General features: G+C 72.0%; 103 protein-coding genes, 2 pseudogenes and 1 riboswitch (2 of these 106 only partly in view). Of the genes and pseudogenes, 52 read left to right on the top strand and 53 right to left on the bottom strand.

What is annotated here, in order from left to right:
• Positions 1–195, bottom strand: the start of a protein-coding gene (locus ACGH52_RS11650) for a hypothetical protein (RefSeq protein WP_399938877.1). 510 nt of this gene lie to the left of the window's left edge; the window shows 195 of its 705 coding nt (coding positions 1–195); the start codon lies at positions 193–195; its stop codon lies off the left edge, out of view.
• Positions 196–312: 117 nt separating this feature from the next.
• Positions 313–672, bottom strand: a complete 360-nt coding sequence (locus ACGH52_RS11645; protein WP_399938875.1) for an arsenate reductase family protein — start codon at positions 670–672, stop codon at positions 313–315.
• A 175-nt stretch (positions 673–847) separates the two neighbouring features.
• Here ACGH52_RS11645 and ACGH52_RS11640 point away from each other — a divergent pair, with 175 nt between their 5' ends.
• Positions 848–1,156 (top strand): hypothetical protein, encoded by a 309-nt coding sequence (locus ACGH52_RS11640; RefSeq protein ID WP_076974045.1) that lies wholly within the window; start codon positions 848–850, stop codon positions 1,154–1,156.
• Between the two features lie 80 nt (positions 1,157–1,236).
• On the opposite strand, the gene ACGH52_RS11635 is transcribed toward ACGH52_RS11640, so the two are convergent.
• Positions 1,237–2,424, bottom strand: a complete 1,188-nt coding sequence (locus tag ACGH52_RS11635) for a winged helix DNA-binding domain-containing protein (RefSeq protein WP_399938874.1) — start codon at positions 2,422–2,424, stop codon at positions 1,237–1,239.
• A gap of 130 nt (positions 2,425–2,554) precedes the next feature.
• Positions 2,555–2,926 (bottom strand): helix-turn-helix domain-containing protein, encoded by a 372-nt coding sequence (locus ACGH52_RS11630; RefSeq protein ID WP_076974018.1) that lies wholly within the window; start codon positions 2,924–2,926, stop codon positions 2,555–2,557.
• 93 nt (positions 2,927–3,019) lie between these two features.
• On the opposite strand from ACGH52_RS11630, the gene ACGH52_RS11625 reads away from it, so the two are divergent.
• Positions 3,020–3,859 (top strand): SDR family oxidoreductase, encoded by an 840-nt coding sequence (locus tag ACGH52_RS11625; protein WP_399938872.1) that lies wholly within the window; start codon positions 3,020–3,022, stop codon positions 3,857–3,859.
• A 37-nt stretch (positions 3,860–3,896) separates the two neighbouring features.
• Here ACGH52_RS11625 and ACGH52_RS11620 read toward each other — a convergent pair whose 3' ends face one another.
• The gene (locus ACGH52_RS11620) at positions 3,897–4,205 is read right to left on the bottom strand and encodes a helix-turn-helix transcriptional regulator (protein ID WP_052840251.1); all 309 of its coding nucleotides are present in this window, start codon (positions 4,203–4,205) and stop codon (positions 3,897–3,899) included.
• A gap of 61 nt (positions 4,206–4,266) precedes the next feature.
• Between ACGH52_RS11620 and ACGH52_RS11615 the strand changes: the two genes are divergently transcribed.
• Together ACGH52_RS11615 and ACGH52_RS11610 are read left to right on the top strand one after the other, a co-directional pair.
• The gene (locus ACGH52_RS11615) at positions 4,267–5,286 is read left to right on the top strand and encodes a zinc-binding dehydrogenase (protein WP_052840040.1); all 1,020 of its coding nucleotides are present in this window, start codon (positions 4,267–4,269) and stop codon (positions 5,284–5,286) included.
• Between the two features lie 57 nt (positions 5,287–5,343).
• Positions 5,344–6,276, top strand: a complete 933-nt coding sequence (locus ACGH52_RS11610; protein WP_121701558.1) for an NADP-dependent oxidoreductase — start codon at positions 5,344–5,346, stop codon at positions 6,274–6,276.
• A 110-nt stretch (positions 6,277–6,386) separates the two neighbouring features.
• Here the strand turns inward: ACGH52_RS11610 and ACGH52_RS11605 are convergent, their stop codons facing one another.
• Entirely contained in the window at positions 6,387–6,779 is a 393-nt protein-coding gene (locus ACGH52_RS11605; protein WP_121701557.1) for a helix-turn-helix domain-containing protein, read from the bottom strand.
• 119 nt (positions 6,780–6,898) lie between these two features.
• Here ACGH52_RS11605 and ACGH52_RS11600 point away from each other — a divergent pair, with 119 nt between their 5' ends.
• The 5 genes from ACGH52_RS11600 to ACGH52_RS11580 all read left to right on the top strand — a co-directional run bounded on the left by ACGH52_RS11600 (position 6,899) and on the right by ACGH52_RS11580 (position 15,025).
• Positions 6,899–9,139 (top strand): FAD-binding protein, encoded by a 2,241-nt coding sequence (locus ACGH52_RS11600; protein WP_399938870.1) that lies wholly within the window; start codon positions 6,899–6,901, stop codon positions 9,137–9,139.
• On the top strand, positions 9,136–10,038 hold the full coding sequence (locus tag ACGH52_RS11595; protein ID WP_210977564.1) for an LLM class flavin-dependent oxidoreductase: 903 nt from the start codon (positions 9,136–9,138) through the stop codon (positions 10,036–10,038). Before ACGH52_RS11600 ends, ACGH52_RS11595 begins: the two co-directional genes overlap by 4 nt.
• Complete coding sequence (locus ACGH52_RS11590) at positions 10,038–12,809, top strand: ATP-binding protein (RefSeq protein WP_399938868.1); 2,772 nt, start codon at positions 10,038–10,040, stop codon at positions 12,807–12,809. Before ACGH52_RS11595 ends, ACGH52_RS11590 begins: the two co-directional genes overlap by 1 nt.
• A 158-nt stretch (positions 12,810–12,967) precedes the next feature.
• A complete protein-coding gene (locus ACGH52_RS11585; protein WP_399938867.1) occupies positions 12,968–14,407 on the top strand; it encodes an aldehyde dehydrogenase family protein in 1,440 nt (479 codons plus the stop codon).
• A gap of 27 nt (positions 14,408–14,434) precedes the next feature.
• A complete protein-coding gene (locus tag ACGH52_RS11580; protein WP_399938865.1) occupies positions 14,435–15,025 on the top strand; it encodes an antibiotic biosynthesis monooxygenase in 591 nt (196 codons plus the stop codon).
• A gap of 169 nt (positions 15,026–15,194) precedes the next feature.
• On the opposite strand, the pseudogene ACGH52_RS11575 reads toward ACGH52_RS11580, so the two are convergent.
• From ACGH52_RS11575 to ACGH52_RS11540, 8 genes and pseudogenes are all read right to left on the bottom strand, one after another.
• Positions 15,195–15,389 (bottom strand): annotated as a pseudogene (locus ACGH52_RS11575) (ISL3 family transposase); the annotation flags it as partial.
• A 103-nt stretch (positions 15,390–15,492) separates the two neighbouring features.
• Entirely contained in the window at positions 15,493–16,635 is a 1,143-nt protein-coding gene (locus ACGH52_RS11570) for a Gfo/Idh/MocA family protein (RefSeq protein ID WP_399938863.1), read from the bottom strand.
• 96 nt (positions 16,636–16,731) lie between these two features.
• Positions 16,732–17,454 carry an alpha/beta fold hydrolase gene (locus tag ACGH52_RS11565; protein WP_059302981.1) on the bottom strand — a complete coding sequence of 241 codons (723 nt, stop codon included), beginning with the start codon at positions 17,452–17,454 and terminating at the stop codon, positions 16,732–16,734.
• 51 nt (positions 17,455–17,505) lie between these two features.
• Positions 17,506–18,411 (bottom strand): NADP-dependent oxidoreductase, encoded by a 906-nt coding sequence (locus tag ACGH52_RS11560; RefSeq protein ID WP_399938861.1) that lies wholly within the window; start codon positions 18,409–18,411, stop codon positions 17,506–17,508.
• 49 nt (positions 18,412–18,460) lie between these two features.
• Positions 18,461–19,543 carry an MBL fold metallo-hydrolase gene (locus ACGH52_RS11555; RefSeq protein ID WP_193777729.1) on the bottom strand — a complete coding sequence of 361 codons (1,083 nt, stop codon included), beginning with the start codon at positions 19,541–19,543 and terminating at the stop codon, positions 18,461–18,463.
• 47 nt (positions 19,544–19,590) lie between these two features.
• Complete coding sequence (locus tag ACGH52_RS11550) at positions 19,591–20,706, bottom strand: NAD(P)-dependent alcohol dehydrogenase (protein WP_399938859.1); 1,116 nt, start codon at positions 20,704–20,706, stop codon at positions 19,591–19,593.
• Positions 20,707–20,900: 194 nt separating this feature from the next.
• Positions 20,901–21,992 (bottom strand): Gfo/Idh/MocA family protein, encoded by a 1,092-nt coding sequence (locus ACGH52_RS11545; protein ID WP_399938857.1) that lies wholly within the window; start codon positions 21,990–21,992, stop codon positions 20,901–20,903.
• 75 nt (positions 21,993–22,067) lie between these two features.
• On the bottom strand, positions 22,068–23,039 hold the full coding sequence (locus tag ACGH52_RS11540; protein ID WP_210977571.1) for an aldo/keto reductase: 972 nt from the start codon (positions 23,037–23,039) through the stop codon (positions 22,068–22,070).
• 110 nt (positions 23,040–23,149) lie between these two features.
• Between ACGH52_RS11540 and ACGH52_RS11535 the strand changes: the two genes are divergently transcribed.
• Positions 23,150–23,851, top strand: coding sequence for a MarR family winged helix-turn-helix transcriptional regulator (locus ACGH52_RS11535; protein ID WP_399938854.1), 702 nt, complete (start codon positions 23,150–23,152; stop codon positions 23,849–23,851).
• On the opposite strand, the gene ACGH52_RS11530 is transcribed toward ACGH52_RS11535, so the two are convergent.
• Both ACGH52_RS11530 and glnA read right to left on the bottom strand, forming a co-directional pair.
• Entirely contained in the window at positions 23,848–24,108 is a 261-nt protein-coding gene (locus ACGH52_RS11530) for a hypothetical protein (RefSeq protein WP_171987129.1), read from the bottom strand. The genes ACGH52_RS11535 and ACGH52_RS11530 overlap by 4 nt on opposite strands.
• Before the next feature lie 176 nt (positions 24,109–24,284).
• Entirely contained in the window at positions 24,285–25,694 is a 1,410-nt protein-coding gene (gene glnA, locus ACGH52_RS11525; RefSeq protein ID WP_076974000.1) for a type I glutamate--ammonia ligase, read from the bottom strand.
• Between the two features lie 220 nt (positions 25,695–25,914).
• Between glnA and ACGH52_RS11520 the strand changes: the two genes are divergently transcribed.
• On the top strand, positions 25,915–26,382 hold the full coding sequence (locus tag ACGH52_RS11520; RefSeq protein WP_052839906.1) for an RDD family protein: 468 nt from the start codon (positions 25,915–25,917) through the stop codon (positions 26,380–26,382).
• A 103-nt stretch (positions 26,383–26,485) separates the two neighbouring features.
• On the opposite strand, the gene ACGH52_RS11515 is transcribed toward ACGH52_RS11520, so the two are convergent.
• The 4 genes from ACGH52_RS11515 to lipB form a co-directional block, all read right to left on the bottom strand.
• Positions 26,486–27,190 carry a DUF4191 domain-containing protein gene (locus ACGH52_RS11515; RefSeq protein WP_030189212.1) on the bottom strand — a complete coding sequence of 235 codons (705 nt, stop codon included), beginning with the start codon at positions 27,188–27,190 and terminating at the stop codon, positions 26,486–26,488.
• 81 nt (positions 27,191–27,271) lie between these two features.
• Positions 27,272–27,502, bottom strand: a complete 231-nt coding sequence (locus tag ACGH52_RS11510) for a hypothetical protein (RefSeq protein ID WP_121702908.1) — start codon at positions 27,500–27,502, stop codon at positions 27,272–27,274.
• Between the two features lie 244 nt (positions 27,503–27,746).
• Positions 27,747–28,700, bottom strand: coding sequence for a lipoyl synthase (gene lipA, locus ACGH52_RS11505; protein WP_076973998.1), 954 nt, complete (start codon positions 28,698–28,700; stop codon positions 27,747–27,749).
• Between the two features lie 156 nt (positions 28,701–28,856).
• Positions 28,857–29,657: a lipoyl(octanoyl) transferase LipB gene (lipB, locus tag ACGH52_RS11500; protein WP_399938851.1), complete on the bottom strand. Its 801-nt coding sequence runs from the start codon at positions 29,655–29,657 to the stop codon at positions 28,857–28,859.
• Positions 29,658–29,892: 235 nt separating this feature from the next.
• On the opposite strand from lipB, the gene ACGH52_RS11495 reads away from it, so the two are divergent.
• Positions 29,893–31,356 (top strand): regulator, encoded by a 1,464-nt coding sequence (locus ACGH52_RS11495; RefSeq protein WP_210977575.1) that lies wholly within the window; start codon positions 29,893–29,895, stop codon positions 31,354–31,356.
• A gap of 15 nt (positions 31,357–31,371) precedes the next feature.
• Here the strand turns inward: ACGH52_RS11495 and ACGH52_RS11490 are convergent, their stop codons facing one another.
• Positions 31,372–32,724 carry an NAD(P)/FAD-dependent oxidoreductase gene (locus ACGH52_RS11490; protein ID WP_210977576.1) on the bottom strand — a complete coding sequence of 451 codons (1,353 nt, stop codon included), beginning with the start codon at positions 32,722–32,724 and terminating at the stop codon, positions 31,372–31,374.
• A gap of 155 nt (positions 32,725–32,879) precedes the next feature.
• Complete coding sequence (locus tag ACGH52_RS11485; RefSeq protein WP_238696860.1) at positions 32,880–33,824, bottom strand: TIGR01777 family oxidoreductase; 945 nt, start codon at positions 33,822–33,824, stop codon at positions 32,880–32,882.
• A gap of 72 nt (positions 33,825–33,896) precedes the next feature.
• On the opposite strand from ACGH52_RS11485, the gene ACGH52_RS11480 reads away from it, so the two are divergent.
• A complete protein-coding gene (locus ACGH52_RS11480; protein WP_399938848.1) occupies positions 33,897–34,427 on the top strand; it encodes a GNAT family N-acetyltransferase in 531 nt (176 codons plus the stop codon).
• Here ACGH52_RS11480 and ACGH52_RS11475 read toward each other — a convergent pair.
• Positions 34,417–35,604, bottom strand: a complete 1,188-nt coding sequence (locus ACGH52_RS11475) for a MarP family serine protease (RefSeq protein WP_399938846.1) — start codon at positions 35,602–35,604, stop codon at positions 34,417–34,419. The two genes, ACGH52_RS11480 and ACGH52_RS11475, sit on opposite strands and share 11 nt — an antisense overlap.
• 278 nt (positions 35,605–35,882) lie before the next feature.
• On the opposite strand from ACGH52_RS11475, the gene ACGH52_RS11470 reads away from it, so the two are divergent.
• Complete coding sequence (locus ACGH52_RS11470) at positions 35,883–36,629, top strand: peptidoglycan recognition protein (protein ID WP_171987134.1); 747 nt, start codon at positions 35,883–35,885, stop codon at positions 36,627–36,629.
• A gap of 22 nt (positions 36,630–36,651) precedes the next feature.
• Here ACGH52_RS11470 and ACGH52_RS11465 read toward each other — a convergent pair whose 3' ends face one another.
• From ACGH52_RS11465 to ACGH52_RS11435, 7 genes are all read right to left on the bottom strand, one after another.
• Positions 36,652–37,173: a DUF4240 domain-containing protein gene (locus ACGH52_RS11465; protein WP_210977581.1), complete on the bottom strand. Its 522-nt coding sequence runs from the start codon at positions 37,171–37,173 to the stop codon at positions 36,652–36,654.
• A gap of 445 nt (positions 37,174–37,618) precedes the next feature.
• Positions 37,619–38,602, bottom strand: coding sequence for a helix-turn-helix transcriptional regulator (locus tag ACGH52_RS11460; RefSeq protein WP_399938844.1), 984 nt, complete (start codon positions 38,600–38,602; stop codon positions 37,619–37,621).
• 67 nt (positions 38,603–38,669) lie between these two features.
• The gene (aceE, locus tag ACGH52_RS11455; protein WP_076973990.1) at positions 38,670–41,375 is read right to left on the bottom strand and encodes a pyruvate dehydrogenase (acetyl-transferring), homodimeric type; all 2,706 of its coding nucleotides are present in this window, start codon (positions 41,373–41,375) and stop codon (positions 38,670–38,672) included.
• Between the two features lie 402 nt (positions 41,376–41,777).
• Complete coding sequence (locus ACGH52_RS11450; protein ID WP_076973989.1) at positions 41,778–42,401, bottom strand: GntR family transcriptional regulator; 624 nt, start codon at positions 42,399–42,401, stop codon at positions 41,778–41,780.
• A 210-nt stretch (positions 42,402–42,611) separates the two neighbouring features.
• Positions 42,612–44,405, bottom strand: a complete 1,794-nt coding sequence (gene sucB, locus ACGH52_RS11445; RefSeq protein WP_399938842.1) for a 2-oxoglutarate dehydrogenase, E2 component, dihydrolipoamide succinyltransferase — start codon at positions 44,403–44,405, stop codon at positions 42,612–42,614.
• 63 nt (positions 44,406–44,468) lie between these two features.
• Positions 44,469–45,857, bottom strand: a complete 1,389-nt coding sequence (gene lpdA, locus ACGH52_RS11440) for a dihydrolipoyl dehydrogenase (RefSeq protein WP_059303106.1) — start codon at positions 45,855–45,857, stop codon at positions 44,469–44,471.
• Between the two features lie 413 nt (positions 45,858–46,270).
• Positions 46,271–47,818, bottom strand: a complete 1,548-nt coding sequence (locus ACGH52_RS11435) for a leucyl aminopeptidase (RefSeq protein ID WP_399938840.1) — start codon at positions 47,816–47,818, stop codon at positions 46,271–46,273.
• Between the two features lie 251 nt (positions 47,819–48,069).
• Between ACGH52_RS11435 and ACGH52_RS11430 the strand changes: the two genes are divergently transcribed.
• Positions 48,070–48,858 carry an endo alpha-1,4 polygalactosaminidase gene (locus ACGH52_RS11430; protein ID WP_399938839.1) on the top strand — a complete coding sequence of 263 codons (789 nt, stop codon included), beginning with the start codon at positions 48,070–48,072 and terminating at the stop codon, positions 48,856–48,858.
• Between the two features lie 10 nt (positions 48,859–48,868).
• On the opposite strand, the gene ACGH52_RS11425 is transcribed toward ACGH52_RS11430, so the two are convergent.
• Positions 48,869–49,651 carry an adenosylcobinamide-GDP ribazoletransferase gene (locus ACGH52_RS11425; RefSeq protein WP_076973986.1) on the bottom strand — a complete coding sequence of 261 codons (783 nt, stop codon included), beginning with the start codon at positions 49,649–49,651 and terminating at the stop codon, positions 48,869–48,871.
• 60 nt (positions 49,652–49,711) lie between these two features.
• Here ACGH52_RS11425 and ACGH52_RS11420 point away from each other — a divergent pair, with 60 nt between their 5' ends.
• Complete coding sequence (locus tag ACGH52_RS11420) at positions 49,712–50,452, top strand: hypothetical protein (RefSeq protein WP_399938836.1); 741 nt, start codon at positions 49,712–49,714, stop codon at positions 50,450–50,452.
• A gap of 384 nt (positions 50,453–50,836) precedes the next feature.
• On the opposite strand, the gene cobT is transcribed toward ACGH52_RS11420, so the two are convergent.
• The gene (gene cobT / locus ACGH52_RS11415; RefSeq protein WP_210977178.1) at positions 50,837–51,895 is read right to left on the bottom strand and encodes a nicotinate-nucleotide--dimethylbenzimidazole phosphoribosyltransferase; all 1,059 of its coding nucleotides are present in this window, start codon (positions 51,893–51,895) and stop codon (positions 50,837–50,839) included.
• Positions 51,896–52,042: 147 nt separating this feature from the next.
• On the opposite strand from cobT, the gene ACGH52_RS11410 reads away from it, so the two are divergent.
• Positions 52,043–52,765, top strand: a complete 723-nt coding sequence (locus tag ACGH52_RS11410; RefSeq protein ID WP_193777626.1) for a class I SAM-dependent methyltransferase — start codon at positions 52,043–52,045, stop codon at positions 52,763–52,765.
• Here ACGH52_RS11410 and ACGH52_RS11405 read toward each other — a convergent pair.
• Positions 52,754–53,953, bottom strand: a complete 1,200-nt coding sequence (locus ACGH52_RS11405; protein ID WP_399938834.1) for a bifunctional adenosylcobinamide kinase/adenosylcobinamide-phosphate guanylyltransferase — start codon at positions 53,951–53,953, stop codon at positions 52,754–52,756. The two genes, ACGH52_RS11410 and ACGH52_RS11405, sit on opposite strands and share 12 nt — an antisense overlap.
• Before the next feature lie 195 nt (positions 53,954–54,148).
• Between ACGH52_RS11405 and ACGH52_RS11400 the strand changes: the two genes are divergently transcribed.
• Positions 54,149–54,388 carry a hypothetical protein gene (locus ACGH52_RS11400; RefSeq protein ID WP_059303107.1) on the top strand — a complete coding sequence of 80 codons (240 nt, stop codon included), beginning with the start codon at positions 54,149–54,151 and terminating at the stop codon, positions 54,386–54,388.
• Positions 54,389–54,428: 40 nt separating this feature from the next.
• On the opposite strand, the gene ACGH52_RS11395 is transcribed toward ACGH52_RS11400, so the two are convergent.
• From ACGH52_RS11395 to ACGH52_RS11385, 3 genes are all read right to left on the bottom strand, one after another.
• Entirely contained in the window at positions 54,429–55,517 is a 1,089-nt protein-coding gene (locus ACGH52_RS11395) for a S1C family serine protease (RefSeq protein WP_121702185.1), read from the bottom strand.
• A 77-nt stretch (positions 55,518–55,594) separates the two neighbouring features.
• Positions 55,595–56,299: a bifunctional 2-polyprenyl-6-hydroxyphenol methylase/3-demethylubiquinol 3-O-methyltransferase UbiG gene (locus ACGH52_RS11390; protein ID WP_121702192.1), complete on the bottom strand. Its 705-nt coding sequence runs from the start codon at positions 56,297–56,299 to the stop codon at positions 55,595–55,597.
• 80 nt (positions 56,300–56,379) lie between these two features.
• Complete coding sequence (locus ACGH52_RS11385; protein ID WP_076974041.1) at positions 56,380–57,018, bottom strand: DUF3043 domain-containing protein; 639 nt, start codon at positions 57,016–57,018, stop codon at positions 56,380–56,382.
• Positions 57,019–57,289: 271 nt separating this feature from the next.
• Here ACGH52_RS11385 and ACGH52_RS11380 point away from each other — a divergent pair, with 271 nt between their 5' ends.
• The 5 genes from ACGH52_RS11380 to ACGH52_RS11360 all read left to right on the top strand — a co-directional run bounded on the left by ACGH52_RS11380 (position 57,290) and on the right by ACGH52_RS11360 (position 63,820).
• Positions 57,290–58,087, top strand: coding sequence for a PspA/IM30 family protein (locus ACGH52_RS11380; protein WP_274543304.1), 798 nt, complete (start codon positions 57,290–57,292; stop codon positions 58,085–58,087).
• Between the two features lie 21 nt (positions 58,088–58,108).
• Positions 58,109–58,393, top strand: a complete 285-nt coding sequence (locus tag ACGH52_RS11375; RefSeq protein ID WP_076973980.1) for a hypothetical protein — start codon at positions 58,109–58,111, stop codon at positions 58,391–58,393.
• A gap of 203 nt (positions 58,394–58,596) precedes the next feature.
• A complete protein-coding gene (locus tag ACGH52_RS11370; RefSeq protein ID WP_059303094.1) occupies positions 58,597–59,838 on the top strand; it encodes a sensor histidine kinase in 1,242 nt (413 codons plus the stop codon).
• The gene (locus ACGH52_RS11365) at positions 59,835–60,518 is read left to right on the top strand and encodes a response regulator transcription factor (RefSeq protein WP_059303093.1); all 684 of its coding nucleotides are present in this window, start codon (positions 59,835–59,837) and stop codon (positions 60,516–60,518) included. Before ACGH52_RS11370 ends, ACGH52_RS11365 begins: the two co-directional genes overlap by 4 nt.
• Before the next feature lie 179 nt (positions 60,519–60,697).
• Positions 60,698–63,820 (top strand): efflux RND transporter permease subunit, encoded by a 3,123-nt coding sequence (locus ACGH52_RS11360; RefSeq protein ID WP_121702188.1) that lies wholly within the window; start codon positions 60,698–60,700, stop codon positions 63,818–63,820.
• Positions 63,821–63,915: 95 nt separating this feature from the next.
• Here ACGH52_RS11360 and nadA read toward each other — a convergent pair whose 3' ends face one another.
• Positions 63,916–65,100, bottom strand: a complete 1,185-nt coding sequence (gene nadA, locus ACGH52_RS11355) for a quinolinate synthase NadA (protein WP_076973977.1) — start codon at positions 65,098–65,100, stop codon at positions 63,916–63,918.
• A 303-nt stretch (positions 65,101–65,403) separates the two neighbouring features.
• On the opposite strand from nadA, the gene ACGH52_RS11350 reads away from it, so the two are divergent.
• The gene (locus ACGH52_RS11350; RefSeq protein ID WP_052839876.1) at positions 65,404–65,760 is read left to right on the top strand and encodes an iron-sulfur cluster assembly accessory protein; all 357 of its coding nucleotides are present in this window, start codon (positions 65,404–65,406) and stop codon (positions 65,758–65,760) included.
• Between the two features lie 83 nt (positions 65,761–65,843).
• Here the strand turns inward: ACGH52_RS11350 and ACGH52_RS11345 are convergent, their stop codons facing one another.
• Positions 65,844–67,394, bottom strand: a complete 1,551-nt coding sequence (locus ACGH52_RS11345) for a hypothetical protein (RefSeq protein WP_399938829.1) — start codon at positions 67,392–67,394, stop codon at positions 65,844–65,846.
• A 114-nt stretch (positions 67,395–67,508) separates the two neighbouring features.
• Positions 67,509–67,718 carry a hypothetical protein gene (locus ACGH52_RS11340; RefSeq protein ID WP_399938827.1) on the bottom strand — a complete coding sequence of 70 codons (210 nt, stop codon included), beginning with the start codon at positions 67,716–67,718 and terminating at the stop codon, positions 67,509–67,511.
• A 132-nt stretch (positions 67,719–67,850) separates the two neighbouring features.
• Here ACGH52_RS11340 and ACGH52_RS11335 point away from each other — a divergent pair, with 132 nt between their 5' ends.
• Positions 67,851–68,825, top strand: a complete 975-nt coding sequence (locus ACGH52_RS11335) for a carbohydrate kinase family protein (RefSeq protein WP_121702190.1) — start codon at positions 67,851–67,853, stop codon at positions 68,823–68,825.
• Positions 68,826–68,904: 79 nt separating this feature from the next.
• Here ACGH52_RS11335 and ACGH52_RS11330 read toward each other — a convergent pair whose 3' ends face one another.
• The gene (locus ACGH52_RS11330) at positions 68,905–70,293 is read right to left on the bottom strand and encodes a cysteine desulfurase/sulfurtransferase TusA family protein (RefSeq protein ID WP_210977174.1); all 1,389 of its coding nucleotides are present in this window, start codon (positions 70,291–70,293) and stop codon (positions 68,905–68,907) included.
• A 302-nt stretch (positions 70,294–70,595) separates the two neighbouring features.
• Here ACGH52_RS11330 and coxB point away from each other — a divergent pair, with 302 nt between their 5' ends.
• From coxB to ACGH52_RS11310, 4 genes are all read left to right on the top strand, one after another.
• On the top strand, positions 70,596–71,555 hold the full coding sequence (gene coxB, locus ACGH52_RS11325) for a cytochrome c oxidase subunit II (protein ID WP_059303086.1): 960 nt from the start codon (positions 70,596–70,598) through the stop codon (positions 71,553–71,555).
• A complete protein-coding gene (gene ctaD / locus ACGH52_RS11320) occupies positions 71,552–73,288 on the top strand; it encodes a cytochrome c oxidase subunit I (protein ID WP_210977173.1) in 1,737 nt (578 codons plus the stop codon). The genes coxB and ctaD overlap by 4 nt, the downstream gene beginning before the upstream one ends.
• Positions 73,285–73,683: a cytochrome c oxidase subunit 4 gene (locus tag ACGH52_RS11315; protein WP_076973952.1), complete on the top strand. Its 399-nt coding sequence runs from the start codon at positions 73,285–73,287 to the stop codon at positions 73,681–73,683. The genes ctaD and ACGH52_RS11315 overlap by 4 nt, the downstream gene beginning before the upstream one ends.
• Before the next feature lie 130 nt (positions 73,684–73,813).
• On the top strand, positions 73,814–75,088 hold the full coding sequence (locus tag ACGH52_RS11310; RefSeq protein ID WP_076973951.1) for an Ig-like domain-containing protein: 1,275 nt from the start codon (positions 73,814–73,816) through the stop codon (positions 75,086–75,088).
• Positions 75,089–75,177: 89 nt separating this feature from the next.
• Here the strand turns inward: ACGH52_RS11310 and ACGH52_RS11305 are convergent, their stop codons facing one another.
• Entirely contained in the window at positions 75,178–75,579 is a 402-nt protein-coding gene (locus ACGH52_RS11305; protein WP_059299007.1) for a hypothetical protein, read from the bottom strand.
• A gap of 198 nt (positions 75,580–75,777) precedes the next feature.
• On the opposite strand from ACGH52_RS11305, the gene ACGH52_RS11300 reads away from it, so the two are divergent.
• From ACGH52_RS11300 to ACGH52_RS11275, 6 genes are all read left to right on the top strand, one after another.
• Positions 75,778–76,398 (top strand): heme-copper oxidase subunit III, encoded by a 621-nt coding sequence (locus tag ACGH52_RS11300; RefSeq protein ID WP_059299008.1) that lies wholly within the window; start codon positions 75,778–75,780, stop codon positions 76,396–76,398.
• Between the two features lie 65 nt (positions 76,399–76,463).
• The gene (locus ACGH52_RS11295) at positions 76,464–77,273 is read left to right on the top strand and encodes a c-type cytochrome (RefSeq protein ID WP_059299009.1); all 810 of its coding nucleotides are present in this window, start codon (positions 76,464–76,466) and stop codon (positions 77,271–77,273) included.
• A complete protein-coding gene (locus ACGH52_RS11290; protein WP_076973950.1) occupies positions 77,270–78,331 on the top strand; it encodes a ubiquinol-cytochrome c reductase iron-sulfur subunit in 1,062 nt (353 codons plus the stop codon). Before ACGH52_RS11295 ends, ACGH52_RS11290 begins: the two co-directional genes overlap by 4 nt.
• Positions 78,328–79,965, top strand: a complete 1,638-nt coding sequence (locus ACGH52_RS11285) for a cytochrome bc complex cytochrome b subunit (RefSeq protein ID WP_059299011.1) — start codon at positions 78,328–78,330, stop codon at positions 79,963–79,965. The genes ACGH52_RS11290 and ACGH52_RS11285 overlap by 4 nt, the downstream gene beginning before the upstream one ends.
• Positions 79,966–80,096: 131 nt before the next feature.
• Positions 80,097–81,161, top strand: coding sequence for an anthranilate phosphoribosyltransferase (trpD, locus tag ACGH52_RS11280; RefSeq protein ID WP_121702453.1), 1,065 nt, complete (start codon positions 80,097–80,099; stop codon positions 81,159–81,161).
• A gap of 88 nt (positions 81,162–81,249) precedes the next feature.
• A riboswitch (SAM riboswitch) is annotated at positions 81,250–81,366 on the top strand.
• 167 nt (positions 81,367–81,533) lie between these two features.
• The gene (locus tag ACGH52_RS11275) at positions 81,534–82,919 is read left to right on the top strand and encodes an aminotransferase class V-fold PLP-dependent enzyme (protein WP_399938822.1); all 1,386 of its coding nucleotides are present in this window, start codon (positions 81,534–81,536) and stop codon (positions 82,917–82,919) included.
• Here ACGH52_RS11275 and ACGH52_RS11270 read toward each other — a convergent pair.
• The 7 genes from ACGH52_RS11270 to ACGH52_RS11240 all read right to left on the bottom strand — a co-directional run bounded on the left by ACGH52_RS11270 (position 82,841) and on the right by ACGH52_RS11240 (position 89,174).
• Entirely contained in the window at positions 82,841–84,094 is a 1,254-nt protein-coding gene (locus tag ACGH52_RS11270) for a glycerate kinase (protein ID WP_121702455.1), read from the bottom strand. The two genes, ACGH52_RS11275 and ACGH52_RS11270, sit on opposite strands and share 79 nt — an antisense overlap.
• Before the next feature lie 11 nt (positions 84,095–84,105).
• Positions 84,106–85,521, bottom strand: coding sequence for an SLC13 family permease (locus ACGH52_RS11265; RefSeq protein ID WP_399938820.1), 1,416 nt, complete (start codon positions 85,519–85,521; stop codon positions 84,106–84,108).
• 56 nt (positions 85,522–85,577) lie between these two features.
• The gene (locus ACGH52_RS11260; protein ID WP_059299016.1) at positions 85,578–86,243 is read right to left on the bottom strand and encodes a response regulator transcription factor; all 666 of its coding nucleotides are present in this window, start codon (positions 86,241–86,243) and stop codon (positions 85,578–85,580) included.
• A 20-nt stretch (positions 86,244–86,263) separates the two neighbouring features.
• Complete coding sequence (locus tag ACGH52_RS11255) at positions 86,264–87,616, bottom strand: HAMP domain-containing sensor histidine kinase (protein ID WP_059299160.1); 1,353 nt, start codon at positions 87,614–87,616, stop codon at positions 86,264–86,266.
• Between the two features lie 58 nt (positions 87,617–87,674).
• Positions 87,675–87,959 (bottom strand): hypothetical protein, encoded by a 285-nt coding sequence (locus ACGH52_RS11250; protein ID WP_059299017.1) that lies wholly within the window; start codon positions 87,957–87,959, stop codon positions 87,675–87,677.
• Between the two features lie 166 nt (positions 87,960–88,125).
• Positions 88,126–88,407: an Lrp/AsnC family transcriptional regulator gene (locus tag ACGH52_RS11245; protein ID WP_031035777.1), complete on the bottom strand. Its 282-nt coding sequence runs from the start codon at positions 88,405–88,407 to the stop codon at positions 88,126–88,128.
• Complete coding sequence (locus ACGH52_RS11240; RefSeq protein ID WP_059299018.1) at positions 88,404–89,174, bottom strand: rhomboid family intramembrane serine protease; 771 nt, start codon at positions 89,172–89,174, stop codon at positions 88,404–88,406. Before ACGH52_RS11240 ends, ACGH52_RS11245 begins: the two co-directional genes overlap by 4 nt.
• Before the next feature lie 155 nt (positions 89,175–89,329).
• Here ACGH52_RS11240 and ACGH52_RS11235 point away from each other — a divergent pair, with 155 nt between their 5' ends.
• The 5 genes from ACGH52_RS11235 to ACGH52_RS11215 all read left to right on the top strand — a co-directional run bounded on the left by ACGH52_RS11235 (position 89,330) and on the right by ACGH52_RS11215 (position 94,755).
• The gene (locus ACGH52_RS11235) at positions 89,330–89,569 is read left to right on the top strand and encodes a hypothetical protein (protein ID WP_052841425.1); all 240 of its coding nucleotides are present in this window, start codon (positions 89,330–89,332) and stop codon (positions 89,567–89,569) included.
• Between the two features lie 62 nt (positions 89,570–89,631).
• Positions 89,632–90,975, top strand: coding sequence for an NYN domain-containing protein (locus ACGH52_RS11230; RefSeq protein ID WP_076973945.1), 1,344 nt, complete (start codon positions 89,632–89,634; stop codon positions 90,973–90,975).
• Between the two features lie 251 nt (positions 90,976–91,226).
• Positions 91,227–92,270, top strand: coding sequence for a C40 family peptidase (locus ACGH52_RS11225; protein WP_059299161.1), 1,044 nt, complete (start codon positions 91,227–91,229; stop codon positions 92,268–92,270).
• 217 nt (positions 92,271–92,487) lie between these two features.
• Positions 92,488–93,504, top strand: coding sequence for a C40 family peptidase (locus ACGH52_RS11220; RefSeq protein ID WP_059299020.1), 1,017 nt, complete (start codon positions 92,488–92,490; stop codon positions 93,502–93,504).
• A 57-nt stretch (positions 93,505–93,561) separates the two neighbouring features.
• A complete protein-coding gene (locus ACGH52_RS11215) occupies positions 93,562–94,755 on the top strand; it encodes a hypothetical protein (RefSeq protein WP_399938816.1) in 1,194 nt (397 codons plus the stop codon).
• A 316-nt stretch (positions 94,756–95,071) separates the two neighbouring features.
• Here the strand turns inward: ACGH52_RS11215 and ACGH52_RS11210 are convergent, their stop codons facing one another.
• Positions 95,072–96,340, bottom strand: a complete 1,269-nt coding sequence (locus tag ACGH52_RS11210) for a glycosyltransferase family 87 protein (protein ID WP_210977168.1) — start codon at positions 96,338–96,340, stop codon at positions 95,072–95,074.
• A gap of 132 nt (positions 96,341–96,472) precedes the next feature.
• Between ACGH52_RS11210 and ACGH52_RS11205 the strand changes: the two genes are divergently transcribed.
• Complete coding sequence (locus ACGH52_RS11205; protein WP_358742797.1) at positions 96,473–97,615, top strand: glycosyltransferase family 4 protein; 1,143 nt, start codon at positions 96,473–96,475, stop codon at positions 97,613–97,615.
• Positions 97,616–97,744: 129 nt separating this feature from the next.
• Here ACGH52_RS11205 and ACGH52_RS11200 read toward each other — a convergent pair whose 3' ends face one another.
• Entirely contained in the window at positions 97,745–99,541 is a 1,797-nt protein-coding gene (locus ACGH52_RS11200) for a long-chain fatty acid--CoA ligase (RefSeq protein WP_076973941.1), read from the bottom strand.
• A 352-nt stretch (positions 99,542–99,893) separates the two neighbouring features.
• Between ACGH52_RS11200 and ACGH52_RS11195 the strand changes: the two genes are divergently transcribed.
• The 6 genes from ACGH52_RS11195 to ACGH52_RS11170 all read left to right on the top strand — a co-directional run bounded on the left by ACGH52_RS11195 (position 99,894) and on the right by ACGH52_RS11170 (position 104,967).
• Positions 99,894–100,649 (top strand): metallophosphoesterase, encoded by a 756-nt coding sequence (locus tag ACGH52_RS11195; protein ID WP_171987126.1) that lies wholly within the window; start codon positions 99,894–99,896, stop codon positions 100,647–100,649.
• A 138-nt stretch (positions 100,650–100,787) separates the two neighbouring features.
• Entirely contained in the window at positions 100,788–101,225 is a 438-nt protein-coding gene (locus ACGH52_RS11190; protein ID WP_059299026.1) for an SRPBCC family protein, read from the top strand.
• A 62-nt stretch (positions 101,226–101,287) separates the two neighbouring features.
• Positions 101,288–102,460, top strand: coding sequence for an ArsA family ATPase (locus ACGH52_RS11185; protein ID WP_399938813.1), 1,173 nt, complete (start codon positions 101,288–101,290; stop codon positions 102,458–102,460).
• Positions 102,461–102,533: 73 nt separating this feature from the next.
• Positions 102,534–103,070, top strand: coding sequence for a DUF5304 domain-containing protein (locus ACGH52_RS11180; protein ID WP_399938811.1), 537 nt, complete (start codon positions 102,534–102,536; stop codon positions 103,068–103,070).
• Positions 103,071–103,124: 54 nt separating this feature from the next.
• Positions 103,125–104,078, top strand: coding sequence for an ROK family glucokinase (locus ACGH52_RS11175; protein WP_059299029.1), 954 nt, complete (start codon positions 103,125–103,127; stop codon positions 104,076–104,078).
• A 139-nt stretch (positions 104,079–104,217) separates the two neighbouring features.
• Positions 104,218–104,967, top strand: a complete 750-nt coding sequence (locus ACGH52_RS11170; protein ID WP_121703886.1) for an endonuclease/exonuclease/phosphatase family protein — start codon at positions 104,218–104,220, stop codon at positions 104,965–104,967.
• A 39-nt stretch (positions 104,968–105,006) separates the two neighbouring features.
• Here ACGH52_RS11170 and ACGH52_RS11165 read toward each other — a convergent pair whose 3' ends face one another.
• Both ACGH52_RS11165 and ACGH52_RS11160 read right to left on the bottom strand, forming a co-directional pair.
• Positions 105,007–105,636, bottom strand: a complete 630-nt coding sequence (locus ACGH52_RS11165) for a hypothetical protein (RefSeq protein WP_121703882.1) — start codon at positions 105,634–105,636, stop codon at positions 105,007–105,009.
• A complete protein-coding gene (locus tag ACGH52_RS11160) occupies positions 105,629–106,432 on the bottom strand; it encodes a carboxylesterase (RefSeq protein WP_076973936.1) in 804 nt (267 codons plus the stop codon). Before ACGH52_RS11160 ends, ACGH52_RS11165 begins: the two co-directional genes overlap by 8 nt.
• A gap of 151 nt (positions 106,433–106,583) precedes the next feature.
• On the opposite strand from ACGH52_RS11160, the gene ACGH52_RS11155 reads away from it, so the two are divergent.
• The 5 genes and pseudogenes from ACGH52_RS11155 (at position 106,584) to ACGH52_RS11135 (ending at position 111,541) form a co-directional block, all read left to right on the top strand.
• The gene (locus ACGH52_RS11155; RefSeq protein WP_171987118.1) at positions 106,584–107,330 is read left to right on the top strand and encodes a 1-acyl-sn-glycerol-3-phosphate acyltransferase; all 747 of its coding nucleotides are present in this window, start codon (positions 106,584–106,586) and stop codon (positions 107,328–107,330) included.
• A gap of 28 nt (positions 107,331–107,358) precedes the next feature.
• Positions 107,359–108,600: a MacS family sensor histidine kinase gene (gene macS / locus ACGH52_RS11150; RefSeq protein WP_399938808.1), complete on the top strand. Its 1,242-nt coding sequence runs from the start codon at positions 107,359–107,361 to the stop codon at positions 108,598–108,600.
• A gap of 97 nt (positions 108,601–108,697) precedes the next feature.
• The gene (locus tag ACGH52_RS11145; RefSeq protein WP_052841441.1) at positions 108,698–109,345 is read left to right on the top strand and encodes a response regulator transcription factor; all 648 of its coding nucleotides are present in this window, start codon (positions 108,698–108,700) and stop codon (positions 109,343–109,345) included.
• Between the two features lie 56 nt (positions 109,346–109,401).
• A pseudogene (locus tag ACGH52_RS11140) lies at positions 109,402–110,462 on the top strand (6-phosphofructokinase).
• An 83-nt stretch (positions 110,463–110,545) separates the two neighbouring features.
• Positions 110,546–111,541, top strand: coding sequence for a 2-hydroxyacid dehydrogenase (locus ACGH52_RS11135; protein WP_399938806.1), 996 nt, complete (start codon positions 110,546–110,548; stop codon positions 111,539–111,541).
• Here ACGH52_RS11135 and ACGH52_RS11130 read toward each other — a convergent pair.
• Positions 111,493–112,837 carry the 3' portion of an anthranilate synthase family protein gene (locus tag ACGH52_RS11130; protein ID WP_399938804.1) on the bottom strand. 569 nt of this gene lie beyond the right edge of the window, so 1,345 of the gene's 1,914 nt are visible here — the last part of the coding sequence; its start codon lies off the right edge, out of view — the gene reads right to left on this strand; the stop codon is at positions 111,493–111,495. The two genes, ACGH52_RS11135 and ACGH52_RS11130, sit on opposite strands and share 49 nt — an antisense overlap.

Raw genomic sequence — 112,837 nt, 5'->3', positions numbered from 1 at the left:
CTGGTTGTTGCCGAGCGCGGTGGCCAGGCCCTGGCACACGCCCGCGTCCTGGGCGGCCTTCGTCCGCGCGTCCTGGGTGGTCTGCGCGGCGTTCGAGGCGTTCGCCATGACGAAGGCGCCGCCCCCGGCCATCGTGGCGGCGCCGACCAGTAGGGCGATCTTCTTCTTCGTACCGAGAGTTCTCCTGCGCGACATCCGCGCCTCCTGAAGAGGTAGGGGAGCGTACGCCGCTATGTACGAGATACCGAACGGAGTTACTCACCGGCCGCGTCGACGCGTGCGCGTAACCTGCGTCACACGCCTGGCCCCGGCTTACCGGGACAGGGCGTCCCGGACCGCCTCGTCGGTGCGGCCCACCACGGCCGTTCCGTCGTCCGCCGTGATGATCGGGCGCTGGATCAGCTTGGGGTGCTCGGCGAGCGCGGTGATCCAGCGGTCGCGTGACGCCTCGTCACGGGGCCAGTCCTTCAGGCCCAGTTCCTTGGCGGCCGCCTCCTGGGTGCGGGTGATGTCCCACGGCTCCAGCCCGAGCCGGGTGAGCACCTCGCGGATCTCCGCCGTGCTCGGCACGTCCTCCAGATAGCGGCGGACGGTGTAGTCGGCCCCTTCCGCGTCGAGCAGGCTGACCGCGCTGCGGCACTTCGAGCAGGCCGGGTTGATCCAGATCTCCATGCCGCACACGGTAGCCGGAAGGGTCCGGAAACTCGTTCGCCACCTGGGTCACAGAGACCCCGAAAGCCCTGGTGGGCAGGGGCATTTGTCAGTGGTGGGCAGTAAAATAGAAGCAGTGTTCGAGGGTGTCTCCGGGAAGTCCGGACGGCGCCCCGACCGCGACAGGAGGATGCCCGTGCCCGCTGCCGCACTGAAGCCGAAGCCCACCCAGTCCACCGCCAAGCGGCCCGTCCTGCTCGACCTGCCGTACGCACCCGTGGAGAAGCGTCCGCTGCCGGCGGGCCGCCCCCGTGAGTGGTACGTGACGCACAACCGCCGGCTCAAGGCGATGCGCCTCGCCATCGCCCTGCTCGACTCCGGCGTCTACCTGCCCAACCAGGCGCGCAACGAGAGGATACGGAGCGCTGCGCTGGCCATCGGGGTTCACCCGCCGTCGGACACGACGTGCCACATGGTGCGGGCGTTGATGCGGTACTCGCGGTGAGCGGGGCGCCGGGTGCCCTCCCTTTTCGGGGCGCCCGGCGTTCGCGTCGCCGATTCGGCCCACCGGCGCCGAACGGGGCCCTACGCGGACAACTCCCGTTCCAGCGGTGTCCGGAAGCGGGGCGTGATCCGGGTCGTTCCCACCCAGGACGCCAGCCGCGCCGCCTCCGACTCGATCGCGGTCTCCGCGTCGCGGCCGATGCCGTCACCGTCGAGGATCCGCCAGACGATCTCGCCGTCGGCGCGCTGGGCCCAGCCGCCCACCACACGGCCGTTCCACCACACCGTCGGTCCGACGTTGCCGCTTCGGTCGAACAGCGTGGGCCGCAGCTCGGGGGCGAGGTACCAGTCCCGCTGCTGCCAGCCCATCGCCGTCGGATCCAAGGGGGGCAGCAGTGCCGCCCACGGCTCGGACGGCCCGGCGACGGGACCGGCGTCACCGGCGACGACATACCCCGTGCCCTCGTCCAGCGAGACCGCCTCCGCGCCCATCGCGGCCAGCGCGCGGCGCACCTCCGTCACCCGCCACCCGGTCCACCACTTGAGGTCGTCCTCGGTCGCCGGACCGCACGCCGCCAGCCACCGGCGCAGCAGCTCGGCCTGTGCCCCGCCCGGGTCCAGCTCGGGGTGCCGGGGCGCCGGCGCCCAGCGGAACTGGCTGGACGTCCACGAGCCCAGCGGCCGGCCCCGCACCACCTTGCCCTCCACGCCCAGCACCTTCAGCAGACGGGTGGAGACGGTGTGCACGCCCTCGTAGCTCTTCCCGGCCGCGTAGACGAACCGCTCCTTCAGGCGCGGCTCGTCGCGGGCCAGTTCGGCCGCCGTGGCCTGGCCGCGCCGGGCCAGCGCGGCCAGTGTGGACTCCTCGACCTCCGCCAGCCAGGCGGCGCCCGGAGCCCCGGCCTGCGCCATGCTCCTGAGCAGACCGGACCGCTCCCGGGCGGCGACGGTGCGGCCGGTGGAGGCGTGCACGACCGCGGTCAGCTCCGTCGGGAACACGAACACGGTGTGCCGCATGCCGTGCATCCGGACCAACGACCCGTCGTCGTACAGCGCCCGCTCCGTCTCCTCTACCGTCTTCGCCGCGTCCGCCAGCCGCGCGCCCACGGCCAGATGCACCGTCGCCGGGTCGGTGCCGTGCAGCGCGACCAGTGATCCGGCGACCTCCTCCGGACTCCCCGCCCGCGCGGCCCCCGCCAGCCGCTGGCGCAGGGCCAGCCGGTCCCGTCGCTCGGCCGTCCCGATGTGCCGTCGTCCGTCGTCACCCATGCAGGCCCTCCGCCCGTCGTCCGTCCGCAGCGTGTGCGGCACGTGCGCTTGGTGCGTGTGCTCGGTACGTGTGCCCCCCGGACGGACATCGTGCCCGACACCACTGACAGCGGGCCGCCCCCCCCGAGGGCTAGGGCGTGCCGTCCGCCGACAGCCGGCGGGTGATCCGGTCGAAGAGGTCCGTCAGCGGCTCCCCGATGTCCCGGCCGAACCCGGTCAGCCCGTAGGTGACCTGCGGTGGCGTCGTCGGCTCGACCTTCCGCCAGACCAGGCCGTCCGCGACCAGGACGCGCAGGGTCTGGGCGAGCATCTTCTCGCTGATGCCCCGGATGCTCTCGCGCAGTTCGTAGAACCGGAGGTCGTTGCGGCGCAGGGAGATCAGCACCCAGACGCCCCACCTGCTGGTCACGTGGTCGACCACGTCCCGCGCCAGGCAGTCGGTGTGAAACACGTCATACCGCTCGCCGGTCTCGACCCGCCTGTGCTGCACGCCTTCCGTCATGTCATGAGCTTACCTCCAGGTATGCCCTTACCCAGAGTTAGTCCGTGCTCCTAGCGTGAAGGTCCACAGAGGACATCCGAGAAGGAGCTGGACATGATCGTGGTGACCGGGGCGACCGGAAACATCGGGCGGCCGCTGACGCGGGCGCTGGCAGCGGCGGGCGAGCAGGTGACGGCGGTGTCACGGCACCCGGCGGCGGTGCCGGACGGCGTGAACCACCTGGTGGCCGACCTCGCCGATCCGGCCGGCCTGCGGCCCGCGCTGGCCGGGGCGAAGTCGCTGTTCCTGCTGCTCTCCGGCGACCTGCACGCCCTCGGCGCCCACCCCGCCGACATCATCGGCGAAGCCGCGGGCGCCGGGGTCCGCCGCATCGTCCTGCTCTCCACGCTCGGCGTGGTGACCAGGCCCTTCGGGGCGACGCGGATCGCGATGCGGGCGCTGGAGGACACGGTGCGGGAATCCGGCCTGGAGTGGGCCGTGCTGCGGCCCGGCGGCTTCGCCTCCAACGCCCTGTGGTGGGCCGAGTCCGTCCGTGCGCGACAGGCCGTCGCCGCGCCCTTCGGCGACGTAGGTGTGCCGGTCGTCGACCCCGCGGACATCGCCGAGGTGGCGGCGGCCTGTCTGCTGGAGGACCGGTACACCGGCGGCGCGTACGAGCTGACGGGCCCGGAGGTGATCACTCCGCGCGGGCAGACGGAGGCCCTCGCGGCAGCGCTCGGCACGCCCGTGGCCTTCCACGAGCTGACCCGCGACGAGGCCAGGGCCGCGATGGCGCGGAGCATGCCGGCGGAACTCGCCGACGACACCCTGGACATCCTCGGCAACCCGAGCCCGGCCGAGCTGCGCGTCAGCCCGGACGTCGAGCGCGTCCTCGGCCGCGCCCCGCGCCCCTTCGCCGACTGGGCCGCCCGCAACGTCACCGCGTTCCGCTGAGACCGGCCGCACCGGGACGCCGTACCAGGGCCGGGCGCTAGAACACGTCGCGCAGGGTCTCCAGGAGGCGGGCGATGTTCGCCTCGTCGCGGCGGTAGTAGGTCCACTTGCCGCGTCGGGTGGCGACCACCAGCCCTGCCTGCCGCAGCATGGTGAGGTACTGGGAGGTGGTGGACTGTCCCAGGCCCATGCGCCGCTGGATGTCGGTCACGCAGACGCCGATCTCGACGTCCTCGGCCTCCTGGCCGGGGAAGCTCATGGGGTCCTTGAGCCACACCAGCATCTGGCGGCGGGCGGGGTTGGACAGGGCCCGGAATACGGACAGCAACTGCTCTTCCGAGAACACGGCGTGATCGTAACCCATTCTCATATTGACGATTCGCGATACGACGATTTATCTTCGCCGTATGTCCTCTTCGATGCGTGTGATGGAACTCGTCCGTTTCGGTGGCGCGGACACCGCGTTCGCGGCACGGGAACTGCCCATGCCCAGCCCTGGGCCCGGCCAGCTGCTGGTGAGGGTCATGGCCACCTCCGTGAATCCCCTGGACCTGCAGACCCGCCGCGGCGACTACCGCGACCAGGTGGCGCTGCCGGCGGTGATCGGCAACGACGTGTCCGGCGTGGTGGTCGAGACCGGCACGGGGGCGGGCGACTACCGGCCGGGCGACGAGGTCTGGTACTTGGCGCCGGTGTTCACCGGTCAGGGGACCTATGCCGAGTTCCACGTGGTCGACCAGGCCCTGGTCGCCCGCAAGCCCTCCCGCTTGTCGCATGTCGAGGCCGCCGGTCTCGCTCTCGTGGGGGTGACGGCGTGGGAGGCGCTGGTCGAACGGGCCGGAGTGCGGGCCGGGGAGCGGGTCCTGGTGCACGGCGGCGCGGGCGGGGTCGGTTCGGTCGCCATCCAGGTCGCACGTGCGCTGGGGGCCGAGGTGGTCACCACCGCGCGGGCGAGGGATCACGACTTCGTCACCCGGCTGGGAGCGGACGTCACGATCGACTTCTCGGCCGGTGACTATGTGCCGCAGGTGCAGGCCCTGGGCGGGGTGGACGTCGTGCTGGACACGGTGGGCCGGGACACCCTCACCCGCAGTCCGCTGGCTCTGGCCGACCGAGGCCGCGTGGTGTCGATCGTGGACATTCCCGAGCCGCAGAACCTCCTCGCCGCTTGGGGCGTGAACGCGACCTACCATTTCCTCTTCGTCAGTCCCGGCCGGGCGAAACTGGAGGCCCTCGGCCGTCTGGTCGACCAGGGCGAACTCCGGCCGGTGATCGGCGCCGTGCTGCCGCTGGCCGACGTCGCCCACGCCCACAGCCTCTTGGAAGGCGGCTCCGCCGACGAAGGACGCCAACGCCCGCGCGGCAAGATCGCTCTCGCCGTGCATCCCGTGGACGAGACCCCGCACGCGGCGGCGGCCCGTACCTGAGGAATGGGGCGCCTCGCGCACCCGTTGTCTCCTCGTATGACCGAAACAACTGCGGTAGTGGCGGGCGCCTATGGCGGTCCCGAGGTCCTGTCGGTGATCGATGTCGCCGTCCCGGAGCCGGGGCCGAACGAGGTGCGGATCACGGTCCGCGCGGCCGGCGTCAATCCCTTCGACTACAAGTCGTACAGCGGTGCCTTCGGTGTCGATCCGGGGAGACTGCCGGTCCGGCTCGGTGTCGAGGCGGCGGGCGTGGTGACAGCGGTCGGTGCCGACGCGATCGGCCCCGCGGGTCCGATCGCGGTGGGTGACGAAGTGATCACCTACTCCGCGCCGGGTGCCTACGCCGCCGAAATCGTCGTGCCCGCCCCGTCCGTGGTGCCGAAGCCCGTCGCCCTGTCCTGGGAGCAGGCCGGCGGGCTGCTGGCCGCCGGGGTCACCGCCGTACACACGCTTGAGGCGATCGGCCTGGGCAAGGGCGAGACGGTGCTGATCCACGGTGCCGCGGGAGGCGTCGGTCTCGTGGCCGTCCAGCTCGCGGTGGCACGCGGCGCGACTGTAGTGGCCACGGCGAGCCGGGCCAAGCACGACCTCCTGCGAGAGCTGGGAGCGATCCCGGTCGTCTACGGGCCGGGGCTGGCGGACAGGGTGCGCGCGGTGGCGCCGGAGGGCGTGCACGCGGCCGCCGATCTCGTGGGCACCGAGGAGGCGGTGGACGTCTCCGTGGAGCTCGTGCCGGACCGCTTGCGTATCGCCACCATCGCGGGCCACGAGCGCGGGGCTCGCGCGGGAATCAAGCTCCTGGGTGGTGTGCCGGGCGCGGATCCCGGTACCGAGATCCGCCAAGCCGCCCGCCTGCAGCTCACGGAAGCCGCGACAGCAGGCCGCCTGCGCATCGTGATCGCGGACAGCTACCCCCTGCGCGAGGCCGCCACCGCCCACCGCGAGATCATGGCCGGCCACACCACGGGAAAGATCGTCCTGGTCCCGTAACCCGTTCCTGTTTCCCGCACCGCTGAAGCCACACCGCGAGCGGCCGCCCGCGCGCTCACCGGTCCCGGTACGCAATGGATCGGGTGCGTGGGCGGCATGCGACCAGCTCGTCAGGTGTCCATGTCCTCGTTCTTGGCGCTCCATTCGATCAGCGGATGCAGGACACGCATCAGGCTGGCGCCCCGTTCGGTGGGCCGGTACGTGATCTGGACCGGCGTCGTCGGTACCACGAGCCGCTCAATGAGCCGGTGGCCCTCGAGCTCACGCAGGCGCTGGGACAGAAGGTGGTTCGAGATTCCGGGGATCCGCGCTCGGTAGTCGACGAATCGGCGCGCGCCCCGCATCGCCGCCAGGAGCACCGCGGCGCTCCACTTCTTGCCCACGATCTCGACCGAGCGCTGAAAACTGCGGCACACGTCGTCGTCGATGTGTTCATAGCCCGCTTCCGGGCGGCTCTGGCCCGCGGTGGCGGAGGAGTCATCGGGCTGTCGGGGACCGGTCATACGGTCACGATACTGGAGCGTGTCACTTTTGATGACCTGGTCATGTCCCGCTTGTCGCCTGTGATCATCGCCGTGCAGCCTTGGCCCATGAACGCACACTCGGCCTGTCAGCACGCGCTATGAACTACGGGCACGCGCTGAGGTTCGGGCTGCACCTGCCCTCCGACGCCGACTGCGGACCCGGCCGGTTGGTCGAAGTGGCGGGCCTGGCCGAGCAGTGGGGACTGGACTTGCTGGTCGTCCCGGCCGGAACCGCCGGCGACGATCTCGAACCGTCGACTGTGGCGGCCTGGATCGCCGGGGCGACGGTCTCTCTCGGACTGGTGCTGGAGGCACGCCCCGACACCCTCCATCCGGCGATGCTCGCGCGAGTCGTCGCGGGCCTGGACCGGCTCACCGAAGGCAGGGTCGAACTGGCTTTCCGGGCGGGCCCGTCAGCCGCCGCGTCCGGGACAGCCGATTCGGTCGCGGCACTGGGTGAGGCGATCGCCGTCGTCCGCGAGCTCTGGAATGTCCTCGACCGTGGCCTCGGCCGGTTCACCGGCCGCTTCTACCGTCTCGCGGGAGCCGAGAAGGCCGCGCCCGCGCACGACGTGCCGATCTCCATGGACGGCCAGGGCCAGGACCTGCTCCGGCTGGTCGGACTGCGGGCTGACGAATGGTCGACGGGGTGCGACGCCGCCACGCTGACGCAGGGCAACCGCGCAGTCGACGAGGCGGCGCGAGGGGCAGGCCGCGATCCCCGCGAGATCCGGAGACGGGTCACGATCCGCGGTGGCTTCGGCGAGCGGACAGGCAGGTTCACCGGGACCGCCGCGGACTGGGTGAACGACCTGCTGCCACTCGTCGTCGAGCACGGGGTGGGCACCATCGTGCTGGACACCGAGGAGCGAGACGTCGCGGCAGGCTTCGCGAGCGAGGTCGCCCCGGCCCTGCGGGCGGCCGCGGACGCGGTGCTTTTGCGCGGATGGTCGGGCGCGCGGGTCCGGCGGTCCGCCGTGCGCGCCAGGCGCCGGCCGGGGATCGACTACGAGGGCGCTCCGCCGGAGATGGCCGAGGTCGTCGAGCCCGGTGATCCGGCCTACGCCCAGCTGCGGTCCGGGTACCTGCGCGGCGGTGCGCCCGGCATCATCCTGCGGGCGGCGACGAACGAGCAGGTGACACAGGCGCTCGCGTTCGCCCGCCGGCATCCCGGCGTGGCCCTGTCTCGGCGAAGCGCCGGACACGGGGTCTCCGGCCGCTCCACCAATGACGGCGGGATCGTCATCGACGTGTCACTGATGAATGCGATCGAGGTGCTCGACAGGAAGACACGCCGGGTGCGCATCGGCCCGGGTGCGCGCTGGGCCGAGGTGGCGGCCGCACTGGAGCCCTACGGCTGGGCGTTGAGTTCGGGCGACTACGGGGGCGTCGGGGTGGGCGGCCTCGCCACGGCGGGGGGCATCGGGTACCTCGCGCGCGGGCACGGACTGACCATCGACCGCCTGCGGGCCGTGGAGATGGTGCTCGCGGACGGCTCCGTCGTGCGGGCCGACGATTCGGAGAACCCCGATCTCTTCTGGGCCGTGCGAGGGGCGGGCGCGAACTTCGGGATCGTCACTGCCTTCGAGTTCGAGGCCGACGACGTGGGCGCGGTCGCCTTCGCCCGGCTCACCCAGGACGCGAGCGACCTCGAGCGCTACCTCGTCGAGTGGGGCCGGGCGGTCGAGGACTCACCGCGAGACCTCACCAGCTTCGTCATCGTGCCGCCCCCGCGCGGCGGACGACCGGCGCTCGCGGTGAGCCACACCATGGTCGACTCCTCGGACCCGGAGACCGTGCGCGCCCGGCTGGAGCCGCTGGCCGCGATCTCAGCGATGTACGCCCAGGACATCGTCATCACCTCGTACGCGGCCGTGATGGACAACGCGAGCGACGACCCACCGGTCTCCCAGGGTGAACCGGTCTCACGCAGCGGTCTGCTCCGGCACGTGACCCCGCAGTTCGCCGCGGCGGCGGCTCACATGATCCGCAGCGGCGCGATCGGATGGTTCCAGCTCCGCTCGGTCGGCGGCGCCGTCGCCGATGTTCCCTCGGACGCCACGGCCTACGCCCACCGCGACGCGAACTTCTCGCTGGTGGTGATGGGCGGTGCCGACGAGGTGGTCGACCGGGCCTGGGCCCGGCTGAGCCCCTTCCTCGACGGCCTCTACATCAGCTTCGAGTCCAGCCTCCGGCCCGAGCGGATCGCCGCGGCCTGGCCCCCACGGACCCTCTCGCGTCTGCGTGAGCTGAAGAGCGTCTACGACCCCGAGGGCGTGTTCGGCGACAACTTCGCCCTCACGCCCGCCGCGAACCACCCCGGAGGAAGCACCCCATGAGCGACTACGGCCACGAACTGTGGTTCGGCAGCTTCATCACCCCCACCGCCCGCCCGCCTCAGGCGCCGGTCGAGCTGGCCCAGACCTCCGAGAGGGCCGGCCTCGACCTGGTCAGCTTCCAGGACCACCCCTACCAGTCGGCGTTCCAGGACACCTGGACCCTGATGTCGTACGTCGCCGCACGCACCGAACGGATCCGGATCAGCGGCAACGTGCTGAGCCTTCCGCTGCGGCCCCCGGCCGTGCTGGCCCGCGCCGCCGCGAGCCTGGACCGGCTGACCGGCGGGCGAGTCGAACTGGGCATCGGCGCGGGCGCGTTCTGGGACGGCATCGTCGCGATGGGAGGCCGCCGGCTCGAACCGGCCCAGGCCGTGCGGGCGGTGGAGGAGGCCGTGAAGGTGATCCGGGGGCTGTGGGCCACCGACGAGACCGGGCCCCTCCGTGTCACCGGGGAGTTCTACACCGTGAACGGCGCCAAGCGCGGCCCGGCACCCGCCCATCGCATCCCGATCCGCATCGGTGCCTACAAGCCGCGCATGCTCCGGCTGACGGGCAGGATCGCCGACGGTTGGCTGCCCTCCCTGGGTTTCCTGCCCGAGGGCCCGGCATCGCTGCGCGCGATGAACGAGCAGATCGACGAGGCCGCCTCCGCCGCCGGCCGTGAGCCCGCGGCGGTCAGCCGCCTGCTCAACCTGAGCGGCCGATTCACGTCCGGCGCCGGCGGCGGCCTGTTTCAGGGGACTCCCGACGACTGGGCCGAACAGATCGCCGACCTCGCCCTGCAGTACGGCGTATCCGGGTTCATCCTCGCCTCGGACGAGCCTGCCGACCTGAACCTCTTCGGTCGCGAGGTCGCGCCGCGCGCCCGCGAACTCGTCCAGTCCGAACGCGTGACGTGATGCGGTGCGCGCGTGGCGGGCCCGGTGACGGAGCTGCGACAGCGGCAGCGCCGACGGAGCTGTTCGGACGCCGCGAGGAGGCCGCGGTTCTCGACGGGCTGCTTGCGCAGGCCCGCGGCGGGAGCGGTGGCGCGCTCGTGGTGTGGGGCGAGCCGGGTATCGGCAAGTCGGCTCTGCTTCGCCACGTGTACGGCCAGGCCGCGGACTTCGTCCGGCTGAGCCACTCGGCCACCCGGCCCGAGTCGGACCTGGCTTTCGCGGGGCTGCACGGGCTGCTGCGACCGTTGGCCGATCGTGTCGAGCTGCTGGCGACGGCCCAGGCCGCCGCTGTGCGTACCGCGCTCGGGCTGAGCGGTGAGCCGACGGACCGCCTGGTGGTCGGGGCGGCCGTGCTGTCGCTGCTCTGCGGACTCGCCGAGCGGCAGCCCGTGCTCGTCGTGGTGGACGACGGGCAGTGGCTCGACGAGGCCACCGCGCTGTGCCTGGGGTTCGTCGCTCGACGCGTAGGAGCGCATCCCGTGGTCGTCGTGCTCGCCGATCACAGCGATCCGGCCGCCCGGCCCTGGGAAGGCGTGGCCGACATGCGGGTCGACGGCCTGAGCGACGAGAGCGCGCGGCGGCTTGTGGCGGCCGTGGCGCCGCTCACCGACGAGGCGACGACGCGGAACATGGTCCGGGAGGCCGGGGGCAACCCCTTGGCGCTGCACGAACTGGCCACGCTCGGGGGCGACCTCGACGACGCCGAGCATCGCCGGAAGCGAGGACGACCGCCCGTCGGGCCGTGTCTGCAGCGGGCTTTCCGTGCCGGGATCGAGGCCCTGAGCCCTCCGGCGCAGTTGCTGACCGTGCTCGCGGCGGCCGAGGAGCACGGCGACCGGCTCACGGTGCAGCGGGCCGGACGTGCCTCGGGTGCCGGTGACGCCGTCTGGGAGGAAGTGACCAACGCGGGCCTGCTCCACGTGGCGGGCAACCGCGTCGGTTTCCGGCACCCCGTCGTGAGCAGAGCCGTCTACGAGGGCTGCGGTGCCGCGACGAGGCGCCGGGCTCACCGCGCCCTGGCCGCCACGATGCCGGACGAGGCGGAGGAGCGCGCATGGCATCTCGCCGCCCTGGCCCACGGACGCGATGAGGACGTCGCGCGGCTCCTCGAACGGACCGCCGCCCGCTCCCGGCTCCGCGGGGCCACGAACACGGCGGCACGGGCGTGGTGGCGGGCCGCCGAACTGTCGGCCGCACCGATCGACGCCTCACAACGCCTTGCCGAGGCGGCCAGGGCTTCCTGGGACGCCGGGTGGGCAGCCACGGCGGAGCGCCTGCTCGATGACGCGGAACGGCTGGCCCCCGGCGCTCACGTCGCCCGGCGGAGCCGGGGTCTGCGGGGGATCATGGAGTTCGCCCGGGGCATGCCCGAGATGGCGCACCACTTCCTGATCACCGACATGCAGCGCGTCCCGGAACCGGGAACGGCGCTGGAACTGGGCACGCTGGCCATGCGCGCCGCCTGGTCCGTCGGACGCGGCGACCTGCGGGACAGAGCGCTGGAACTGCTGCTCGAAGACGACGTCGCGGGCCGGACCGGATTACCCGGCACGCTTGCCTGGTGGAGCGACGACGTGTCCGCCGACGCGGCGCCGGCGGACACCCCCGACCTAGGTGATGCCGCCGCGCGGGCCCGTACGACCATCCTGCCGTTGCTGCCGCCGACACCCCTCGCCCTGGCCTGGGGGATCGACGAGCCGATGGCGGATGCGCTGCGCCGCCGGTTGCCGCACCTGCGGCGGCGCAGCGAGCGCGCTCGGCTCGCCGCCGCCCTGGCCCAGACCGCGATGCTCGACAACGCTGCCGGCCGCTGGCCGCAAGCGGAGTCCTCGGCCGCGGAGGGACTGCGGCTGGCCCAGGACCTGGGTGCCGACCACATTGCCTCCCACTGCCGCACCAGCCTGGGCTGGCTCGCCGCGGCGCGTGGTGACGAACGCGCCGTCGCGGAGGCCACCGCCAGGACTCTGGAGACGTCACTCCCGCAGGGCGTCCGCGCGCTGAGCGCCGCCGCGTACTGGAACCGCGGCATGGCCTCGCTGTTTCGCGAGCGCCCCGAGGAAGCCCTGGACATCCTGGTGCGCCTGACCGAGCCGGGCCATGGCGCGGAACACCCGACCTTCGCGCTCCTGGCCGCTCTCGACACGGCCGAGGCGGCCGTGCGCGTCGGCAGAAGCGACCTCGCGGACGAACGGGTACGGGTGCTCGAAGCCTGGGCGCGGCGCACGGGAGCGCCGTGGGCCCGCTGTGCCGCGCACGTCACGCGCGGGCTCCTCGGCGGCGCCCGGGCCGAGGGTGCCTTCCTGGCCGCACTCGACGTGCCGGGTGCCCGATCCCACCCGCTGCTCCACGCGCGCGCTCAGTTGTCCTACGGCGAGTGGTTGCGACGGGGCCGCCGACGGACCGATGCGCGCGTCCAAATCGGCGCCGCCTTGGAGGCGTTCGACCGGCTCGGTGCCGAGCCGCTGCGCCAACGCGCGCAGCGCGAGCAGGACCTCACCGGAGCGCCGGGACGCCGGGGAAGTTCGGATACCGGGGCAATGAACCGGCTCACCGCCCAGGAACAGCGAGTCGCCCAACTGGCCGCCGAACAGCTGACGAATCGCGAGATCGGCGTACAGCTGCGGATCAGCCACCGCACCGTGGGCCACCACCTCGGGAACGTGTTCGCCAAGCTCGGCATCAACACCCGAACCGAGCTGAGCGACCTCCACGCCGGTTGTGAGCCGCCGTGAGCGCAGGGAGGCCGCGGCGGAGCGGGCGCGCGACGCCTCCGGCGGAAACGACGGATTGCCCGCCCGATTCGCTCACCGGCCCTGCTTTGTAGCGTCGCTGACGTTGTCCCGCGTACCCGCGGCGAAACGCCGTGCGACGCATGACGAGAGGTCACCTCATGCCCAAGTCCGAAACCCTGCCCCACGCGCGCCACTACATCGACGGGCAGTGGCAGGACTCCGGCTCACGCGGCGAGTCACGTAGCCCCGCGACCAACGGCCTGCTCGGCACCTTCGCCGACGGCGGTGCGCGGGAGGCGAGGGCCGCCGTGGCCGCGGCCCGAAGGGCCTTCGACTTCACCGTCTGGTCCCGCGACCGTCACCGGCGTGCGGCAGCGCTGCACGAACTGGCCGACCGGCTCGAGCAGCGCAAGGACGAACTGATCACCCTCCTGGCGCGGGAGAACGGGAAAGTGCTTTCCGAGGCGGCCATCGAAGTCGAAGGCACCATCCCCAAGCTCCGCTACCACGCGGCGCTGGCCCTCACCGACTACGGCAGGGCCGGCGAAGTACGGCCCGGCATGTACTCGATGACCCTGCGCGAAGCCGCGGGCGTCGCCGCGGTGATCGTGCCGTGGAACTCACCGGTCATCCTCTCGGCGCGTTCCTTCGCACCCGCCCTGGCGGCCGGCTGCACCGTGGTCATGAAGATGCCGGCGCAGACCGGCCTGGTCAACGGAGTGCTGAGCGAGATCATCGCCGACACGCCGAGCCTGGACCCGGGCGTGTTCAACGTCTTCACCGAGAGCGGCAACGCCGGGGCTCCGGAGCTGGTCTCCTCCCCGGACGTCGACGTGCTCAGCTACACCGGCTCCACCGCGGTCGGCCGCGTGATCATGGAACAGGCCGCCCCGACGCTGAAAACGCTGTCCATGGAGCTGGGCGGAAAGACGCCGATGCTCGTCTTCGACGACGCCGATCTGGACGCCGTCGTGCCCGTGCTCACCAAGGCCGTCACCATGTTCGCGGGCCAGTTCTGCATGACGGGCAGCCGGATACTGGTCCAGCGCGGCGTGGCCGACGAACTCCGGCGGCGGCTCGTCGCCGTCCTCGAGACGGTCCGGGTCGGGCCCGGCGACGACCCCGCCAGCGAGATGGGCGCCATGATCGACGAAGGGAACGCCCAACGGGTCGAACAGACCGTGGCCGCCGCGGCCGACTACGCCACCGTCCTCGTGCGGGGCAAGCGGGATCGGGCGCTCCTCGGCCCGTCCCTGATCGAGGTCGCCGACGTGTCCTCGCCGATCGTGCAGCGCGAAGTGTTCGGGCCGGTCGCCACCTTCGAGGTGTTCGACTCCGAGGCCGATGCCGTGGCGCGTGCCAACGCCACCGAGTTCGGCCTGGCCGCGAGCATCTGGACCCGTGATGTCGACCGCCCCCTGCGCGTCGGCCGCGAACTGCGGGCCGGGACCGTCTGGACCAACACCTGGGCCATGATCCACGACCAGTTCGAGGAAGGCGGCTTCAAGCAGTCGGGAGTGGGCCGCCTGAACGGCATCCGCGGGATCGAGGAATTCCAGGAGACCAAGCACCTCGTGCATGTGGCACCGCAGCTCTGACAGCTCTCGACGGCGGAATGAGAATCGATGACCGAGACGGACGACGTCGGCCCGGCCGACGTCACCCTGCTGACCGCGCGCGCTGTGGAACCCGGCTACGAGCAGGACTTCCGGGAGTGGTTCGGGCGGGTGACCGACACCGCCTCAGCGTTTCCCGGACACCTGGGGGACGGGCTGTTCCGGCCTGCCACGGCCGCCGGGCCATGGGTTCTGATCCACCGGTTCCGCGACCAGGAGTCCGCGCGGCACTGGACGGCGTCACCTGAGCGGGCCGCACTGTTCGACCACTGCGAGGGCCATCATCAGAGCGAGGTGGCGCGTCGCGAACTCTCCGGAATGGAGACCCTGTTCACCACTGTGCACGACACGCCCACGACGGCGCCGCCTCGGTGGAAGATGGCGCTCGCCGCCTTCGCCGCCGTACTCCCGATCTCCCTGATCGGCAACGGTCTTCTGGGGCCGGCGCTCCGTGCTTGGCCGCTTGTGGCGCGGGTGCTGATGCTCGCGCTGCTGTTCAGTACGTTGATGACGTATCTGATGATGCCGGCTGTGACTCTCGTCCTTCGCCGTTGGCTCTATGCCGCCACCTCGACCGCGCGCGAGGGACCGACGCGATGACGCGGTCCCGGGGCGGACCGCGCCGTCTTGCGGAGCGGCTTTCAGCGGGACAGTCCCATGATCCCCGGCACGGATCTCCCGCAGCGGCTGGTTGATCACGGTGGCGGGGTCGCATGCGGAACCCCGGACGGGCACCGCGACGGGAAGTACGCCGTCCGCGCGGCGGGCCGCCCGGCGTGCGCAACTCGACGAGCGCGGCCGGGACGCCGCCGGCGAGGGCGTCGATCACCGCTTGCGTGGCCTTCTTCCCCAGGGAGCGGTCGGGCTCGCGGTAAGCGGCCATCATGCGCTGGTGGACGCCCCAGGTCGCCTCGACCTCGACGTGCTCGAAGATGGCGAACAGCGCCTCGAGACGCGCGTGCTGGCAGAGTCCTTCGACACGGTGCGGGACAGCTCTGAGTGATCAAGTCAGGGTTGGCTCGCGGATCGCCATCTCCTCGGGTCCTGCGGCAGTGCCTCTCCCGGGTTCAAAGATGGGAGTTCATTCGGTCGGGGCGGGACAGGTGCTGCCGATGACCTGTTTCAGCGGCCCGTGTGATCGCCTCGAGTACCCGGTGGCGATCGAGTGCGACCGCGAAATCCGGCGTATCGGCGGTTCCGTCGCGGAGGTCGGCGGCGAACTGGGCGTAGAGGCGGGCGACCCCCGCTGCGGGTGCGTCGAGTTGCAGGTCGGGAGCCGCATAGGCGGGGGGAACCTGTAGCACTTGGGCAGGCTCGTTGCCGCGGCGCAGCGTGATGGTGAAATCGGTGAAATGGATGTAGCCCGACGCCGACTCCACACGCACACTGCCCTCGGTGCCCTGGATCTCCCATACCGTCGCCGAGCCGGCAGACTGCCCGGCACTGTAGTGCAGCGAAGTGACGATCCCGCCTTCGAGAACGCCGGCGACGGCGATCTCATCCGGCGCGTCCTTCGGCAGCGGCGCGCCATCGGAGAGGCGGACGCCGTCACCGCGCTGATTGGCGACGACGGCGGACAGACTCTCGAACGTGCCGAGCACGCGCGCAAGCGGTTCGAGGCCGTGACCGAGCATGATGCTCAGAAGCGTGGCGCCATTCTTTGCGTGAGCCATGTACTCGACCGGCGGGTCATATCGGCCGGCCCACATGTCGTCGGCCAAATGCGCTCGGATGCTCGTGCTGAGCGGCTTGCCAATCACGCCTTGCGCGATGAGGTCGCGAAGGAAGAGGACCGGCGGGTGCAGGCCGCCCTGCAACCCGACAACCGTCCGCAGCCGCCGCTCGCGGGCAAATCCCTCCAGCGCTTCGGCCTCCGACAGGTTGCTTGCGAGCGGCCATTCGCAATAAACCATCTTGCCCGCGGCCAGCGCGTCGGAAACGATCTGCTTGTGATCCGGCACCTTGACCGCAACCACCACCAGGTCGACCTCCGGTCGCACGACCAGGGCCTCATGCGTGTCGAAGGCGAGATCGGCGCCCAGCCGACGAGCGGTCGCGTTCGCGCTCTCCATACGAGTCGTACTGACGGCGCGGATCTGGAACGCGTCGAGCGCCTGCAGCGCCGGGACATGAGCAATTCCGCCCCAACCCCGATCGGCACTGGCCCCGACAAGGCCGACGCCGATCCGGGTATTTGCTGAATTCTTCATTAGGATGCTCCTGCCGTGATGCAGCCCGGCAACGCTCTCCGGGCTGCATCACGATGATTCGTTTCCGGACAAATGCGTGGGCATCAAGCGCAGGTTTTACACGTGAGCCCAGTGGGCCTCGAGTTCGCGCGCGACATCGGCCGCACGCTCTATCATCGGCCAGTGCGAGCTGCGCAGCTTGAAGACGGCACGTGCGCGTGTGGCATTACCGAGCTCGTCGGCGAAGCGGTGAGGAAGGAACGGATCGTCCAGGCCCCAGATCACTAGCGCTGGTGCGGTCACCTTGCTCAGACCTGGCTTCCACTCCGCCCCGACCTCGATCGCCGAACGGTAAAGGGCGAGAATGCTTGCCCTCATAGTGGCATCGATATGCCGGACCGCTTCGTCTGCCGCGTCGCGCGGCATCTGCGCCTCGTTGAGACTTGCTGCGAACTCCTCGAGGTCGAGGTCCGCCATCCATTGCTCGCCCTCGCCCGGCGTTTGCCAGATCTTGGCAAGATAGTGCCACGGATACTCCGGATCGATCGGTCCGCTGATGCCTGTCCATGTCCGCACCAGATCCGGTCGGACAGACGCGAGACGGCCCGTGAGCAGAGAACCCCAATCATGACCGACCAGGTCGACGGGTTCGCCGATTTCTTCGATCTTCTCGATCAGCCAATCGAGATACTCTTCTTTCGTCGACGTGAATCCCGCTGGTAGGGGTACGCCAAACCCGGGGAGATCGATCGTCACAATATCTTCGCGTTGAAGATGGGAACGGACGGTGTCCCAAAGCCGGTGGGTATCAGGTACACCATGGACGAGGACTGCAGGCATTTCGGATTCTCCAGTTGTTTGTTGTCGTGGTTGAACGGCCGGTCGGCCGAGTCAGGGAAGGAGGATGACTTTGCCGTGGGTGTGGCCCGTGGCGACGAGGCGATGAGCGTCCGCGGCCTCGTCGAGTGGGAAGCTCCGGCCGATGCGTGCGGTCCACGCGCCGGCGGCGATCAGATTCAGGGCTTCCTGGACAGGGCCGCGGTCGCGGTTCCCGCTGCCCCCGGGGCTGAATACGACGCCGTGTTGCGCGGCATCGCGGTCGGCGAGCGTCACGATCCGGTCGGGGCCGCCGAGAAGATCGACGAGGGCGGGAAGGAGCCCCTTGCCGGCGGTGTCGAGCGCGGCGTCGACCCCGCCCGGAGCGGCGGCACGGATGCGATCGACCAGGCCCGGGCCGTGGGCGACAGGGGTCGCTCCGAGACTCCTGACGAAGTCGGCGTTGTCAGGCCCGGCGAGGCCGATCACCGTCACACCGCGCTGTCGCGCGAACTGCACGGCGGCGCCGCCCAGAGCACCGCTCGCGCCGGTGACCACGAGCGTTTCACCCGGGCGAATGTTCAGAAGCCCGAGAGCCCTCGCCGCGTTGTCGGCGCCGATGACAGTAGCCGCGGCCGCCTCGAAGGAAACGCCGTCGGGGATCGTCGCGAAGTTGCTGCTGACCGTGTACTCGGCGTACGAGCCCTGGGTGGCGGAGTCCGGCCACCCGGCGACGCGGTCGCCGACCACGCCCTCGTCGACGCCCGGGCCGACCGCCTCGACGACGCCGGCGAACTCGAATCCGATGATGGCGGGAGCACGCAGGCGGAACACTCCGGCGCGTGCCTGGATCTCCGCCGGGTTCACCCCCGCGGCGTGAACCCGCACCAGTACCTGACCCGGACCCGGCACCGGTCGCGGAGCCTCCGCAACCCGCAACACGGAGGGTTCGCCGAACGAGGCGATGACGACGGCTTTCATGATGATCCTTTTCGTATACAAGGGATTGCTCGCACCGTTCAGAACGGTGTCAGGTCAGGAAGACCGGCGGATTCTCGCCCCGCAGGCGGTAGTCGGGCCGGGGCCGTTCGAGGCGGATCGATTCCAGCACCGTGTACGCGTGGTACTTGGTCTGGGTGGTGGCTCCTGCCAGCCGTTCCCACCAGAGCCGGCCGTCGCTCGTCTCCTTCTCGAGGACGTGGCGGGTGGTGTAGTTCGCCATGGAGCTGATCCAGTTCTCGGTACCGACGAAGATCCTGTCCCAGCCGGTGCCGGTCACGATGTCGGCGAGCGCATCCGAGCGGCTGAACCGCTCGACCGCCGCAGTCGCCCCCTCGAGCACGTCGGTGAAGTACTCCACGCACAGCTTCACCTGCTCGTAGGTGCCGTAATGCATGTGGTGCCCGCCGACGAAGTAGTCGAAGTCGTATTCGAGGATCTGGGACTGAGCCTCGTACCAGCCGGAGATGTTCTGCGAGGCGTCGCAGTGCATGAACGTGACACTTCCCGGACTGACGATGTCGACGGCCGTGAGCACCTTCTGCCGCGGTGCGTAGATGAAGATGTTGCCGGGGCAGTGGTTCTCTCCCCTGTAGGAGAGCTGCAGGCTCACGCCGCCCACTTCGAGGACGAGTTCGTCGTCGAACGTCCTCGTCGGCAGGGGGCGCTTCGGGTCGGGGAAGCGCTCCAGGAGTTCCTTGGTGATGCGGTGGGCGACGATTTCGACGTCGGGTCCGAACACGGAGGCCGCGCCGATGTGATCGGCGTGCCAGTGGCTGTAGATGACGTGGGTCACCGGTCGGTCGGTGACGTCCTCGATCGCCGCCAGCATGTTCTCGCCCAGCGTCGGGGGTGCGTCGATCGCGACCACGCCCTCCTCGGTCACCACGAATGCGGCGTCGTAGCCGGCGCTGGTGACCCAGTAGAAGCCGCCGCGCAGTTCTTCCACGTGGTAGCCGTACTTCTGGAAGTGCTCGCTCTGGAAATACGGGGGGTAATAGTCCGCGGGGTCCAACGGGTCGTCCGCCCCCGCGCGGGGGAATCCATAGTGGTCGATCCCGTAGAAGCTCGGGGTTTCTTCGACGTTGATGGGTATCTGACTGCTCTGGCACACCGGCGGGACGCCTTTCTGCGTTCTTGGGAAGCCGTCGAACGGGTGGTCTATCCCGGTGACGTGAATCGAAGGACCGCCTTGGTGACGCGGCCTGAGCCCGCATCCTCGAACGCGGTGTTGATATCGGCGAAGTCGTAGAAGGACAGCAGCCGGTCGATGGGGAACCGGCCCGCTCGATAGAGCTGGGCAAGGTCGTTGATCAGGAGCGACGAGACGGCGTCGCCCTGGATGATGCCCTGAAGCGACTGGCCGAGCGTGAGCCGGCCGACGTCGAGCACGGCGCCCGTTCCTTCGTGGAACGCCACGAAGCCGAATCGGCCCATCGGTGCCAGGGCGCCGACCCCGGCGTCGAGGTTCTCCGCGCGGCCGCTCGTGTCGAGGACGTACTCCAGACCGCGTTCGTCGACGGCGCGGAGCGCGCCGGTCAGATCCTCGACCCGGCCGGGGTCGACGAGGTGCGTCGCTCCGAGATCGCGGGCCAGATCGAGGCGGCCGGCGTCGACGTCGACGGCGACGATGGTGGTGGCACCCGCGACATGTGCCGCCATGACCGCCGCCAGGCCCACCGCTCCCACGCCGAAGACCGCGAAGGACGCTCCCGCCGGCACGGCGAGGGCCTTGAGTACGGCCCCCGCGCCCGTCTGCAGCCCGCACCCCAGCGGAGCCACGACGTCGAGGGGCAGATCGCGGGGGACCTTGATCGTGTTCCGTTGGTGCGTCAGGGCGTGGGTGGCGAACGAGGACTGGCCGAAGAAGTGACCGTGCGGCTCGGCACCGTGGGCCACGTGGAGACCGTTCGAGCCGTCCAGGCGGGCACCTGCGAAGTTGGCCGCCCAGACGTTGTCGCAGTAGGCCGCGTGCGAGGACATGCACGGCTTGCAGCGGCCGCACGAGTGGTAGGAGAGGACGACGTGGTCACCGGGCTCGACGGTGGTGACAGCGGCCCCCACGCGTTCGACGACTCCTCCTCCCTCGTGCCCCAGCACCACCGGCAGCGGCGTCGCCATGCGCTGCGCCCGCACGTGAGCGTCGGTCGCGCATATTCCGGTCGCGACCATGCGAACGAGTACCTCGTCGGACCGCGGGTCCTCGATCTCGATGTCGCGGAACTCGAAGGGCCCGTCCTGCGCTTCGAGAACGGCGGCGCGCGCGGAGGTGGTCATACGCCGTGATCCTGCCGCGAAGCGCCGCGAGGGCCATGGTGACGAGGGACTGACATCATCAGCGACTCTCTGATCGGGGGGTGGGCCTCAGGAACCCTTCAGCGAGTCCGAACCTATGTCGGCCGCCCGTGCCCGCGGATCGGTCGCCGTATCCGTCACGGCAGTGAGGCACGGTGCCGCGAGGTGCGGTGGCGTCACTGCCGGACGCCGGTCCGGGCGGCTTGTTCGACTCGGGCGATGAGACGGCTGTTGTGGGCGGCGTGCTGGAAACCCGGGGTGTGGTGGGTGCCGTTCGTGATGTCGCGGGCCAGGCTGGCGTAGACCTCGCCGACGTTGATGGAGGCGCCCGTCCAGATGTCGGCGGCGGTGGGTCCCGCGCCGGTGGCGACCGGGCGGTCGGGCGCGGTGAAGTCGACGCTCGACGAGAGGGTGAGGTCGCCGACCTGAACGCCCGCGGGGTGGTCGCCCGTCAGCTTCAGCCAGCCCTCCGATCCGCGTACCTCCAGACTGAAGTGGGCGTCGGGGGCGGGCACGCCCGCCAGGATCTGCACCCCGACCGGCGCCCCCGAGGAGGTCTTGGCGATGGCGTCGAGGTGATCCGGGACCTCGCGGACGGATATCGCGCCGGTGTCGACCAACTTCACCTGGGGCCAGAGGAGTTCGGTGCGGGCGTCGATCTCGGTGATGTCGCCGAGAACGGCTTCGACCACATCCAGGACGTGGCCCGCGGCGATGGTGAGGAAACCGGCTCCGGACGCTGCCTTGTCGAAGTACTCGTACGCGCTCACCGACTCCGGGCCGTTGCCGAAGGTCGTCGCGGCGACTCGCGCCGAGAGCAGCCGCCCGAGCCGGCCCTCGGCGATGATCTCCGCCGCGCGGCGGACCGAGGGGTTGAGCCTGCCCTGCAGGCCGATCGCGGTGTGCAGTGAGCCGGCCGCGTCAGCCATCTCTTCCGTCTGTGCGACGGTCGCGCCCAGCGGCGACTCCGCGTACACGGCCTTGTTCGCCGCGAGGGCCGCCAGGACGAGCTCGCGGTGAGCGGGGACCTTCACCGCGACGGTGAGGAGGTCGATCGAAGGGTCACCGATGAGCGCGTAGGGGTCCGCGAACCAACGCTCGGCGCCGAACGCCTCGGCAGCGCCGCGCGCGCTCTCCTCGTGCCGCGTCGCCACACCGGCCAGGTGGAAGTCGGGCTGTGCCGCCAGCGCGGGTATGTGCGAGGCGCCCGCCCAGCTCGCCTTCGTGTCCGCGCCGATGATGCCGACCCGAATGAGATTGCTTGACATGGTGGTGTTCCGTTTCTTTCGCTGAAGCAAGACGTGGTGTGGTGCGCGGGGCGAATCGGTGCGTTCGCCCTTCTCTCACTGGTCGACGGCGGCCATGTCGGGCTCGGCATGGCGTTCGCCGGACGCCGGTGTGAGGTTGTTCAGGCGGGCGATCTGGTCCGGGGTGAGTCGGATGCCGTCGGCGGCGCTGTTCTCCTGGAGGCGGTCGACGCGCTTCGTCCCCGGAATGGGCGCGATGCCGTCTCCTTGCGCGAGCAGCCAGGCCAGAGCGACCTGCGCGGGCGTGGCCCCGACCTCGTCGGCGACCTCGCGTACCTGGTCGACGATGCGCAGGTTGCGCGTGAGGTTGTCGCCGGTGAACCGGGGATTGGAGCGACGCCAGTCGGCGGCGTCCAGGCCGTCCAGGGTGCGGATGTCACCGGTGAGAAAGCCGTGTCCCAGCGGTGCGTAGGGGACCAGTCCGATGCCTAGCTCACGCAGCGTGGGCAGCACCTCGGCCTCCGGGTCCCGCGTCCAAAGCGAGTACTCGCTCTGGACAGCGGCCACGGGATGGACCGCATGGGCCCGGCGGACGGTCGCCGCTGCCGCCTCCGACAGTCCGATGTGGAGGACCTTGCCGGCCTCCACCAGCTCGCTCAGCGCCCCCACCGTCTCCTCGATGGGAGTGTCGGGGTCGACCCGGTGCTGGTAGTAGAGGTCGATGCGGTCGGTTCCGAGCCGCCGCAGTGAGCCGTCGACAGCCGTGTGAATGTTGGTGGGGGTGCTGTCCGGGCCCGGTCGGCCGGTGTGGGAGACGAGGCCGAACTTGGTGGCGAGGACGACTTCGTCCCGGCGGCCCTTGATCGCGCGACCCAGCAGTTCCTCGTTGACGTAGGGGCCGTACACCTCGGCGGTGTCCAGATGGGTGACACCGAGGTCGACGGCGCGACGAATGGTGCGGATCGACTCGGCTCCGTCCCGGCCGGCGCCGGTGTAGTACGCCGACATCCCCATGACACCCAGGCCGATGCGCGGGACATCGAGCCTGCCGAGCGACGTGGACTGCATCTGTTGTCCATTCCGTGTGGGGCGGGCCTCAGCGCCGCAGAGCGAACATGACGCGTCAAGTTCTACCCCTTCGAACTTGACGCGTCAATAAGTGGCTCTATGATGTCCTCATGGCGAGCACGGCAGATGAAACGAACGGCCGACGCCGTCGGCGTCCACGGAACGAGCCGACATCCGAGGCGACGGCTCGTGCCGACGAAGGCTCCGGCTCCGGGGATTCCACCGGTCCGGTTGCCGAGACGCGATGGCTGAACGGCGACGAGCTGGCGGCGTGGCTGGCCAACTCCGCGATCATGATCAGCCTGCCGGCCGCGCTGGATGCGCGCATGCAGCGCGAGGCTCAGCTGACCTTCTTCGAGTACATGGTGCTCTCGGTCCTCTCCGAGCAGCCGGACCGCACCATGCAGATGAGCGCCCTGGCCGCGCGAACGGCGGCGTCACTGTCGAGGCTGTCCCATGTCGTCGGTCGGCTCGAGAAGCGCGAACTGCTCGCACGGAAGCGGATCCCCGGTTCCGGAAGGCGCACCGCCGCGACGCTGACCGAGGCCGGTTACGACGTAGTGGTGGCGGCGGCGCCGGGACACGTCGCCGCAGTCCGCGAGTACCTGATCGATGATCTCGGTCCTCAGGAGCTGGCGGCGCTGCGCCGCATCGGTGCCGCGGTGGACGCGGCCATCAAGCGCGGGCAACCCGACGCGGGCTCTGCGGCTTCGCCTCCGGGGGGCGGCGCGGCGGACGGCCGGTCACCCACGATTCATCCGGCGTCACAGCCTCCGGCCGACACCTCGACCGCGACTCCCCGCAGGCCCTAGTACGGCGCCCGGAAGTTGATGTAGCCGAGCAGCACGATCACCGCGGCCACGCAGCCGAGGACCACGGCGGTGGACACCCACGAGGACCGGCGCCCGGAGCCCACGTGGTCGGGGTCGGCGCGGAAGGGGACCGGGCCGGGAGGGTTCTCCTTCCAGCGCGCGGCGAGCATCCGCGCACGCGCCGAGGGCTCCTTGTGCTCCGCGCCCTCGGCCCACCTCAGGTCGTACTCGCGCTCCTCGTCGTCGCGCTCCGGCATCTCCGGCACTCTCCCCGTCCCCCTGACTCGAACAACCGTGTCAGTAGACATGATCCCGGGCCGCACGCACCCTGTGAAGGGTTTTCGGCCACGCGCGACGGCGCCCCCGCACGACGGCGCCCCCGCCCCCGGGAAACGGGGACGGGGGCGCCGGTCGGGTCGGCGTGACCCGTCGATCACACGTCGAAGTACATCTCGAACTCGTGCGGGTGCGGACGCAGCTGCAGCGGCGCGATCTCGTTGGCGCGCTTGAAGTCGATCCACGTCTCGATCAGGTCCGGCGTGAAGACGTCGCCCTGGAGCAGGAACTCGTGGTCGGACTCCAGGCGGTCGAGGACGGCGCCCAGCGAGGTCGGGACCTGCGCCACGTTCGCGTGCTCCTCGGGAGCCAGCTCGTAGAGGTCCTTGTCGATCGGCTCGGCCGGCTCGATCTTGTTCTTGATGCCGTCCAGGCCCGCAAGCAGCAGCGCCGAGAACGCCAGGTACGGGTTGCCGGAGGCGTCCGGGGCGCGGAACTCGACGCGCTTGGCCTTCGGGTTCGAGCCCGTGATCGGGATCCGCATCGCGGCCGAGCGGTTGCGCTGCGAGTACACCAGGTTCACCGGCGCCTCGAAGCCCGGCACCAGGCGGTGGTAGGAGTTCACCGTCGGGTTGGTGAAGGCCAGCAGCGACGGGGCGTGCTTGAGAATGCCGCCGATGTAGTAGCGGGCGGTGTCCGAGAGACCGGCGTAGCCCTGCTCGTCGTAGAAGAGCGGCTCGCCGCCCGACCACAGCGACTGGTGGACGTGCATGCCCGAGCCGTTGTCACCGAAGATCGGCTTCGGCATGAAGGTCGCCGTCTTGCCGTTCTTCCAGGCCACGTTCTTCACGATGTACTTGAAGAGCTGGAGGTCGTCCGCGGCCGCGAGCAGCGTGTTGAACTTGTAGTTGATCTCCGCCTGGCCGGCGGTGCCCACCTCGTGGTGCTGGCGCTCGACCTGGAGGCCGGACCGCTCCAGCTCCAGGGAGATCTCGGCGCGCAGGTCGGCGAAGTGGTCGACCGGCGGGACCGGGAAGTAACCGCCCTTGTAGCGGACCTTGTAACCGCGGTTGTCCTCCAGGGCACCGGTGTTCCAGGCGCCGGCCTCGGAGTCGATGTGGTAGAAGGACTCGTTCGCGCTGGTGGCGAAGCGGACGGAGTCGAAGACGTAGAACTCGGCCTCGGGGCCGAAGAACGCCGTGTCGGCGATGCCCGTCGAGGCCAGGTACGCCTCGGCCTTCTTCGCCACGTTCCGCGGGTCGCGGGAGTACTGCTCGCCCGTGATCGGGTCGTGGATGAAGAAGTTGATGTTGAGCGTCTTGTCCCGGCGGAAGGGGTCGACGCGCGCGGTGGACAGGTCGGGACGCAGCGACATGTCCGACTCGTGGATGGCCTGGAAGCCGCGGATCGAGGAACCGTCGAAGGCCTGCTCGTCGTCGGGGTCGAACGCCTGGGCGGGCAACGTGAAGTGCTGCATGACGCCCGGCAGGTCGCAGAACCGGACATCGACGAACTTGACGTCCTCGTCCGCGATGAACTTCTTGACGTCGTCGGCGTTCTGGAACATCCAGCTCCTCCTACTCCCGACCGTCCCGCCGGGTTGGTAGATCGTTCGTGCGGCCAGTGCGGGTGGCACACGCTTCCTCGACCCTAGGGACGGGTGATTTCTCGGGCGTGACCCATTTGTTTCACAGAAGTTAACCGGCTCCCTCCCCAGCCTAGGCCGGATCGGGGGCCCACACACCCCGCCGTTCCCGGTACGTATACGGGCGCAGTACCGTGTTCGGGTGGACAACAGGCAAGCAATCGGATCGTGGCTCTCCGGCCCCCGCGCGGCCGTGGAAGAGGCCGGCGCCGATCTCGGGCACCGCGGTGAGCAGCTCGGTCTGCCGGAGGAGGGACCGGGTTCGATCGCCCGCCCCGGCAGGCGGCTCGGCGCGCTGGCCGTCGACTGGGCCCTGTGCTCCCTGATCGCATACGGGCTGATCACGGGCAGCTATGGGCAGACGGCGAGCAACTGGGCGCTGCTGATCTTCTTCGTGCTGAGCGTGCTGACCGTCGGCACGGTCGGCTTCACCCCGGGCAAGCGTCTGCTGGGCCTGCGGGTCGTGGACCTCGCCACCGGCCGCCCCAGCCCGCTGCGCGCCCTGCTGCGCAGCGTCCTGCTGTGCCTCGCCCTCCCCGCGCTGATTTGGGACCGCGACGGCCGGGGCCTGCACGACCGGCTGGCACGCACCGTCGAAGTCCGGATCTGACCCGCCGTACGCCGCACACAGCACGACGCCGGTACGGCGATGGGGGCGGCCCGATCACTCGGGCCGCCCCCATCGCCGTACCGGCGTCTCGGAGTCCTACGGGTCAGCGCTGCCTGGGGTTGCCGCCCCTGGGCATCCGCATGCCCTTGGGCATCGGGCCCTTGGGGAGCGGCATGTTGCTCATCAGGTCGCCCAGGGCGCGCAGGCGGTCGTTGGTCACGGTGACCTGCGGGCCGCTGAGGACGCGGGGGAGCTTGAGCATGGTCGTGCGCAGCTTCTTCAGCTCGACCTGGCCCTCGCCGGTACCCACGAGCAGGTCGTGCACGGGGACGTCGGCGACGATGCGGTTCATCTTCTTCTTCTCGGCCGCGAGCAGGGACTTGACCCGGTTCGGGTTGCCCTCCGCGACCAGCACGATGCCCGCCTTGCCGACCGCGCGGTGCACCACGTCCTGGTTGCGGTTCATCGCCACCGCGGGGGTCGTCGTCCAGCCCCGGCCGATGTTGTCCAGTACGGCCGCCGCGGCGCCCGGCTGTCCCTCCATCTGCCCGAAGGCCGCCCGCTCGGCACGGCGCCCGAAGACGATCGCCGTCGCGAGGAAGGCGAGCAGCAGGCCCAGGATGCCGAGATAGATGGGGTGACCGATCAAGAAACCGATCGCGAGGAGGACACCGAAGACGACGATGCCGACACCCGCGAGCACAAGACCGATCTTCTTGTCGGCCTTGCGGGTCATCTTGTAGGTCAGAGCGATCTGCTTCAGTCGCCCGGGATTCGCAGCGTCCGCTGCAGGTTCCTTCCTCGCCATGGCACGAAGTCTACGTGCCCCCGAAAGCGCCGACGACGCCAGTGCCCGGCAGCGCCCGGCGGGGGCAGAGGCGGGACGCGGTCAGGGACGGCCGGCGACGGACTGCCGCAGCGCGCGCTCCGTCTCGATCCGGTCCTTGGCGCGGCGGCGGTCCTCCAGGACCGAGTTCCAGGCGTTGCGCCGGGCGGTGCGCTGGCCGCCGCTCATCAGCAGCGACTCGACGGCCCGCAGGGCGGTGGTGAACGACGGGATGGCGGTGGCACGGACGGCGGTGTCGCGGGCGGCGGTGGGACGGACGGGCGCGGCCTGCATCGTGGAGGTCCCCCCTCGGTACGGCTCCGGGTACGGAGACGGGTGTACGTGGTGGTGTACGTGCTGTGATTCCAGGGTCACTGATTGGTGTTACCAGGGCGTGACCCGCCGGTCAAACGCACATGAATCCGCGTCGCCGGGTCCTGGAACGGGCTCGCGGCCCCGACCGGTGCCCTCATCAGCGAGGACGGTCGGAGCCGCGGCATCTCGGCCATTACTGGCCAGTAGCGACTTGTGCGGGAGTTCACACGGTGGCGGACCGGCGCTGCTCCATCGCCATGCCGTAGAGCCGCCCGGCCCGGTACGAGGAGCGCACCAGCGGGCCCGACATCACGCCGGAGAAACCGATCTGCTCGGCCTCCTCCTTCAGCTCCACGAACTCGTGCGGCTTGACCCAGCGCTCCACGGGGTGGTGGCGCACGGACGGGCGCAGGTACTGCGTGATGGTGATCAGCTCGCAGCCGGCCTCGTGCAGCTGCTTCAGCGCCTCGCTGATCTCCTCGCGGGTCTCGCCCATGCCGAGGATCAGGTTCGACTTGGTGACCAGGCCGTAGTCGCGGGCCTCGGTGATGACCTTCAGGGAGCGCTCGTAGCGGAAGCCGGGACGGATGCGCTTGAAGATCCGCGGGACGGTCTCGACGTTGTGCGCGAAGACCTCGGGGCGGGAGTCGAAGACCTCGCGGAGCAGCTCCGGCACCGCGTTGAAGTCGGGGGCCAGCAGCTCGACCTTGGTGCGGCCGGCCTCGCGGTCGGCGGTCTGCTGGTGGATCTGGCGCACCGTCTCCGCGTACAGCCACGCGCCGCCGTCCGGGAGGTCGTCGCGGGCGACGCCGGTGATGGTGGCGTAGTTCAGGTCCATGGTGACCACGGACTCGCCGACGCGGCGGGGCTCGTCGCGGTCGAGCGCCTCGGGCTTGCCGGTGTCGATCTGGCAGAAGTCGCAGCGCCGGGTGCACTGGTCGCCGCCGATGAGGAAGGTCGCCTCGCGGTCCTCCCAGCATTCGTAGATGTTGGGGCAGCCGGCTTCCTGGCAGACGGTGTGCAGGCCCTCGCTCTTCACGAGGTTCTGCATCTTGGTGTACTCGGGGCCCATTTTCGCCCGGGTCTTGATCCACTCGGGCTTGCGCTCGATGGGGGTCTGGCTGTTGCGGACCTCCAGGCGCAGCATCTTGCGTCCGTCGGGTGCGACTGCGGACACGACCGGCTCCCTAGCGTTTGATTCTTCGGCGTTCTTCAGGGTACGCCCGTTGAATTGTTGGTCGGCGTTGGTGCTGGCCTTGCTGGGGGCTGCCGCCCCCAGGCCCCCGCTTCGGCCCTGAACGGGCCTCGTCCTCAAACGCCGGACGGGCTGGTTTTATGCCGCCGGCGTCTTCTCGACGACCCTCGGCTTCAGGTCCGCGTTCTCCAGGACGTCCCGCAGGTGGCGTTCGGCCACCGGGAGGACCTCGTCGATGGTCACGTCCCGGCCGAGTTCGTTGGCCAGTGAGGCGACGCCCGCGTCGCGGATGCCGCAGGGGATGATCTTGTCGAACCACTTGTTGTCGGGGTTCACGTTCAGCGCGAAGCCGTGCATCGTGACGCCCTTGGCGACCCGGATGCCGATCGCGGCGATCTTGCGGTCCTCGCGGCGCTGACCGGCGTTGGACGGGGCGTAGTCGGGGCCGTTGAGGCGGGGGTCGAACTCCTCGTCCGCCAGGCGGGGGTCGAAGTCCAGGGACAGGCCGCCGAGCTTCGGGCGCTGCTCGACCGGGTCACCGAGGACCCAGACGCCGCTGCGGCCCTCGACCCGGCTGGTCTCCAGGCCGAACTCCGCGCAGGTGCGGATCAGGGCCTCCTCCAGGCGGCGGACGTGGGCCACCACGTCGACCGGACGCGGGAGCTTCTGGATGGGGTAGCCCACCAGCTGGCCCGGGCCGTGCCAGGTGATCTTGCCGCCCCGGTCCACGTCGACGACCGGGGTGCCGTCGAGGGGGCGTTCGCTGTCCTCGGTGCGCCGGCCGGCGGTGTAGACCGGCGGGTGTTCGAGGAGCAGCACGGTGTCGGGGACCTCGTCGGCGAACCGCGCGGCGTGCACCCGGCGCTGTTCGTCCCACGCCTCCTGGTACTCGACGCGTTCGGCACCGAACCCCATCCGGACGAAGCGCAGCTCACTCACGGCACGTGCCTCCCTGCAAGGTCGTAAGGCACGAAGCGTGCCCAAGCCACTGTACGACCGCCCGTCGGCCGTCAGCCGAGCGGGCAATCCTCACACGATCGGATGAATGCTGGGCGAATTGTGCGATCGGGTGCTTACTCTCCGCTACATTCACGCCGTTCACGAGGCCATAAGGGCTGCTCACAGGCGCTCCGGGCACTTCGAACGCCCGGAAGGCAGGAGACCGCACCGCACCATGACGGAACGACCCGCGCAGCGCACCCCCAACCGCCAGCTCGCCGCGCTCATCGCCGAAGCGGGGTTCTCGAACGCGGGTCTCGCGCGTCGCGTCGACCAGCTCGGACTCGAACACGGCCTGGACCTGAGATATGACAAGACGTCCGTCACCCGGTGGCTGCGCGGCCAGCAGCCCCGCGGCACCACCCCGGCCCTGATCGCCGAGGTCTTCACCCGGCGCCTGGGCCGCCGCCTGACCGCCCAGGACCTCGGCCTGGACGCCTGCGCGCCCGTCTACGCGGGCCTGGAGTTCGCCGGGAGCCCGGAAGAGGCGGTCGACATCGTCGGCGGGCTGTGGCGCAAGGACTCCGGCAGCCACGCCGAACTGCGGAAGATCGCCTTCACCCCGGCCGGGCTCGTGGTGCCCAGCCGCGACTGGCTGATCGGCCGCGCCGACGAGAAGGTGGCCCGCGCCGAGGTGCCCGTCCGCATCCCCGCGCAGGGCCGCCCCTCGACCCCGAGGCTCGCCGTGCCGCTCGACCCGTCCAGGCGCCGGGCGCCCGCCGAGCGCGGGCCCGGCCAGAAGGTCAGCGGCGGCGACCTCGCCGCGCTGCGCTCGGTCGGCGAGCTGTTCCGCAGCCTCGACGACCGGTACGGCGGGGGCCACGCCCGCCAGGCCCTGGTGCGCTACCTGGAGCACGAGCTGGAGCCGATGCTCCGCGGCACCTACGGCGAGCAGACCGGCCGCCGGCTGTTCGCCGCCGCCGCGGACCTGACCAGGCTCGCGGGCTGGACCTCGTACGACATCGCCGCGCACGGTCTCGCCCAGCGGTACTTCGTGCAGGCGCTGCGGCTGTCGCAGGCGGCGGCGGACCGGGCGTACGGCTCGTACGTGCTGGTCACCATGAGCCGGCAGGCCGTCTACCTGGGCCACGGGCGGGAGGCCGTGCAGCTCGCCCGGGTGGCGCAGCAGGGCGTGGGGACCTCCGCGCCGCCGGTCGTGCAGACCCTGCTGCACGCCGCCGAGGCGCGGGCGCACGGCGTCCTCGGGGAGGTGCGGGCGTGCACGGCGGCGCTGGTGCGGGCCGAGCGCGCGATGGAGGCCGCCCGGCCCGGGGACGAGGTGCCGCACTGGGCGCGCTTCTTCGACGAGGCGCAGCTCGCCGACGAGTTCGGGCACTGCCACCGCGACCTGCAGCAGTTCCGCGCCGCCGCCCAGCACGCGGAACGCTCGCTGCAACTGCGCGCCCCCGCCTACGCCCGCAGCAGGCTGTTCTGCCGGATCGTCCTCGCCACCGCCCGGCTCGGCCTCGGCGAGCTGGACCAGGCCTGCCAGCTGGCCGCCGAGGCGGCGGGGCAGGCCGCCGAGATGCGCTCGGTGCGGGCCGCGGAGTACGTCCGCGACTTCGAACGCCGCCTGGAGCCCTACCGGGACGCCGCCCCGGTCCGGGGCTACCGGGACAAGGTGGCCGCCCTGGGATAGCGCCGTTCGCCGGTCCTAGGCCGCGTGGGCCGTAGCCGTCGGCTCCGCCGTGTGCATCGGCCGGCCCGCGCCCAGGTCGGTCAGGATCGCCGCCGAGGCCCGGTGGCCCGAGTGCAGCGCGCCCTGGGCGGTGCTGGTGTCGCGGTGGTCCCCGCACACGTACAGCCCGGCCAGCAGCCGTACCGGCCTGCGCGGGTCGTGCGGCGGGCGCATCGCGGGCACCGCCTCGGGCGTGTGGTGCACGGCGAGGGTCTCCCAGCGGGTGGTCGGGGTGCCGTAGAGGCGGGACAGGTGGATGCGTACGGCGGTGTCGAGGTCGGGCGGGGGAGGGCCGAGGACCGTCGAGGAGACCAGGGTGCGTCCGGCGGGCGCGCGGGACGGGTCCACCTGGCTGATCTGCGCCGTGTGGGCGACCGGGCCGCCCCGGTCGGCGTCGAGCAGCAGGGCCGCGCCGGTGGTCGTCGGTTCGTCGGTCGTGTGGTGGACCACCGTCACCGGGTGGAAGTCCGGCACCCTCAGGCCCGGCAGCAGTCCGGCCGCTGCGCGGGCGTCGGTGGCCACCAGGACGGCCCGGCAGCGGATGACGCCGTGCTCCGCGGTGGTCACGGCGTTGGTCGCGACCGAGGTGACGCGGACGCCGGTGTGCACGGTGCCCGGCGGCAGGGACCGCGCCAGGTGCTCCGGCAGGGCCTCGGCGCCGCCCTCCGGCAGCGCCAGCCGCCCGCCGGCGAAGGCGCGCAGCGCGAGGTCCGCGCACCGGCTGGACGTCGTGAGGTCGGGGTCGTTCAGCAGGGCGGCGAGCAGCGGGCGCAGGAAGCCGTCGATCGTGCGGGCCGGCAGCCCGCGGGCCGCCAGGGCCCGGGCGGCGGGCAGCTCCGGCCGGGCCAGCAGCCGTTCGGTCGGCGTGTGCGCGAGCCGGGCCAGCGCGGCACCGAGCCGGGCCTGGTCCACGGCGGTGCCGAGCGGGGCACCGGCCCGGGCGCGGGGCGCGGGCACCGAACGGGGGGCGCTCGCGAGGGCGCGCACCGCATGGAGTGCGCCCCGTGCGCTCCGTCCGCCCGCCGGGGCGCCCGCGCGGTGATGACGGCCCTCGCTGTGCAGCAGGACCCCGGGGGCGAAGGGCAGCAGCGCGAGGCCGTCGAGCCCGGGGGTGCGGCGCAGTTCGGGATACGCGGTGGACAGCAGCTGTCCGATTCTGTCGAGCCGGAAGCCGTCGACCTTCTCGGTGGCCATCCGGCCGCCCACCGTACGGTCGGCCTCCAGGACCGTCGTCGTCACTCCTGCGCTGGTCAGCCGTTGCGCCGCGGCGAGTCCGGCGATCCCGGCCCCCACGACGACGACGTCCGCCTGGTACGCGGGCTCAAGCACGTGCCCCTCCTCGAGGTTGCGCGGCCGCTGGAGACGTCATGCCCCCAACAGGCTTGAGGAATACCCGAGTTCGAGACGAGGTTAGGGCCAAGAATGGTCAACGGGAATCATTTGGGGGCAGCACACGGTCGCACGGCGGTCGCATACGGACACGCCTACAGCGCCGCCCGGATCGCCCCGTCGATCTCCGGGAACGCGAAACGGAAGCCCGACTCCAGGAGGCGGGCCGGCAGGACCCGGGCGCTGCCGAGGACGTCGCCCGCCATCTCGCCCAGCGCCGCCCGCAGGACCGGCGCGGGCACCGCGAACGGCGCCGGACGGTGCAGCACCCGGCCCATGGCCACCGTCACCTCACGGTTCGTCACCGGCCGCGGGGCGGTCAGATTGAAGGGGCCGGACAGGTCGTCCCGGTCCATGAGGTGCCGGATCGCCGCCACCTCGTCGTGCAGCGCGACGAAGGACCAGTACTGCGACCCGTCGCCCAGCCGTCCGCCGAGCCCGGCCCGGAAGAGCGGGAAGAGCCGGCCCCAGGCGCCGCCCCCGCGCGCGACGACCAGTCCGGTGCGCGGGAACACCGTCCGCACGCCCGCCTCCCGGGCGGGGGCCGCCGCGGCCTCCCACTCCACGCACAGGCCCGGCAGGAAGCCCTCTCCCGGGGGTGCGCTCTCGTCCACGGGCCGGTCGCCGGTCTCCCCGTAGTAGCCCATCGCGCTGCCGTTCACGAAGACGCGCGGCGGCCGCTCCATCGCGGCGACGGCCTCCGCGAGCGCCGTCGTGCCGTGCACCCGGCTGCTGCGGATGAGGGTCTTGTACGCGTCGGTCCAGCGGCGGTCGCCCACCCCGGCACCGGCCAGATTGACCACCGCGTCGCAGCCCTCCAGCCCGGCCGCGTCCACCCGCCCGTTCTCGGGGTCCCAGCGGATCTCGTCCGCGCCCTCGGGCGCGCGCCGCACCAGGCGCACCACCTCGTGCCCGTCCGCCGTCAGGGACCGCGCCAGCGCGCCGCCGATGAGACCGGACGCACCGGCCACCGCGACGCGGGAACGCCCCCTTCCGGCGCGTTCGTTCATGTGCCCGCCGTTCACGCGTCCGTCGTCCATGGACCCATCCTGACGGGTGGGCCGGGGAAAACCCCGGAACGGCCCCCGGCACCGCGTCGTACAGTGACCGTCATGCCAGCCCCGCACATACGCCGCGCCAGGTCACAGGACGAACAGCCGCTGCGCCGGATCGACCTCGAGACCTGGTCCCCGCTGCACGCCGTCTCGCCCCCGCCGGGGCCGGACGACCCCTTCTTCCGTGACAGCTGCGGGCCCGACGCCCACCTGGTCGCCGAACTCGACGGCGCCGTCGTCGGCTACGTCCGCCTCGGCTTTCCCACCCCGTTGGCCTCCAACACCCACGTCCGCCAGATCCGCGGCCTCGCCGTCGCCGACTCCGCCCGTGGCCACGGCGTGGGGCGGGCACTGGTCCGGGCCGCCGTCGAGGAGGCCCGGCAGGGGGGATTCCGCCGCATCACCCTGCGGGTCCTCGGCCACAACACGGCCGCCCGGAAGCTCTACGAGTCGGAGGGATTCGTCGTCGAGGGCGTACAGCCCGAGGAGTTCCACCTCGACGGCCAGTACGTCGACGACGTGCTGATGGGGCAGATGCTGACGCCGTCCGGGCCGGGCGCCGCGGCCGGGGGCGCGCTCACGACGTGACCGGCTCGCCCGTGTCCACCGCCCGCGTGGCGTCCGCCGCGGCGCGCGCCTCGGGGGCCACCTCGGCCGCCGTCAGCACGTAGCCGGTCTCCGTGTCGGAGGTGGAACGGGCGAACACCACGCCGTAGACCCGGCCGTCGGTGGTCAGCAGCGGTCCGCCCGAGTTGCCGGGGCGGACCGTGGAACGGATCGCGTAGATCTCGCGGGTGACGTTCTCGTCGTTGTAGATGTTCTGGCCGGTGGCGCGGACCCGGTCGGCCACCGTCGCCGCCCGCAGGTCCAGGTCGCCGTTCTGCGGATAGCCCGCCACCACCGCGGGATCGTCGCGCGAGGCGTCCTCGTCGAACCGCAGCACCGGGGCCCTCAGGTCCGGCACGTACAGCACGGCCACGTCCTTGTCCGGGTCGAACAGCACCACCCGCGCCTCGTACGCCGGGCCGACGCCGCCGATCCGCACGGTCGGGTCGTCGATGCCGGCCACCACGTGGGCGTTGGTCATCACGTGCTCCGGCGCGTACACGAAGCCGCTGCCCTCCCGGCCCTGGGTGCCCCCGGTCACGCCCTCCACCTTCACCGTGCTGAGCTGTGCCGCGCGGGTGGCCGCGGGCGTGACGCTGTCGCCGGAGGGCTCGGCGACCTCGGCGGCCGACTCGCTCTCGAACGGGTTGAAGACCCGCGGGAACCCCGCGTCGGCGAGCGCCGACGTCGCTCCGGAGAACCACGCGGGGGTGGTGTCCGGCATCACCCGCTGCACCGCGCCCAGCAGCGACGAGTCCCGGATCGCCGAGGTGAGCAGCGGGGACGAGGAAGCCGTCAGGACGCTCGCCGCCACCCACGCCACGATCAGCGCCGCCGCCGAGTTCGCCACCGCCCCGCCGACCCCGTCGGCCACCCGGAGCGGACCGGCGTCCAGCTCCCGGCGCAGGCGCAGCGCGAGACGCCCGGCCAGCTCGTGGCCCACCATCGCCGGCAGCAGCACCGTGACCACCGCGACCACCGTCGCCGCCGTCGAGCCCCGTGCCACCAGGTCCATCACCCACGGCAGGGCCCATACGCCGAGCACCGCGCCGCCGACGAAGCCCGCCAGCGACACGCAGCCCGCCACCAGCCCGCGCCGGTAGCCGGAGGCCGCGTAGACCAGCACCACCAGCGCCAGCACGATGTCGAGCAGGTCCACGCGAACCGCCTTTCTCCCGGGCCCGGGACCCTCAGTACGTGCCGTAGCGGGCCGATGATCAGCCTGAGCCGCGCGACTGTCCGGAAATCGGCCACCCGTGCGAGCGAAGGTGTGCGTTCACCCCGGAAACGCCGCGCACCGGGACGATGGTTCCACCGGGTGGCACAGCCCACATCGCGGACAGAGCGGAACGGCCGGACAGTAGGACCATGCGAGTCTTCCGAGGACCGCGCCGGGCCCGGGAGCGACGGCCCGCCCGCATACCCGGCGCCGCCCGCATGCCTGTGGCGGCCCGGGCGCTGCTCGGCGCCCTGCCCGGGCTTGCCGCCGTCGCCGCGCTCTTCCTGTGCGCCGACGGCGTGGAACGGGCGGCCGACGCGGATGCGGCTCCGGCCGCCGCCACCGACCGGTACGCCGCGCCCCGCCCCGCCATCGTGCCCCGGTCGGTGTGGCTGGGCGACGCCGCCCGCGCGCAGCCCGCTCCCCGCTACGACGACAAGGTGATCGCCGTGTTCGTGCACCACACGGACACGCCGAACGGCTACGACTGCGCGGACGTGCCGGCCATACTCCGCGGGGTGTACCAGGGCCAGACCGGCGCCCGGGACTGGGACGACATCGGCTACAACTTCGTCGTCGACCGCTGCGGCACCGTCTACGAGGGCCGGGCGGGCGGCATCGACCGGCCCGTCACCGGCGCCCACACCCAGGGCTTCAACCACCGCACCACCGGGATCGCCGCCCTCGGCACCTACACCGCGGGGGTGCCCGTGCCCCGCGAGCTGACCGACGCGATCGCCGCGGTGGCCGCCTGGAAGCTCGGCGAGACCGGCACCGACCCGCACGCGGAGGTCGCTCTGGTCTCCAGCAACGGCCTCAGCCGCTATGCCGCGGGCGCCACCGCGACCCTGCCCGCCGTCGCGGGGCACGACGACGGCTACGCGACGAGCTGTCCGGGCGCCGCCCTCGCGGCCCGCCTCGGTGACATCAGGGACACGGCGGCCCGCCTCCAGGGCCGGGTCTGACCGTCCCGGCGGGCGCCGCGCGTCACTCCGGTCCGAACCTCGCCCACAGGCGGGGGAGGCGCTCGGCGAGGGCCCGGTCGTTCTCCAGGTCGATCGGCGCGCCCAGCGGTTCGGCGGGCGCGGGGGAGATGCCCAGGTCGGGGGCGACGGTGCCGGTGAGCTGCTCGTAGGCCTCGTCGGCCGCGTAGCCCAGCTCCTCGCCGTCGCCGTCCAGCTCCTCGTCGAAGTCCTCCAGCAGCTCGGCGAGCGAGTCGGGCTCGTGCACCGCGCCCTCGTACACCTCGCGGCCCTGGCCGATCAGCCAGCAGCGGAAGTAGTCGAAGGCGTCGTCGCTGGCGCCGCCGAGCAGGATCCACGCGGCACCCCACAGGTCCCAGGTGCAGGCGCGGTTGTAACGGGCCTCGAAGTGGCGGGCGAAGTCGAGCACCAGGTCCGGGTCCATGTCGAGGAGGCGCTCCACGAGCAGGTCGGCCTGGTCCTCCGGGTCGCCGTCGGCGCGCTGCCGGGCGGCATCGATCAGCTCCCAGAACTCCGTCTCGTCCATCACGGGTCCAGCATCGGGCCTGGGCGGGGGTGGCGCACGTGGAGTGGGGCGGATCGTTATGTGCGGGTGCCGTGCCTGCGGCGCCTGTGCGGGGTGGGTGAGGGTGCGCGTTGCGCGGTGCGTTGTCTGTGGGTCGGGGCCGCGCCGGGGGGTGTCCGTCCTCGGAACGGCGCGGAATCGGTTGGCCACAGAAGTGGACTCCGTTGACGCGCCAACCGCTGCGGGCGGACACCCCCCGACACGACCCCTGCTCGCCGTACGCGGCTCTCCCGCCGCCTCGTCCCCGCTGCGGGCAGTCGCCAGTCGCCCTCGCTGCGGGCAGTCGTGCCTCCCCCAGTGCCTGAACAGCCTGGGAGGTACCCCCAGGCGGCACGGGTGGGCACAGCGGCACCCCGCTACGCCCGGCCGCGCTCCCCACCCCCACACACCCCGGGCACCCGGAGGCTCAGCCCCCGTACAGCCCCGCCAACCGCCGCGCATCCCGAGCGAAGCGTTCCCGCAGGGGCGCCGGCGCCAGTACCTCCACCTCCGGCCCGAGCCCCCTCAGCTGCGTGTGCGCGACGTCCTCCGACTCCACCGGCAGCGTCACCGTCACCCAGCCCTCCGCGTCCGCCGCGTCCGCGGTCTCCAGCGCCTCCCGGGCCGACAGCGCGTCGACGGCGTACGGCAGTGCGCGCACTCCTCGCTCCGACAGCCGCACCACGACCTCGGCCCGCAGGATCGACCGCGCGAACTGCTCGGCCCGCTCCGCCCAGAACGCGGGCAGGTCGAAGCCGTCGTCCCGGGTGAAACGTTCCTCGCCCGCGTCCACCGCCGTGAACCGATCGATGCGGTACACGCGGAAGGGGCCGTCGTCCGCCGCCCCCGCGACCCGCGCGCACAGATACCAGATCCCGGCCTTCAGCACGAGGCCGTACGGCTCCAGGTCACGGACCACCTCGTCCGCCCCGCGCCGGTAACGCGCGGCCACGCGCCGGTCGTCCCAGACCGCGTCCGCCACCGCGGGCAGCAGCTCGGGGGTCTCCGGCTCACGGAACCAGTTCGGCGCGTCCAGATGGAAGCGCTGGGCCGCCGTACGGGAGGCGTCCCGCAGGGAGGGGAGCAGTGCGGCCGACACCTTCAGGCGAGCCGCCGAGGCCGCGTCCTCCAGGCCCATCTCGCGCAGTGCCCCGGGGACGCCGGACAGGAACAGGGCCTCCGCCTCGCCCCGGGCCAGTCCGGTCAGGCGGGTGCGGTAGCCGCCGATCAGGCGGTAGCCGCCGGCCCGCCCCCGCTCCGCGTACACCGGCACGCCCGCCTCCGACAGCGCCTGCGCGTCCCGCGTCACGGTCCGCTCCGACACCTCCAGCTCCCGGGCCAGCTCGGCGGCGGTCATGGTCGGGCGGGACTGGAGGAGCAGCACCATCTTGATGAGGCGGGCAGCACGCATCCCCACATGATGCAGGAGAACGCCGGGAGGCCCCCGCCGGAGCGAGGGCCTCCCGTTGCTGCCGCGTCTACAGGCCGTAGCGCTCGCGCGCCTCCTTCACGGCCGTCGCCTTGACCTCGCCGCGCTTGGCGAGCTGGGCCAGGGCCGCGACCACGATGGACTCGGCGTCCACGCCGAAGTGGCGGCGGGCGGCGTCGCGGGTGTCCGACAGGCCGAAGCCGTCGGCACCGAGCGACGAGTAGTCCTGCTCGACCCACTGCGCGATCTGGTCCGGGACCTGGCGCATGTAGTCGGAGACCGCGAGGACCGGGCCCTCGGCGCCCTGGAGCGCCCGGCGGACGTACGGCACCCGCTCCTCGCCGCGCAGCAGCGCCGCGTCGGCGTCCATGGCGTCCCGGCGCAGCTCCGTCCAGGAGGTCGCGGACCACACGTCGGCGGCCACGCCCCACTCCTCGGCGAGCAGCCGCTGCGCCTTGAGCGTCCAGTGGATCGCCGTGCCGGAGCCGAGGAGCTGGATGCGCGGGGCGTTCGCGGCCGGGGTCAGGCCCGCCGTCTCCGCCGTGTTGAAGCGGTACAGGCCCTTGACGATGCCCTCGTCGACGCCGGGCGCGGACGGCTTGGCCGGCTGCGGCATCGGCTCGTTGTAGACCGTCAGGTAGTAGAAGACGTTCGGGTCCTCGCCCGGGGCCGCCTCGCCGTACATGCGGCGCAGGCCGTCCTTGACGATCGCGGCGATCTCGTACGCGAACGCCGGGTCGTAGGAGAGCGCGGCCGGGTTGGTCGCCGCGATGGCCGGGGAGTGGCCGTCCGCGTGCTGGAGGCCCTCACCGGTGAGGGTGGTGCGGCCCGCGGTGGCGCCGACCAGGAAGCCGCGGCCGAGCTGGTCGCCGAGCTGCCACATCTGGTCGGCCGTGCGCTGCCAGCCGAACATCGAGTAGAAGATGTAGAACGGGATCATCGCCTCGCCGTGCGTCGCGTACGCGGTGGACGCGGCGATGAAGTCGGCCATCGAGCCGGCCTCGGTGATGCCCTCGTTGAGGATCTGGCCGTTCTTGGCTTCCTTGTAGTACATCAGCTGGTCGCGGTCGACCGGCTCGTACGTCTGGCCCTTGGGGGAGTAGATGCCCAGGGACGGGAAGAGGCTCTCCATCCCGAAGGTGCGCGCCTCGTCGGGGACGATCGGCACCCAGCGCTTGCCGGTCTCCTTGTCCCGGACCAGGTCCTTGACCAGGCGGACGAAGGCCATGGTCGTCGCCACGCTCTGCGAGCCGGAGCCCTTGTCGAAGGACGCGAACGCCTTGTCGGCGGGCGCGGGCAGCGGCGCGATCGGGTGGACGCGGCGGGCCGGGGCCGGACCGCCGAGGGCGGCGCGGCGCTCCTGGAGGTAGCGCACCTCGGGGGAGTCGGCGCCCGGGTGGCCGTAGGGGACCACGCCGTCGACGAAGGCGCTGTCCGCGATCGGCAGGCCGAGCAGGTCGCGCATGTCCTTGAACTCGTCCACCGAGAGCTTCTTCATCTGGTGGTTGGCGTTCTTGGACGCGAAGCCGCGGCCGAGGGTGTGGCCCTTGACCGTCTGGGCCAGGATCACGGTCGGCGCGCCCTTGTGCGCGAGCGCGGCGCGGTAGGCGGCGTAGACCTTGCGGGACTCGTGGCCGCCGCGCGAGTAGTGGAAGCACTCGAGGATCTTGTCGTCGGACAGCAGCTTCGCCATCTCGACGAGCGCCGGGTCCTTGCCGAAGAAGTCCTCGCGGATGTAGGCGGCGTCGCGCGTCTGGTACGTCTGCACCTGCGCGTCCGGTACCTCGCGCAGGCGGCGTACGAGGGCGCCGGTGGTGTCGAGCTGGAACAGCTCGTCCCAGGCCGTGCCCCACAGCGACTTGATCACGTTCCAGCCGGCGCCGCGGAACTGGGCCTCCAGCTCCTGCACGATCTTGAAGTTGGCGCGGACCGGACCGTCGAGGCGCTGCAGGTTGCAGTTGATGACGAAGGTCAGGTTGTCCAGGCCCTCGCGGGAGGCGAGGGTGAGCGCGGTGGTGGACTCCGGCTCGTCCATCTCGCCGTCACCGAGGAACGCCCACACGTGGGAGTTCGTCAGGTCCTTGATGCCGCGACTGGTCAGGTAGCGGTTGAACCGCGCCTGGTAGATCGCCGAGATCGGGCCGAGGCCCATGGAGACGGTGGGGAACTCCCACAGCCAGGGCAGGCGGCGCGGGTGCGGGTACGACGGCAGGCCGTTGCCCCCGGCCTCGCGGCGGAAGTTGTCGAGCTGCTCCTCGTTCAGGCGGCCGTCGAGGAAGGCGCGGGCGTAGATGCCCGGGGAGGCGTGGCCCTGGACGTAGAGCTGGTCGCCGGAGCCGTCACCCTCCTTGCCCTTGAAGAAGTGGTTGAAGCCGGTCTCGTAGAGCCAGGCCGCGGAGGCGAAGGTGGCGATGTGGCCGCCGACGCCGTGCTTGCTGCCGCGGGTCACCATCGCCGCCGCGTTCCAGCGGTTCCAGGCGGTGATCCGCTGCTCCATCGCCTCGTCGCCGTCCACGGTGGGCTCGTCGGCGGTCGGGATGGAGTTGACGTAGTCGGTCTCCAGCAGCTTCGGCAGCGCCAGGCCCGCGCCCTCGGCGCGCTCCAGCGTGCGGCGCATCAGGTACGCGGCACGGTGCGGCCCGGCCGCCTGGGTGACGGCGTCCAGGGAGGCCTGCCACTCGGCGGTCTCCTCGGGGTCGCGGTCCGGGAGCTGGTCGAGCTCGCTCGGCTGGATTGCTTTGGGGTCGGTCGTCATGTCGCCGCCTTCCTCAGTCGAAGGGGGTTCCCTCATCGGCAAGGGTTCGGGGGTGCCCTAGGTCTTTGGCAGGACAGGGCTGGGCTCCGGTGGGAGTCCGAACGTGACTGTAACTCCCTGATCGATGATCGATCAAAGGGTTGAGGGGCAAAAACTCTTGATCACGAGAAAGTCGGCACGGGGTGCCTCCGGCGGTGGCACGGGGTGACCTTGGAGTGGGGGGTTTCTGCAGGTGAGCGCGGTGCGGCTCGGGTGGTTCGGTTGTGTCGCGGGTGCGGGTGCGTCGTGGTTACTCGCGCAGTTCCCCGCGCCCCTTGCAGGGGCGCGGGGAACTGCGCAGAACGGGGGTCTGGGGGCGGAGCCCCCAGGGACGGGAAGGGTAGGGGCGGCGGGGGCGAGGAACTACGCCCGGGGTGCGCAGCCCAGGACGTGGGACTTGACGATCTCCGCGATGCGGGGGTCGCGGCGGCGGAAGGCCGCGACCAACTCCTCGTGCTCCTCCGCGTACGACTGCTGCACCGTCCCCAGCCACCGTATCGACAGCGCCGTGAACACCTCGATGCCGAGCCCCTCCCAGGTGTGCAGCAGCACCGAGTTGCCCGCCGCCCGCACCAGCTCCCGGTGGAAGCCCACCGTGTGCCGCACCTGGCCCGTGCCGTCGGAGACCCGGTCGGCCTCGTACAGCGCGGCGACGTGCGGCTCCAGGGCCGAGCAGTCCAGGGCGAGCCGGTCCGCCGCCAGCTCGGCCGCGATCGCCTCCAGACCGGCCCGGACGGGGTAGCTCTCCTCCAGGTCGGCGGCGGTCAGGTTGCGCACCCGCACGCCCTTGTTCGGCGCCGACTCGATCAGCCGCAGCGACTCCAGCTCCCGCAGCGCCTCTCGCACCGGCGTCTGGCTGACCTCCAGCTCGGTCGCGATCCGGCGCTCCACGATCCGCTCGCCCGGCTGCCAGCGTCCGCTGATGATCCCTTCCAGGATGTGCTCGCGGATCTGTTCGCGCAGCGAGTGGACGACGGGCGCGGTCATGAGAGCTCCTTCGGGAGGGTCCCCTTCGGACCCTGGGGCGACTGACGTGGAGAAACAATACGGCCGTCACGGTGGGCGGGAAGGGCGCACGGGGGCGCTTTGACGCAGGTGAGACGAGACTTACACAGCGTGCCCCGGCCGGAACACGGTGATGCCCCCGCCCGGAAGGTTCCGGGCGGGGGCATCACTGAGGCCCACTGGCGGGGGTGACTACAGGCCGAGCTCGACCTCGAACTCGCCCGCCTCCAGGATCGCCTTGACCGCCGTCAGGTAGCGGGCGGCGTCGGCGCCGTCCACCAGACGGTGGTCGTAGGACAGGGTCAGGTACGTCATGTCGCGGACGCCGATGACCGGACCGTCCTCCGTCTCGATGACGGCCGGACGCTTGACCGTGGCACCGATGCCGAGGATGGCGACCTGGCCCGGCGGCACGATGATCGTGTCGAACAGCGCGCCGCGCGAACCGGTGTTGGAGATGGTGAAGGTCGCACCGGCCAGCTCGTCCGGGCTGATCTTGCTGGCCCGGACCTTGCCCGCCAGGTCGGCGGTCGCCTTGGCGATGCCGGCCAGGTTCAGGTCACCGGCGTTCTTGATGACCGGGGTCATCAGGCCCTTCTCGGAGTCCACCGCGATACCGATGTTCTCGGTGTCGAAGTAGGTGATGGTCCCCTCGGCCTCGTTGATCTTGGCGTTGATCGGCGCGTGCGCCTTCAGCGCCTGGGCCGCGGCCTTGACGAAGAACGGCATCGGCGAGAGCTTGACGCCCTCACGCGCCGCGAACGCGTCCTTGGCACGGGCGCGCAGCTTCATCAGCCGGGTGACGTCGACCTCGACGACCGACGACAGCTGGGCCTGCTCGTGCAGCGCCTTGACCATGTTGTCGCCGATGACCTTGCGGATGCGCGGCATCTTGACGGTCTGACCGCGCAGCGGGGAGGCCTCCAGGGTGGGGGCCTTCTTCGCGGGCGCGGCGGCAGCGGCGGCCGGAGCCGGAGCGGCGGCCTTCGCGGCCTCGGCGGCGGCGATGACGTCCTGCTTGCGGATACGGCCGCCGACGCCGGTGCCCTTGACGGTCGACAGGTCGACGCCGTTCTCGGTGGCGAGCTTGCGCACCAGCGGGGTGACGTAGGCGCCGTCGTCCACCGGCTGGGCGGCGGCCGGGGCAGCCGGAGCGGCGGCCTGGGCCGGCGCGGGCGCCGGGGCGGCGGGCTGCGGGGCGGGAGCCGCCGGAGCCTGCGGGGCAGGGGCAGGGGCAGGGGCAGGGGCAGGGGCAGGGGCCGGGGCGGCCGGAGCCGGAGCGGCCTGCGCGGGAGCCGGGGTGGGCTCGGGCTGGGCGGGGGCGGCCGGGGCCTCCTGGGCCGGGGCAGCCGCCGGGGCGGCACCGGCCGCGCCGATGACGGCGAGCTTGGCGCCGACCTCGGCGGTCTCGTCCTCGCCGACCACGATCTCCAGCAGGGTGCCGGAGGCGGGCGCGGGAATCTCGGTGTCGACCTTGTCGGTCGAGACCTCGAGCAGCGGCTCGTCCTCCTCGACGCTGTCACCGACCGACTTCAGCCAGCGGGTGACGGTGCCCTCGGTGACGGACTCGCCGAGCGCGGGCAGGACCACGTCCGTGCCCTCGGCGGAGCCGCCGCCGGTGGACTGCTCGGCGCTCGGAGCGGGCGCCGGGGCGGCCTGCTCGGTGGAGGGCGCGGCAGCGGCGGGCTCGGGAGCGGGCTCGGCAGCCTGCTCGGCCTGCGGGGCCTGCTCGGCGGCCGGGGCGCCGCTGCCGTCGTCGATCAGCGCCAGCTCGGCGCCGACCTCGACGGTCTCGTCCTCGGCGACCTTGATGGAGGACAGCACGCCCGAGGCGGGGGCCGGGATCTCGGTGTCGACCTTGTCGGTCGAGACCTCGAGCAACGGCTCGTCGGCCTCGACGCGCTCACCCTCGGCCTTCAGCCAGCGGGTGACGGTGCCCTCGGTGACGCTCTCGCCGAGCGCCGGAAGGGTTACGGAAACCGCCATGGTTTCGGTTGCTCCTTACGAAAGTGCGGAAGTCTGTGTCGTCGCGCCCGAAGACCGAAGCGGTCAGTCGTGCATGTGGAGCGGCTTGCCGGCCAGCGCCAGGTGAGCCTCGCCGAGCGCCTCGTTCTGCGTCGGGTGGGCGTGGATGAGCTGGGCCACCTCGGCCGGCAGCGCCTCCCAGTTGTAGATCAGCTGCGCCTCGCCGACCTGCTCGCCCATACGGTCGCCGACCATGTGGACGCCGACCACGGCGCCGTCCTTGACCTGGACCAGCTTGATCTCGCCCGCGGTCTTCAGGATGCGGCTCTTGCCGTTGCCGCCCAGGGGGAACTTGATGGAGACGACCTTGTCCGCGCCGTAGACCTCCTTCGCCTTGGCCTCGGTGAGACCCACGGAGGCGACCTCCGGGTGGCAGTACGTCACCCGCGGCACGCCGTCGTAGTCGACCGGCACGGTCTTCAGGCCGGCGAGCCGCTCCGCCACCAGGATGCCCTCGGCGAAGCCGACGTGCGCGAGCTGGAGGGTGGGAACGAGGTCACCGACGGCGGAGATGGTCGGGACGTTGGTCCGCATGTACTCGTCGACGAGGACGAAGCCGCGGTCCATCGCGACGCCGTTCTCCTCGTAGCCCAGGCCCTGGGAGACCGGGCCGCGGCCGATGGCGACGAGCAGGACCTCGGCCTCGAACTCCTTGCCGTCGGCGAGGGTGACCTTGACGCCGTCCTGGGTGTACTCGGCCTTCTGGAAGAAGGTGCCCAGGTTGAACTTGATGCCCCGCTTGCGGAAGGCGCGCTCCAGGAGCTTGGAGCTGTTCTCGTCCTCGACCGGGACCAGGTGCTTGAGGCCCTCGATGACCGTGACCTCGGAACCGAAGGACTTCCACGCGGAGGCGAACTCGACGCCGATGACGCCGCCGCCCAGCACGATCGCGGACTTCGGCACGCGGTCGAGCGTGAGGGCGTGGTCCGAGGAGATGATCCGGTTGCCGTCGATCTCCAGGCCCGGCAGGGTCTTCGGCACGGAGCCGGTCGCCAGCAGGACGTGGCGGCCCTGGACACGCTGGCCGCCCACGTCGACGGACGTGGGGGACGAGAGCCGGCCCTCACCCTCGATGTAGGTGATCTTGCGGGAGGCGACCAGACCCTGCAGGCCCTTGTACAGGCCGGCGATCACCTCGTCCTTGTACTTGTGCACGCCGGCCATGTCGACGCCCTCGAAGGACGTCTTGACGCCGAACTGCTCGCTCTCGCGGGACTGGTCGGCGACCTCGCCCGCGTGGAGCAGGGCCTTGGTGGGAATACAGCCGTTGTGCAGGCAGGTGCCGCCAAGCTTGTTCTTCTCGATCAGGGCGACGTCCAGGCCCAGCTGTGCCCCGCGCAGGGCCGCGGCGTAACCACCGCTGCCACCGCCGAGGATCACTAGGTCGAAAACGGTGCTGGCGTCGTTCGCCACGTCACGTCCTCCATGCATGTGCGCCACGCCGGTCTCCAGTGACCGGTCGGCGGCTGGTGTCCGGCCGCTCATTGTTCTCGGCCCTTGGGTGGGCCCTGTCCTGCCGGGCTCCATCTTCGCACTTGTGAGAGGCGAACGAGACGTGGGGCCGGGGTGTGAGACACCCCACGTTCACGTGAGCGGGTTTCCCCTCCGCCCGAGACCCACGGTTCTTCTCGGCCGACGCAGGGACAGCCAACCCCAGGGGCGCGGGGCTGTGTCTGTTCCGCGGCTCCGCCGCGTGGGCGCGACGGCCTGCGGTTCTTCTCGGCCGACGCACGAACAGCCAACCCAGGGGCGCGGGGAACTGCGCGACGAGCCACGACGGGCCCGCGGCCGCACGATCACCCGCACCCCCGAGCTCTCAGGCGCCGCTAGCCCAGCTCACCCGCAGCCGTCAGCTCGGCAACCCGCACCAGCGTCCGCACCGCCGTCCCCGTACCGCCCTTCGGCGTGTACCCGAACGGCCCGCCCTCGTTGAAGGCCGGACCCGCGATGTCCAGGTGCGCCCAGGTGATGCCCTCGCCCACGAACTCCCGCAGGAACAGACCGGCCACCAGACCGCCGCCCATCCGCTCACCCATGTTCGCGATGTCCGCGGTCGGCGAGTCCATGCCCTTGCGCAGGTGCTCCGGCAGCGGCATCGGCCACGCCGGCTCGCCGGACTCCTCCGCCGCCTCGTGCACCGCGGAGCGGAACGCGTCGTCGTTCGCCATGATCCCGTACGTCCGGCTGCCCAGCGCCAGCATCATCGCGCCCGTCAGGGTCGCCACGTCGATGATCGCGTCCGGCTTCTCCTGCGAGGCCGCCCACAGCGCGTCGGCGAGCACGAGCCGGCCCTCGGCGTCGGTGTTGAGCACCTCCACCGTCTTGCCGCTGTACATCCGCAGCACGTCACCCGGGCGGGTGGCGGAACCGGACGGCATGTTCTCGGCCAGTGCCAGCCAGCCGGTCACGTTGACCTCCAGGCCGAGCCGCGCGGCGGCGACCACCGCGGCGAACACGGCGGCGGCACCGGCCATGTCGCACTTCATCGTCTCGTTGTGCCCGGCCGGCTTCAGCGAGATGCCGCCCGAGTCGTAGGTGATGCCCTTGCCGACGAAGGCGAGGGACTTCTTCGCCTTGGACGACGTGTACGACAGCTTCACCAGGCGCGGACCGGAGGCCGAGCCGGCGCCGACGCCGAGGATGCCGCCGTAGCCGCCCTTGACGAGCGCCTTCTCGTCGAGCACCTGCACCTTGATGCCGTGCTCCTTGGCGGCCGCCTGCGCCACCGCCGCGAACGCCTCCGGGTTCAGGTCGTTCGGCGGGGTGTTGACCAGGTCGCGGGCGCGGTTCAGCTCCTCGGCGACGGCCGCGGCACGCTCGACCGCCGCCTTGAAGGCCTTGTCGCGGGGCTTGCCGCCGAGCAGCGCGGCCTCCGCCAGGGGGGCCTTGCCGTTGCCCTTCGACCGGGCGCCCTTGGTGTCCTTGCCGTCCTTGGCGGACTCCTTGTACGCGTCGAAGGAGTACGCGCCGAGCAGCACGCCCTCGGCGACGACACCGGCGTCGGCGGCCTCGGCGAGCGGCAGGGCGAAGGCGGCCTTCTTGGCGCCGGCCAGGGCACGGGCGGCCGCACCGGCGGCCCGGCGCAGGGCCTCGGCGTCGAAGCCGGGGTCCTTCTCGGGCTCGGCGCCGAGGCCCACCGCCACCACGACGGGCGCCTTGAAACCGGCCGGAGCGGGCAGCTTCGTCACCTCGCCCTCGGCGCCCGAGGCGCCGAGGGTCTCCAGGACGCCGGCGAGCCGGCCGTCGTACGCCTTGTCCACGGCCTCGGCGCCCGGGGCGACGGACGGGCCGTCCGCGCCCTTGGCGACGCCGATCACGATCGCGTCGGCCCGGAGGCCGGGCGCCGCGGCGGTGGAGAGAGTGAGAGCAGTCACGGTGGTGAATTCTCGCTTCCGTATGAAGTCTTGTGTGGCCGAATGCGGGTGGGTCGACCGGGCCCGACATCCGACCCTAGATCCCTCCTGCGATGCGGTCCTCGCCTGGGCAGGCGAACACTCGGCACGAGCCTACGCTCGCGCCCCGCCGCGCTCCCGCCCGCGGGGCCGCGGTTTCCCGGCGGTTGTGCGGATGGGAGATCATTCCGGGAGTACGCCGCACACCCCTTCCGCGCCCTGGAGCACTTCCCGTGAGACGCCCGGTCCTGTCGACAGCCCTCCTCCTGCTGCTGCTCGCGGGCTGCACGTCGGCCTCCGGCGGCGACGACGGCGAGGCCGCCGACCACTGGCGGCCGACGCCCGGCACCGACTGGCAGTGGCAGCTCAGCGGCAAGCTCGACACGTCCGTCGACGTACCGGTCTACGACATCGACGGCTTCGACCACGGCAAGGCCACCGTCGCCGGGCTGCACGAGGACGGGCGCAAGGTCATCTGCTACGTCTCCACCGGCGCCTGGGAGGACTTCCGGCCGGACGCCGACAAGTTCCCGGCGGAGGTGCTGGGCAAGGGCAACGGTTGGGACGGGGAGCGGTGGCTGGACATCCGCGCGACGGACGTCCTGGAGCCGCTGATGGCCGAACGCCTCGACATGTGCCGCGAGAAGGGCTTCGACGCGGTCGAGCCCGACAACATGGACGGCTACAAGAACGAGACCGGGTTCCCGCTCACCGGCGACGACCAGCTCCGCTACAACCGGCTGATCGCGAAGCTCGCCCACGACCGCGGGATGGCCGTCGGCCTGAAGAACGACCTGGACCAGATCCCGGAACTGGTGGACGACTTCGACTTCGCCGTCAACGAACAGTGCGCCCAGTACGGCGAGTGCGCCGACAACCAGCCGTTCATCGACGCGGACAAGGCGGTCTTCCACGTCGAGTACGAGCTGCCGACGTCACGCTTCTGCGCCGACTCGCGTGAGCTGGGGCTCAGTTCGATGCTGAAGAAGTACGAGCTGGATGCGTGGCGGGAGGCTTGCTGAGTCCTGAGGCTCAGCCCAGGAGCAGGACGATCAGCGCGGTCGTGGCCGCCGTCTCCGCCACGCCGCCGAAGACGTCGCCGGTGACGCCGCCGAAGCGGCGGACGCAGTGGCGCAGCAGGAGTTCGGCCGCGGCGGCGGCGCACACCACGGCGAGTGCCGTGCGCAGTGCGTCGTACGGGCCCAGGTACGCGCCCGCCGCCGCGGCGGCCAGAGTGACGGCCGCCGTCGCGGCCAGCGCTCCGCCGACCGGGACCACCCCGGCTACCGCCGCGCCCAGGCCCTCCGGACGGGCGGCGGGCACCCCGGACCGGGCCGCCGTCGTGAGGGCCAGTCGGGCGGCCGTCGCCGAGACCACGGCGGCGAGTGCTCCCCGAGTCCACGAGTCGTCGTAGGCCTGGGCCAGGGCGGCCACCTGGGCGAGCAGGGTGAACAGCAGGGTGAGCACACCGAACGGTCCGATGTCCGACTGCTTCATGATCCGCAGGGCGTCCTCGGCGGGCTTGCCGCTGCCCAGTCCGTCGGCGGTGTCGGCGAGTCCGTCCAGGTGCAGTCCGCGCGTGAGCACGGCGGGGACGGCGGCCGTCGCGACCGCCGCGAGCAGGTTCCCCGCGCCCAGGAGCAGCAGCAGGAGCCCGGCGCCCGCGGCGGCGACACCGACGGCCAGTCCGGCCAGCGGCGCGCACAGCATGCCGCCGCGCGCGGCGGTCCGGTCCCAGCGGGTGACCTTGACCGGGAGCACGGTGAGGGTGCCGAAGGCGAAACGGAGGCCGTCGGGGGAGGGGGTCCTGAGCACCGGCGCAGACTACCCGGCGGTCGGAGGGGCGTTGACGGGTCTCGGGGATAAAGTGCGCATATGGGAGATTGGTGGCAGCGCAACATCGTGGAGCCGGGCAAGCTGCCGCTGCTCATCGCGCTGACGGCGTTCGTGCTGACGTTCGTGATCACCCGGGTGATCACGCGTCTGATCCGGGCGGGCAAGGGGCCCTTCGGGAACGTCAAGGCGGGCGGGGTGCACATCCATCACGTGGTCCCGGGGATCGTGCTCACCGTCGTCGGGGGGTTCGGCGCGGTCGCGGGGGGCCGGCACGGGTTCGGGTCGGCGCTCGCGGCGGTGGTCTTCGGGGTCGGGGCGGGGCTCGTGCTGGACGAGTTCGCGCTGATCCTGCACCTCGACGACGTGTACTGGACCGAGGCGGGGCGCAAGAGCGTGGAGGTCGTGGTGCTCACCGCGGCCCTGGTCGGGCTGGTGCTCGCGGGGTTCACGCCGTTCGGCGTCGACGGGATGTCCGAGGACGAGTTGCAGGACCGCGCGAATGTCATCGCGACCGTCGCGGGGAACTTCGTCTTCTCGCTTCTCGCCCTGGCCAAGGGCAAGGCGCGGCTGGCGATCTTCGGGGTCATCGTGCCGGTGGTCGGCCTGATCGGTGCGGTCCGCCTGGCCCGGCCGGGCTCGCCGTGGGCCCGCCGCTTCTACGCCCGCCGCCCGCGCGCCCGGGCGCGGGCCCGGCTGCGGGCCTACCACCACGACCGCCGCTGGTCCGGGCCGCGGCGGGTCGTCCAGGACTGGATCGGGGGGCGTCCGGATCCGCGGTGAGGGTGCCTGCGGCGCCGGTGCGGGGTGGGTGGGGGTGCGCGTGGCGCGGTGCGTCCGGTGGGTGGGTCGGGGCCGCGCCGGGGGGTGTCCGTCCTCGGAACGGCGCGGAATCGGTTGGCCACAGAACTCCCCGGCGCGGACGCGCCAACCGCTGCGGGCGGACACCCCCCGACACGACCCCTGCTCGCCGTACCTAGCTGCGGGCAGTCGTGCCGCTGGGGCGGCACGGGTGGGCGCAGCGGCACCCCGGCAGCGCCGGGCCGCGCGACCCACCCCCCTGCGCCCACACCCACGCCGGGCACTCCGGTAGCGCCGGGCCGCGCGGGCCACCCTGCGCCCACCCCCACGCCGGGGACCACGAAACCCCGGCCCACGGAACCGCGTTCACTCACCCCCGTCGGAGACCTCCGGCAGCTCCGCCGCCAGTGACGCCGCCGCCTGGACCAGGGGCAGCGCCAGCAATCCACCCGCGCCCTCGCCCACCTTCACGCCCTGGGACAGCAGCGGCTCCATGGCCATCCGGTCCAGCGCCTTGGCCTGGCCCGGCTCCCCGCTGTCGTGCGCCGCCAGCCACCAGTCCGGCGCCCGGAAGGCGACCCGCTGCCCGACCAGCGCGCACGCCGCCGTCACGACGCCGTCCAGGATCACCGGCATCTTCCGCACCGCGCTCTGCAGCAGGAAGCCGGTCATGGCGGTGAGGTCCGCGCCGCCGACCGTGGCGAGGAGGTGCAACTGGTCGCCGAGGACGGGACGCGCGCGCCGCAGCGCGTCACGGATCGCCGCGCACTTGCGCATCCAGGCCAGGTCGTCGATCGGCAGCCCGCCCCGGCCGGTGACGACCGACGCGTCCGTCCCGCACAGCGCCGCGACCAGCACACCCGCCGCGGTCGTACCGCCCACGCTCACATCGCCGAGCACCACCAGATCCGTGCCCGAGTCGGCCTCCTCGTCGGCCACCGCCATCCCCGCGCGGAAGGCGGCCTCCGCCTCCTGGAGGGTCAGCGCGTCCTCGATGTCGATGCGGCCGCCGCCGCGCCGCACCCGGTGTCCCGCCACCTCGGCCGGCAGCGTCTCCGGGTCGCAGTCCAGGGCCATGTCGACGACGCGCACGGGTACGTCCAGGCGCCTGGCGAGCACCGACACCGGCCGGCCGCCCTCCAGCACCTCGCGGACCAGCTCACCGGCACCGCCCGCGGGCCGCGCCGACACGCCCAGCTCGGCGACTTTGTGGTCACCGGCGAACAGCACCACCCGGGGGCGTACGACGGGGCGCACCGGTACGGCGGACTGGGCCGCCGACAGCCACTCGCCCAAGTCGTCGAGGCGGCCCAGCGATCCGGGCGGAACGGCCTGACGCTCCCGGCGCGCCTCCGCGTCGCGGCGTACCCCGCCGTCGGGGCGCTCGATCAGGTCGGTGAAGTCGTCGAGATTCAGCGAGCTCATTCGCCGAACAGTACCGGCCCCGGTCGAAGCCGCAGGAGGGCCCGTGGGCAGCACGCCCGGGCAGCGTCGTTGCACGCCGGAGCAGGTTCACCTACGTAACGTCTTGAGTGGAATGTCGTATCTGTCCTCTTGTGTCGGGAGTCGCCCGTGTCCGGAACCTCCGCCTCCTTGGTGCCTCCCGTCCCCTCGTACGGGCCGTACCGCGAGGACTGCCCCTGGTGCGGCTCGCGGCGGCTGCGTACCCGGCGGCGCGGGGACGGGCCTCGGCAGGGGGCGCCCCACCGGTCTCCCGTCGAGCGGTGCTCCGACTGCCGGCATGTCTTCCGCAACCCGCCGCTCACGCCCGGGTCGCCCGAGCACCCCCTCGTCCGGGCCGGGGTCCGGATCGGGCACGTGCTGGCCGCCCGGGCGATGGTCCGCCGTTGTCCCGAGCCGGAGAGCTGGTTGGACGTCGGCACCGGGGACGCCGACTTTCCGCGGGCCGCCCGTGCGTACTTCCCGTACACCTCGTTCGACGGTCTGGACCCCACCCCTCGTGTGCTGCGGGCCCGCGTCGTCGAGCGGGTGGAGGAGGCGTTCGTGGGCCGTCTGACGGATCATCATGTCGTGGCCCGGGTGCGGGAGCGCTACGACGTCGTCAGCCTCTTCCAGTACCTGGAGCGGGTGCCGGACCCGCGGGCGGAACTGCGGGCCGCGCTGGGGGCGCTGCGGCCCGGCGGGCACCTGCTCGTCGACGTGGCCGATCCGCGTCGTGTGCTGCCCGGTCACCCCGTCGGACTGAGCGCCGAACTCGTGGCCCAGGGCTGCACGCTCCTCACCGGCGACCGGGGCCGCCGTGTCATCGCGCGCAAGGGCGCCTCAGCCGCGTAGCACCAGGGCCTGGCCCGCCACCACGAGGAGGACCTGCTCGCACTCGGCGGCGAACGCCGCGTTCAGGCGGCCGAGTTCGTCGCGGTAGCGGCGGCCGGACGCGGTGGCCGGGACGATGCCCGAGCCGACCTCGTTCGACACCGCCACCAGCGTGCGCCGGGTGGCGCGGACCGCCTCGGTCAGCTCCCGCACCCGGTCCCTGAGCGCCCGTTCGCCGCCGTCCGCCCACTCCGCGTCGTCCCACGCGCCGACCGCGTCCATCGCGTCCGTCAGCCACAGGGACAGGCAGTCGACGAGGAGGGGCGGGCCCTCGTCCTTCAGGAGCGGGATCAGGTCGCAGGTCTCGGTGGTGCGCCAGGAGCCGGGGCGGCGCTCCCGGTGCGCGCTGACCCTGGCCGCCCATTCGGTGTCGCCGCCCCGGGAGCCGCCGGTGGCGACGTAGAGCACGTCGGGGAAGGACTCCAGCCGGCGTTCCGCCTCCACCGACTTGCCCGACCGGGCGCCGCCCAGCACGAGGGTGCGCCGCGGTACGTCGGGCACGTCCTCGTACGAGCCCACCGCCAGCGTGGTGCCGTCCGGTACCGCCCGCGCGCCGGCCGCGGCGAGGCGTCGCGCCAGCTCCCGGCCGGGCGGCACGTCGTGGTCCAGGTGGACGGCGACGACGTCCGTGGTCGGGCCCGCCGCGCCGACCGCGCGCAGCCTCGCCAGCGCGTCCGGCCGTCCCACGACGTCCGCGAGGATCAGGTCGTACGGCTCCGCTGGCTCCTCCAGGCCCGCCGGGGCGCCGCCCGGCGGTACGTACAGGAGCCGCCCGCCGTCCGGGCCCGTCACCGCGTACCCGGTGCCGGGCGCGTCCAGTGCCACCGCGCGCACCCGGTGCCCGGTCAGCAGCGCCAGCTCCCGGCCGTCCGGTACCCGGCCCGGTTGCGGCAGCCCGGCCGGGACCTCCACGGCGGGGCCGTCGTGCGGGTGGGAGAGCAGCACCTGCCGTACGCCGGCCAGGGAGCGCCCGGCCCGCGCGGCGGCGAACACCGCGCCGGGGGTCAGGTCGAGCAGCAGCGCCCCGTCCACCAGCAGCGCGGTCGCCGCGCGCGCGTGCTCGCCCTGCGCGGCGGCACAGGCCGCGCAGGGACAGTCGGGGCGGGGCAGTCCCGCGGGGGCACCGGTGCCGAGCAGAGTCACGTCCACGCACCGATTTTCACCGGTCACCCGGCGACGTGCGCGTCCGAGTCCCCCCAAGGGGCGTGCGGCAGGGCCGTTCCCGTCACCGGATCCTGTCTCCCGGCCTTCTACGGAGTGCCCGGCTCAGCGCATAGGCTGCGGGCGGGGGCCGGACCAAGATCCGGCTTCCGCTCTGCATGTGCTCACATCTTGGAGGCGTACATGGCGGCATGGACGTGGCGGTTCGAGACGGCCGGCGGGACGGAGGTCCAGCCCGCGGTGCAGCCCGAGGAGTTCACCACGCAAGGGGACGCCGAGTCCTGGATCGGGGAGCACTGGAAGGACCTCCAGGAGGGCGGCACCGACCAGGTGCGGCTCTTCGAGGACTCCGCCGAGATCTACGGCCCGATGAGCCTGCACGCCGAGGAGGCTCAGGCCGAGGAGGCCGGGACCGAGGCCTGAGGGCCGTGGGCCGGGCGGGGCGGGGGCGGCTTCGCCCCCGTCACTGCTCGCCCAGCGTCACCTCGGCGGTGCGTTCGTCGCCGTCGCGGGTGTACGTCACCTTGGTGCGGTCGCCCGGCCGCATCGACGCCAGGGCCTCGGACAGCGAGGTGATGGTGCTGATGTCCGTGTCCCCGAGCCTGACGACGACGTCCCCGGGGCGCAGCCCGGCGTCGTCGGCGGCCCCGCCGTCGCTCACCTCGACGACGGCCACCCCGGCGGGCCGGTAGCTGTCGTCGACGACCGTGCGGGCGGTGATGCCCAGCGCGGCCCGGCCCGAGTCGGTGACCTTGCCGTCCTTGACGATCTGCCCGGCCACCGTCTTCACCATCGACGCCGGGATCGCGAAGCCGATGCCGGGCGCCGCGCTGTCGCCGAGGCCCGGATCGGTGGCCGCCAGTGTCGGGATGCCGATCACTTGACCGTCCAGGTTCACCAGGGCGCCCCCGCTGTTGCCGGGGTTGATGGCCGCCGACGTCTGCACCATGTTGGCGATGGTCGCGCCCGTGCCGCCCCCGCTGCTGCCCTCCGTCACGGTCCGCCCGGTCGCCGACACGATGCCCTGCGTCACGCTGGAGGACAGGCCGAGCGGCGAGCCCATCGCCAGTACGATCTGCCCGACCGCGACCTTCGCGGAGTCCCCGAGGCGGGCCGCCTTCATGCCCTCGGGCACCTTGTCGAGCTTGATGACCGCCAGGTCCTGCTCCGGGTAGGAGGAGACCAGCTTCGCGGTCAGGGTGCCCTCGGCGCGGGCCGTCGTCACCCGGAAGGACCTGGTGTCGCCGACGACGTGGGCGTTGGTGACGACGTGCCCCTTGCCGTCGTACACGACCCCCGAGCCCAGCGAGTCGCCCGTCTGGATCTGCACGACCGACGGCAGTACGTCCTTGATCACCCGCTCGTAGTCGGCCTGCAGCTCACTGGCCGCGCGTGGCGCCGCGGCCTGCGCCGTGTCGCCCTCCTGTGCGCTCCCGGACCCGCGATCGGTGCCCGAACCGGCGTCGGAACAACCGGTCGCGAGCAGCAGGGAGCAGACCGGCACGGCCACCGAGGCGGGCAGACGGCGCAGACGGGCGCGGGAAGTGTCCATGGCCCGAGTCTCACCGCGCCCCCGGCGCCCGGCCCCCGGTGAACACCCGAACGGGCGCCGAGCCCGGGTGGCGTTGCCTAGCCCCGCACCCCGCACAGGTGCAGCAGTGCCGCGACCGCACGGTACGGGTCGGTGCGGCCGGCCCGCTCCTCGGCGGTCAGCAGGGCGTTGAGGTCGTCCGGGGGCGTGGCCCCGTCGGGCACCGCGTCCGTGAAGACCCGTACGCCGTACCAGGTGTGCAGCGGGGCGCCGATGCCCGCGAGCTTCGCCGTCAGCGTCGACAGGCGGTCCGCGCGGACGTCGAGGCCCAGGCGGTTGGAGTAGTTCGTGGTGTCGAAGGCGGCCAGCGCGCCCGCCCAGTCACCCCGCAGGCCGGGGCGCAGCGCGAGCGCGTCGCCGTTGCGCACCACGAGCGACAGCAGGCCGCCGGGGGCGAGCATCCGCGCCAGCCCCGCGAGCAGCGGGTCGGGCTCCTCGACGTACATGAGCACGCCGTGGCACAGCACCACGTCGAAGCTGCCCGGCAGGAAGTGCACGCCGGTGTCCCGGCCGTCGCCCTCGACGATCCGCATCCGCTCCCGGATGCCCTCCGGCTGCCCGGCCAGTGCCTCGCGCGCCGTCGCGATCATCGTCGCGTCCCGCTCCACGCCGGTCACCTGGTGTCCGGCCCGGGCCAGCCGCAGTGCCTGGGTGCCCCGGCCCATCCCGACGTCGAGCACGCGCAGCCGCCTGCCGACGGCGAAGCGCCCGGCTATCTGCTCGTCCAGCTGCCGGGCGACCAATTCCTGCCGCACGACGCTGCGAAGCCCGGACAGTCCCGCTGCCCGGGCCTCGGCCGCGCCCTCGGTGAAAGGCGTCGTGCTCAGGGCCGCTCCCCACGCTTGACCTGCGGCTTGGGCAGCCGCAGCCGGCGCATCTGGAGCGAGCGCATCAGCGCGTAGGCCACCGCGCCGCGGCGGCGCTCGTCCGGGAAGCGCTCGGCGAGCCGCTTCTTCAGCCGGAAGCCGGTGACGATCGAGTCCAGCACGATCAGCACGATCACGACCAGCCACAGCAGCAGCGCGACGTTCTGCAGCGAGGCCACCCGGATCATGCTCAGCACGAGGATGATCACGGCCATCGGCAGGAAGTACTCCGCGATGTTGAACCGCGAGTCGACGAAGTCGCGCGCGAACTTGCGGACCGGGCCCTTGTCGCGGGCCGGCAGGTACCGCTCGTCGCCCTTCGCGAGCGCCTCGCGCTGCCGCGCCATCGCGGTCCGCCGCTCCTCGCGCTGGCGCTTGGCGGCGTCCTTGCGCGTCATCGGCGTGTTGGCGACGCTGCGGCGCTGGGACTGGGCCGCACTGCGCTTGGGCGTCGGCCTGCCCTTCGGGGCCTGCGGGTCACGGGGCTGATTGGAGTCGGTCACCGGCGCGCTGACGGCGCTCTGGGCCTTCTCTTCCTTGGCACGGCTACGGAACACAAAACCCAAGGGTACGGGGTGCCGGGGTGTGGACCCCAGTCCGGTGGGGAACGATCCGGCAACGCCGGTCGTCTGTAAGGGGACAGAGGGGATGTTGCGTACAGCCCCGGACACCCGGACTTTCCGGACAACCCCAGGGAGCACCTACTCCCTGCGCCGGACGGGGAGCGTACGCAGTCGTCCTTGGGGATGAGCGCATCCGTCCCCGAACAGTGCGGTAATGGATGCAGGGCCCGTACTGTGGGTTCTGTCGCAGGTGCTGGAGCTGGAGTCGGTCAGAAGGGGGCGCGCGAAGCCCATGAGCGGTGTCATGAAGCGTATGGGGATGATCTTCCGCGCGAAGGCCAACAAGGCCCTTGACCGGGCCGAGGACCCGCGCGAGACCCTCGATTACTCGTATCAGAAACAGCTGGAGCTGCTGCAGAAGGTGCGCCGCGGCGTCGCCGACGTGGCGACCAGCCGCAAGCGGCTGGAGCTCCAGCTCAACCAGCTCCAGTCCCAGTCGGGCAAGCTGGAGGACCAGGGCCGCAAGGCGCTGGCGCTGGGCCGCGAGGACCTCGCCCGCGAGGCCCTGTCCCGGCGCGCCGCGCTCCAGCAGCAGGTCACCGACCTGGAGACGCAGCACGCCACGCTCCAGGGCGAGGAGGAGAAGCTCACTCTGGCGGCCCAGCGCCTCCAGGCCAAGGTGGACGCCTTCCGCACCAAGAAGGAGACCATCAAGGCCACCTACACGGCGGCCCAGGCGCAGACCCGCATCGGCGAGGCGTTCTCCGGCATCTCCGAGGAGATGGGCGACGTCGGCCTGGCCATCCAGCGGGCCGAGGACAAGACCGCCCAGCTCCAGGCGCGGGCCGGCGCCATCGACGAGCTGCTCGCCTCCGGCGCCCTCGACGACCAGTCCGGCATGCACAAGGACGACATCCAGGCCGAGCTGGACCGGCTCTCCGGTGGTACGGATGTAGAGCTGGAACTGCAGCGCATGAAGGCCGAGCTGGCCGGGGGCTCCACCTCCGACCGCCAGGCCATCGAGGGCGGCCAGGGACAGGGGCAGGCCCCGTCGCAGTCCCAGCAGCAGCCGCAGGACACCCCGCGCTTCGACAAGCAGTAGCCCACGGCTAGGAGGGCCGACATGATCGTACGGATCATGGGGGAGGGACAGCTGACGCTGGCCGACGGCCGGCTCGGTGAGCTGAACAAGCTGGACGACGAGCTCCTGGCCGAGATGGAGAACGGCGACGGACCCGGCTTCCGCGCGACCCTTAAGGCCCTCCTGGCCAAGGTCCGCGAACTGGGCGAGCCCCTCCCGGACGACAGCCTGGAGCCGTCCGACCTCATCCTCCCGTCCCCGGACGCCACCCTGGAGGAGGTCCAGGAACTCCTGAGCGACGACGGCCTCATCCCGGGCAGCGCCTGAGGGGCACCTTGCCGACGCCGGTCGGTATCTCCAGCCCGTCCGGTGCCCTGTCGACGCCGGTCGGCCTCTCCAGCCTGTCCGGCGCTTGAGGACGAGGCCCGTTCAGGGCCGAAGCGGGGGCCTGGGGGCGCAGCCCCCAGCCAACGCCCACTGCACGCGGGGCCCCTCATAAGACACCCCCACTCCAGCTACCGTAAAAAACCGTGAGCACCCTCGCCCGCGCCCGCTGCACCATCGGCGCCCACCCCTCCGCCCTGGACGCCGCCCTCGCCGCGGCCGTCCTGCTGTGCATGGTCGCCGGCTCCTTCGTGGACCCGCACGGCCCGGAGGGCGTCAGCTGGGGCCTGCGCACCCCCGACGCCCTCAGCCTCGCCCTCATGACCGCCGGCGCCGCCGCGCTCGCCTTCCGCCGGCGGGCGCCGATGGCGGTCCTCTTCGTCACCGGTGGTGTCTCCGTCGTCGAGAGCGTCACCGGCGAACCGCGCGCCCCGGTCGTCATGTCCGCCGTCATCGCCCTCTTCACCGTCGCCGCCTCCACCGACCGGCCCACCACCTGGCGGGTCGGCCTGCTCACCATGACGGTGCTCACCGGCGCCGCCATGCTGGCCGGCCCCCTGCCCTGGTACGCGCAGGAGAACCTCGCCGTCTTCGCCTGGACCGGCATCGGCGCCACCGCCGGGGACGCCGTCCGCAGCCGCCGGGCCTTCGTGCAGGCCATCCGGGACCGGGCGGAGAAGGCCGAGCGCACCCGGGAGGAGGAGGCGCGCCGCCGCGTCGCCGAGGAACGGCTGCGCATCGCCCGCGACCTGCACGACGTCGTCGCCCACCACATCGCCCTGGTCAACGTGCAGGCCGGGGTCGCCTCGCACGTCATGGACAAGCGGCCCGACCAGGCGAAGCAGGCCCTCGCCCACGTACGGGACGCCAGCCGCAGCGCGCTGGACGAGCTGCGGGCCACCGTCGGGCTGCTCCGCCAGTCCGGCGACCCGGAGGCGCCGACCGAGCCCGCCCCGGGCCTCGCCCGCCTCGACGAACTCGTGGGCACCTTCCACCACGCCGGGCTGCGGGTCGAGGTGGCCCGCACCGACCAGGGCACCGAGCTGCCCGCCGCCGTCGACCTCGCCGCGTACCGCATCATCCAGGAGGCGCTGACCAACGTGCAGAAGCACGCGGGACGGCAGACGAAGGCCGAGGTCAGCGTCGTGCGGGTGGGGCCGAACATCGAGGTGACCGTGCTCGACGACGGGACCGGCGAGGGCGAGGCCCCGGACGCCCCGGCCGAGGGCGGCGGACACGGGCTGCTCGGCATGCGCGAGCGCGTCACCGCCGTGCGCGGCACCCTCACCACCGGTCCCCGCTACGGAGGCGGTTTCCGCGTGCATGCGATCCTTCCGGTCAAGAACCGCCCCGACGCCGCCACCGACGCCACGAAGGACCCCGTATGACGATCCGTGTGCTGCTCGCCGACGACCAGGCGCTGCTGCGCAGCGCCTTCCGGGTGCTGGTCGACTCCGAGCCCGACATGGAGGTGGTGGGGGAGGCGTCCGACGGCGCGGAGGCGGCCCGGCTGGCCGCCGAGCAGCGGGCCGACGTGGTGCTCATGGACATCCGGATGCCCGGCACGGACGGGCTCGCCGCCACCCGCATGATCAGCGCCGACCCGTCCCTCGCCCATGTCCGCGTGGTCATACTGACCACCTTCGAGGTCGACGACTACGTGGTGCAGTCGCTGCGCGCCGGTGCCTCCGGCTTCCTCGGCAAGGGGTCCGAGCCCGAGGAACTGCTCAGCGCGATCCGGGTCGCCGCCGGTGGCGAGGCGCTGCTGTCGCCGACCGCCACCAAAGGGCTGATCGCCCGCTTCCTGGCCCAGCAGGACACGGCCGACGAGGAGCGCGACCCGGCCCGAGCCGAGCGTCTCGAGTCGCTGACCGTGCGGGAGCGCGAGGTGCTGGTCCAGGTCGCCGGCGGGCACTCCAACGACGAGATCGCCGAGCGCCTGGAGGTCAGCCCGCTCACCGTGAAGACCCACGTGAACCGGGCCATGGCGAAACTGGGCGCCCGCGACCGCGCCCAGCTGGTCGTCATCGCGTACGAATCCGGGCTGGTACGTCCAAGGGTGGAGTGACCCCTGCCCGCGTGTACTGCGGAGGGAGTAGGCGCGGGATAAGGAAATGGACCTGGGGCCTAGGGATGCGGGGGCGCGCATGGCCCAGGGTGTTGGGGTGGGCGCTCACCTGTGCCGCCCGCGCCGGCGCTGCCATGTGCCCCGTCCCCCGCTCGGCCACAGAAGAGAGACCCTGATCCATGTCCTGGCTGTCGAGATTCAGCCTCGCGCAACGGGCCCTGATAGGGCTGATGTCGATCGTCGCGCTCGTTTTCGGGGCGATCGCCATCCCCCAGCTCAAGCAGCAACTGCTGCCCACCATCGAACTTCCCATGGTGTCGGTGCTGGCCCCGTACCAGGGTGCCTCGCCGGACGTGGTCGAGAAGCAGGTCGTCGAGCCGATCGAGGACAGCCTCGAAGCCGTCGACGGGATCTCGGGCGTCACCTCCACCGCCAGTGAGGGCAACGCCGTCATCATGGCGTCCTTCGACTACGGCCCGGACACCCAGCAGCTGGTCGCCGACGTCCAGCAGGCCGTGAACCGGGCCCGCGCCCAGCTCCCGGACGACGTGGACCCGCAGGTCATCTCCGGCTCGACGGACGACATCCCGACCGTCGTCCTCGCCGTGACCTCGGACAAGGACCAGCAGGCGCTGGCCGACCAGCTCGACAAGACCGTCGTCTCCGAGCTGAAGGACATCGACGGCGTCGCCCAGGTCGTGGTCGACGGCGTCCGCGACGTCCAGGTCACCGTCACGCCGGACCCGGCGAAGCTGGCCGCGGCCAAGGTGAGCCCGCAGGTGCTCGCCCAGTCCCTCCAGGCGGGCGGTGCGACCGTCCCGGCCGGTTCCTTCGACGAGGGCGGCGCCAACCGCACCGTCCAGGTCGGCGGCGGCTTCACCTCGCTGAAGCAGATCCAGGACCTCATGGTCACCGGCGAGGGCGTCGACAAGCCGGTCCGCCTCGGCGACGTCGCCACCGTCAAGGAGGAGGAGGCCAAGGCCGACTCCCTCACCCGTACCAACGGCAAGCCGTCCCTCGCCGTCGCCGTGACGATGGACCACGACGGCAGCGCGGTCTCCATCTCGAACGCCGTCGAGGACAAGCTTCCCGACCTGCGCGAGCAGCTCGGCTCCGGCGCGACCCTCACCGTCGTCAGCGACCAGGGACCGGCGGTCTCCAAGGCCATCTCCGGCCTGACCACGGAGGGCGGGCTCGGTCTGCTCTTCGCCGTCCTGGTCATCCTGGTCTTCCTGGCGTCGATCCGCTCCACCCTGGTCACCGCGGTCTCCATCCCGCTGTCGGTGGTGCTGGCGCTGATCGTCCTGTGGACGCGCGACCTGTCGCTGAACATGCTGACGCTGGGCGCGCTGACCATCGCCATCGGCCGCGTCGTCGACGACTCGATCGTGGTCCTGGAGAACATCAAGCGGCACCTCGGCTACGGCGAGGAGCGCCAGGAGGCCATCCTCAAGGCGGTCCGCGAGGTCGCCGGAGCGGTCACCTCCTCGACCCTCACCACGGTCGCCGTGTTCCTGCCGATCGGCCTGGTCGGCGGCATGGTCGGCGAGCTGTTCGGCTCCTTCAGCCTCACCGTGACCGCCGCGCTGCTGGCCTCCCTGCTGGTGTCGCTGACGGTCGTCCCGGTGCTGTCGTACTGGTTCCTGCGGCCGCCGAAGGGCACCCCCGAGGACGCGGACGAAGCCCGCAGGCTGGCCGAGGAGAAGGAGGCCAAGAGCCGCCTCCAGCGCTTCTACGTCCCCGTCCTGCGCTTCGCCACCCGCCGACGGCTGACCAGTGTGGCCATCGCGATCGTCGTGCTGGTCGGCACCTTCGGCATGGCGCCGCTGCTGAAGACCAACTTCTTCGACCAGGGCGAGCAGGAGGTCCTCAGCGTCAAGCAGGAGCTGAAGCCCGGCACGAGCCTCGGCGCGACCGACGAGCAGGTGAAGAAGGTCGAGAAGCTGCTCGGCGACACCGAGGGCGTCAAGGACTACCAGGTCACCATCGGTTCGTCCGGCTTCATGGCCGCCTTCGGCGGCGGCACGGACACCAACCAGGCCTCGTACCAGCTGATGCTGGAGGACTCGGCGAACGCCGAGGACGTCCAGGACCACATCGAGGACGGGCTGGCGAAGCTCGGCGACGGCATCGGCACCACCACGATCGCCGCCGGTGACGGCTTCGGCAGCCAGGACCTGAGCGTCGTCGTCAAGGCGGCCGACGGGCAGGTGCTCCGCGACGCCGCCGAGCAGGTCCGCAAGACGGTCGCCGGGCTCGACGACGTCACCGACGTCACCAGCGACCTCGCGCAGAGCGTGCCGCGGATCTCCGTCAAGGCCAACGCCGAGGCCGCCGGGGCCGGTTTCACCGACCAGACCCTCGGCGCGGCCGTCGCCCAGGCGGTGCGCGGCACCCCGGCCGCCAAGGCCACCCTGGACGACACCGAGCGCGACGTGGTCATCAAGTCGGCCCGGCCCGCCGAGACGATCGCCGAGCTGAAGGCGCTGAACCTGGGCGCGGTCAAGCTCGGTGACATCGCCACCGTGCGGCTGGTGGACGGCCCGGTCTCGATGACCCGTATCGACGGGCAGCGCGCGGCGACCATCACCGCCAAGCCGACCGGCGACAATACCGGCGCGGTCGGCACGGACCTCCAGTCGAAGATCAACGGACTCGACCTGCCGGCCGGCGCCAAGGCCGAGATCGGCGGCGTCACCGCGGACCAGGACGAGGCCTTCGTCAACCTGGGCCTCGCCATGCTCGCGGCGATCGCCATCGTGTTCATGCTGCTGGTCGGCACCTTCCGGTCGCTGGCCCAGCCGCTGATCCTGCTGGTGTCCATCCCGTTCGCGGCGACCGGCGCCATCGGCCTGCTGATCGCCACGGGCACCCCGATGGGCGTCCCGGCGATGATCGGCATGCTGATGCTGATCGGCATCGTGGTCACCAACGCCATCGTGCTGATCGACCTGATCAACCAGTACCGCAAGCAGGGCTACGGCGTCGTCGAAGCGGTGATCGAGGGCGGCCGCCACCGTCTGCGGCCCATCCTCATGACGGCCCTGGCGACGATCTTCGCCCTGCTCCCGATGGCGCTGGGCGTCACCGGCGAGGGCGGCTTCATCGCCCAGCCGCTCGCGGTGGTCGTCATCGGCGGTCTGATCACGTCGACGCTGCTGACCCTGCTCCTGGTCCCGACGCTCTACGCGATGCTGGAGCTGCGCAAGGAGCGGCGCGCGAAGAAGAAGGCGGCGAAGCGGGGCGGCGACGTGCCGCCGCAGGCCGCGGCCTCCGAGGAGCCGGAGACGGCGAAGGTCTGAGCGACCGGAACGGGGAGGGGCCCCGCCCGCCACGAAGGTGGTGGTGCGGGGCCCCTCCCCGTTCCCACCCGCAGGGGCGGGTGGGAGAACACCGGTTACGGCAGCGCCAGCATCCGCTCGAGCGCCAGCTTCGCGAACGCCTCCGTCTCCTTGTCGACCTCGATGCGGTTGACCAGGGTGCCCTCGGCCAGCGACTCCAGGGTCCAGACCAGGTGCGGGAGGTCGATGCGGTTCATGGTCGAGCAGAAGCAGACCGTCTTGTCGAGGAAGACGATCTCCTTGTCCTCGGCGGCGAAACGGTTCGCCAGTCGCCGGACCAGGTTCAGCTCGGTGCCGATGGCCCACTTGGAACCGGCCGGGGCCGCCTCCAGGGCCTTGATGATGTACTCCGTCGAGCCGACGTAGTCCGCCGCCGCGACGACCTCGTGCTTGCACTCGGGGTGCACCAGGACGTTCACGCCCGGTATGCGCTCCCGCACGTCGTTCACCGAGTCGAGGCTGAAGCGGCCGTGCACCGAGCAGTGGCCCCGCCACAGGATCATCTTCGCGGCGCGCAGCTCCTCGGCCGTCAGCCCGCCGTTCGGCCGGTGCGGGTTGTAGACGACGCAGTCCTCCAGGGACATGCCCAGGTCCCGTACCGCCGTGTTGCGGCCGAGGTGCTGGTCCGGCAGGAAGAGGACCTTCTCGCCCTGTTCGAAGGCCCAGTTCAGGGCGCGCTCGGCGTTGGAGGAGGTGCAGATGGTGCCGCCGTGCTTGCCGGTGAACGCCTTGATGTCCGCGGACGAGTTCATGTACGACACGGGCACGACCTGCTCGGCGATGCCGGCCTCGGTCAGCACGTCCCAGCACTCGGCGACCTGCTCGGCGGTGGCCATGTCCGCCATGGAACAGCCGGCCGCCAGGTCGGGCAGCACCACCTTCTGGTCGTCCGAGGTCAGGATGTCGGCCGACTCCGCCATGAAGTGCACGCCGCAGAAGACGATGTACTCGGCCTCCGGGCGTGCGGCCGCGTCCCGGGCCAGCTTGAAGGAGTCACCCGTGACGTCGGCGAACTGGATGACCTCGTCGCGCTGGTAGTGGTGACCGAGGACGAAGACCTTGTCACCGAGCTTCTCCTTGGCCGCGCGGGCGCGTGCGACCAGGTCCGGGTCGGAGGCCGAGGGCAGGTCCCCGGGGCACTCCACGCCGCGCTCGCTCCGCGGGTCGGCCTCGCGGCCGAGCAGCAGCAGGGCGAGGGGCGTCGGCTGTACGTCGAGCTCCTGGGTTTGGGCGGTGGTCACGACACACACCCTTTCTACTTTTCGTCGACCCTTTTCGTCGAACTGACGCTATATATCATATCCGGTTCACGTCACTTTGACGATGCCGATAGTGTCGGTGTGACGTGAATCCCGGTGTCCGGGCGGCCGTCCGCGGCCGCTGTCCACAGCCGCCGTCCACAGCCACTGACCGTCGGCGGGCGCGTGTGCGAGCATGAGGGGGAACGCCGAGGACAAAGACTCGGCCCCGCCCGGAATGAATCCGCGGCTCCGTCGGTTGAAACCGTCGGCAAGCAGTCTCCGTACAACCCGGGAGAGATGTAGATGTCCGTATCGGACGAGACCACCACCGTCACCGACGGCATCATCCTGACCGACGCCGCCGCGTCGAAGGTCAAGGCGCTGCTCGACCAGGAAGGCCGTGACGACCTCGCGCTGCGCGTCGCCGTCCAGCCCGGCGGCTGCTCCGGCCTGCGGTACCAGCTCTTCTTCGACGAGCGCTCGCTCGACGGCGACGTGGTGAAGGACTTCGGCGGCGTCAAGGTCACCACCGACCGCATGAGCGCCCCGTACCTGGGCGGTGCCACCATCGACTTCGTGGACACGATCGAAAAGCAGGGCTTCACGATCGACAACCCGAACGCGACGGGCTCCTGCGCCTGCGGCGACTCCTTCAGCTGACGGGCCGGGCCGCCGCGCGGCACCGAGCGTGAGAAGGGCGGTGGCCCGGGATTCGTTCCCGGGCCACCGCCCTTCCGTCGCGTCTACCGGTCCCCGGACGGAGCCGGCAGCCGCGCGCCCGGCTTGTGGACGGGAATGTCCTCGCCGTCCTTGCCCACGACCGTCCGCTCGCCCAGCGGTTCGTCGAGCGGCACCGTCCGTTCGTACTCCTTGGCGATCAGGATGCAGACCTTGTCCGGGTGCGGCGTCTCGGTCACCGTGACGGTCACCTTCCCGTCCCGCTCCTCGGCCTTCGCGTCGTAGTCGGAGCACACCCCGCCCGTGAAGTGCACGGTCAGCTCGCCGTCGGCGGCCGTGTAGCCGCTCACCCGCACGTTCCGCGGCTCCCCGGGCTCCGCGGCCGGTTCGTCGGACGGGGCCGGGGACGGCTCGGCGGGGGCCGCGGTGGTCAGGTACTCCGGCTCGACCGCCGGATACGTGACCGTCACGGCGTCCCGCGCCCCCGGCGCCCGCACCTCGAACAGCCAGGACGGCACCAGCGTCTGCCGCCCCCGCACCGGATGCGCGGCCAGCCCGAACACCGCGTCCTCGACGGTCGCGACCTGCTCCTTCCCCGTACCCGGCCGCTCCGGAGCGCCGGTCGGCGGCGCGCACGGCAGGTCCGCGCGGTCCTGGTGCGGCACGGCACTGGCGCAGCCGCCGATGCCGCCGGCATCGGTGTCCGCCCCGGCGCCCGGCTCGTTCAGCAGCGCCAGCGTCTTCTCGGCGTCCAGGACGGGATACGTGTCCCCCTTGACCGGCTCCTTCACCTGACCGCTGCCGCCGACCACCTCGCCCCGCGCGTCGACGACGATCCCGGTCGTCCAGCCGTACGTGGGCAGCCCGCCCACCTCCGGGTCCGCGTTCACGGCCCGCCGGGCGCCCATGACCTGGCTCGCGTCCAGCTTGGCGTCGTCCTGGCCCAGCGCCTTCAGCACCGGCGCCGCCGCCTTCTTCGCGGCCGCCTGGCCCACCGGGTCCCCGTCGGCGGCGGGGCCCTTGCAGACGGCACCCTTCTTGCAGTTGTCGGTGCCGGGCGCGTAGCGGTGGAAGGTCCAGGTGCCCGGCGCCTGCCGGCTCACCGTGAGCAGCGGTCCGGAACCGTCCTTGGCGTTGCCGACCTTCCACGCCTCGCCCTGGGTCCGGGGCGCGCCCTCGACGCCCAGCGCCTCGGCCAGCCGGGCCACCTCGGCCTCGGTGACGTCGCCCTGTGCCCGGTACACAGGCGCCGAGCCGGGTCCCTCGGGGAGCGGCCCGTCGGCGCGGTAGGTGACGCCGTACGGGTCGGGCTCGCCCGGCGCGATGCCGTTCGAACCGTCCTCCGGTGACGACGGGGACGACGGGGACGACGCCCCGTGGTCGTCGAGGGGGAGCGGCGGGGGAGTGTCGTCGCCCGAAGCCCCGGACGCCGTACCGCCGTCCGTGTCGTCCCCGGTGGCGGACGTGGCCAGGTACGCGCCGCCGCCGCCCAGCAGCAGGACCGCGGTGGCGACCGACGCGACCGCGACCGCCCCGGGGCGCCGCCGCGCGGGACGCCCGCCGCCCGCCTCGTCGGCGGCGGTGGCGTCGTCGTTGTCGGGTCGCTCGGTGTTCACCGCATCGCTCCTTCGGCTGTTACTGGGGACAGCGATGGGACGCGGTGGGCCGGGATCCGGTTCCCGGTGGCGGCGTGCGTCGCCCGAACGGCCCCGAGGCCGCCCGGGGCCCGCTCAGTCGCCGTAGTCCGACATCGCGTCCAGCAACCGGGCGTAGGCCGACGGCACCCGGACGCCGTGGATGAGGGTGAGGGGCACCGGCCGGGGGGAGACGCGGACCGGCGCCGACCAGCGCGGAGTCATCCGGGCGCAGTCACCGCGCAGCGACGCCAGGTCGCCGTCCAGATCGGCCGGAGCGGGGTCGACGGTCCTCAGGTTCGTCATAACAGAACCGTAGGCACGTCCCGTACCGCGAAGAAAGTTGTACTACCGGGTAGTTTCGCCTGCTTCAGCCTGGCGGTGCCGCCGGGTAGCGTGAACCGTCAACCCGCCTCCCCTCAGGAGAGAGTCCACGCCGTGCGCATCGCAGTCACCGGCTCCATCGCCACCGACCACCTCATGACCTTCCCCGGCCGCTTCTCGGACCAGCTCGTCGCGGACCAGCTGCACACGGTCTCGCTCTCCTTCCTGGTCGACCAGCTGGACGTACGCCGGGGCGGGGTCGCCGCGAACATCGCCTTCGGCATGGGCCAGCTCGGCACCCGGCCGGTCCTGGTCGGCGCGGCCGGCGCGGACTTCGACGAGTACCGGGCCTGGCTGGACCGGCACGGCGTCGACACCGGCTCGGTCCGCATCTCCGAGACCCTGCACACCGCCCGCTTCGTCTGCACCACCGACGCCGACCACAACCAGATCGGCTCCTTCTACACGGGCGCGATGAGCGAGGCCCGCCTCATCGAGCTGAAGACCGTCGCGGACCGCGTGGGCGGCCTCGACCTGGTCTCCATCGGCGCCGACGACCCGGAGGCGATGCTCCGGCACACCGAGGAGTGCCGCACCCGGTCCATCCCCTTCGCCGCGGACTTCTCCCAGCAGATCGCCCGGATGAACGGCGACGAGATCCGGATACTGCTGGACGGGGCGACCTACCTCTTCTCCAACGAGTACGAGAAGGGGCTCATCGAGACCAAGACCGGCTGGACGGACGAGGAGATCCTCGGCCGCGTCGGCCACCGCGTCACCACCCTCGGCGCGCGGGGCGTCCGCATCGAGCGGCTCGGCGAGGAGACCATCGAGGTCGGCGTCCCGGACGAGGAGCGCAAGGCCGACCCCACGGGCGTCGGCGACGCCTTCCGTGCGGGGTTCCTGTCGGGACTGGCGTGGGGGGTCTCGCTGGAGCGGGCGGCGCAGGTCGGGTGCATGCTGGCGACGCTCGTCATCGAGACGGTGGGGACGCAGGAGTACCAGTTGCGGCGCGGGCACTTCATGGAGCGGTTCACCAAGGCGTACGGGGACGAGGCCGCGGGGGAGGTTCAGGCGCACCTGGGCTGAATCCGGGCTCGGAGGGCGGGGCTGGTCGCGCCCACGCGGCGGAGCCGCACATCGATACAGCCCCGCGCCCCTGGGTGAGTCAGCTCGTCCGGCGGACCAGGTAAGCCGTTCCTCTTTCCGCCGGTTCCTCGCCCAGGTACTCCTGGCCCCGCATCTCGCACCACGCCGGGATGTCCAGGCGGGCCGCCTCGTCGTCGGACAGGACGCGGACGGTGCCGCCCACGGGGACGTCGCCGATGACCTTGGCCAGTTCGATCACCGGAACGGGGCAGCGCCGGCCCAGCGCGTCCACGACGAGGTCGGGGCCGGCCACCCGGACGGTGTCCGTCGCGGTCGGCGCCCCCAGCTTCTCGCGCACCGCGGCCACCGTGCCCGGCAGTACCTCCAGGAACCGCTCGACGTCCTCCGCCGTGGTCCCCGGCGGCAGGGACACCCGGACGTTGCCCTCGCTGAGCACCCCCATCGCCCGCAGGACGTGGCTCGGCGTCAGCGTGCTGCTCGTGCAGGACGATCCGGACGAGACGGAGAAACCGGCGCGGTCCAGCTCGTGCAGCAGGGTCTCCCCGTCGACATAGAGACACGAGAAGGTGACGATCCCGGGCAGCCGCCGGGAGGGATCGCCGACCACCTCCACGTCCGGCACCAGGCCGGGCACCCGGGACCGGATCCGCTCCGTCAGCTCCCGCAGCCGGGCCGCCTCCGCCGCCGCCTCGGCCCGCACCGCCCGCAGCGACGCCGCCGCGGCCACGATCGCCGGCAGGTTCTCGAACCCGGGCGCCCGCCCCGACTCCCGCTCGTCCCCGGGCCCTTGCGGCGCGTACCGGACCCCCTTGCGTACGACGAGCAGCCCGACCCCCGATGGCCCGCCCCACTTGTGCGCGCTGGCCGTGAGCAGCGACCAGCCGCCCTCGACCCGGCCCCAGCCCAGCGACTGGGCCGCGTCCACCAGCAGCGGCACGCCCGCCGTCCGGCAGGCCTCCGCCACCTCCGCCACCGGCTGCTCGGTGCCCACCTCGTGGTTGGCCGACTGGAGACAGGCCAGCGCCGTGTCCTCGCGCAGGGCGGCCGCGTACGCCGCCGGGTCCACCGCGCCCGTCCGGTCGACGGGTACCTGCGTGACACTCCCGCCGCCGTCGGACGCCTCGTGCGCCTCGGCCGCATGCAGTACGGAGGAGTGTTCGACCGCTGACACGATCAGGTGGCGCCCGACGCGCCGCCGCCCGGCCAGCGCCCCCGCCACCCCTGAATGCACCGCCCGCGTCCCCGAAGGAGTGAACACCAACTCGTCCGCCCGGCACCCCACGGCCTCGGCCGCCGCCTCCCGAGCGGCATCGAGCAGCAACCGCGCCCGCCGCCCCTCCCGGTAGAGCCGCGCAGGATCGGCCCACCCCTCGTCGAGGGACGCCAACAGCGCCTGCCGGGCAACGGGATGAAGGGGAGCAGCGGAAGCAGCGTCGAAGTAGGCCACGGGCCAACGCTATGACGCGGGGCGGAGAAGCGCCCCAAAGGGGCGCGGGGAACGGCGCGACCAACCACGACGCACCGTCAGCCGCCGAACAACCCCTGGCACCCGCCCCCGTAGGCGCCCGACCGCACCCTTGGGAGTGACCCCCGGCGCGTATGCCACCCTCCCCGCGACCCCCCGGAGGGCGTCGGCTAGGGTTTGGTCCGCATAAACATCAAACCCCTGCCCGACGCAGGGCGGCGACCGACCAGCGAGAAGGCAGGCCGCAGCCAACCGCGCGGGCGAGACTCTCGGGAAGGCGCTACGTGAGTCCCAACGGCTCCGACCGCTCGCCGCGGCGCCCGATGCGGCGGAAGCTGCTGCAGGCACTGACCGCGGGCCTGGTCCTGGCGACCGCCACCGGTTGCACATACGAGGACTTCCCCCGCCTCGGCATGCCCACCCCAACCACGGAAGAGGCTCCGCGGATCCTCTCCCTGTGGCAGGGCTCCTGGGCTGCCGCGCTGGCCACCGGCGTGCTGGTGTGGGGCCTGATCCTGTGGAGTGTCTTCTTCCACCGGCGCAGCCGCACCAAGGTCGAGGTCCCTCCGCAGACCAGGTACAACCTGCCCATCGAGGCGCTGTACACCATGGTTCCGCTCGTCATCGTCTCGGTGCTGTTCTACTTCACCGCGCGCGACGAGTCCGATCTCATGAGCCTCAAGAAGAAGCCCGACGTCACGGTCAACGTGGTCGGCTTCCAGTGGAGCTGGTGCTTCAACCACATCGAGGACGTCCCGGGCTCCACCGGCGACGCCAAGTCCTCCAAGGAACTGGCCGGCATTCCGGACCGGTTCATCAAGGACTTCCCGGCGAACGCCGGCGGTGTCTACGACTGCGGTACCCCCGGCGCGGAGAACCCGCAGACCGGCAACCCCGGCCCGACCCTCTGGCTCCCCAAGGGCAAGACGGTCCGCTTCGTCCTGACCTCGCGTGACGTCATCCACTCCTTCTGGGTGGTGCCGTTCCTCATGAAGCAGGACGTGATTCCGGGCCACACCAACGCCTTCGAGGTGACCCCCAACAAGGAGGGGACCTTCCTGGGCAAGTGCGCCGAACTGTGCGGCGTGGACCACTCCCGGATGCTGTTCAACGTCAAGGTCGTCTCCCCGGAGCGCTACGAGCAGCACCTCCAGGACCTCGCGAAGAAGGGGCAGACCGGTTACGTTCCCGCGGGCATCGCTCAGACGAGCCACGAGAAGAACCGGGAGACGAACAACCTGTGAGCATCCTCAACGAACCCCAGGGTGCCTCGGCGGCGGAGGACTCGTACGAGAACGAGCTGCCGGTACGGCGCAAGCAGCCCGGCAACGTCGTGATCAAGTGGCTCACGACCACTGACCACAAGACCATCGGCACGCTGTATCTGGTGACGTCGTTCGCGTTCTTCGTGATCGGCGGCGTGATGGCGCTGTTCATGCGCGCCGAGCTGGCCCGGCCTGGTCTGCAGATCATGTCGAACGAGCAGTTCAACCAGGCGTTCACGATGCACGGCACGATCATGCTGCTGATGTTCGCGACGCCGCTGTTCGCGGGCTTCGCGAACTGGATCATGCCGCTGCAGATCGGCGCGCCGGACGTGGCGTTCCCCCGGCTGAACATGTTCGCCTACTGGCTGTACCTGTTCGGCTCGACCATCGCGGTGGGCGGGTTCCTGACCCCGCAGGGCGCGGCCGACTTCGGCTGGTTCGCCTACTCGCCGCTGTCCGACGCGGTGCACTCGCCCGGTATCGGCGGCGACCTGTGGATCATGGGTCTGGCCTTCTCCGGCTTCGGCACCATCCTCGGCTCGGTCAACTTCATCACCACGATCATCTGCATGCGCGCGCCCGGCATGACCATGTTCCGCATGCCGATCTTCACCTGGAACGTGCTGCTGACCGGTGTGCTGGTCCTGCTGGCCTTCCCGGTGCTGGCCGCGGCCCTGTTCGCGCTGGAGGCCGACCGCAAGTTCGGTGCCCACATCTTCGACTCGTCCAACGGCGGAGCGTTGCTGTGGCAGCACCTGTTCTGGTTCTTCGGGCATCCGGAGGTGTACATCATCGCGCTGCCGTTCTTCGGCATCGTCAGTGAGATCATCCCGGTCTTCTCCCGCAAGCCGATCTTCGGCTACATGGGTCTGATCGGCGCGACCATCGCGATCGCGGGTCTGTCGGTGACCGTGTGGGCCCACCACATGTACGTCACGGGCGGCGTACTGCTGCCGTTCTTCTCCTTCATGACCTTCCTGATCGCGGTCCCGACCGGTGTGAAGTTCTTCAACTGGATCGGCACCATGTGGAAGGGCTCCCTGTCCTTCGAGACACCGATGCTCTGGTCCACCGGCTTCCTGATCACCTTCCTCTTCGGTGGTCTGACCGGTGTCATCCTGGCCTCGCCGCCGCTGGACTTCCACGTCTCGGACTCGTACTTCGTGGTGGCGCACTTCCACTACGTGGTGTTCGGCACCGTGGTGTTCGCGATGTTCGCCGGATTCCACTTCTGGTGGCCGAAGTTCACCGGCAAGATGCTGGACGAGCGGCTCGGCAAGATCACCTTCTGGACACTGTTCGTGGGCTTCCACGGCACGTTCCTGGTCCAGCACTGGCTGGGTGCCGAGGGCATGCCGCGCCGCTACGCCGACTACCTGGCGGCCGACGGCTTCACCGCCCTGAACACGATCTCGACGATCAGCTCGTTCCTGCTCGGCATGTCGATGCTGCCGTTCTTCTACAACATCTGGAAGACCGCCAAGTACGGCAAGAAGATCGAGGTGGACGACCCGTGGGGCTACGGCCGTTCGCTGGAGTGGGCGACCTCCTGCCCGCCGCCGCGGCACAACTTCCTCACGCTGCCGCGCATCCGCAGTGAATCCCCCGCCTTCGACCTGCACCACCCCGAGATCTCCGCGATCGACCAGCTGGAGAACGTCGGCCACGGTGAGAAGGCCCTCGCCGGCGGCAAGGAGGCCGGGAAGTGAAGATCCAGGGCAAGATGTTCATCTGGTTGAGCGTCTTCATCCTCGCCGTGGCGGTTGTCTACGGCTACTGGTCCAAGGAGCCGGCCGGTACCACGGCGCTCTTCCTGGCCTTCGGCCTGGCCATCATGATCGGCTTCTACCTCGCCTTCACGGCGCGGCGGGTCGACGTCGGTGCGCAGGACAACATGGAGGCGGACGTCGCGGACGACGCCGGCGAGGTCGGGTTCTTCAGCCCGCACAGCTGGCAGCCGCTCGCGCTCGCCGTCGGCGGCGCGCTCGCCTTCCTGGGTATCGCGGTCGGCTGGTGGGTGATGTACTTCTCGGCACCGGTTCTGCTGGTCGGCCTGTTCGGCTGGGTCTTCGAGTACTACCGCGGTGAGAACCGCACCCAGTAGCACGCGTCGAGCACAAAGGGGCCCGGACACTCCGTCAGGAGTGTCCGGGCCCCTTCGTCTGCCGTACCGTCCCTCACTCTTCCGGCTTACCCACCGTGCCGCCGTTGACGTCTCTCCCTAGCGTGAGGCCATGAGCATCACGGTTCACTTCCAGGCGCGGGGGCGTACGGTCGTCGGCTGCACCCTGCTGGTGATCGCCCTCGGCGCGAGCGGCACCGCCTGCCTCGGCGACGACGCCAACCCGCTGTCCGCCACGCCCTACGACGCGGCCGGCCAGATCTCCTTCAACGGCCCCACGGACGCCGGGAAGAAGGCCGACCCGGACAAACCCCTGGAGGTGGTCGCCGAGGGCGCCGACGGGCGCATCACGGACGTCACGGCCATGGACGCGGCCGGACGCCACGTCGCGGGCGAGCTGTCCGCCGACGGCGCCCGCTGGCACAGCACCTCGCCCCTGGCGGCCAACGCCAGCTACACGGTGCGTGTCAGCACCGAGGACGGGGACGGGGCGCCCGGCCGCAAGGTGCTCACCTTCGAGACCGGCAAGCCCGGCGCGAAGAAGACCCTGGACGTCGCCTTCGGGCCCAAGGCGGGCGCGTACGGCGTCGGTCAGCCCATCACGGCGGAACTGAGCCAGCCGGTTCGGGACCCGGCGCAGCGGGCCATAGTGGAGCGTGCGCTGAAGGTCGACTCCACCCCCGCGGTGCAGGGCGCCTGGTACTGGGTGGACGACAAGAAGCTCCACTACCGGCCCCAGGAGTACTGGCCCGCCCACGCCACCATCAAGGTGCACAGCACCCTGGACGGCATCAAGATCGGCGACCGGATGTGGGGCGGCAGGGCCAAGCCCCTGAAGATCACCACGGAGGACCGCGTCGTGGCCGTCACCGACGCCTCCGCGCACACGCTGACCGTCTACCAGGACGGCGAGGCGGTCCGGGAGATCCCGGTCACCACCGGCAAGCCCGGCTTCGAGACCCGCAACGGCGTCAAGGTCGTCCTCGGCAAGGAATCCTTCGTACGCATGCGCAGCACCACCGTCGGCATCGCCGAGGGCTCCTCGGAGTCGTACGACCTGCCGGTCCACTGGGCCACCCGCGTGACCTGGAGCGGCGAGTACGTGCACGCCGCTCCCTGGTCCGTCGGCTCCCAGGGCGTCGCCAACGTCAGCCACGGCTGCGTCGGCATGAGCACCGACAACGCGGAGTGGTTCTTCAACGCGGTCCAGGAGGGCGACCTCGTCGAGGTCGTCAACTCGGGCGGCGAGACGATGGAACCCTTCGGCAACGGCTTCGGCGAGTGGAACATGGACTGGGCGAAGTGGCGCACGGGCAGCGCCCTGACGGGCGGCACGGGGGCGTCGGGCAACCAGGACACGGCACGTCTACGCCCGACGGCAGTGTGAGGCTCCCAGGGGCGCGGGGAACTGCGCGAACAACCACGACGGCGGCGCACACGCCAAAGCCACTCGCACCCCCGAGCTGGAAGGCGCCCCTAAACCCCCTGCAGCCGCTTCTCCCGCAGCAGCGCGGCCAGCGCACCCGCGAACTCCACCGGCTCCACCGGCAGCGTCACAGCCGCCTCCGCCCGGCTCCACGTGGCCAGCCACGCGTCCTGCGGCCGGGCGATGAGCAGCAGCACCGGCGGGCACTGGAAGACCTCGTCCTTGATCTGGCGGCACATGCCCATGCCGCCCATGGGCACCGCCTCACCGTCCAGGACGCAGACGTCGATCCCGCCCTTGTCCAGCTCCTTGAGCACGGCGGCCGGGGTGGCGCACTCCAGGAACTCGACCACGGGCACGTCCGGAGCCGGCCGGCGGCCGGTCGCGAGCCGCACCTGTTCGCGGGTGTTGGAGTCGTCGCTGTAGACCAGCACCGTGGCGGTCGCCTGCATGCTTCCTCCGATACGCGGTGAGACCGGTGAAGGCTGTCGTAGCCCGTTGGGGCGGATGCTACTCCCTCGAACGCCTCGTCAGCACGGGTTCGGACAGGGCTTCGACGGGCCGTTCGATGGGCCATCCGGGCCGTACAAGCAGGGGGAACACACCGAACGGCACCCCCCGGGGTGAGGGCGGGATAAGCGACCGACATAATGTCGGTCGTGGCGACAGCAACGACAGTAGAAACCGGGCACGCGCACCCGTCGGTCAACCGGCCGAACCTCACCAGCGTCGGAACCATCATCTGGTTGAGTTCCGAGCTGATGTTCTTCGCGGCCCTCTTCGCGATGTACTTCACCCTGCGATCGGTGACCGGCCCGGACTTCTGGTCCGAGAAGGCCGGCGCGTTGAACATCCCGTTCTCCGCGACGAACACCACGATCCTGGTGCTTTCCTCCCTCACCTGCCAGCTCGGCGTGTTCGCGGCCGAGCGCGGTGACGTGAAGAAGCTCCGGATGTGGTTCATCGTCACCTTCGTGATGGGTGCGATCTTCATCGGCGGTCAGGTGTTCGAGTACACCGAGCTGGTCAAGCACGACGGCATCTCGCTCTCGTCGGACCCGTACGGCTCGGCGTTCTACCTGACCACCGGCTTCCACGGACTGCACGTGACGGGCGGCCTCATCGCCTTCCTGCTGGTCCTCGGCCGCACCTACGCGGCCCGGAGGTTCACCCACGAGCAGGCGACCGCTGCCATCGTCGTGTCCTACTACTGGCACTTCGTCGATGTGGTCTGGATCGGCCTGTTCGCCACGATCTACCTGATCAAGTAGTCGCGGCACGCACCCGCGCAATACCAGAAGCATCGACGCAGAAGATCCTGACACCGGGGTAATCCGTGAAAAAGCTCTCCGCACGACGACGCCATCCGCTGGCGGCCCTCGTCGTCCTACTCCTCGCGCTGGCATGCACAGGGGGGCTGTACGCCGCGTTCGCACCCGCGAGCAAGGCGCAGGCCGATGAATCCGCCCAGTCCCTCGCCATCGACGAGGGCAAGAAGCTCTACGCCGTCGGCTGTGCCAGTTGCCACGGCACCGGAGGGCAGGGCACCAGCGACGGTCCGAGCCTGGTCGGCGTAGGCGCCGCGGCCGTTGACTTCCAGGTGGGCACCGGCCGCATGCCGGCCCAGCAGCCCGGCGCGCAGGTCCCGAAGAAGAAGGTCATCTACTCCCAGGCGGAGATCGACCAGCTCGCGGCCTACATCGCGTCGCTGGGTGCCGGTCCGGCCGTTCCCTCGGAGGAGAAGTACGGCCCCGAGGGCGCGGACATCGCCAAGGGTGGCGAGCTGTTCCGCACCAACTGCGCGCAGTGCCACAACTTCACCGGCAAGGGTGGCGCCCTGACGCACGGCAAGTTCGCGCCGAGCCTCGAGGGTGTCGACCCGAAGCACATCTACGAGGCCATGCAGACCGGCCCGCAGAACATGCCCTCCTTCCCCGACACCACGCTGTCGGAGCAGAACAAGAAGGACATCATCGCCTACCTGGACGCGGTCAACGGTGACGACACCGAGAACCCCGGTGGTCTCAGCCTCGGCGGACTCGGCCCGGTCAGTGAGGGTCTGTTCGCCTGGGTGTTCGGACTGGGCGCGCTGATCGCCGTCGCCGTCTGGGTCGCCGCTCGGACCGCAAAGGCCAAGAAGTCATGAGTAGCCAAGACATTCCAGAAACGAAGCTCCCGGCAGAGCAGGACCGCCCGCACGGCGCGGCCGCCCGGCCCGCGGACGAGACGAACCCGTTCGCCGACCCGGGGCTGCCGCCCCACGAGCCGCGGGTCCAGGACGTCGACGAGCGGGCCGCCAAGCGGTCCGAGCGCACGGTCGCCCTGCTGTTCACGCTGTCGATGCTGGCCACCATCGGCTTCATCGCCTCGTTCGTGGCGATCGACGTCGACAAGTCGGTCTACATCTTCCCGCTCGGTCACATCAGTGCGCTGAACTTCGCGCTCGGCATGACGCTCGGCGTCGCGCTGTTCGCCATCGGCGCCGGCGCGGTCCACTGGGCCCGCACCCTGATGTCCGACGAGGAGGTCGCCGACGAGCGTCACCCGATCTCGGCGTCCCCCGAGGTCCGTGCCAAGGTCCACGCGGACTTCAAGCAGGGCGCCAAGGAGTCCGTGATCGGGCGCCGCAAGCTGATCCGCAACACGATGCTGGGCGCGCTCACCCTGGTGCCGCTCTCCGGCGTCGTCCTGCTGCGCGACCTCGGCCCGCTGCCCGGGACCAAGCTCCGCCACACCCTGTGGTCCAAGGGCAAGCTCCTCGTCAACATGAACACCAACGAGCCGCTGCGTCCCTCCGACGTCGCGGTGGGCTCGCTCACCTTCGCCATGCCCGAGGGCCTGGAGGAGCACGACGAGGACTTCCAGAACGAGATCGCCAAGGCGGCCCTGATGATCATCCGGCTGGAGCCGGAGGCCATCAAGGACAAGCGCGAGCTCGAGTGGTCGCACGAGGGCATCGTGGCGTACTCGAAGATCTGCACCCACGTCGGTTGCCCGATCTCCCTGTACGAGCAGCAGACGCACCACGCGCTCTGCCCCTGCCACCAGTCCACCTTCGACCTTGCCGACGGCGCCCGGGTCATCTTCGGTCCCGCCGGTCACGCCCTGCCGCAGCTGCGCATCGGCGTGAACGACGAGGGTTACCTCGAAGCGCTCGGCGACTTCGAAGAGCCCGTCGGTCCTGCTTTCTGGGAGCGCGGATGAGTACTGCAGACAACGAAGCGCCCCGCTCACGCGGGAAGGCGCCGGCCGGCGAGCGCGTCGCCGACTGGGCCGACGGCCGGCTGGGGATCTATTCCCTGGCCAAGGCCAACATGCGCAAGATCTTCCCCGACCACTGGTCGTTCATGCTGGGTGAGGTCTGCCTCTACAGCTTCATCATCATCATCCTCACGGGTGTGTACCTGACGCTGTTCTTCCACCCGTCGATGGCCGAGGTCGAGTACCACGGCTCGTACGTGCCGCTGCAGGGCCAGATGATGAGTGAGGCGTACGCCTCCACTCTGGACATCAGCTTCGACGTACGCGGCGGTCTGCTGATCCGGCAGATCCACCACTGGGCCGCGCTGATCTTCCTGGCCGGCATGTTCGTGCACATGATGCGCGTCTTCTTCACCGGCGCGTTCCGCAAGCCGCGCGAGGTCAACTGGCTGTTCGGCTTCCTGCTGCTCGTCCTCGGCATGTTCACCGGCTTCACCGGTTACTCGCTCCCGGACGACCTGCTCTCGGGCACCGGCATCCGCTTCATGGAGGGCGCGATCCTGTCCGTGCCGATCGTCGGCACGTACATCTCGTTCTTCCTCTTCGGCGGGGAGTTCCCCGGCCACGACTTCGTGTCCCGGTTCTACTCGATCCACATCCTGCTGCTGCCGGGCATCATGCTCGGCCTGCTGGTGGGCCACCTGATCCTGGTCTTCTACCACAAGCACACGCAGTTCGCGGGTCCCGGCAAGACCAACAAGAACGTCGTCGGCATGCCGCTGCTGCCGGTGTACACGGCGAAGGCCGGAGGCTTCTTCTTCCTGGTCTTCGGTGTGATCGCCATCGTGTCGGCCATCGCCACGATCAACCCGATCTGGTCCATCGGCCCCTACCGACCCGACCAGGTCTCCACCGGCGCCCAGCCGGACTGGTACATGGGCTTCTCCGAGGGCCTGATCCGTGTGATGCCTGGCTGGGAGATCAACTTCTGGGGTCACACACTCGTCCTCGGCGTGCTGATCCCGCTGATCATCTTCCCGCTGGTCCTGGCGGCGATCGCGGTCTACCCGTTCATCGAGTCCTGGGTCACCGGCGACAAGCGCGAGCACCACATCCTGGACCGCCCGCGCAACGCCCCGACCCGTACGGCCTTCGGTGTCGCCTGGCTGACCGTCTACTTCGTGCTGCTGATCGGTGGCGGCAACGACCTGTGGGCCACGCACTTCCACCTGTCGATCAACGCGATCACCTGGTTCGTCCGCATCGCGTTCTTCGTCGGCCCGGTCGTCGCCTTCATCGCCACCAAGCGGATCTGCCTCGGCCTCCAGCGCCGGGACAGGGACAAGGTGCTGCACGGACGCGAGTCCGGCATCATCAAGCGCCTGCCGCACGGTGAGTTCATCGAGGTGCACGAGCCGCTCAGCCAGGAGCAGCTGCACACGCTCACGGCGCACGAGCAGTACAAGCCGGCCGAGATCGGCCCGACGGTCGACGAGAACGGCGTCGAGCGCAAGGTGTCGGGTACGCAGAAGCTCCGTGCCAAGCTCAGCGAGTCGTACTACGGCGAGGAGTCGCAGATTCCGAAGCCGACCGTCGAGGAGTACAAGGAGATCACGAGCGGCCACGGCCACCACTGACCCTCCAGCGTCGCCACACCACGGTCGAAGGGCCCCGTTCCGGTCTGCGGACGGGGCCCTTCGCCGTGCCCGGGGCTGGATAGGGTGGGAGCACGATCCCCGTCGACGACACACACGATTCAGGAGCGGCTATGAGCGCTGTGACCCCCGCTGGAGGCGACACCACGGCGGACCGCTCCTGGCCCGCCCTGCTGAACGGACTGCTGGACGGCCGCGACCTGAGCGCGGACGACACCGCCTGGGCGCTGGACGTGATCATGCGCGGCGAGGCGACCGACGCACAGATCGCCGCCTTCGCGGTGGGCCTGCGGTTCAAGGGCGAGACGGTCGACGAGATCTCCGGGCTCGTCCGCACCATGTACGAGCACGCCAACGTGATCGAGGTGCCGGGGGAGACCGTCGACATCGTCGGCACCGGCGGCGACGGCGCCAAGACGGTCAACATCTCCACCATGTCCGCGATCGTCGTGGCCGGCACGGGGGCGAAGGTCGTCAAGCACGGCAACCGGGCCGCCTCCTCGGCGTCCGGGGCCTCCGACGTCCTGGAGAAGCTCGGCGTCAATCTGGAGCTGACGCCGAAGCGGGTGGCGGAGGTCGCCGAGGAAGCCGGCATCACCTTCTGCTTCGCGGTGAAGTTCCACCCGGCGCTGCGCCACGTGGCGGCGGCCCGCGGACAGCTCGGCATCCGCACGGTGTTCAACTTCCTGGGCCCGCTGACCAACCCCGCCCGGGTGAAGGCCCAGGCGATCGGGGTCGCGCACGCCCGGATGGCGCCGATCATCGCCGGTGTCTTCGCCGAGCGCGGCCACTCGTCCCTGGTCTTCCGCGGCGACGACGGCCTCGACGAGCTGACCACCACCTCCACGTCCCGGGTCTGGACGGTGCGCGACGGCCGGGTGAGCGAGGAGACCTTCGACCCGCGGGACGTCGGCCTCGAGCTGGTGCCGGTCGAGGCGCTGCGCGGCGCCGACGCCTCCTACAACGCCGACGTCGCCCGCCGCCTGCTGGCCGGGGAGACCGGTCCGGTGCGGGACGCCGTCCTGCTGAACTCGGCGGCGGCCCTGGTGGCCCTGAACCCCGGGGAGGAGCCCCTGGCGGCGCAGCTGCGGGCCGGGATGGACCGGGCGGCCGAGGCGATCGACTCCGGGGCGGCCCGACGGGTGCTGGAGCGTTGGGTGGCCGTCAGCAACGCCTGAGCAGTAGTACGGCAGTACATGTGACGTGCGTCCCGCGATCCGGACTCGGGTTGCGGGGCGCCGATCTTTTCCCCTAGGTTTTTCGACAGGTCATGAGTGACAGTCATGAGGCCCCGGCCGACTGTCCGGCAACCCTCCGTCCGTGGCGGGGTGCCCCGGGTGAAGACCAGGTCGTGGACAGCAAGGTCCACGGCAAGCGCGGACCCCTCGCACGCTTTTGAAAAGTGTGGGGCCAGGGGTCCTGGTCGTCCGAGGGAGTCTTCCGTGAACCAGCGAATGCGATAGGGCCGCAGAGCCCCGCCTCCGCACGCACTCTTCTTCTCTTCACTTTCACAGCGCCCCGCCGTGCGCTGGTCCTCACGGGAGTCCGTCATGTCCGTACCCACCGCTGTCGCCGCCCCGCTGCCCGTCCTCGGCCGGGACGTCACCGTGCCGCTCGTCACCGGCGGGGAGGTCGCCTACGCCGCGCTCGACTACGCCGCCAGCGCGCCCGCGCTCCAGCGGGTCTGGGACGACGTGGCCGCCTACGCGCCGTACTACGGCAGTGTCCACCGGGGCGCCGGGTACCTCTCGCAGCTGTCGACCGACCTGTTCGAGAACGCCCGCCGGACCGTCGCCGAGTTCCTCGGCTGCCGGGACGAGGACCAGGTGGTCTTCACCCGGTCCACCACCGACTCCCTGAACCTGCTCGCCGCCGCGCTGCCCGCGAACTGCCGGGTCTTCGTCTTCGAGACCGAGCACCACGCCTCGCTGCTGCCCTGGCGGGACGCCGACGTGACCTACCTCGACGCCCCGCGCACGGCCGCGCAGGCCGTCGAGACCCTGGAGCGGGCCCTCGCCGCCCGCGAGCCGTACGGGCCCGCCCTGGTCTGTGTCACCGGCGCCTCCAACGTCACCGGCGAGCTGTGGCCGGTGCGGGAACTGGCCGCCGCCGCCCACGCGCACGGCGCCCGGATCGTGCTGGACGCCGCCCAGCTCGCCCCGCACCACCCGGTGAGCGTGCGCGACCTGGACGTCGACTGGGTCGCCTTCTCCGGGCACAAGCTGTACGCGCCCTTCGGCTCCGGCGTGCTGGCCGGGCGGGCCGACTGGCTGCGCGAGGCCGAGCCGTACCTGGCCGGTGGCGGCGCCAGCCGCAGCGTCTCCCGGCGCGCGGACGGCGGCGTGGACGTGCGGTGGCACGACAGCGCCGCGCGGCACGAGGCCGGGTCGCCCAACGTCATCGGCGCCTACGCCATCGCCTCCGCCTGCAAGGCGCTCACCGAGGCCGGGTTCGACACGCTGGTCGCCCGCGAGGAGTACCTGATCGGCAAGGTGCGCGAGGGCCTCGCCGAGGTGCCCGAGGTGCGGGTCCTCTCCCTCTTCGGGGACGACGCGCCCCGGGTCGGCGTCCTCTCCTTCGTCGTCGCGGGCTGGAACAGCTCGCACTTCGCCGCCGCGCTCTCCGCCGAGTACGGCATCGGCGTGCGCGACGGCCTTTTCTGCGCCCACCCGCTGGTGCGCACCCTGCTCGGCAGCGACCCGCAGACGCAGGGCGAGTGCGGGGCGCCCGAGGCGGCGCCCGGCGAGAAGTCCCTCAACGCCATCCGCGTCAGCTTCGGCGCGGGCACCCCGGACGAGCACGTCGAGCGGTTCGTGGGCGCCGTCAAGGAGCTGGTCAGCGACGGCGCCCGCTGGAACTACCGCACCGAGGACGGGCGTTGCGTGCCCGACACCACCTCCGCCGCCCCCGCCTCCACGGCGGGCACCGGCGCCTGAGCCGCCCGGCCGGGCAGCCGCGACCCCAGCACGACCATCCGCAACGCCCGCTCCGTGGCGTCAGTGAGGAGTTCGGAGGCGCGCAGCAGCGCGTCCGCCAGGGCCATCGGCGCCGGCATGATCCCGTGGCAGGCGTCCACCCCCGGCACCTCGTCCGCGCCCTCGCCCAGCGTGCCGGCCAGGGCGAGGACGGGCCGGCCGGAGAGCTTGGCGCGGCGGGCCACCTCGGCCGGGACCTTTCCGCGCGGCGTCTGGTGGTCCAGGGCGCCCTCGGCGGTGAGCACCAGGTCGGCGCGGGCGAGACGGGCGTCCAGGTCGACATGGTCCAGGAGCACGTCGAAGCGGGGCAGCAGCCGGGCCCCGACGGCGGCGAGACCCGCGCCGAGACCGCCGGAGGCGCCGGTGCCCGGGCCGGTCCGCAGGTCGGTGCCGACGACACCGAGGTCGCGGGTGAGGACCCGCGCCCAGTTCTCCAACCCGGCGGACAACTCCTCGACCTGCGGGGGCGTCGCCCCCTTCTGCGGTCCGAACACCCGGGCCACGCCCCGCTGACCGCACAGCACGTTGTACGGGTTGCACGCGACCAGCAGCTCGGTGTCCTTCAGCCGGACGTCCAGACCGGACGGGTCGATGCGGACGAGGCGGTTCAGCTCCCGTCCGCCGGGCGCCAGTTCGAAGCCGTCGGCGTCCAGCAGCCGGGCCCCGAGCGCCTGGAGAGCGCCCGCGCCCCCGTCGGAGGTGCCCGAGTCGCCGCAGCCGACCAGGACGCGCCGCACCCCGGTGTCGAGCGCGGCGCGGAGCAGTTCGCCGACGCCGTACGTGGTCGTGACGCCGGGGTCGCGCAGGGCGCGGGGCACCAGGGACAGGCCGGCTACGGCCGCCATCTCCACGACCGCCGTGTCCCGGGCGCCGAGCAGCGCGAAGTGGGTGCCGACCCGGTCGCCGACCGGACCGGTGGCGGCCAGCGCGACCAGCCGCCCACCGGTCGCCGACGCCAGTGCCACGGCGGTGCCCTCGCCGCCGTCGACCAGGGGGATCCGGTCGATCTCGGCGTCCGGCAGCACCCGGCGGACGCCCGCCGCGATGGCGTCGGCGGCGGCCTGGGCGGACAAGGACTCCTTGAAGCCGCTGGGGGCCACGACGACACGGTTCAGTACACGGGACGGAGAAGACACGGACGGCTCCTTCAGCGGGTCACGGGGACGCCGAGCAGCGGCCAGACCGCGGCGGCGAAGAACAGCACGAGCAGGGCGGTCAGCGGCGCCAGCACGGCGGACAGCCGCAGCAGGTCGCGCGGGGTGTAGGTGGGGACGCCGGGGACGTCGGAGAAGAGCGTGACCGGCTTGGCGGAGGCCGGGAGCGTGTGGCAGAACCCGGCCGCCGCCGTCGACGCGAGCGCCGCGGCGACCGGGTTGACCCCGGCGCCGACGGCCGCCGCGATCACCAGCGGGACCAGGACGGAGGAGCGGGCCGAGCGGGACTGCAGGACCAGGTGGGCCGCCGTGCTCACCGCGACCACCACGCCGAGGAAGACCGCCGGGGCGACGTCCGCGGGCAGGCCCGACACCAGCCACTTCGCCGCACCGGAGTCGGCCAGCGCGACGCCCATCGCCATCGTGGCCGCCATGAACAGCAGCAGCGACCAGGGGACGGTCTTCAGCGCGTCCTTGAGCCGAACGGTGCCCAGCGCGGGGGAGGAGGCGACGACCGCGCCGATCAGCGCCACGACGGCGGGGGAGACCCGGTGCAGGGGCTCGCTGCACCACAGGGCCACCACCGTGGCCAGCAGCAGCGCGCAGCGCTTCTCCGCCTGCGTCCACGGGCCGGTGACCGGGCTCTCGCTGTGCCGCTGTATCTCCTCGGCGGTGATGCGGACCGGGCCCGCGCGGTCCGCGCGCCGGGTGGTCGTCAGCAGCACCGTCTCGGCGGCGAGGTGGGAGGAGGCCACCGCCAGCGGCAGGCCGAGCAGCAGCCACTGGGTGAAGCCGATCCGGTCCCCGGTCGCCTCCCACAGCACCGACACCGTGATCAGATGCGCCCCCGCACCGATCAGGGTCGCCACCGCGGACAGCAGGATCACGGTCGGGAACAGCAGCGCCAGCATCACGACCAGTCGCTTCCGGTCGGCGAGCGCCTTGGCGAGGGCGAGGAACACCGGCAGCGCGAGCGCCGCCCGGCCCGAGGTGGCCGGCACCGTGAAGGCGGTGACGACCAGCGCGGCCGTTGTCAGGTGCACCAACTGCCGTACGGTGCGCGCCCCGCCCACCAGGAACGCCGCGGCCCGCCCCGCGAGCCCCGTCCGGGCGACCGCGGCCGCCAGCACGAAGGCGCAGATCAGCAGCCACACCGTGGCGTCACCGAGGGTGCCGAAGAGGGTGAAGCTGCTGATCACGCCGGTCGCGGTCAGCGCCAGCCCGGCACCCAGCGCGATGTACGTGTCGTCGACCGGCGTACCGATCCAGGCGCAGGTGGCCAGCGCGAACACGGCGAGGGTGAGGCGCGCGTCGCCGCCCAGGGCGGGAAAGTTGGCGGGGACCGCCAGCAGCGCGCACAGGGACAGCGCCACGCACAGGGCCGCCGCGAGGCGGAGGTTCAACGTCACGCCTCGAGCGTCCACGGGCGCGGTGAGCCCTCAATGAGGGTCACATGAAGGAAACTTCACCAGGTCGGCAGCCGGTACCCCATCCCGCGCACCGTCTCCACCTGCTGGGCGCCGAGCTTCTTGCGCAGGGCCCGCACGTACACGTCCACGATGTTGGAGCCCGGGTCGAAGTCGTAGCCCCACACGTGCGAGAGGATCTGCTCGCGGGACAGCACCTGCCCCGGGTGGCGCAGGAACAGTTCCAGGAGCACGAACTCACGGGCCGTCAGGTCCACCGTGCGGTCCTGGGCGCGGGCTCGGCGGGTCCGCAGGTCGAGGCTGAGCGACCCCGATCTCAACACCGTCACCTCCGGCGCCCTGGCCGCCGTACGCAGGCGCAGCCGCACCCGGGCGAGCAGTTCCTCGAAGCGGAACGGCTTGGTCATCCAGTCGTCGGCGCCGCCCTCCAGGCCGGCCACCGTGTCCCGTACCGAGTCCCGGGCGGTCAGCACGATCACCGGGGTCGTCACCCGGGCCTCGCGCAGCTCCCGCAGGACCGTGAAGCCGTCCCGGCCGGGCAGTCCGATGTCCAGGACGACGAGGTCGAAGCCGCCGGTGAGGGCGTACTCGTAGGCGGCGTCGCCGTCGGCGACCGCGGTGGTGGTGAAGCCGTTGGCGCGCAGGCCCTTCTCGACGAAGGAGGCGATGCGCTCCTCGTCCTCGACGATGAGGATGCGGTTCATGGGAGCCTCTTCTTCGGGGTTCAGTCCAGTGTGAGTACGAAGGTGGCGCCGCCGCCCTCGGTGGTGCGCAGGTCGACCCGGCCGCCGTGGCCCTCGGCGATCGCCCGGACGATCGACAGCCCGAGCCCGGCGCCCGTGCCGCGCACCCCGCGCCGGGCCGTGCCGCGCCGGAACCGCTCGAAGATCACCTCGGCGTCCTGCGGCTGGACACCGGGACCGGAGTCGGCGACGTACAGCTCGATCCGCGAACCGTCGGCGCGGGAGCCTATGCGGACCCGCTGACCGGCCGTGGTGTGCTGCACGGCGTTCTGCGCGAGCTGCACCATGGCCTGGGTGATCCGCTGCGGATCGAGGTGGGCCTCGCGGTCGGCGACCGAGTCCAGCACCCACTCCCGGTCGCCCAGGGTGCGGGCCTTGACGTAGACGTCGGCGGTGAGTTCGGCCAGCTGCACCGGTTCGGGGGTGACGAAGTCGGGGCGTTCTGCCTTGGCGAGCAGCAGCAGGTCCTCGACGATGCGGCTCATCCGGTCCAGTTCGTCGGTGACCAGCCGGACGGTCTCCTCGCGCTCCGCCGGATCGTCGCCCATCAGCTCCAGGTGGCCGCGCACGATGGTGATCGGGGTGCGCAGCTCGTGGCCCGCGTCGTCGACGAACCGGCGCTGGGTGGCGAAGGCGCGCTCCAGACGGTCCAGCATGGCGTTGAACGTCTCGGCGAGGGCCGCCACGTCGTCGCGGCCGTGCACCGGGATGCGCCGGGTCAAATCCTGCTCGGTGAGCTGGGCCGCGGTCGTGCGCACCAGCCGCACCGGTTTCAGGATGCGGCCCGCGACCACCCAGGCGATGCCGGTCGTCATCAGCAGGGCGACGCCGGAGATGGCGAGCAGGACGCGGAACACCTCGTCCGCGCGCGCCTGTTCGCGCCCCGGGTGGAAGGCGACCACGAAGGCGGCCGCCGGTTCGCCGCCGTAGCGGGCCACGGTGACCTTGGCCCAGCGGATCTCCCCCTCGGGCCGGTCCAGGACGCCGGTGGAGTCGGGGGAGGCGTAGATGCGGCGCCGGGCGTCGGCGTCCTCGTGCAGGGGCCGGTCGACCGGGATCTCGCGCTGCTGGATGATCTGGGTGGGCCTGCTGCCCACCTCGCCGACCAGCCCGACCAGTTCCTCGTCCAGGTCGGCGTACTGCCGCTCCAGGAAGACCCGCAGCAGCCGGCCCGGGTCGGTGAACGGGCGGCCCGTCTCCGGGTCGAAGCCCTGCTCCTCGAAGTTGGCGAACTCGCCGGCCTCCTGCGCGAGCAGGCCGTTGATCCGCTGGTCGGTGTCGCGCAGCAGGATCGACCGGGTGGTCGCCGCCACCGAGGCCAGCGCGACCGCCATCACGAGCAGCAGCCACAGCAGGATGCGGACCCGGGCCGAGACCCGGCGGCGCTCGCGCTCACCCGTCGCCGGGTCCGTCGTCGGCGTCCTGGCCCCGGTCGTCGTCATCGTCGTCATCCGGAGGGCCGTCGGTGACCGGCGGCCGCGTCACCACCTGGTCGCTGGGCGTCGGCTCGGGCGAGGAGGAGGCCGGCTTCGGGGTGGGGGAGCCGCTCTCCAGCTCCACCTTGGCCGGGACCTTCGGCTCCTGCGGGCTGTCGGTCAGGGCGAAACTGGTCGCGGCGATGCCGAGGGGGATCAGGACGACGGCCGCGAGGGCCGCCATGCGGCGGGAGAAGACCATGCCCTGGATTCTGCGCGAGGATTCCGGTGGGCCGGATGAGTAGCGGGTGAAGAACTCTTCATCCGGGTCCCCGGCTCGTCGGTCGTCTGCGGCGCCGTCGTGGCTGGTCGCGCCCACGCGGCGGAGCCGCACATCGATACAGTCCCGCGCCCCTGCGGGGCGTGTCTCAGTTGTCCAGGCCGATCGCGAACGCCGCCTCCAGGTCGTGCTGGGAGTAGGTGCGGAAGGCCACGTGGGTGTCGGTGCCCTCCACGCCCGGGATCTTGCTGATCCGGCCGGGGATGACCTCGGCCAGGTCCTCGTGCCGGCTCACCCGGACCATGGCGATCAGGTCGTAGGTGCCGGTGACGGAGAAGACCTCGCTGACGCTCTCCAGCGCGGCGATCTGCTCCGCGATCTCCGGAATGCGGTCCACGCTGGTCTTGATGAGGACGATCGCGCTGATCACGGCTGGTTCTCTCCCTCGGGCGCCGCCACTGGAACGCCACCAACTCTAGTCGTACGTCCGAACCGCACCCAGGCGAAGGCGAAGCCCAGCCCGAAGCCCACCAGGTGCGCGAGGTACGCCACCCCGGGACCGTCCCCGGCCCGCCCCGCCGCCATCCACTGCAGGGCCGCCCAGAACGGCAGCACGACCCAGGCCGGGAAGCGCAGCGGCAGGAAGAAGAGGAAGGGCAGGAGGCTGGTCACGCGGGCCCGCGGGAAGAGGAACAGGAACGCGCCGAGCACCGCGGAGATCGCCCCGGAGGCGCCGACCAGGGACTCCTGGGAGTGGGCGTTGGCGCCCGCGTAGCCCAGCAGGGCCAGGTAGCCGCAGCCGAGGTAGAACAGGGCGAACTGGAGCCGGCCCATCCGTTCCTCGGTCATCGCGCCGAAGACGTAGAGGAAGAGCATGTTGCCCAGCAGGTGCACCCAGCTGCCGTGGACGAACAGCGCCGTGGCCGGGGTGAGCGCCGACCCGGGGGAGTCCTCGAACAGTTCTGCGGGGATCACGCCCCAGCGCCGGAAATAGGCGCGCTGCGCCGCCAGCAGTTCCTCCCCGGTGCCGTACACCGGGTTCAGGCCCGCCGCCGGGCTGATCAGGAACAGCAGACAGCACAGCGTGATCAGCGTGTACGTCACCGGCGCCGTCCGGCGCCGCGGTGAGCGGGTCCCGACCAGCGCCCCGACCGCGGTGACCGTTCTGCGGACCGCCTTGCTCCAGTTGCGGATCATGGTCACAGAGCATGACGTAACGGGCGCGAGGGCTCATAGCGCCTCGCCGCCGCGGACACGCGGGCGTCGGGCACCCGCCAGGCCTTAGGGTTACGTGCCACACGCCCGGGGGTGCCCGGCGCGTCACCGACACTGGAAGAGAGCGAACAGCCACGATGACGGTTCCCCTGCCGACCGACACGACGCGGTGGCGCTGCACCCTCTGCGGCAACCTCACCCGCTTCGACGTGACCCGGGCCTCGAAGGTCGTCGAGTACGTGCACCTCGATCTGGCCGGTGAGCCGACGGTGGAGGAGCGCGAGGTGCTCAGTGAGACCATCGAGTCGGTGCGGTGCCGCTGGTGCAACGCCGTCGACCAGGTGGAACTCGTGGACAGGCCGGGTGCCGCCTCCTGAGGGGAGCGGCCCCGCACAAGGCGATTCCGGCCCGGGATCGCCCTGAGACATTGGGGTGACGGATGGTGGAGACACACGGCGGGGGGCCGGGCGACGGCGCCGCTGAGGTGCTCGACCGCCCGCTGCCCGACGGCGTGCGCCGCCGGGTCGTGCAGATCGTGTCCGACGGTTTCGGCTCGCTCACCCTCGGCGAGCTGCCCGCGCAGCTCAGGCAGTACGCCAGGTTCGCCCCGAACCGCAGGGCCAAGTTCGCCGGCAACGCCATGGCCGCCGCCGTGGAGACCGACCCGCTCTTCCGCCAGCGCATCGGGGAGAAGTTCCGCGACGCCCAGCCGGAGCTGGCCGATGCCCTGGACGCCGGGTCCGCGCTCCCGGCCGCCGACCCGCTGGACGTGGCCGCCGCGGCCTACGTACTGCGCCCGCACGGCTGGGTGAAGCTGGTCACCGCCGCCGGCGAGGAGGCGCAGCGCGCGGACGCCGAGCGTGCCGACGAGGAGAACCGCGCGGAGCTGGAGCGGCTGCACGAGGAGCTGGCGCGGGCCCGGGAGCACACCAAGGCCGAGACCGAGCGGCTGCGCGCCGAACTGGACACGGCGAAGCGGGAGGCCGAGTCGCTGCACCGCAAGCTGCGCTCCGCCCTCAGCGACGTCAAGCGCGGCGAGGCGGCGCTGCGCAAGGTCCAGGCCGAGCTGGACGCGGTACGGGCCGAGGGGCAGACCCAGGTGTCCGCCGCCGAGAGCGAGGCCCGGCGGCTCAAGGCCCGCCTGGGAGAGGCCGAGGCGGCCCTGGAGGCCACCCGCAAGGCCGCCCGCGAGGGGCGCAGCGTCGAGGACATGCGCGTACGGCTGCTCCTGGACACCCTCCTCGACGCCACTCAGGGGCTGCGCCGCGAGCTGGCGCTGCCCCCGGTGTCCGTGCGGCCCGCCGAGACCGTGGACGCGGTCGAGCCGGGCCGGATGACGCCGAAGGACATCGCCAACCGGGCCCTGTCCGAGAACGACCCGGCGATCCTCGACCAGTTGCTGGCGCTGCCCCAGGCGCACCTGGTCGTCGACGGCTACAACGTCACCAAGACCGGCTATCCGCAGATGCCGCTGGAGAAGCAGCGGCTGCGGCTGCTCGGCCAGCTCTCCCAGCTCGCCGCGCAGACCGGCGCCGAGATGACCTGCGTCTTCGACGGGGCCGAACTCGTGGCGCCGGTGCTGCTCGCGCCGCCGCGCGGGGTGCGGGTGCTGTTCTCCAAGCCCGGGGTCACCGCCGACGAGCTGATCCGCCAGCTGGTGCGGGCCGAGCCGCCGGGCCGGCCGGTCATCGTCGTCTCCACCGACCGCGAGGTCGCCGACGGCGTGGCGCGCGCGGGCGCACGCCCGGTGGCGTCCGCGGTGCTCCTCAAGCGGCTTTCCTAGCCTGCCATCGGCTTCCGGCCACTTCTCGTCACTTCCGTACCAACCGTAACGTAGGCGCTCTATGCCCGAATTGACGGAAGCGTCACGCAACGTAGCGTCAAATGGGTGTCACTGCAGGTGAGTTGTGAGAGAAATCGCGGTGCGTAACCGTGATTTTTCGGCGGAGGATTTGAACTGATCACGAGTGGGTCACTAGGGTCACCCTTCGAACCCTCGAACGGGTGATCCCTCTCAAGAAGGAGCTCGTCTCCGTGGCGTCCCACCGTCGTCCCAAGCAGCCGAGCCGCACGCGCGTGACCGTGCTCACCACCGCTGCCGCCGCCGCTGTCGCTCTCAGCTCCCAGGCCGCCAACGCCGCCCCGAGCGAGAAGCCGAGCAAGGACGAGGTCAAGGCCAAGGTCGACAAGCTCTACGAGGAGGCCGAGCAGGCCACCGAGAAGTACAACGGCGCCAAGGAGAAGCAGGAGAAGCTCCAGAAGGAGATCTCCACCCTCCAGGACAACGTCGCCCGCGGCCAGGAGGAGCTCAACGAGCTGCGCGACGGCCTCGGTTCGATGGCCAGCGCCCAGTACCGCTCCGGCGGCATCGACCCCTCCCTCCAGCTCTTCCTGTCCGCCGACCCGGACAACTACCTGGACAAGGCCTCCACCCTCGACCAGCTCAGCGGTCAGCAGGTCGAGGCGCTGAAGAAGATCCAGACCAAGCAGCGCGACCTCGCCCAGCAGCGCTCCGAGGCGTCCGAGAAGCTCAAGGACCTCTCCGCCACCCGCACCGAACTGGGCAAGAAGAAGAAGCAGGTCCAGGGCAAGCTCTCCTCCGCGCAGAAGCTGCTCAACACCCTCACCGCGCAGGAGAAGGCCGCCCTCCAGCAGGAGGAGCAGCGCTCCAACCGCGCCAGCGAGCGCCAGGTGCTCACCGGCGGGAAGACCACCCCCGCCTCCGGCCGCGCGGGCGCCGCCTTCGCCGCCGCCCAGGGCAAGATAGGCACGCCGTACGTCTACGGCGCCACCGGCCCGTCCTCCTTCGACTGCTCGGGTCTGACCTCCTGGGCGTACGCGCAGGCCGGTGTCGGCATTCCGCGCACCTCCCAGGCGCAGGCCAACTACGGCACGCGCATCTCCTCGATGAGCGACCTCCAGGTCGGCGACCTCGTCTTCTTCTTCAGCGACCTGCACCACGTCGGCCTCTACGCCGGCAACGGCCAGGTGCTGCACGCGCCGCGCACCGGCACGAACGTCCGCTACGAGTCGATGGGCACCATCGGCGGCCCGTTCATGTTCGGCGTCCGGGTCTGACGCCGACGCCCCCCCCGCGCCACCCGAAGTCACCCCCGCCGTGCCGCCCGTTCGGGCGAATCACGTCCGGGCCCTGTGACCCCCCGCCCCGCCGGTGACCTGCGTCAGCGGCGGGGCGCCGTGTTGCGCGGCCCCTCGGGTCGTTGGCCGGTGCCCCGCCGCGGGGTTACTGTCTGCCGCGTTTCCCTGTCCGCCAGCGGAAGGAGTGCGGCTTCCCGTGGGGTCCCATCGCCGCCTTGCACCATCCGGGTTCGACCGCGGCTCCACCGCCGCCGTCGGCTTGCTCTCCGTGGCCGCCGCACTCCTGGGCGCCGTACCGGCCGCGGCCGCTCCGCACGACGACCGGCGGGCGGAGGTGGACCGCCTCCACACCGAGGCGGAGCGGGCGACCGAGGCCTACAACAAGGCCGACGCCCGCACCGACGCGCTGCGCGAGGAGGTCACGACCGCGCAGGAGTCCATCGCCCGGCAGCAGCAGCGCGTCAACACCATGCGGGACGCGCTCGGTTCGCTGGCCGGTGCCCAGTACCGCTCGGGCGGCATCGACCCGTCGCTGGCGCTGCTGCTCTCCGCCGAACCGGACGACTACCTCGACCGGGCCTCCGTGCTCGACCGGATCACCACCCGCCAGGCGGGAGAGCTGAGGCAGCTCCAGCAGGCGATGCGGGACCTCGCCCAGGACCGGGCCGAGGCGGCCCGCAAGCTCACCGAGCTGGAGAAGGGCCGCAAGGCCGTCGCCGCCCACAAGAAGACCGTGGAGCGCAAGCTGGCCAAGGCCCGCGCGCTGCTCGCCGCCCTGCCGGACGACGAGCGCGCCGCCTACGGGCGCGGGTCCCGCTCGGGGCGCGAGGACCTCACCGCCCTCGCCGGTGCCGCCGCCCCCGCCTCCGGCCGGGCCGGTGCCGCCTTCGCCGCCGCCCGCTCCGCCCTCGGCAAGCCCTACGTCTGGGGCGCCAACGGCCCCTCCGGCTTCGACTGCTCGGGCCTGACCCAGTGGGCCTACGCACAGGCCGGGGTCGGCATTCCGCGCACCTCGCAGGCGCAGTCCGGCGCCGGACAGCGGGTGTCCCTGGCCGAGGCACGCCCCGGCGACCTGGTCGCCTACCGCGACGACGCCAGCCACATCGGCATGTACGCGGGCAACGGCCAGGTGATCCACGCGCCCTACCCCGGCGCACCCGTGCGCTACGACCCGGTCGGCATGATGCCGATCTCCTCGATCACCCGGGTGTGACCGCGCGCTCGCCTCGTCCGGTGCCTTCGGTGGTCACTCGCCCGTACGATCGGGCGGGTGGCTGGTCGAAGGCGGGTGTCGGGTTCCTCGGTGGTGGCGCTGTGCCTGCTGCTCGTCGCGCTGGTGGCCTGCGGCGGCCGGACCGCGGCCGACCCCGCCCGGGCCGACGTCCAGCGGGTCCTGGACCGGCGCGCGGCGGCCGTCCTCGCCCACGACGCCGCCGCCTACGCGCGCACCGGCACCGGTACGGGCTTCGAGCAGCTGAGCGCGCTCCCGCTGGCCGCCTGGTCCTACCGGGTGCGGGACGTGGAGCGCACCGGCGACACCGCCACCGCCGACGTCGAGCTGCGCTACCGCGTCGACGGCTACGACCGGGGCCCCGTCACCGCGGGCCGCACCGTGCGGCTGAGCCGGGACGGCACGGGCGGGACGTGGGCCGTCGACTCCGACCGCCCCGCCAAGGAGTCGGGGCAGCAGCCCTGGGACCAGGGCGCGGTCGAGGTGGTCCGCGGCACGCACAGCCTCGTCCTCGGCGTCGGGCAGTCCACCGCGATGCTGCGCCGCTTCGCCGACCTGGCCGACCGGGCGGTGCCCGCCGTCGCGGACGCCTGGGACGGCGACTGGTCCCGCCGGGTGGTCGTGGTCGTCCCCCGGTCGGTGGAGGGCATGGCGGGCCTGCTCGGGTCCCCGGCCTCGTCCTACCGGGGCATCGCCGCGGTCACCACCGGGGAGACGGGCGGCCGGGAACACGCCCCCGCGGACCGGATCATCGTCAACCCCGACGCGTACGGGCTGCTCGGCAGCCTCGGCAAGCAGGTCGTGCTCACCCACGAGACGACCCACGTCGCCACCCGCGCCGACACCACCTCGGCCACCCCGCTGTGGCTCTCCGAGGGCTACGCCGACTGGGTCGGCTACCGCGACACCGGCCGGACCGCCGCGCAGGCCGCCCCCGAACTGGCCGAGGCGGTCGCCGGGGACCGGGTGCCCGCGCGGCTGCCGACGGACGAGGACTTCGGCTTCACCGCCGAGGCGGAGGAACTGGCCCGGGCGTACGAGGGCGGCTGGCTGGCCTGCCGGATGATCGCCGAGCAGTGGGGCGAGGACCGGCTGGACGCGTTCTACCGCGCCGTGGGCGCCCACGACGAGCGCACCGGCGCGGTCCAGGACGCCCTGCACAAGGTGCTCGGCACGACACCGGAGGAGTTCACGGCCCGCTGGCAGGACTACCTGCGAACCCGGTTCGCCTGAGCCCCAGGGACGGCCAGGGGGCTTCATGACGCCCCGGGCAGGAGCGCCCGCGGGCGTGGTCGGGCGAGCGGTGTGGGGTCTGCGGGCGGGCGAGGGGCGTGTGCTGTCGGTACCGTGTCGCGTCCGCGGGAGTCGGAGGGGTGGGGCTCGGGCACGGTGCCGGGGGCTTCGTGGCGTGCCCCAGGGGCGGGAGCGCCCGCGGGCGTGGTTTGGGTGAGCCGGGCGGGCTCTGTGGGCGGGCCGGGGCCGGGTGTGCGTTCCGCCGTACTGTGACGCGTCGGCGGGCGACGGGGCTCGGGTGCGGTGTCGGAGGGGGTCAGGGCGTGCCGGCGGGGGTGTCCGCGGGCGCTGGGGCTCGGCCCGGGTTCCCGGGGGTGCCGTGCGGGGTCGGGGCGCCGTGCCGCACCGGGCTGCGCCACAGGGCGTGGGCGCCCAGGAGGGTGGCGGTCACCAGGAGGCCGTTGCGGACGAACAGGAGGGTGATGCCGAGGGGGGTGCTCGCCACGACGTCCGCGAACAGGAGCGGGAACTCCAGCAGCGTCAGCGGGGTCGCCGCCAGCACCAGGCCGACCGGCACCCGCATCCGGCTCGCCCGGAAGCAGCGGCAGACCGCGCCGAGGCCCACCAGCCACACCAGGTACTGCGGGCTGATCACCCGGCTGGTCACCGTGAACATCAGCACCGCCACGAAGGCGGCGTCCGCCGCCGTGTGCGCCGCGAACCGCGGGACCGTCGGCCGCGAGGCCCGCAGCCGCCACAGCAGCAGCCAGCCGAACGCCGCCGCGCTCAGCCCCAGCGCGACCGTGCCCACCGTGTCCACGTGCGGGCCCAGGAACTCCATCGAGCCGTAGTTCAGCAGCACCCCGCCCTCCCAGCCGAAGTGCCGGGCGACGTGGAAGACCAGCGAACCCAGCGACTCCACCTCGACCCCGCGCTCGCGCTGGAACGTCAGGAACGCGAACGCCCCGGGCATCGACACGGCGAACAGCGCGGCCAGCACGGCCCCGCTCACCGCGGCGGCGATCCACGGCGCCCGCCCCCGCATCCCGACCAGCACCAGCGCCGGCCACACCTTCAGCAGCGCCCCGAGGGCCGCCAGGGCCCCCGCCAGCCGCGGATGCCGCCCGGCGGTGAGCAGCGCGGCCACCGCGACCGCCGTGACCATCACGTCGTAGCGGGCGTACACCGTCGGCCCGAGCAGCGGCACGCCCGCCACCCACACCCACGCCCCGCGCGGCGACCGCCCCGCCCCCCGGCCCGCGTGCCACAGCAGCGCGAGGACCGCGGCGTCCGTGACACACGCGAGGACGAAGAAGGCCGTCGCGTACTCCAGGAAGGGCAGCAGGGCGGGGGAGAGGACCGCGAGGGCCGCCGCCGGCGGGTACTGCCAGGTGACGTCCGACAGCGGAAACGTTCCGGTGCGCAGCACGTCGGCCCAGTCCCGGTAGATGACGGACACGTCGCTGGTGACGTCCGGACCGGGGAAGACCAGCACCTTCAGCACGAACAGCAGCAGCACCAGCCGCGTGGCGCCCCAGGCCGTCAGCAACCACACCGGTGACCGCCCCGCGTCCCTCGTCTCCACGTGCTACCTGCCCGTCCGTGCCCCGCACCTGCTCGTCCGCCGGTGCGGCCATGATGACCCGGACCCCTGTGGGCGTGCCACAGGAGACGGCCGGGACCGGCACCCGGAGGCCGGTTCGGTAGGGTCGGCGGCGTGCGCAAGACCTTGATCGTGACGAACGACTTCCCGCCCCGCCCGGGCGGCATCCAGGCCTTCCTGCACAACATGGCGCTACGGCTGGACCCCGAGCGGCTGGTCGTCTACGCGTCCACCTGGAAGCGCGGCCGCGAGGGCACCGAGGCCACCGCCGCCTTCGACGCCGAGCAGCCCTTCACGGTCGTACGGGACCGCACCACGATGCTGCTGCCGACGCCGGGCGCGACCCGGCGGGCCGTCGGGCTGCTGCGCGAGCACGGGTGCACGTCGGTGTGGTTCGGGGCGGCGGCGCCCCTCGGCCTGATGGCGCCGGCGCTGCGGAAGGCGGGCGCCGAGCGCCTCGTCGCCACCACCCACGGCCACGAGGCGGGCTGGGCCCAGCTGCCCGCCGCCCGGCAACTGCTGCGCCGGATCGGGGAGTCCACGGACACGATCACCTACCTCGGCGAGTACACGCGCTCCCGCATCGCGGGCGCGCTCACGCCCGAGGCGGCCGCGCGGATGGTGCAACTGCCGCCCGGCGTCGACGAGAAGACCTTCCACCCGGCCAGCGGCGGCGACGAGGTACGCGCCCGGCTCGGCCTGACCGAGCGCCCCGTCGTCGTCTGCGTGTCCCGCCTGGTCCCGCGCAAGGGCCAGGACACCCTCATCCGGGCGATGCCGCGCATCCTCGCCGCCGAGCCGGACGCCGTCCTGCTGATCGTCGGCGGCGGCCCCTACGAGAAGGACCTGCGCCGCCTCGCCGAGGAGACCGGCGTCGCCGCCTCCGTCCACTTCACCGGCGCCGTGCCCTGGTCCGAGCTGCCCGCGCACTACGGCGCCGGGGACGTCTTCGCCATGCCCTGCCGCACCCGCCGGGGCGGCCTCGACGTGGAGGGCCTCGGCATCGTCTACCTGGAGGCCTCCGCGACCGGCCTGCCCGTCGTCGCCGGCGACTCGGGCGGCGCCCCCGACGCCGTACTCGACGGCGAGACCGGCTGGGTGGTCCGCGGCGCCGACCCGAACGAGTCCGCCGACCGCATCACCACCCTCCTCGCCGACCCGGAACTCCGCCGCAGGATGGGCGAACGGGGCAGGGCGTGGGTGGAGGAGAAGTGGCGCTGGGACCTGCTGGCGGAGCACTTGAAGGCGTTGTTGTAACCCGGGGCGCCTTCGACAGCAGGGGGAGCCCGAGTTGCCCAGGGGCGCGGGGAACTGCGCGAGAAACCACGACGAACCCGCACCCGCCCACGGCGACAAGGGGGCACCCCATGAGGCGCCCCCTCCCCACTACTTGGCGTAAATCGCCTCGATCTCGTCCGCGTAGTCCTTGGCGACAACATTCCGCTTCAGCTTCAACGACGGAGTCAAATGCCCCGAGTCCTCGGTGAACTGCGCCCCCAGCACCCGGAACCTCCGCACCGACTCCGCCTTGGACACCGCCGCGTTCCCGTCGTCGATCGCGTCCTGGATCGCCGCGAGCAGCTCCGGGTCCTCCCGCAGCGACACCGCGCTCGACCCGGCCGGCTTCCCGTGCTCCGCGCACCAGCGGCCCAGGAACTCCTCGTCCAGGGTGACCAGCGCGCCCACGAAGGGCCGCCCGTCGCCGACCACCATGCACTCCGCGACCAGCGCGTGCGCGCGGATACGGTCCTCTATGACGGCCGGGGCGACGTTCTTGCCGCCGGCCGTGACGATGATCTCCTTCTTGCGGCCGGTGATCCGCAGATAGCCGTCCTCGTCGAGGGTGCCGATGTCGCCGGTGTGGAACCAGCCGTCGGCCAGCGCCTCCGCGGTCGCGCCCGGGTTGTTCCAGTACTCCTTGAACAGGTGCTCGCCGTGCAGCAGCACCTCGCCGTCGTCCGCGATGCGCACCACCGAGCCGGGCAGCGGCTGGCCGACCGTGCCGATCTTCTGCCGGTCCCACGGGTTGAAGGCGGTGGCCGCGCAGGACTCGGTCAGGCCGTAGCCCTCCAGGACCGTGAAGCCGATGCCGCGGAAGAAGTGACCGAGCCGCTCGCCGAGCGGGGCGCCGCCGGAGATGGCGTACTCGCCGCGCCCGCCGAGGACCGTACGGAGCTTGCTGTAGACGAGCTTGTCGAAGACCTTGTGCTTGAGCCTCAGGCCGACGGACGGGCCGGACGGCGTGTCCAGGGCCTTGCTGTACGCGATCGCCGTGTCCGCGGCCTTGTCGAAGATCTTGCCCTTGCCGTCGGCCTGCGCCTTGGCGCGCGCCGAGTTGTACACCTTCTCGAAGACGCGCGGCACACCGAGGATCAGCGTGGGCCGGAAGGCGGCCAGTTCGTCGGTGAGGTTCTTGATGTCGGGGACGTTGCCCAGCTTGATCGGCGCGATCATCGGCGCGACCTGGACCAGCCGTCCGAAGACGTGGGCGAGCGGCAGGAAGAGGAGGACCGAGCACTCACCAGTGCGGAAGAGCGGGCGCAGCCGCTCGACGACGTTCCCGCACTCCGCGAAGAAGCTGCGGTGGGTCAGGACGCAGCCCTTGGGGCGGCCCGTGGTGCCGGAGGTGTACACGATGGTCGCGGGGTCGTCGGCCTTCGCGATCGAGCCGCGCTCCTCGACGGTCCGGTCCGTGACGTCCTGGCCCAGGCGCCCCAGCTCCTCGACGGCGCCCGCGTCGATCTGCCAGACGTTCTTGAGGGCGGGCAGCTGATCGCGCACCGACTCGACGGCCGCCGCGTGCCCGGCCGACTCCACGACACACGCCGTGGCACCCGAGTCGCTGAGGATCCACTGCACCTGCTCAGGCGAGCTGGTCTCGTACACCGGCACGGTGATCGCGCCCGCGCTCCAGATCGCGAAGTCCAGCAGGGTCCACTCGTAGCGCGTGCGGGACATCAGGCCGACCCGGTCGCCCGGCTGGACACCGGAGGCGATGAGGCCCTTGGCGGCGGAGTGCACCTCGGCGAGGAAGGCGCGCGCGGTCACGTCCTGCCAGGCGCCCGACACCTTGCGGGCGATGACGGCGACGTCCGGATGCTGCGCGGCGTTTCTGCGGACGATGTCGGTCAGGTTTCCGTCCGCGGGGACCTCGTACAAGGCCGGAAGGCTGAACTCGCGCAAGACTGCTGCTCCTCATAGGGCGCCGGCGCCACGACGTTGTGTGATGCGACGGTGCGGTCCAAGGCTCGGGCTGTGGCTCCGGAGGACTCATGCGGGATTCACATGTTGAAATCCAGAGCACGACTGGACTGCCCGGACGTTACCCGCCGGTATGCGTTCTCCGACAGGGGGTCCCCGGGAGATGTTCGCTGCGTCACACGGATGGGGTTTGCTTTGCGCACAGTAGTCGACGGATCAACGGACCAGCCAGTAACCGCAGGTCCGACCGCCACTGTTCACATCACGCGCGCGCTGCTTACGCTTGATCGCCATGGCACCCACACCGCCCCGTAACACGAGCACGCGCGTCCACGTGGTCAGCGACGTCCATGGCAACGCCCGCGACCTGGCCAGGGCCGGCGAGGGCGCCGACGCCCTGATCTGCCTCGGGGACCTGGTCCTCTTCCTCGACTACGCCGACCATTCGCGCGGCATCTTCCCCGACCTGTTCGGCGTCGCGAACGCCGACCGCATCGTCGAGCTGCGCACCGCCCGCCGCTACGACGAGGCCCGGGACTTCGGCAGGCGGCTGTGGGCGGAGCTGGGCGGTGACCCGCGTGAGCTGACGGAACAGGCGGTGCGCAAGCAGTACGCCGAACTGTTCGCCGCGTTCCCCACCCCGACGTACGCCACCTACGGCAACGTCGACGTGCCCCCGCTGTGGCCCGAGTACGCCCGCCCCGGCACCACCGTGCTCGACGGGGAGCGGGTGGAGATCGGCGGCCGCGTCTTCGGCTTCGTCGGCGGCGGGCTGCGCACCCCGATGCGCACGCCGTACGAGATCAGCGACGAGGAGTACGCCGCGAAGATCGAGGCGGTCGGCGAGGTGGACGTGCTGTGCACCCACATCCCGCCCCAGGTGCCGGAACTGGTCTACGACACGGTGGCCCGGCGCTTCGAGCGGGGCAGCCGCGCGCTGCTGGACGCGATCCGCCGCACCCGCCCCCGCTACGCCCTGTTCGGGCACGTCCACCAGCCGCTGGCCCGGCGGATGCGCGTCGGCGCGACCGAATGCGTGAACGTCGGCCACTTCGCGTCGACGGGACGGCCCTGGGCGCTGGAGTGGTGACCGGGCGCGGCCCGGCCGCGCAGGTGGGTGGTGGCCTGCGTCCTGCCCGTGCGCGATAGCCTGCACGCGGTACACACGTGCGCGCGACGGGCGCACGGCGACCCCCAGTAGCGGCGCGCATCCCAAGGAGCCACGGCGATGGCGGAACACACCAGCTCGAGCATCACCATCGAGGCGGCACCGGCCGACGTCATGGCGGTGATCGCCGACTTCGCCCGCTACCCGGACTGGACCGGCGAGGTGAAGGAGGCCCAGGTCCTCGCGACCGACGCCGAGGGGCGCGCCGAGCAGGTCCGGCTCGTCATGGACGCCGGGGCGATCAAGGACGACCAGACGCTGGCCTACACCTGGACCGGCGCGCACGAGGTCTCCTGGACGCTGGTCAAGTCCCAGATGCTGCGCTCCCTCGACGGCACCTACCTCCTCCGCCCGGCGGGCACGGGCACCGAGGTCACCTACCGGCTCACGGTGGACGTCAAGATCCCGATGCTCGGCATGATCAAGCGCAAGGCGGAGAAGGTCATCACCGACCGCGCGCTGGCGGGCCTGAAGAAGCGGGTGGAGTCGGGCAAGTAACCGGCCCGCGCCGGTCCGCGGCCCCACCCGGCGCCCCCGACGCACCGGTAGCGTTCACCCCCATGCGCACCCTCCTGATCACGGGCCCCGGCGGCTCCGGCCGTACCACCGTCGCCGCCGCCACCGCGCTCGCCGCCGCCCGGCAGGGCACCCGCACCCTCCTCCTCGGCACCGACCGCGACGACACCCTCGGCGCCGCGCTCGGCCTGCGCACCGGCCCGGCGCCGACCACCGTCGAACCCGGCCTCACCGTCTGGCGCCCCGACGCCGCCCAGGGCTTCCGCGACGGCCTGGCCGCCCTCCAAGACCGCGCCGCCGCCGCGCTCGACCTCCTCGGCGCCTCCCGCCTCGACCCCGAGGACCTCACCCCGCTGCCCGGCGCCGAGGACCTCGCCCTGCTGCGCGCCCTGCGCGAGGCCGCCCTCGCCGAGGCCCACGACCTCCTCGTCGTCGACCTCCCGCCCGGGCCCCGCGCGCTCGCCCTGCTCGCCGCGCCGGAGGAACTGCGCCGCTGTCTGCGCCGCCTGCTCCCGCCCGAGCGGCAGGCCGCCCGCGCCCTGCGCCCCGTCCTCGGCCGGCTCGCGGGCGTCCCCATGCCGGCCGGGGCGCTGTACGAGGCCGCCGCCCGCTGGGACTTGGAACTCGCCGCCACCGAGGCCGTACTGGCCGACCGCAACACCGTCGTACGGCTGGTCGCCGAACCCGGACCGGCCGGAGCCGACGCCGTCCGCACCACCGCCCTCGGCCTCGCCCTGCGCGGCCTGCGCACCGACCTCCTGATCGCCAGCCGCGTCCTGCCCGAGGACACCCCGGCGGACAGCTGGCTCAGCGGCCCCCTCGCCCAGCAGCGCAAGACCCTGGACGACTGGCGGGGGTCGTACGACGTCCGCGCCGTCGCCCACCTCGGCCGCGACCCGCGCGGCACGGACGACCTCGCGGCCCTCGACGTGCCGGGCGTCAACCCGGACGCCTCCCCGGTCGAGTGGCCCGTCACCGACCGGCTGGCCGAGGACGGCGTGCTGGTCTGGCACATCCCGCTGCCCGGAGCCGTACGCGAGGAACTCGACCTGATGCGCCGCGGTGACGAACTCGCCGTCGCCGCCGGGCCCTTCCGCCGCACCGTCCCGCTGCCCTCCGCGCTGCGCCGCTGCACCGTCGACGGGGCCGCGCTGCGGGACGGCACGCTCGCCGTCCGGTTCGCGCCGGACCCGGAACTGTGGCCGCGGGGACGCTGACCCGACGGGACCCGCCTGAGCACCGGCCCGTTCGGGTAACGTCGTAAGGACGAACCGTAGTCAGGAGTCCGTCATGAGCGAAGAGCTCCCCCCGTCCGAGGCCCCCCGCCCCGACGAGGCCGACGCGGTCGACGAGACCCGAGCGACCGACGCCGACGCCTGGGCCACGGCGTGTGCCGAGGACCTGGAGGCCGAGAAGGCCCGCCGCCGTGCCGAGTACGGGCCGCAGCCCGGCTCCGCCGCCGAGGAGCTGCGCCGGCTCGTCGACACCGTCGCGGACAAGCTGTCCGGTCTCCAGTCCCCGCTGCTCGGCCAGGTCGCCGGACCCGCCGCCCAGCAGGTGGTCCGGCAGGTCGTGCAGCAGGCGAAGGCCGCCGTCGAACCGGTCATCGAACGCAACCCGGACGTGTTCGACCACCTCGCCGCCGCCGGTGGTGAACTCCTCGCCGCCTACCGCTCCGCCGTCCAGAACCAGGAACGCCGCTGGACCACCGGCGACCCCGCGACCAAGGACCCACGCGACCCCCGTGACCTGGGCGAACAGGGCGACGACGGCCGTGACGAGGGCGACGAGGGCACCGGCCCGGGACAGCGCATCGACCTGGACTGAGCCCTGCCTCGGGTACGGTTGCCCTTAGCGGGGCTCGACCGAACTGAGGGATTCATGGGACTCACCATCGGCGTCGACATCGGCGGCACGAAGATCGCGGCCGGCGTGGTCGACGAGGAAGGCAACATCCTCTCGACCCACAAGGTGCCGACCCCCTCCACACCCGAGGCCATCGTGGACGCCATCGCCTCCGCGGTGGAGGGCGCGCGCGTGGGACACGAGATCGTCGGCGTCGGCATCGGTGCCGCCGGATACGTCAACCGCCAGCGCTCCACGGTCTACTTCGCGCCCAACATCGACTGGCGCCAGGAGCCGCTCAAGGAGAAGGTCGAGGCCCGCGTCGGCCTCCCGGTCGTCGTGGAGAACGACGCCAACGCCGCGGCCTGGGGCGAGTACAAGTTCGGCGGCGGCAAGGGCCACCGCAACGTCATCTGCATCACCCTGGGCACCGGCCTCGGCGGCGGCATCATCATCGGCAACAAGCTGCGCCGCGGTCACTTCGGCGTGGCCGCCGAGTTCGGCCACATCCGCATGGTGCCGGACGGCCTGCTGTGCGGCTGCGGTTCACAGGGCTGCTGGGAGCAGTACGCGTCGGGCCGGGCACTGGTGCGGTACGCCAAGCAGCGCGCCAACGCCACCCCCGAGCGCGCCGAGGTGCTGCTCGCGCTCGGCGACGGCACCCCCGACGGCATCGAGGGCAAGCACATCTCGGTCGCCGCCCGCCAGGGCTGCCCCGTCGCCGTCGACTCCTACCGGGAGCTGGCCCGCTGGGCCGGTGCCGGTCTCGCCGACCTGGCCTCGCTCTTCGACCCGTCCGCCTTCATCGTCGGCGGCGGCCTCTCGGACGAGGGCGACCTGGTCCTCGACCCGATCCGCAAGTCCTACAAGCGCTGGCTGGTCGGCGGCAACTGGCGCCCGGTCGCCGACGTGGTCGCCGCCCAGCTCGGCAACAAGGCGGGCCTGGTCGGCGCGGCCGACCTGGCCCGGGAGCCCGACCCGATCATGTAAACGCCGGTCACTGCGAGCGCCCAAGGGGCGCGGGGCGGAGTCCATGTGGGGCTCCGCCCCGTGGGCGCGACAAGCCACGACGGACCGGCAGTCGCCCACGAACCCCGCGCCCCGAGCTCGTAGGCGTACATTGATCAACATGGAGCAGCTCCCCAACTCCCGGACAGAACCCGACGGTTCCGCAGTCATCCGCGTCCTGAGCTACAACATCCGCTCGCTGCGCGACGACACCGACGCCCTCGCCCGCGTCATCAAGGCCTGCGCACCCGACCTCGTCCTCCTCCAGGAGGCCCCCCGCTTCTTCCGCTGGCGCAAGAAGCTCACCCGCCTGGCCCGCGCCGCGGACCTGGTGCTGCTCTCCGGCGGCGGCACCGCCGCAGGCCCCGCGCTGCTCTGCTCCCTGCGGGCCACCGTGGAGCGCACCGAGGACGTGCTGCTCCCGCTCACCCCCGGCCGGCACCGCCGGGGCCTGGCCACCGCCGTGGTCCGGATCGGCGGGGCCCGTCTCGGCGTGCTCAGCACCCACCTGTCCCTGGACGCGGACGAGCGCCACGAGCAGGCCGGACTGCTCCTCGACCGGCTGGCCGCCCTCGGGGTGACCCACGCCGTGGCGGGCGGGGACCTGAACGAGCGCCCCGGCGGCCGCACCTTCCGGCGGCTCGGGGACGGGCTGCGCGACTGCTGGACCGCGGCGCCCTGGGGCGGCGAGTACACCTTCCCGGCCGCCGCCCCGGACCGCCGTATCGACGCCGTCTTCGTCACCGAGGGCGTCGAGGTGCTGGGCTGCGGGGTGCCGTCCGGGATGCCCGAGGTGGCCGAGGACGACCTGAGGGCGGCCACGGACCATCTCCCGGTCCTGACCGCCCTCCGCGTACCCGCGACCGCCTGACCCCGAGGCCCGGGGTCCGAAGCCCGGTCGGGCGTCCGGCTACACCACCGCGCCCCGCCCCGGATCGTCGTCGTCCTCGTCGCCCGTCCGCATCCGCACGACCAGGGTGGCGAAGCCGCCGAGGAAGCCGCCGATGCTCAGCGTCGTCAGCCACCAGGTCATGTCCCAGCCGAGCACCACCGCCAGCAGGAGCAGCACCGGGCCGCCGAGCACGCCCAGCCAGGCGAACTTCGCTGTGGGGTCGGCGTCGGGCAGCGGGGGCGGCTCGGGCGGTACGAAGTGGCCCTCGTCCTCCGCGTCGAAGTCGTCGTCGGACGGCTCGGCGGGCGTGTGGTCGCGGGGCCCGACGCCGGGCGCGAAGGCTACGGAGCTGCCCAGCGGCCGGTCCGAGGCGGGCCGGTCCGCCGAGGGCTTCTCGTCGTTCACCTCCGGTTCGAGCAGCGCCAGGTCCTCGACCGACTTGAACGGCTTGGCGCCCGGCGGGTCCGGGGGCTCCTCCCCGTACCCGGCGACGATCGCGGCCCAGGCGGCGTCCTCGTCGAAGGACCCCTTGTCCCGCGCCTCGGGACCGCCGTCCGCCACGGGCTCCCGTCCCTCGCGGTGCTCCCGCTCCAGGTCCCGCTCCTCGCGCTCCTCGCGGTCCTCGCGGTCGGAGTCGTGCTCAGCCACCTGCGGCCGTCCCTTCCTTGCCGAGACCGGACTCCGGTTCCCCGACGGAACCGGGCGCGAGCCGGCCGATGAACGCGACGCTCTCAGCGAAGATCCGGTCCGCATCGTGGTCCAACGTCGCCACGTGGTAGCTCTGTTCCAACAGGATCTCCGTCACGTCCGTCGACGACACCCGGCCCAGGATCCGCGCCGAGTCGGCCGGCGGCACCACGTGGTCCTGCGGACTGCGCAGCAACAGCAGCGGCTGGGTCACCTGCGGCAGGTCGCCGTCGGCGAGACGGAAGAAGGCGCGCAGCGAGTGCGCCGAGTGCAGCGGCACCCTGTCGTACCCCAGCTCCGTGCTGAGCGGCTTGGCGATGTCGCTGGCGATGCCCTTCGTCGCGGGCACCAGGTGGCGCAGGACCGGAAGGGCGTGCTGGGCGACGCCGTGCATCCGGTTCGCCGGGTTGACCACGACGACGCCCGACACCGCGTCCCCGTGCTTGGCGGCGAGCCGCAGCGCCAGCGCGCCGCCCATGGACAGCCCGGCCACGAAGACCCGCGCACAGCGCTCGCGCAGGACGCGCAGCTCGCGGTCCACCTCCGCGTACCAGTCCTGCCAGCCGGTGACCTGCAGGTCCTGCCAGCGGGTGCCGTGCCCGGGCAGCAGCGGCAGCGCCACGGTCAGACCGCGGGCCGCCAGGTACTCGGCCCAGGGCCGCAGCGACTGCGGGGAACCGGTGAAACCGTGACAGAGAAGGACGCCGACCTCACCGCCCTCGTGGCGGTACGGCTCGGCTCCGGGCAGGACCGACACGTCTCGGTCTCCTGTCGTCAGGGATACTTCGCGGGCCTTTCACCGTACGCGACCGCGCTGACACCGACCAGGGCCGTCGGGGCCATTGACGGTGTCCCGGGTTAAGGTCTGAGCCACGGACACGGGAGGCACTGGGTTGTTGTACGGCGCGATGAAGGTCACCATCGGGGGGTCGCTGAAGCTAGCCTTCCGGCCCTGGGTGGAGGGCCTGGAGTACATCCCGGACGACGGCCCGGCCATTCTGGCGAGCAACCACCTGTCGTTCTCCGACTCGTTCTTCCTGCCCGCCGTCCTCGACCGCAAGGTGACCTTCATCGCCAAGGCCGAGTACTTCAACACCCCCGGGGTCAAGGGCCGGCTGACCGCCGCCTTCTTCAAGGGGGTCGGCCAGCTCCCCGTGGACCGCTCCGGCGCGCGCGGTGCGGGGGAGGCCGCCATCAAGAGCGGCACAGAGGTCCTGGAGCGCGGCGAGCTGTTCGGCATCTACCCCGAGGGCACGCGCTCCCCGGACGGCCGCCTCTACCGCGGCAAGCCGGGCGGCCTCGCGCGCGTGGCGCTCGCCACCGGCGCGCCCGTCATCCCGGTCGCCATGATCGACACCGAGAAGATCCAGCCGCCCGGCCAGGTGATGCCGAAGCTGATGCGGCCCGGCATCCGCATCGGCAAGCCGCTGGACTTCTCCCGCTACCAGGGCATGGAGCACGACCGCTTCGTGCTCCGCGCGGTGACCGACGAGGTCATGTACGAGATCATGAAGCTCTCCGGCCAGGAGTACGTCGACATGTACGCGACCGCCATGAAGCGGCAGCTCACGGAGGCGGCCAAGGCCGAGAAGGCGGCCAAGGCGGAGAAGGCCGAGAAGGCGGCCAAGGCAGAGAAGGACCGGGCCAGGACGTAGGCCCGGGAAAGGCCCGGGAAGGGGGGACATGGCCAGGCGCGAGAGAGTCATGAGGATGTCGGTCGAGCAGCCGCTGTGGCGCGCGCTCGCCGGCTACCGCTTGCTCACCATGCTGTACGCGATCGGCTTCTTCACCACCGCCTACTCCGGCTTCGCCCGCCCCTGGCTCGCCGTCGCCTACTACGCGGTCCTCCTCGTCTGGACCCTGGCCACCCTCCCCAAGGTCGCGAACGCCGCGAGCTGCACCAAGCGGTTCCTCGCCGCCGACCTCACCGTCGCGCTGGCCGGCATCCTGCTCACGCCCCTCGCCGACGCCCACGAACGCGTCATGGACGGCGGACCGACCCTGCCGTCGATATGGACCGCCGGTTCCGTGCTCGCCTTCGCCATCAAGGGCGGCTGGCGCTGGGCCGCCGTGGCCTCCACCCTCGTCGCCGTCGCCAACCTGGTCGAACGCGGCACCCCGGCCCGGGACACCGTCCACAACGTCATCCTCGTCTGGGTCGCCTCCATCGCCATCGGCTACGTCGTCGAGGTCGCCCGCGCCTCCGAGCGCACCCTCGCGCGCGCCCTGGAGATCGAGGCGGCGACCAGGGAACGCGAGCGGCTCGCCCGGGACATCCACGACAGCGTCCTCCAGGTGCTGGCGATGGTGCAGCGCCGCGGCGCCGTCATCGGCGGCGAGGCGGCCGAGCTGGGCCGACTGGCCGGTGAGCAGGAGGTGGCCCTGCGCACCCTGGTCTCCGGCGGCCTGGTGCCCGTCTCCCGCGTGTCGGAGGACGCCGCCGAGGGCGCGGTCGTCCGGGTGGTCGAGGAACCGGAGGGGGCGGACCCGGGCGGCCCCGTCGATCTGCGCGCCCTGCTCGCGCCGTACGCCGGTTCCCTGGTGAACCTCGCCGAACCGGGCGCCCCGGTCCTCCTGGCCCCGGCCGCCGCGCGGGAGCTGGCCGCCGCCGTGGGCGCCGCGCTGGACAACGTCCGCCGACACGTCGGTGCGCAGGCGCGTGCGTGGATCCTGGTGGAGGACGAAGCGGACGAGGTGATCGTCACCGTCCGCGACGAGGGGCCCGGCATCCCGGACGGGCGGCTCGCCGAGGCCGAGGGCGAGGGACGGCTCGGGGTGGCCCTGTCGATCCGCGGCAGGCTGCGCGACCTCGGCGGCACGGCCGAGCTGATCTCGGTGCCCGGACAGGGCACGGAGGTCGAACTGAGGGCACCGAAGAAGACCGTCGGTACCACCGCACGGGGGAAGGCAGCGGACCATGAGTGAACGACCGGACCTTGAACGACCGGACCTTGAACGACGGGCCCCTGAACGGCAGGACCCTGAGCGGCGGGACTCCGAGCGCCAGGACGCGATCAAGGTCATGGTGGTCGACGACCACCCGATGTGGCGCGACGCGGTCGCCCGGGACCTGGCCGAGTCCGGCTTCGACGTGGTCGCCACCGCGAGCGACGGCGACCAGGCGGTGCGCCGCGCCCGCGCCGCCGCCCCCGACGTCCTCGTGCTCGACCTCAACCTGCCCGGCAAGCCCGGCGTCCAGGTCTGCAAGGAGGTCGTCGGCGCCGACCCGCGGCTGCGCGTGCTCGTGCTCTCGGCGAGCGGCGAGCACGCCGACGTCCTTGAGGCGGTCAAGTCCGGCGCGACCGGCTACCTGCTGAAGTCGGCCTCCACCGAGGAACTGCGGGACGCGGTGCGCCGCACGGCCGCAGGTGACCCGGTGTTCACCCCGGGCCTCGCCGGACTGGTCCTCGGCGAGTACCGCCGCCTCGCCTCCGAACCCGCCCCCGCCGCGGGCACCGACGACCCCGGAGCGCCCCGGCTCACCGACCGGGAGACCGAGGTGCTGCGCCTGGTCGCCAAGGGCCTGAGCTACAAGCAGATCGCCGAACGCCTCGTCATCTCCCACCGCACCGTGCAGAACCACGTCCAGAACACCCTCGGCAAGCTCCAGCTGCACAACCGGGTGGAGCTGGTGCGGTACGCGATAGAACGGGGTCTGGACGACGCGTGACCCGCGCGGGACAGTGGAGTGGCCTCAACCACCCACTGTGGCAAGGGGATCACGCGATGAAGGTCGGAGTACTGACCGGCGGCGGTGACTGCCCCGGGCTCAACGCCGTCATCCGGGCCGTCGTCCGCAAAGGCGTCCAGGAGTACGGCTACGAGTTCACCGGCTTCCGGGACGGCTGGCGCGGCCCCCTGGAGGGCGACACCGTCCCGCTCGACATCCCGGCCGTCCGCGGCATCCTGCCCCGCGGCGGCACCGTCCTCGGCTCCTCGCGCACCAACCCGCTCCAGCAGCGGGGCGGCATCCGGCGCATCAAGGACAACCTCGCCGCACTCGGCGTCGAGGCGCTCATCACCATCGGCGGCGAGGACACCCTCGGCGTCGCCACCCGCCTCGCGGACGAGTACGGCGTGCCCTGCGTCGGCGTGCCCAAGACCATCGACAACGACCTGTCCGCCACCGACTACACCTTCGGCTTCGACACCGCCGTCGGCATCGCCACCGAGGCCATCGACCGGCTGCACACCACCGCCGAGTCCCACATGCGCGTCCTGGTCGTCGAGGTCATGGGCCGGCACGCCGGCTGGATCGCGCTGCACTCGGGCCTGGCCGGCGGCGCCAACGTCATCCTCATCCCCGAGCAGCGCTTCGACGTCGAGCAGGTGTGCTCCTGGGTGACCTCCCGGTTCCGGGCGTCCTACGCCCCGATCGTGGTCGTAGCCGAGGGGGCGATGCCGCGCGACGGCGATCTGGTCCTCAAGGACGAGTCCCTGGACTCCTACGGGCACGTCCGGCTGTCCGGGGTCGGCGAGTGGCTGGCCAAGCAGATCGAGAAGCGCACCGGCAAGGAGGCCCGCACCACCGTCCTCGGGCACGTCCAGCGCGGCGGCACACCCAGCGCCTTCGACCGCTGGCTCGCCACCCTCCCCCACTGCCTGAACGGCGTGGGGGGACCCCCACCGGCCCGCACGCCATCGACTGCGTCCGCGACGGGGACTTCGGCAAGATGGTCGCCCTGCGCGGCACGGACATCGTCCGGGTCCCGATCGCCGAGGCCACGGCCCGCCTGAAGACGGTCGACACCGCGCTGTACGAGGAGGTCGGCGTGTTCTTCGGCTGACGTCCGGCGAACGGCCCGCTGACCGGCGACGGCGGGCTCGGGGTCGTATATTCGGCCCGGAGCCCACCAGGACGGGAGCGGTCGTGGAGATCCTTGCCTTCGGCGTGCAGGCCGACGAGAAGCCCCTCATCGAGCGGGCCTTCCGCGACCAGGAGGAGGTCCGCTGCCTGGACGTCTTCCTCAACGAGGACACCGCCCCCATCGCGGCCGGCCACGAGATCGTCTCCACGTCCGTCAACGCCGACCTGGGCGCGGCCGTCCTGGAGATCCTCGCGGCCGGCGGCACCCGGATGGTGGCCCAGCGCTCCACCGGCTTCAACAACGTCGACCTGGACACGGCCGAGCGGCTCGGCATGACCGTGGCCCGGGTGTCGTCCTACTCGCCGTACTCGGTCGCCGAGTTCGCCTGGGCCCTCGCCATGGCCGTCAACCGGCGGATCGTGCGCGCCTCCATCCGCACCCGCGACTTCGACTTCCGCCTCGACGGATTGATGGGCCGGGACCTGCACGGCCGCACCGCCGGAGTCCTCGGCACCGGGAAGATCGGCGAGGCCTTCGCCCGGATCGCCCACGGCTTCGGCATGCGCCTGCTCGGCTGGGACGTCGCCGAGAACCCGGCCTGTGTGGAACTCGGCATGCGCTACGTCCCGAAGGACGAGCTGCTCGCCCGCGCCGACCTGATCACCCTGCACGTCCCGCTGATGGCCGAGACCCGGCACCTGATCGACGCCACCGCCCTGAAGGCGATGCGCGACGACGCCATTCTCATCAACTCCAGCCGCGGCGGCCTGATCGACAGCGCGGCCCTCGTCGGCGAGCTGCGCGCGGGCCGCTTCGCGGGCGTGGGCCTGGACGTCTACGAGGCCGAGGCGGGCCTGTTCTTCCTCGACAAGTCCCTGGAGGCCGTCGAGGACGACACCCTGGCCCGCCTCGTCACCTTCCCGAACGTCCTGGTCACCTCGCACCAGGCGTACTACACCGAGGACGCCGTCGGCCAGATCGTCGACGCGACGGTGCGCAACGTCCTCGACTACCGGGAGGGCCGCCGCTCGGAGAACGTGCTGGTGCCGCGCAGCTGACCGGCCAGCTCCCGCACGACCGCCGTGCCGTTCAGCGTCAGCACCGACTCGGGGTGGAACTGGACGCCCGCGAAACCCGGCCCGCGCAGCGCGTGCACCTCGCCGTTCGCGGCCCGGCTCACCTCGATGCCGTGCGCGGCCAGCTCGGCCGCCGCCGCGTCGTCGCAACGCGCGGTGAAGCTGTTGTAGAAGCCGACCGTCTCCGGCCGCCCGAACAGGTCGATCCGCGTCTGCGCACCCTGGTGAGGCACCTCCTTGCGGACGATGTCCAGACCCAGCTCCGCCGCGATCAGCTCGTGCCCGAGGCAGACGCCGAGGACGCCGTTCCGGTTCGCCCGGAGCACCTCGGCGGTCAGGGACCGCAGGAAGCGCATCTTCGGGTCGGCCGGGTCCGAGGGATCACCGGGGCCAGGCCCCAGCACCACCGGGCCGCCCCCGTGCCCGAGCACCGCCTCGCGCAGGCCCGGCTCGTCGTAGCGCCGCACGCTCACCGCGAGCCCCGACGAGCGCAGCACGTGCGCGAGCATCGCCGTGAAGGTGTCCTCCGCGTCGACGACCAGGGCGTGCCCGGTCAGCGCGGCCGACGGCTCCTGCATCCGCAGCCAGAACGGGGCCAGCGAGGCGCGGCGCCCGTCCAGCGCGGCCCGCACCCGGGGATCGTCCGCCAGTCCCGGCCGCCCGGCCTCCGCACGCGGCCGGGACGGACGTACGCCCAGCGCCGCCAGCACTCCGGCCGCCTTGGCGTGGGTCTCCGCGACCTCGCCCGCCGGGGCCGAGCCGCGCACCAGGGTGGCGCCGACCGGCACCCGCAGCCGCCCGTCGGCGTCGATGTCGGCGGTACGGATCAGGATGGGGGAGTCGAGGGTCTGGGGACCGGCCGCCCCGCCCGGCCCGTCGCCGTCACCCGGGTCCCGCCCGAGCAGCGCCAGCGCGCCCGCGTAGTAGCCCCGGCCCCCGGCCTCGTGCCGCTCGATGACCCGGCAGGCGTTCTGCACCGGCGAGCCGGTGACCGTCGCCGCGAACATCGTCTCCCGCAGCACCTCCCGCACGTCCAGGGAGGACTTCCCGCGCAGCTCGTACTCGGTGTGCGCGAGGTGCGCCATCTCCTTGAGCCGCGGCCCGACGACCACCCCGCCCATGTCGCCGACGGTGCACATCATCTTCAGTTCCTCGTCGACGACCATCGACAGCTCCTCGATCTCCTTGCCGTCGGCGAGGAAGTCCAGGAGGTGCTCGGGCGTCGGCCCCTCGGCGGGGTAGCGGTACGTGCCGCTGATCGGGTTCATGACGACCGTG

This window comes from Streptomyces sp. BBFR25 (assembly GCF_044590125.1).
GTDB lineage: Bacteria > Actinomycetota > Actinomycetes > Streptomycetales > Streptomycetaceae > Streptomyces > Streptomyces canus_D.
Note: the sequence above shows the minus strand (reverse complement) of the source record. Positions and strands in the feature narration are given on the sequence as shown.

What these genes read in the sequence shown, in the direction of transcription:
- ACGH52_RS11645 (WP_399938875.1), bottom strand. Translation starts at nt 672, where the DNA reads ATGGAGATCTGGATCAACCCGGCCTGCTCGAAGTGCCGCAGCGCGGTC.
- ACGH52_RS11635 (WP_399938874.1), bottom strand. Translation starts at nt 2,424, where the DNA reads ATGGGTGACGACGGACGACGGCACATCGGGACGGCCGAGCGACGGGAC.
- ACGH52_RS11630 (WP_076974018.1), bottom strand. Translation starts at nt 2,926, where the DNA reads ATGACGGAAGGCGTGCAGCACAGGCGGGTCGAGACCGGCGAGCGGTAT.
- ACGH52_RS11625 (WP_399938872.1), top strand. Translation starts at nt 3,020, where the DNA reads ATGATCGTGGTGACCGGGGCGACCGGAAACATCGGGCGGCCGCTGACG.
- ACGH52_RS11615 (WP_052840040.1), top strand. Translation starts at nt 4,267, where the DNA reads ATGTCCTCTTCGATGCGTGTGATGGAACTCGTCCGTTTCGGTGGCGCG.
- ACGH52_RS11605 (WP_121701557.1), bottom strand. Translation starts at nt 6,779, where the DNA reads ATGACCGGTCCCCGACAGCCCGATGACTCCTCCGCCACCGCGGGCCAG.
- ACGH52_RS11600 (WP_399938870.1), top strand. Translation starts at nt 6,899, where the DNA reads ATGAACTACGGGCACGCGCTGAGGTTCGGGCTGCACCTGCCCTCCGAC.
- ACGH52_RS11595 (WP_210977564.1), top strand. Translation starts at nt 9,136, where the DNA reads ATGAGCGACTACGGCCACGAACTGTGGTTCGGCAGCTTCATCACCCCC.
- ACGH52_RS11590 (WP_399938868.1), top strand. Translation starts at nt 10,038, where the DNA reads ATGCGGTGCGCGCGTGGCGGGCCCGGTGACGGAGCTGCGACAGCGGCA.
- ACGH52_RS11585 (WP_399938867.1), top strand. Translation starts at nt 12,968, where the DNA reads ATGCCCAAGTCCGAAACCCTGCCCCACGCGCGCCACTACATCGACGGG.
- ACGH52_RS11580 (WP_399938865.1), top strand. Translation starts at nt 14,435, where the DNA reads ATGACCGAGACGGACGACGTCGGCCCGGCCGACGTCACCCTGCTGACC.
- ACGH52_RS11570 (WP_399938863.1), bottom strand. Translation starts at nt 16,635, where the DNA reads ATGAAGAATTCAGCAAATACCCGGATCGGCGTCGGCCTTGTCGGGGCC.
- ACGH52_RS11565 (WP_059302981.1), bottom strand. Translation starts at nt 17,454, where the DNA reads ATGCCTGCAGTCCTCGTCCATGGTGTACCTGATACCCACCGGCTTTGG.
- ACGH52_RS11560 (WP_399938861.1), bottom strand. Translation starts at nt 18,411, where the DNA reads ATGAAAGCCGTCGTCATCGCCTCGTTCGGCGAACCCTCCGTGTTGCGG.
- ACGH52_RS11550 (WP_399938859.1), bottom strand. Translation starts at nt 20,706, where the DNA reads ATGACCACCTCCGCGCGCGCCGCCGTTCTCGAAGCGCAGGACGGGCCC.
- ACGH52_RS11545 (WP_399938857.1), bottom strand. Translation starts at nt 21,992, where the DNA reads ATGTCAAGCAATCTCATTCGGGTCGGCATCATCGGCGCGGACACGAAG.
- ACGH52_RS11540 (WP_210977571.1), bottom strand. Translation starts at nt 23,039, where the DNA reads ATGCAGTCCACGTCGCTCGGCAGGCTCGATGTCCCGCGCATCGGCCTG.
- ACGH52_RS11535 (WP_399938854.1), top strand. Translation starts at nt 23,150, where the DNA reads ATGGCGAGCACGGCAGATGAAACGAACGGCCGACGCCGTCGGCGTCCA.
- ACGH52_RS11530 (WP_171987129.1), bottom strand. Translation starts at nt 24,108, where the DNA reads ATGCCGGAGCGCGACGACGAGGAGCGCGAGTACGACCTGAGGTGGGCC.
- glnA (WP_076974000.1), bottom strand. Translation starts at nt 25,694, where the DNA reads ATGTTCCAGAACGCCGACGACGTCAAGAAGTTCATCGCGGACGAGGAC.
- ACGH52_RS11515 (WP_030189212.1), bottom strand. Translation starts at nt 27,190, where the DNA reads ATGGCGAGGAAGGAACCTGCAGCGGACGCTGCGAATCCCGGGCGACTG.
- ACGH52_RS11510 (WP_121702908.1), bottom strand. Translation starts at nt 27,502, where the DNA reads ATGCAGGCCGCGCCCGTCCGTCCCACCGCCGCCCGCGACACCGCCGTC.
- ACGH52_RS11495 (WP_210977575.1), top strand. Translation starts at nt 29,893, where the DNA reads ATGACGGAACGACCCGCGCAGCGCACCCCCAACCGCCAGCTCGCCGCG.
- ACGH52_RS11485 (WP_238696860.1), bottom strand. Translation starts at nt 33,824, where the DNA reads ATGGACGACGGACGCGTGAACGGCGGGCACATGAACGAACGCGCCGGA.
- ACGH52_RS11480 (WP_399938848.1), top strand. Translation starts at nt 33,897, where the DNA reads ATGCCAGCCCCGCACATACGCCGCGCCAGGTCACAGGACGAACAGCCG.
- ACGH52_RS11470 (WP_171987134.1), top strand. Translation starts at nt 35,883, where the DNA reads ATGCCTGTGGCGGCCCGGGCGCTGCTCGGCGCCCTGCCCGGGCTTGCC.
- ACGH52_RS11465 (WP_210977581.1), bottom strand. Translation starts at nt 37,173, where the DNA reads ATGGACGAGACGGAGTTCTGGGAGCTGATCGATGCCGCCCGGCAGCGC.
- ACGH52_RS11460 (WP_399938844.1), bottom strand. Translation starts at nt 38,602, where the DNA reads ATGCGTGCTGCCCGCCTCATCAAGATGGTGCTGCTCCTCCAGTCCCGC.
- aceE (WP_076973990.1), bottom strand. Translation starts at nt 41,375, where the DNA reads ATGACGACCGACCCCAAAGCAATCCAGCCGAGCGAGCTCGACCAGCTC.
- ACGH52_RS11450 (WP_076973989.1), bottom strand. Translation starts at nt 42,401, where the DNA reads ATGACCGCGCCCGTCGTCCACTCGCTGCGCGAACAGATCCGCGAGCAC.
- sucB (WP_399938842.1), bottom strand. Translation starts at nt 44,405, where the DNA reads ATGGCGGTTTCCGTAACCCTTCCGGCGCTCGGCGAGAGCGTCACCGAG.
- ACGH52_RS11420 (WP_399938836.1), top strand. Translation starts at nt 49,712, where the DNA reads ATGGGAGATTGGTGGCAGCGCAACATCGTGGAGCCGGGCAAGCTGCCG.
- cobT (WP_210977178.1), bottom strand. Translation starts at nt 51,895, where the DNA reads ATGAGCTCGCTGAATCTCGACGACTTCACCGACCTGATCGAGCGCCCC.
- ACGH52_RS11400 (WP_059303107.1), top strand. Translation starts at nt 54,149, where the DNA reads ATGGCGGCATGGACGTGGCGGTTCGAGACGGCCGGCGGGACGGAGGTC.
- ACGH52_RS11395 (WP_121702185.1), bottom strand. Translation starts at nt 55,517, where the DNA reads ATGGACACTTCCCGCGCCCGTCTGCGCCGTCTGCCCGCCTCGGTGGCC.
- ACGH52_RS11380 (WP_274543304.1), top strand. Translation starts at nt 57,290, where the DNA reads ATGAAGCGTATGGGGATGATCTTCCGCGCGAAGGCCAACAAGGCCCTT.
- ACGH52_RS11375 (WP_076973980.1), top strand. Translation starts at nt 58,109, where the DNA reads ATGATCGTACGGATCATGGGGGAGGGACAGCTGACGCTGGCCGACGGC.
- ACGH52_RS11365 (WP_059303093.1), top strand. Translation starts at nt 59,835, where the DNA reads ATGACGATCCGTGTGCTGCTCGCCGACGACCAGGCGCTGCTGCGCAGC.
- ACGH52_RS11360 (WP_121702188.1), top strand. Translation starts at nt 60,698, where the DNA reads ATGTCCTGGCTGTCGAGATTCAGCCTCGCGCAACGGGCCCTGATAGGG.
- ACGH52_RS11350 (WP_052839876.1), top strand. Translation starts at nt 65,404, where the DNA reads ATGTCCGTATCGGACGAGACCACCACCGTCACCGACGGCATCATCCTG.
- ACGH52_RS11340 (WP_399938827.1), bottom strand. Translation starts at nt 67,718, where the DNA reads ATGACGAACCTGAGGACCGTCGACCCCGCTCCGGCCGATCTGGACGGC.
- ACGH52_RS11310 (WP_076973951.1), top strand. Translation starts at nt 73,814, where the DNA reads ATGAGCATCACGGTTCACTTCCAGGCGCGGGGGCGTACGGTCGTCGGC.
- ACGH52_RS11305 (WP_059299007.1), bottom strand. Translation starts at nt 75,579, where the DNA reads ATGCAGGCGACCGCCACGGTGCTGGTCTACAGCGACGACTCCAACACC.
- ACGH52_RS11300 (WP_059299008.1), top strand. Translation starts at nt 75,778, where the DNA reads ATGTCGGTCGTGGCGACAGCAACGACAGTAGAAACCGGGCACGCGCAC.
- ACGH52_RS11290 (WP_076973950.1), top strand. Translation starts at nt 77,270, where the DNA reads ATGAGTAGCCAAGACATTCCAGAAACGAAGCTCCCGGCAGAGCAGGAC.
- ACGH52_RS11285 (WP_059299011.1), top strand. Translation starts at nt 78,328, where the DNA reads ATGAGTACTGCAGACAACGAAGCGCCCCGCTCACGCGGGAAGGCGCCG.
- trpD (WP_121702453.1), top strand. Translation starts at nt 80,097, where the DNA reads ATGAGCGCTGTGACCCCCGCTGGAGGCGACACCACGGCGGACCGCTCC.
- ACGH52_RS11275 (WP_399938822.1), top strand. Translation starts at nt 81,534, where the DNA reads ATGTCCGTACCCACCGCTGTCGCCGCCCCGCTGCCCGTCCTCGGCCGG.
- ACGH52_RS11260 (WP_059299016.1), bottom strand. Translation starts at nt 86,243, where the DNA reads ATGAACCGCATCCTCATCGTCGAGGACGAGGAGCGCATCGCCTCCTTC.
- ACGH52_RS11255 (WP_059299160.1), bottom strand. Translation starts at nt 87,616, where the DNA reads ATGGCGGTCGCGCTGGCCTCGGTGGCGGCGACCACCCGGTCGATCCTG.
- ACGH52_RS11250 (WP_059299017.1), bottom strand. Translation starts at nt 87,959, where the DNA reads ATGGTCTTCTCCCGCCGCATGGCGGCCCTCGCGGCCGTCGTCCTGATC.
- ACGH52_RS11240 (WP_059299018.1), bottom strand. Translation starts at nt 89,174, where the DNA reads ATGATCCGCAACTGGAGCAAGGCGGTCCGCAGAACGGTCACCGCGGTC.
- ACGH52_RS11235 (WP_052841425.1), top strand. Translation starts at nt 89,330, where the DNA reads ATGACGGTTCCCCTGCCGACCGACACGACGCGGTGGCGCTGCACCCTC.
- ACGH52_RS11230 (WP_076973945.1), top strand. Translation starts at nt 89,632, where the DNA reads ATGGTGGAGACACACGGCGGGGGGCCGGGCGACGGCGCCGCTGAGGTG.
- ACGH52_RS11190 (WP_059299026.1), top strand. Translation starts at nt 100,788, where the DNA reads ATGGCGGAACACACCAGCTCGAGCATCACCATCGAGGCGGCACCGGCC.
- ACGH52_RS11185 (WP_399938813.1), top strand. Translation starts at nt 101,288, where the DNA reads ATGCGCACCCTCCTGATCACGGGCCCCGGCGGCTCCGGCCGTACCACC.
- ACGH52_RS11180 (WP_399938811.1), top strand. Translation starts at nt 102,534, where the DNA reads ATGAGCGAAGAGCTCCCCCCGTCCGAGGCCCCCCGCCCCGACGAGGCC.
- ACGH52_RS11175 (WP_059299029.1), top strand. Translation starts at nt 103,125, where the DNA reads ATGGGACTCACCATCGGCGTCGACATCGGCGGCACGAAGATCGCGGCC.
- ACGH52_RS11170 (WP_121703886.1), top strand. Translation starts at nt 104,218, where the DNA reads ATGGAGCAGCTCCCCAACTCCCGGACAGAACCCGACGGTTCCGCAGTC.
- ACGH52_RS11155 (WP_171987118.1), top strand. Translation starts at nt 106,584, where the DNA reads ATGAAGGTCACCATCGGGGGGTCGCTGAAGCTAGCCTTCCGGCCCTGG.
- macS (WP_399938808.1), top strand. Translation starts at nt 107,359, where the DNA reads ATGGCCAGGCGCGAGAGAGTCATGAGGATGTCGGTCGAGCAGCCGCTG.
- ACGH52_RS11145 (WP_052841441.1), top strand. Translation starts at nt 108,698, where the DNA reads ATGGTGGTCGACGACCACCCGATGTGGCGCGACGCGGTCGCCCGGGAC.